The 112,986-nt window shown below is 65.3% G+C and carries 108 protein-coding genes, 1 pseudogene and 3 riboswitches (2 of these 112 running past the window's edge); of the genes and pseudogenes, 62 read left to right on the plus strand and 47 right to left on the minus strand.

Annotated features, from left to right (window positions below):
* Positions 1-698 carry the 3' portion of a Gfo/Idh/MocA family protein gene (locus N6H05_RS03195; RefSeq protein ID WP_284112673.1) on the plus strand. 439 nt of this gene lie to the left of the window's left edge, so 698 of the gene's 1,137 nt are visible here — the last part of the coding sequence; its start codon lies off the left edge, out of view; it ends in the stop codon at positions 696-698.
* A 45-nt stretch (positions 699-743) separates the two neighbouring features.
* Here the strand turns inward: N6H05_RS03195 and N6H05_RS03200 are convergent, their stop codons facing one another.
* The 6 genes from N6H05_RS03200 to N6H05_RS03225 all read right to left on the minus strand — a co-directional run bounded on the left by N6H05_RS03200 (position 744) and on the right by N6H05_RS03225 (position 10,006).
* Positions 744-1,877, minus strand: a complete 1,134-nt coding sequence (locus tag N6H05_RS03200; RefSeq protein ID WP_284112674.1) for a glycoside hydrolase family 43 protein — start codon at positions 1,875-1,877, stop codon at positions 744-746.
* A 77-nt stretch (positions 1,878-1,954) separates the two neighbouring features.
* The gene (locus N6H05_RS03205) at positions 1,955-2,968 is read right to left on the minus strand and encodes a cupin-like domain-containing protein (RefSeq protein ID WP_284112675.1); all 1,014 of its coding nucleotides are present in this window, start codon (positions 2,966-2,968) and stop codon (positions 1,955-1,957) included.
* Positions 2,965-3,675, minus strand: coding sequence for a SapC family protein (locus tag N6H05_RS03210; RefSeq protein WP_284112676.1), 711 nt, complete (start codon positions 3,673-3,675; stop codon positions 2,965-2,967). Before N6H05_RS03210 ends, N6H05_RS03205 begins: the two co-directional genes overlap by 4 nt.
* A 149-nt stretch (positions 3,676-3,824) precedes the next feature.
* Positions 3,825-6,866, minus strand: coding sequence for a TonB-dependent receptor (locus N6H05_RS03215; RefSeq protein ID WP_284112677.1), 3,042 nt, complete (start codon positions 6,864-6,866; stop codon positions 3,825-3,827).
* A 278-nt stretch (positions 6,867-7,144) separates the two neighbouring features.
* On the minus strand, positions 7,145-8,656 hold the full coding sequence (locus N6H05_RS03220; RefSeq protein WP_284112678.1) for a tryptophan halogenase family protein: 1,512 nt from the start codon (positions 8,654-8,656) through the stop codon (positions 7,145-7,147).
* A 45-nt stretch (positions 8,657-8,701) separates the two neighbouring features.
* Positions 8,702-10,006 (minus strand): cation:proton antiporter, encoded by a 1,305-nt coding sequence (locus N6H05_RS03225; RefSeq protein ID WP_284112679.1) that lies wholly within the window; start codon positions 10,004-10,006, stop codon positions 8,702-8,704.
* 187 nt (positions 10,007-10,193) lie between these two features.
* Positions 10,194-10,410, plus strand: a riboswitch (cobalamin riboswitch).
* A gap of 205 nt (positions 10,411-10,615) precedes the next feature.
* On the opposite strand from N6H05_RS03225, the gene N6H05_RS03230 reads away from it, so the two are divergent.
* From N6H05_RS03230 to cobJ, 4 genes are read left to right on the plus strand one after another with little or no spacing between them, the layout of a single operon-like run.
* Positions 10,616-11,743 (plus strand): ferredoxin-like domain-containing protein, encoded by a 1,128-nt coding sequence (locus tag N6H05_RS03230; protein WP_284112680.1) that lies wholly within the window; start codon positions 10,616-10,618, stop codon positions 11,741-11,743.
* Complete coding sequence (locus N6H05_RS03235) at positions 11,743-12,372, plus strand: precorrin-8X methylmutase (RefSeq protein WP_284112681.1); 630 nt, start codon at positions 11,743-11,745, stop codon at positions 12,370-12,372. The genes N6H05_RS03230 and N6H05_RS03235 overlap by 1 nt, the downstream gene beginning before the upstream one ends.
* 8 nt (positions 12,373-12,380) lie before the next feature.
* The gene (gene cobI / locus N6H05_RS03240; RefSeq protein ID WP_502958955.1) at positions 12,381-13,100 is read left to right on the plus strand and encodes a precorrin-2 C(20)-methyltransferase; all 720 of its coding nucleotides are present in this window, start codon (positions 12,381-12,383) and stop codon (positions 13,098-13,100) included.
* Complete coding sequence (gene cobJ, locus N6H05_RS03245) at positions 13,097-13,846, plus strand: precorrin-3B C(17)-methyltransferase (protein WP_284112683.1); 750 nt, start codon at positions 13,097-13,099, stop codon at positions 13,844-13,846. Before cobI ends, cobJ begins: the two co-directional genes overlap by 4 nt.
* Here cobJ and N6H05_RS03250 read toward each other — a convergent pair.
* Positions 13,822-14,571 (minus strand): cobalt-precorrin-6A reductase, encoded by a 750-nt coding sequence (locus tag N6H05_RS03250; RefSeq protein WP_284112684.1) that lies wholly within the window; start codon positions 14,569-14,571, stop codon positions 13,822-13,824. The two genes, cobJ and N6H05_RS03250, sit on opposite strands and share 25 nt — an antisense overlap.
* On the opposite strand from N6H05_RS03250, the gene cbiE reads away from it, so the two are divergent.
* Genes cbiE through cobF form a run of 5 tightly spaced genes read left to right on the plus strand, consistent with a single transcriptional unit; the run spans position 14,570 to position 19,035 of the window.
* A complete protein-coding gene (gene cbiE, locus N6H05_RS03255) occupies positions 14,570-15,799 on the plus strand; it encodes a precorrin-6y C5,15-methyltransferase (decarboxylating) subunit CbiE (protein ID WP_284112685.1) in 1,230 nt (409 codons plus the stop codon). The two genes, N6H05_RS03250 and cbiE, sit on opposite strands and share 2 nt — an antisense overlap.
* Complete coding sequence (locus N6H05_RS03260) at positions 15,781-16,161, plus strand: cobalamin biosynthesis protein (RefSeq protein ID WP_502958956.1); 381 nt, start codon at positions 15,781-15,783, stop codon at positions 16,159-16,161. Before cbiE ends, N6H05_RS03260 begins: the two co-directional genes overlap by 19 nt.
* Positions 16,158-16,943, plus strand: coding sequence for a precorrin-4 C(11)-methyltransferase (gene cobM, locus N6H05_RS03265; RefSeq protein WP_284112688.1), 786 nt, complete (start codon positions 16,158-16,160; stop codon positions 16,941-16,943). The genes N6H05_RS03260 and cobM overlap by 4 nt, the downstream gene beginning before the upstream one ends.
* Entirely contained in the window at positions 16,940-18,241 is a 1,302-nt protein-coding gene (locus tag N6H05_RS03270) for a cobyrinic acid a,c-diamide synthase CobB (protein ID WP_284112689.1), read from the plus strand. The genes cobM and N6H05_RS03270 overlap by 4 nt, the downstream gene beginning before the upstream one ends.
* The gene (gene cobF, locus N6H05_RS03275) at positions 18,238-19,035 is read left to right on the plus strand and encodes a precorrin-6A synthase (deacetylating) (RefSeq protein WP_284112690.1); all 798 of its coding nucleotides are present in this window, start codon (positions 18,238-18,240) and stop codon (positions 19,033-19,035) included. The genes N6H05_RS03270 and cobF overlap by 4 nt, the downstream gene beginning before the upstream one ends.
* Here cobF and mobA read toward each other — a convergent pair.
* Positions 18,989-19,528: a molybdenum cofactor guanylyltransferase gene (gene mobA / locus N6H05_RS03280; protein WP_284112691.1), complete on the minus strand. Its 540-nt coding sequence runs from the start codon at positions 19,526-19,528 to the stop codon at positions 18,989-18,991. The genes cobF and mobA overlap by 47 nt on opposite strands.
* 71 nt (positions 19,529-19,599) lie before the next feature.
* On the opposite strand from mobA, the gene N6H05_RS03285 reads away from it, so the two are divergent.
* From N6H05_RS03285 to N6H05_RS03295, 3 genes are all read left to right on the plus strand, one after another.
* Entirely contained in the window at positions 19,600-20,817 is a 1,218-nt protein-coding gene (locus N6H05_RS03285; RefSeq protein ID WP_284112692.1) for a cupin domain-containing protein, read from the plus strand.
* Positions 20,805-21,371: a pseudouridine synthase gene (locus N6H05_RS03290; protein ID WP_284112693.1), complete on the plus strand. Its 567-nt coding sequence runs from the start codon at positions 20,805-20,807 to the stop codon at positions 21,369-21,371. The genes N6H05_RS03285 and N6H05_RS03290 overlap by 13 nt, the downstream gene beginning before the upstream one ends.
* Positions 21,372-21,777: 406 nt before the next feature.
* Positions 21,778-22,269, plus strand: a complete 492-nt coding sequence (locus N6H05_RS03295) for a hypothetical protein (RefSeq protein ID WP_284112694.1) — start codon at positions 21,778-21,780, stop codon at positions 22,267-22,269.
* Between the two features lie 24 nt (positions 22,270-22,293).
* Here the strand turns inward: N6H05_RS03295 and N6H05_RS03300 are convergent, their stop codons facing one another.
* Complete coding sequence (locus N6H05_RS03300; RefSeq protein WP_284112695.1) at positions 22,294-22,779, minus strand: Lrp/AsnC family transcriptional regulator; 486 nt, start codon at positions 22,777-22,779, stop codon at positions 22,294-22,296.
* Between the two features lie 94 nt (positions 22,780-22,873).
* Between N6H05_RS03300 and phhA the strand changes: the two genes are divergently transcribed.
* From phhA to N6H05_RS03365, 13 genes are all read left to right on the plus strand, one after another.
* A complete protein-coding gene (gene phhA, locus N6H05_RS03305) occupies positions 22,874-23,740 on the plus strand; it encodes a phenylalanine 4-monooxygenase (RefSeq protein WP_284112696.1) in 867 nt (288 codons plus the stop codon).
* The gene (locus N6H05_RS03310; protein ID WP_284112697.1) at positions 23,737-24,948 is read left to right on the plus strand and encodes an amino acid aminotransferase; all 1,212 of its coding nucleotides are present in this window, start codon (positions 23,737-23,739) and stop codon (positions 24,946-24,948) included. Before phhA ends, N6H05_RS03310 begins: the two co-directional genes overlap by 4 nt.
* 10 nt (positions 24,949-24,958) lie before the next feature.
* Positions 24,959-25,999, plus strand: coding sequence for a 4-hydroxyphenylpyruvate dioxygenase (gene hppD / locus N6H05_RS03315; RefSeq protein ID WP_136186088.1), 1,041 nt, complete (start codon positions 24,959-24,961; stop codon positions 25,997-25,999).
* Positions 25,992-27,308: a homogentisate 1,2-dioxygenase gene (hmgA, locus tag N6H05_RS03320; RefSeq protein ID WP_284112698.1), complete on the plus strand. Its 1,317-nt coding sequence runs from the start codon at positions 25,992-25,994 to the stop codon at positions 27,306-27,308. Before hppD ends, hmgA begins: the two co-directional genes overlap by 8 nt.
* Complete coding sequence (fahA, locus tag N6H05_RS03325; protein ID WP_284112699.1) at positions 27,305-28,597, plus strand: fumarylacetoacetase; 1,293 nt, start codon at positions 27,305-27,307, stop codon at positions 28,595-28,597. The genes hmgA and fahA overlap by 4 nt, the downstream gene beginning before the upstream one ends.
* Positions 28,594-29,238: a maleylacetoacetate isomerase gene (gene maiA / locus N6H05_RS03330; RefSeq protein ID WP_284112700.1), complete on the plus strand. Its 645-nt coding sequence runs from the start codon at positions 28,594-28,596 to the stop codon at positions 29,236-29,238. The genes fahA and maiA overlap by 4 nt, the downstream gene beginning before the upstream one ends.
* A complete protein-coding gene (locus N6H05_RS03335) occupies positions 29,235-29,612 on the plus strand; it encodes a Rieske (2Fe-2S) protein (protein WP_284112701.1) in 378 nt (125 codons plus the stop codon). Before maiA ends, N6H05_RS03335 begins: the two co-directional genes overlap by 4 nt.
* A gap of 30 nt (positions 29,613-29,642) precedes the next feature.
* Positions 29,643-29,884: riboswitch (cobalamin riboswitch) on the plus strand.
* A 177-nt stretch (positions 29,885-30,061) separates the two neighbouring features.
* Entirely contained in the window at positions 30,062-31,114 is a 1,053-nt protein-coding gene (gene cobW, locus N6H05_RS03340) for a cobalamin biosynthesis protein CobW (protein WP_284112703.1), read from the plus strand.
* Complete coding sequence (gene cobN, locus N6H05_RS03345) at positions 31,114-34,833, plus strand: cobaltochelatase subunit CobN (protein WP_284112704.1); 3,720 nt, start codon at positions 31,114-31,116, stop codon at positions 34,831-34,833. Before cobW ends, cobN begins: the two co-directional genes overlap by 1 nt.
* Positions 34,834-34,835: 2 nt before the next feature.
* Entirely contained in the window at positions 34,836-35,441 is a 606-nt protein-coding gene (gene cobO, locus N6H05_RS03350; RefSeq protein WP_284112705.1) for a cob(I)yrinic acid a,c-diamide adenosyltransferase, read from the plus strand.
* Positions 35,441-36,076 carry a 5,6-dimethylbenzimidazole synthase gene (gene bluB / locus N6H05_RS03355; protein WP_284112706.1) on the plus strand — a complete coding sequence of 212 codons (636 nt, stop codon included), beginning with the start codon at positions 35,441-35,443 and terminating at the stop codon, positions 36,074-36,076. The genes cobO and bluB overlap by 1 nt, the downstream gene beginning before the upstream one ends.
* 111 nt (positions 36,077-36,187) lie before the next feature.
* Positions 36,188-36,508, plus strand: coding sequence for a hypothetical protein (locus N6H05_RS03360; RefSeq protein ID WP_284112707.1), 321 nt, complete (start codon positions 36,188-36,190; stop codon positions 36,506-36,508).
* Positions 36,509-36,532: 24 nt separating this feature from the next.
* Positions 36,533-36,793, plus strand: a complete 261-nt coding sequence (locus N6H05_RS03365; RefSeq protein WP_284112708.1) for a hypothetical protein — start codon at positions 36,533-36,535, stop codon at positions 36,791-36,793.
* A 51-nt stretch (positions 36,794-36,844) separates the two neighbouring features.
* Here N6H05_RS03365 and N6H05_RS03370 read toward each other — a convergent pair whose 3' ends face one another.
* A complete protein-coding gene (locus N6H05_RS03370; RefSeq protein ID WP_284112709.1) occupies positions 36,845-38,689 on the minus strand; it encodes an ABCB family ABC transporter ATP-binding protein/permease in 1,845 nt (614 codons plus the stop codon).
* Positions 38,690-38,958: 269 nt separating this feature from the next.
* On the opposite strand from N6H05_RS03370, the gene N6H05_RS03375 reads away from it, so the two are divergent.
* Positions 38,959-39,279: a hypothetical protein gene (locus N6H05_RS03375; RefSeq protein WP_284112711.1), complete on the plus strand. Its 321-nt coding sequence runs from the start codon at positions 38,959-38,961 to the stop codon at positions 39,277-39,279.
* 25 nt (positions 39,280-39,304) lie between these two features.
* Here N6H05_RS03375 and N6H05_RS03380 read toward each other — a convergent pair whose 3' ends face one another.
* Positions 39,305-39,847, minus strand: a complete 543-nt coding sequence (locus N6H05_RS03380) for an Ivy family c-type lysozyme inhibitor (RefSeq protein ID WP_284112712.1) — start codon at positions 39,845-39,847, stop codon at positions 39,305-39,307.
* Between the two features lie 145 nt (positions 39,848-39,992).
* On the opposite strand from N6H05_RS03380, the gene N6H05_RS03385 reads away from it, so the two are divergent.
* Both N6H05_RS03385 and N6H05_RS03390 read left to right on the plus strand, forming a co-directional pair.
* The gene (locus tag N6H05_RS03385) at positions 39,993-40,436 is read left to right on the plus strand and encodes a hypothetical protein (protein WP_017500007.1); all 444 of its coding nucleotides are present in this window, start codon (positions 39,993-39,995) and stop codon (positions 40,434-40,436) included.
* A 142-nt stretch (positions 40,437-40,578) separates the two neighbouring features.
* Positions 40,579-41,238: a DUF6891 domain-containing protein gene (locus N6H05_RS03390; RefSeq protein ID WP_010335474.1), complete on the plus strand. Its 660-nt coding sequence runs from the start codon at positions 40,579-40,581 to the stop codon at positions 41,236-41,238.
* Positions 41,239-41,447: 209 nt separating this feature from the next.
* Here the strand turns inward: N6H05_RS03390 and N6H05_RS03395 are convergent, their stop codons facing one another.
* Entirely contained in the window at positions 41,448-41,744 is a 297-nt protein-coding gene (locus N6H05_RS03395; protein WP_284112713.1) for a LysR family transcriptional regulator, read from the minus strand.
* Between the two features lie 116 nt (positions 41,745-41,860).
* Between N6H05_RS03395 and N6H05_RS03400 the strand changes: the two genes are divergently transcribed.
* Together N6H05_RS03400 and N6H05_RS03405 are read left to right on the plus strand one after the other, a co-directional pair.
* On the plus strand, positions 41,861-42,115 hold the full coding sequence (locus tag N6H05_RS03400; protein ID WP_284112714.1) for a type II toxin-antitoxin system Phd/YefM family antitoxin: 255 nt from the start codon (positions 41,861-41,863) through the stop codon (positions 42,113-42,115).
* The gene (locus N6H05_RS03405; RefSeq protein WP_188084047.1) at positions 42,112-42,378 is read left to right on the plus strand and encodes a Txe/YoeB family addiction module toxin; all 267 of its coding nucleotides are present in this window, start codon (positions 42,112-42,114) and stop codon (positions 42,376-42,378) included. The genes N6H05_RS03400 and N6H05_RS03405 overlap by 4 nt, the downstream gene beginning before the upstream one ends.
* A 41-nt stretch (positions 42,379-42,419) precedes the next feature.
* Here the strand turns inward: N6H05_RS03405 and N6H05_RS03410 are convergent, their stop codons facing one another.
* The gene (locus N6H05_RS03410; protein ID WP_284112715.1) at positions 42,420-42,947 is read right to left on the minus strand and encodes a DUF2199 domain-containing protein; all 528 of its coding nucleotides are present in this window, start codon (positions 42,945-42,947) and stop codon (positions 42,420-42,422) included.
* 91 nt (positions 42,948-43,038) lie between these two features.
* The gene (gene thiC / locus N6H05_RS03415; protein WP_284112716.1) at positions 43,039-44,934 is read right to left on the minus strand and encodes a phosphomethylpyrimidine synthase ThiC; all 1,896 of its coding nucleotides are present in this window, start codon (positions 44,932-44,934) and stop codon (positions 43,039-43,041) included.
* 54 nt (positions 44,935-44,988) lie between these two features.
* Positions 44,989-45,098, minus strand: a riboswitch (TPP riboswitch).
* A gap of 108 nt (positions 45,099-45,206) precedes the next feature.
* Between thiC and N6H05_RS03420 the strand changes: the two genes are divergently transcribed.
* The 6 genes from N6H05_RS03420 (at position 45,207) to N6H05_RS03445 (ending at position 54,671) form a co-directional block, all read left to right on the plus strand.
* Complete coding sequence (locus N6H05_RS03420) at positions 45,207-45,491, plus strand: hypothetical protein (protein ID WP_284112717.1); 285 nt, start codon at positions 45,207-45,209, stop codon at positions 45,489-45,491.
* 19 nt (positions 45,492-45,510) lie between these two features.
* The gene (locus N6H05_RS03425) at positions 45,511-47,610 is read left to right on the plus strand and encodes a prolyl oligopeptidase family serine peptidase (RefSeq protein ID WP_284112718.1); all 2,100 of its coding nucleotides are present in this window, start codon (positions 45,511-45,513) and stop codon (positions 47,608-47,610) included.
* Positions 47,611-47,764: 154 nt separating this feature from the next.
* Complete coding sequence (locus N6H05_RS03430; RefSeq protein ID WP_284114157.1) at positions 47,765-51,097, plus strand: transglutaminase family protein; 3,333 nt, start codon at positions 47,765-47,767, stop codon at positions 51,095-51,097.
* A gap of 3 nt (positions 51,098-51,100) precedes the next feature.
* Complete coding sequence (locus N6H05_RS03435; RefSeq protein ID WP_284112719.1) at positions 51,101-53,584, plus strand: circularly permuted type 2 ATP-grasp protein; 2,484 nt, start codon at positions 51,101-51,103, stop codon at positions 53,582-53,584.
* The gene (locus N6H05_RS03440; protein ID WP_284112720.1) at positions 53,581-54,486 is read left to right on the plus strand and encodes a transglutaminase family protein; all 906 of its coding nucleotides are present in this window, start codon (positions 53,581-53,583) and stop codon (positions 54,484-54,486) included. Before N6H05_RS03435 ends, N6H05_RS03440 begins: the two co-directional genes overlap by 4 nt.
* A complete protein-coding gene (locus N6H05_RS03445) occupies positions 54,483-54,671 on the plus strand; it encodes a hypothetical protein (protein WP_284112721.1) in 189 nt (62 codons plus the stop codon). Before N6H05_RS03440 ends, N6H05_RS03445 begins: the two co-directional genes overlap by 4 nt.
* Before the next feature lie 158 nt (positions 54,672-54,829).
* Here the strand turns inward: N6H05_RS03445 and N6H05_RS03450 are convergent, their stop codons facing one another.
* Both N6H05_RS03450 and N6H05_RS03455 read right to left on the minus strand, forming a co-directional pair.
* Entirely contained in the window at positions 54,830-56,197 is a 1,368-nt protein-coding gene (locus N6H05_RS03450; protein WP_284112722.1) for a cytochrome P450, read from the minus strand.
* Positions 56,194-57,318 (minus strand): hypothetical protein, encoded by a 1,125-nt coding sequence (locus N6H05_RS03455; protein WP_284112723.1) that lies wholly within the window; start codon positions 57,316-57,318, stop codon positions 56,194-56,196. Before N6H05_RS03455 ends, N6H05_RS03450 begins: the two co-directional genes overlap by 4 nt.
* Positions 57,319-57,339: 21 nt before the next feature.
* Here N6H05_RS03455 and N6H05_RS03460 point away from each other — a divergent pair, with 21 nt between their 5' ends.
* Both N6H05_RS03460 and kdsA read left to right on the plus strand, forming a co-directional pair.
* Positions 57,340-57,633, plus strand: coding sequence for a hypothetical protein (locus N6H05_RS03460; protein ID WP_284112725.1), 294 nt, complete (start codon positions 57,340-57,342; stop codon positions 57,631-57,633).
* 5 nt (positions 57,634-57,638) lie between these two features.
* The gene (gene kdsA, locus N6H05_RS03465; RefSeq protein ID WP_214864725.1) at positions 57,639-58,466 is read left to right on the plus strand and encodes a 3-deoxy-8-phosphooctulonate synthase; all 828 of its coding nucleotides are present in this window, start codon (positions 57,639-57,641) and stop codon (positions 58,464-58,466) included.
* A gap of 26 nt (positions 58,467-58,492) precedes the next feature.
* Here the strand turns inward: kdsA and N6H05_RS03470 are convergent, their stop codons facing one another.
* The 4 genes from N6H05_RS03470 to N6H05_RS03485 form a co-directional block, all read right to left on the minus strand.
* Positions 58,493-59,758 carry a glutamate-5-semialdehyde dehydrogenase gene (locus tag N6H05_RS03470; protein ID WP_284112726.1) on the minus strand — a complete coding sequence of 422 codons (1,266 nt, stop codon included), beginning with the start codon at positions 59,756-59,758 and terminating at the stop codon, positions 58,493-58,495.
* Positions 59,759-59,995: 237 nt separating this feature from the next.
* The gene (locus N6H05_RS03475) at positions 59,996-61,096 is read right to left on the minus strand and encodes a helix-turn-helix transcriptional regulator (RefSeq protein ID WP_284112727.1); all 1,101 of its coding nucleotides are present in this window, start codon (positions 61,094-61,096) and stop codon (positions 59,996-59,998) included.
* A 110-nt stretch (positions 61,097-61,206) separates the two neighbouring features.
* A complete protein-coding gene (locus N6H05_RS03480) occupies positions 61,207-61,854 on the minus strand; it encodes a class I SAM-dependent methyltransferase (RefSeq protein ID WP_284112728.1) in 648 nt (215 codons plus the stop codon).
* Positions 61,855-61,995: 141 nt separating this feature from the next.
* Positions 61,996-64,284, minus strand: a complete 2,289-nt coding sequence (locus N6H05_RS03485; protein ID WP_284114158.1) for a CDC48 family AAA ATPase — start codon at positions 64,282-64,284, stop codon at positions 61,996-61,998.
* A 335-nt stretch (positions 64,285-64,619) separates the two neighbouring features.
* Between N6H05_RS03485 and N6H05_RS03490 the strand changes: the two genes are divergently transcribed.
* Together N6H05_RS03490 and N6H05_RS03495 are read left to right on the plus strand one after the other, a co-directional pair.
* Positions 64,620-65,504, plus strand: coding sequence for a LysR substrate-binding domain-containing protein (locus tag N6H05_RS03490; RefSeq protein WP_284112729.1), 885 nt, complete (start codon positions 64,620-64,622; stop codon positions 65,502-65,504).
* A 92-nt stretch (positions 65,505-65,596) separates the two neighbouring features.
* Complete coding sequence (locus N6H05_RS03495) at positions 65,597-66,754, plus strand: GGDEF domain-containing protein (protein ID WP_284112730.1); 1,158 nt, start codon at positions 65,597-65,599, stop codon at positions 66,752-66,754.
* Between the two features lie 159 nt (positions 66,755-66,913).
* Here the strand turns inward: N6H05_RS03495 and N6H05_RS03500 are convergent, their stop codons facing one another.
* Positions 66,914-67,585 (minus strand): glutathione S-transferase family protein, encoded by a 672-nt coding sequence (locus N6H05_RS03500; protein ID WP_004209410.1) that lies wholly within the window; start codon positions 67,583-67,585, stop codon positions 66,914-66,916.
* 152 nt (positions 67,586-67,737) lie between these two features.
* Between N6H05_RS03500 and acs the strand changes: the two genes are divergently transcribed.
* Complete coding sequence (acs, locus tag N6H05_RS03505; protein WP_284112732.1) at positions 67,738-69,681, plus strand: acetate--CoA ligase; 1,944 nt, start codon at positions 67,738-67,740, stop codon at positions 69,679-69,681.
* A 119-nt stretch (positions 69,682-69,800) separates the two neighbouring features.
* Complete coding sequence (locus N6H05_RS03510) at positions 69,801-70,313, plus strand: cytochrome b (RefSeq protein WP_284112733.1); 513 nt, start codon at positions 69,801-69,803, stop codon at positions 70,311-70,313.
* 134 nt (positions 70,314-70,447) lie between these two features.
* Here N6H05_RS03510 and N6H05_RS03515 read toward each other — a convergent pair whose 3' ends face one another.
* Both N6H05_RS03515 and N6H05_RS03520 read right to left on the minus strand, forming a co-directional pair.
* Positions 70,448-71,656, minus strand: a complete 1,209-nt coding sequence (locus N6H05_RS03515; protein WP_284114159.1) for a UbiH/UbiF/VisC/COQ6 family ubiquinone biosynthesis hydroxylase — start codon at positions 71,654-71,656, stop codon at positions 70,448-70,450.
* A 98-nt stretch (positions 71,657-71,754) separates the two neighbouring features.
* Positions 71,755-72,846: a branched-chain amino acid aminotransferase gene (locus N6H05_RS03520; RefSeq protein ID WP_284112734.1), complete on the minus strand. Its 1,092-nt coding sequence runs from the start codon at positions 72,844-72,846 to the stop codon at positions 71,755-71,757.
* A 153-nt stretch (positions 72,847-72,999) separates the two neighbouring features.
* On the opposite strand from N6H05_RS03520, the gene N6H05_RS03525 reads away from it, so the two are divergent.
* Positions 73,000-74,025 carry a threonine aldolase family protein gene (locus N6H05_RS03525; RefSeq protein WP_284112735.1) on the plus strand — a complete coding sequence of 342 codons (1,026 nt, stop codon included), beginning with the start codon at positions 73,000-73,002 and terminating at the stop codon, positions 74,023-74,025.
* A gap of 34 nt (positions 74,026-74,059) precedes the next feature.
* A pseudogene (locus tag N6H05_RS03530) lies at positions 74,060-74,950 on the plus strand (DMT family transporter).
* Here the strand turns inward: N6H05_RS03530 and N6H05_RS03535 are convergent.
* The 12 genes from N6H05_RS03535 to N6H05_RS03590 all read right to left on the minus strand — a co-directional run bounded on the left by N6H05_RS03535 (position 74,940) and on the right by N6H05_RS03590 (position 83,316).
* The gene (locus N6H05_RS03535) at positions 74,940-75,098 is read right to left on the minus strand and encodes a hypothetical protein (RefSeq protein WP_004209402.1); all 159 of its coding nucleotides are present in this window, start codon (positions 75,096-75,098) and stop codon (positions 74,940-74,942) included. The pseudogene N6H05_RS03530 and the gene N6H05_RS03535 sit on opposite strands and share 11 nt — an antisense overlap.
* Before the next feature lie 77 nt (positions 75,099-75,175).
* The gene (locus N6H05_RS03540; protein WP_284112736.1) at positions 75,176-75,991 is read right to left on the minus strand and encodes a Rossmann-fold NAD(P)-binding domain-containing protein; all 816 of its coding nucleotides are present in this window, start codon (positions 75,989-75,991) and stop codon (positions 75,176-75,178) included.
* A gap of 25 nt (positions 75,992-76,016) precedes the next feature.
* Positions 76,017-76,379 (minus strand): HesB/IscA family protein, encoded by a 363-nt coding sequence (locus N6H05_RS03545; RefSeq protein WP_017503694.1) that lies wholly within the window; start codon positions 76,377-76,379, stop codon positions 76,017-76,019.
* Complete coding sequence (locus N6H05_RS03550; RefSeq protein WP_284112737.1) at positions 76,379-76,840, minus strand: SUF system Fe-S cluster assembly protein; 462 nt, start codon at positions 76,838-76,840, stop codon at positions 76,379-76,381. Before N6H05_RS03550 ends, N6H05_RS03545 begins: the two co-directional genes overlap by 1 nt.
* Entirely contained in the window at positions 76,837-78,042 is a 1,206-nt protein-coding gene (locus N6H05_RS03555) for an aminotransferase class V-fold PLP-dependent enzyme (protein ID WP_284112739.1), read from the minus strand. Before N6H05_RS03555 ends, N6H05_RS03550 begins: the two co-directional genes overlap by 4 nt.
* Entirely contained in the window at positions 78,039-78,788 is a 750-nt protein-coding gene (locus N6H05_RS03560; RefSeq protein WP_284112740.1) for a SufD family Fe-S cluster assembly protein, read from the minus strand. The genes N6H05_RS03555 and N6H05_RS03560 overlap by 4 nt, the downstream gene beginning before the upstream one ends.
* A complete protein-coding gene (locus N6H05_RS03565; protein WP_284112741.1) occupies positions 78,785-78,922 on the minus strand; it encodes a hypothetical protein in 138 nt (45 codons plus the stop codon). Before N6H05_RS03565 ends, N6H05_RS03560 begins: the two co-directional genes overlap by 4 nt.
* Positions 78,919-79,677, minus strand: a complete 759-nt coding sequence (gene sufC, locus N6H05_RS03570) for a Fe-S cluster assembly ATPase SufC (RefSeq protein WP_284112742.1) — start codon at positions 79,675-79,677, stop codon at positions 78,919-78,921. The genes N6H05_RS03565 and sufC overlap by 4 nt, the downstream gene beginning before the upstream one ends.
* 7 nt (positions 79,678-79,684) lie before the next feature.
* The gene (locus N6H05_RS03575; protein WP_136186027.1) at positions 79,685-80,140 is read right to left on the minus strand and encodes a hypothetical protein; all 456 of its coding nucleotides are present in this window, start codon (positions 80,138-80,140) and stop codon (positions 79,685-79,687) included.
* Positions 80,141-80,233: 93 nt separating this feature from the next.
* Positions 80,234-81,718: a Fe-S cluster assembly protein SufB gene (gene sufB, locus N6H05_RS03580; protein WP_010339231.1), complete on the minus strand. Its 1,485-nt coding sequence runs from the start codon at positions 81,716-81,718 to the stop codon at positions 80,234-80,236.
* Positions 81,715-82,125, minus strand: coding sequence for an RrF2 family transcriptional regulator (locus N6H05_RS03585; RefSeq protein ID WP_004209390.1), 411 nt, complete (start codon positions 82,123-82,125; stop codon positions 81,715-81,717). The genes sufB and N6H05_RS03585 overlap by 4 nt, the downstream gene beginning before the upstream one ends.
* Before the next feature lie 246 nt (positions 82,126-82,371).
* A complete protein-coding gene (locus N6H05_RS03590) occupies positions 82,372-83,316 on the minus strand; it encodes a helix-turn-helix domain-containing protein (protein ID WP_284112743.1) in 945 nt (314 codons plus the stop codon).
* 345 nt (positions 83,317-83,661) lie between these two features.
* On the opposite strand from N6H05_RS03590, the gene N6H05_RS03595 reads away from it, so the two are divergent.
* Together N6H05_RS03595 and ggt are read left to right on the plus strand one after the other, a co-directional pair.
* Positions 83,662-84,714 carry a quinone-dependent dihydroorotate dehydrogenase gene (locus tag N6H05_RS03595; protein ID WP_284112744.1) on the plus strand — a complete coding sequence of 351 codons (1,053 nt, stop codon included), beginning with the start codon at positions 83,662-83,664 and terminating at the stop codon, positions 84,712-84,714.
* 70 nt (positions 84,715-84,784) lie between these two features.
* Positions 84,785-86,494 carry a gamma-glutamyltransferase gene (gene ggt, locus N6H05_RS03600; RefSeq protein ID WP_284112745.1) on the plus strand — a complete coding sequence of 570 codons (1,710 nt, stop codon included), beginning with the start codon at positions 84,785-84,787 and terminating at the stop codon, positions 86,492-86,494.
* A 46-nt stretch (positions 86,495-86,540) separates the two neighbouring features.
* Here ggt and N6H05_RS03605 read toward each other — a convergent pair whose 3' ends face one another.
* The 10 genes from N6H05_RS03605 to N6H05_RS03650 all read right to left on the minus strand — a co-directional run bounded on the left by N6H05_RS03605 (position 86,541) and on the right by N6H05_RS03650 (position 90,438).
* Complete coding sequence (locus tag N6H05_RS03605) at positions 86,541-87,038, minus strand: hypothetical protein (protein ID WP_284112746.1); 498 nt, start codon at positions 87,036-87,038, stop codon at positions 86,541-86,543.
* Positions 87,039-87,089: 51 nt separating this feature from the next.
* Complete coding sequence (locus N6H05_RS03610) at positions 87,090-87,524, minus strand: SufE family protein (RefSeq protein WP_010339236.1); 435 nt, start codon at positions 87,522-87,524, stop codon at positions 87,090-87,092.
* Positions 87,525-87,641: 117 nt separating this feature from the next.
* Entirely contained in the window at positions 87,642-87,875 is a 234-nt protein-coding gene (locus N6H05_RS03615) for a hypothetical protein (RefSeq protein WP_010339237.1), read from the minus strand.
* 28 nt (positions 87,876-87,903) lie between these two features.
* Positions 87,904-88,155, minus strand: coding sequence for a hypothetical protein (locus N6H05_RS03620; RefSeq protein WP_007708693.1), 252 nt, complete (start codon positions 88,153-88,155; stop codon positions 87,904-87,906).
* Positions 88,156-88,185: 30 nt separating this feature from the next.
* On the minus strand, positions 88,186-88,497 hold the full coding sequence (locus tag N6H05_RS03625; protein WP_017500990.1) for a hypothetical protein: 312 nt from the start codon (positions 88,495-88,497) through the stop codon (positions 88,186-88,188).
* A 28-nt stretch (positions 88,498-88,525) separates the two neighbouring features.
* Entirely contained in the window at positions 88,526-88,816 is a 291-nt protein-coding gene (locus N6H05_RS03630) for a hypothetical protein (protein ID WP_004209379.1), read from the minus strand.
* 42 nt (positions 88,817-88,858) lie between these two features.
* Complete coding sequence (pspC, locus tag N6H05_RS03635) at positions 88,859-89,239, minus strand: envelope stress response membrane protein PspC (protein ID WP_004209378.1); 381 nt, start codon at positions 89,237-89,239, stop codon at positions 88,859-88,861.
* Between the two features lies 1 nt (position 89,240).
* On the minus strand, positions 89,241-89,507 hold the full coding sequence (pspB, locus tag N6H05_RS03640; RefSeq protein WP_004209376.1) for an envelope stress response membrane protein PspB: 267 nt from the start codon (positions 89,505-89,507) through the stop codon (positions 89,241-89,243).
* Positions 89,508-89,511: 4 nt separating this feature from the next.
* Positions 89,512-90,180, minus strand: coding sequence for a phage shock protein PspA (gene pspA / locus N6H05_RS03645; RefSeq protein ID WP_004209375.1), 669 nt, complete (start codon positions 90,178-90,180; stop codon positions 89,512-89,514).
* Positions 90,181-90,264: 84 nt separating this feature from the next.
* Positions 90,265-90,438 carry a hypothetical protein gene (locus N6H05_RS03650; protein WP_007708701.1) on the minus strand — a complete coding sequence of 58 codons (174 nt, stop codon included), beginning with the start codon at positions 90,436-90,438 and terminating at the stop codon, positions 90,265-90,267.
* 187 nt (positions 90,439-90,625) lie between these two features.
* Here N6H05_RS03650 and pspF point away from each other — a divergent pair, with 187 nt between their 5' ends.
* A complete protein-coding gene (gene pspF / locus N6H05_RS03655; RefSeq protein WP_284112747.1) occupies positions 90,626-91,657 on the plus strand; it encodes a phage shock protein operon transcriptional activator in 1,032 nt (343 codons plus the stop codon).
* Between the two features lie 162 nt (positions 91,658-91,819).
* On the opposite strand, the gene N6H05_RS03660 is transcribed toward pspF, so the two are convergent.
* Positions 91,820-92,698: a 3-hydroxybutyryl-CoA dehydrogenase gene (locus tag N6H05_RS03660; RefSeq protein ID WP_284112748.1), complete on the minus strand. Its 879-nt coding sequence runs from the start codon at positions 92,696-92,698 to the stop codon at positions 91,820-91,822.
* Between the two features lie 167 nt (positions 92,699-92,865).
* Here N6H05_RS03660 and N6H05_RS03665 point away from each other — a divergent pair, with 167 nt between their 5' ends.
* The 7 genes from N6H05_RS03665 to N6H05_RS03695 all read left to right on the plus strand — a co-directional run bounded on the left by N6H05_RS03665 (position 92,866) and on the right by N6H05_RS03695 (position 98,414).
* Positions 92,866-93,336, plus strand: a complete 471-nt coding sequence (locus tag N6H05_RS03665) for a YbgC/FadM family acyl-CoA thioesterase (RefSeq protein WP_004209371.1) — start codon at positions 92,866-92,868, stop codon at positions 93,334-93,336.
* The gene (gene tolQ, locus N6H05_RS03670) at positions 93,333-94,052 is read left to right on the plus strand and encodes a protein TolQ (RefSeq protein WP_004209370.1); all 720 of its coding nucleotides are present in this window, start codon (positions 93,333-93,335) and stop codon (positions 94,050-94,052) included. The genes N6H05_RS03665 and tolQ overlap by 4 nt, the downstream gene beginning before the upstream one ends.
* Positions 94,052-94,522, plus strand: a complete 471-nt coding sequence (gene tolR / locus N6H05_RS03675; protein ID WP_004209369.1) for a protein TolR — start codon at positions 94,052-94,054, stop codon at positions 94,520-94,522. The genes tolQ and tolR overlap by 1 nt, the downstream gene beginning before the upstream one ends.
* Positions 94,523-94,540: 18 nt before the next feature.
* Positions 94,541-95,512 (plus strand): cell envelope integrity protein TolA, encoded by a 972-nt coding sequence (gene tolA / locus N6H05_RS03680; RefSeq protein ID WP_284112749.1) that lies wholly within the window; start codon positions 94,541-94,543, stop codon positions 95,510-95,512.
* Entirely contained in the window at positions 95,509-96,843 is a 1,335-nt protein-coding gene (gene tolB, locus N6H05_RS03685; protein WP_284112750.1) for a Tol-Pal system beta propeller repeat protein TolB, read from the plus strand. Before tolA ends, tolB begins: the two co-directional genes overlap by 4 nt.
* A gap of 119 nt (positions 96,844-96,962) precedes the next feature.
* Positions 96,963-97,475, plus strand: coding sequence for a peptidoglycan-associated lipoprotein Pal (pal, locus tag N6H05_RS03690; protein WP_159367574.1), 513 nt, complete (start codon positions 96,963-96,965; stop codon positions 97,473-97,475).
* Positions 97,476-97,637: 162 nt separating this feature from the next.
* The gene (locus tag N6H05_RS03695) at positions 97,638-98,414 is read left to right on the plus strand and encodes an IclR family transcriptional regulator (protein ID WP_037508079.1); all 777 of its coding nucleotides are present in this window, start codon (positions 97,638-97,640) and stop codon (positions 98,412-98,414) included.
* A 153-nt stretch (positions 98,415-98,567) separates the two neighbouring features.
* On the opposite strand, the gene N6H05_RS03700 is transcribed toward N6H05_RS03695, so the two are convergent.
* The gene (locus tag N6H05_RS03700; protein WP_284112752.1) at positions 98,568-101,510 is read right to left on the minus strand and encodes a TonB-dependent receptor; all 2,943 of its coding nucleotides are present in this window, start codon (positions 101,508-101,510) and stop codon (positions 98,568-98,570) included.
* Positions 101,511-101,845: 335 nt separating this feature from the next.
* Between N6H05_RS03700 and N6H05_RS03705 the strand changes: the two genes are divergently transcribed.
* The 7 genes from N6H05_RS03705 to N6H05_RS03735 form a co-directional block, all read left to right on the plus strand.
* Positions 101,846-103,072, plus strand: a complete 1,227-nt coding sequence (locus N6H05_RS03705) for a rhamnogalacturonan acetylesterase (RefSeq protein WP_284112753.1) — start codon at positions 101,846-101,848, stop codon at positions 103,070-103,072.
* Between the two features lie 11 nt (positions 103,073-103,083).
* On the plus strand, positions 103,084-104,619 hold the full coding sequence (locus N6H05_RS03710; protein WP_284112754.1) for a rhamnogalacturonidase: 1,536 nt from the start codon (positions 103,084-103,086) through the stop codon (positions 104,617-104,619).
* 104 nt (positions 104,620-104,723) lie between these two features.
* Positions 104,724-105,038: an L-rhamnose mutarotase gene (locus N6H05_RS03715; protein ID WP_010339248.1), complete on the plus strand. Its 315-nt coding sequence runs from the start codon at positions 104,724-104,726 to the stop codon at positions 105,036-105,038.
* 21 nt (positions 105,039-105,059) lie between these two features.
* Positions 105,060-108,068 (plus strand): glycoside hydrolase family 35 protein, encoded by a 3,009-nt coding sequence (locus tag N6H05_RS03720; RefSeq protein WP_284112756.1) that lies wholly within the window; start codon positions 105,060-105,062, stop codon positions 108,066-108,068.
* Positions 108,069-109,184, plus strand: coding sequence for a beta-galactosidase BglB (gene bglB, locus N6H05_RS03725; RefSeq protein WP_284112757.1), 1,116 nt, complete (start codon positions 108,069-108,071; stop codon positions 109,182-109,184).
* A 28-nt stretch (positions 109,185-109,212) separates the two neighbouring features.
* Entirely contained in the window at positions 109,213-110,808 is a 1,596-nt protein-coding gene (locus N6H05_RS03730) for a rhamnogalacturonidase (protein ID WP_284112758.1), read from the plus strand.
* On the plus strand, positions 110,808-112,986 hold the 5' portion of the coding sequence (locus tag N6H05_RS03735) for a glycosyl hydrolase 115 family protein (protein ID WP_284112759.1). The gene runs 254 nt beyond the window's last position; 2,179 of the gene's 2,433 nt are visible here — the first part of the coding sequence; its start codon is at positions 110,808-110,810; its stop codon lies beyond the right edge, outside the window. The genes N6H05_RS03730 and N6H05_RS03735 overlap by 1 nt, the downstream gene beginning before the upstream one ends.

The raw sequence follows: 112,986 nt of genomic DNA on the forward strand, positions 1-112,986 counted from the left end.
AAGAGGCGCGGGCACGTGTCGCGCGCGGTGATTTTGGCAGGATCAGGCTGGTGCAGGTCGAATATTCGCAAGGGTGGCTCAGCCAGGCGATCGACCGTGATGGCAACAAGCAGGCCGAATGGCGCACCGATCCGGCCCGTGCGGGCCTGGGCGGCTGTCTGGGCGACATCGGCACCCATGCCTTGCACCTCGCCGAACATGTGTCGGGCCTGCGCGTCAGCGAAATCTGCGCCGACCTCAGCATCCATGTCGAGGGGCGCCGGCTCGACGACGACGTCAATGTGCTGCTGCGCCTCGACAATGGCGCGCGCGGCATCCTCAAGGCGACGCAGGTCGCGGCCGGCGACGAAAATGGCCTGAAACTGCGCATCCATGGCGAACATGGCGGGCTGGAATGGGCACAAATGGAGCCCAACACGCTGACCCTGCGCTGGCTGGATCGGCCCACCGAAGTGCTGCGCGCGGCAGGCCCCGGCCTGCTACCCTCGACCCTGCCGCTGCTGCGTACGCCCAGCGGCCATCCCGAAGGCTATATCGAGGCGTTCGCCAATCTCTATCGCGCCTTCGCCACGCGCATCCGGGGCGGCGAAGCCTGGTTCCCGTCGGTCGGAGACGGTCTGCAAACCATGGGCTTTGTCGAAACCGTCATCGCCAATGCGGCGGGCGATGAAAAATGGACCACGCTGTCCGGCGCATGACATGAAAGGGGAAGCGCGACTTGATCGCCGCGCTTCCCTCAACCCTCAGTGCGCGGCGCCCTTCTTGGGCAGCAGCGGATTGATCGTCTGGATGCTGCCATCGGCATTGTAGCGCAGTTCCGTCACCTTGACGTTGCGCAGGCGGGTCTGCCCCGACAACTGGCTGTCGGCGTAGAAGAGCCAGGACTTGCCGCCCCATTCGACGATCGAATGATGGGTGGTCCAGCCTTCGACCGGCTCCAGGATGCGGCCCTTGTAAGTGAAGGGGCCATAAGGAGAATCGCCGACGGCATAGACCAGATAATGGGTGTCGCCGGTCGAGTAGCTGAAATAATATTTGCCATCATGTTTGTGCATCCATGACGCCTCGAAGAAGCGGCGATCATGGTCGCCGCCCAGCAGCGGCTTGCCCTTGTCGTCCAGGATCTGGATCTCACGCGGCGTTTCCGCAAATTCCAGCATGTCGCCGTTCAGCCTGGCGACGCGTGGCGCGATCGCCGGCTTGTCATCCTGCTTCAGGTCGGTCTTCGACCCATTCGGATCATATTTCCCGCCGATATTGCGCTGCAGCTGGCCGCCCCAGATGCCGCCGAAATAGATATAGCTCTGCCCGTCGGCATCGGTGAAGACAGCCGGATCGATCGAATAGCTGCCCTTGATCGGCTGTGGCTGCGCCTTGAACGGCCCCATCGGATCCTTCGAGGTCGCCACACCGATGCGGAAGGCACCTTCCTTGTCCTTGGCCGGGAAGTAGAGATAATAGGTGCCATTCTTGTAGGCCGCGTCGGGCGCCCACATCTGCTTGTCGGCCCAGGGCACATCCTTGACGTCCAGCGCCACCGGCCCGACCGTCACCGGCCCGCCGATCTTGTCCATCGACAGGACATGATAGTCGCGCATCTCGAAATGGCTGCCCAGATCATCCTCGGGCGTCGGCCCGTCAATGTCGTGGCTGGGATAGACATAGATCTTGCCGTTCCACACATGGGCGGACGGATCGGCGGTGTAGATGTCGCTGACCAGCGGCTGGGACAGATATTCGGACGCATCGCGCTTGCCGCTCGCGGCATTGCCGGCCGCCGGCTCGGTCTTCTGTTCCGGCGCCTGCTGGCAAGCGGCGAGCGCCAGTCCCAGAGCCAGCGGCCATGCGTGCAGGCATATTCCGCGCTTGATCGTCATATCATCCTCTCCTTGCGATTTGCGCAATTGATAGCGTTATCATAAATCGCGTGCAACGCTCGATTGGCGCCGCCGCCTCAGCGGTTGAGGCGCTGCATCACCATCGCCCGCAGGCGCCGCGCCTCCAGCGGCGTCAGCGGCGCCAACGGCCCTAGCGCATGATCGGGCAGATGGTCGCGCGCATCCTGTGCCGGTCCGAACAGATAATGGTCGAACAGCGCGCGCCAGGCCATGCGCTCGGGCTCCGGCCGCTCGCGGATGCTGAGCAGCCCGTGCAGCAGCGTCGCCATCGGCGTGTCGATGAAGTCGGGGACGGCATCCCACCAATAGTTCATCATGATGTTGAAGCCATCGCGCGCCTCGACCTGATGCCACCACAGCGCCGGGTAGAAGAGCGCGTCGCCCGGCTCCAGTTCGGCCACCTCGCCGGCCGTCAGTGCCTGCGCAAAACGTGGGTAGCGCGCCAGGTCGGGCGCAGCGGGATCGACCATGCTGACCACCTGGCCGCCGGGCGTCGGCGACAGCGGGCCGGGATAGAGATTGCCGACCTGGTCGGGCGGAAACAAAGTGAAGCGCCGCCGCCCGACCAGGCAACAGGCCAGATTGTGCGAACTGTCATAATGAGTCGCGGCAACCGTGCGATTGCCGATCCACAGGCTGACGGTCGGCACCGCCTCGCCGAACAGGCCGGGCAGGTCATGGTCGGCGCGCAGACCGGGGAAATAGCGGTCGACATCGGTCGATCCGATATAGATGGCCGGCCCGTCGCCATTGGCGTCCGCCCGGATTTTATCGAGATAATGGGGCAACAACGCCTGCCCGCGATCGAAATTGAAGCCGGTCAGTTCATCATTGTAGAAGAACCGGCCCCCGGCCTCCTGCGCCCCGACATAGCCAGTGACCGGCGCGCCGCCATAATTGGCCAGCAATCGGTCCATCGCCGCCTGCGCCGACAGCCGCCCGGCAGCGACCAGTGGCCAGCCATCGACCAGTCCGCCGATCACGACCGGCCTCTGCGCCGCCATCAGATCGTCGAGCCAGCCAGGCGTCAGCTCGCTGGCGGCGATCCGCCGGGTCTGGCGCAGCGTCACGCCGCCTGCCGCGCCCGTTTGCGCACGATCAGATCCTCGATATTGGCGAGCGAGGAGCGGATCGCATAGGCCAGTTGCAACAATCCCGCCTGATGCAGTGCCTGCAGCGTCGGACCATCCAGCGCCTCCAGCCGATCGGCATCGATGGTGAAGCGACCGGCAATGTCATAGCGCTGCGCATCGTCGATCGCGATGTCCAGCGCGACCGGCGCCAGCAGCCCGGCCTGTTCGAACGCTGCGAACATCGGCGCGCTCAGGCCATGGCCCTCATGAATGGTGCGCAGCGCATCGGCGACATGATCCAGATAGGGCGCGTTGCCGCCATGGGGCAGGAACAGCGCTTCGCCCGCGGCGCCGACGCGCGGATCGTCGAGGTCGACATGGATCACGGGATGATCTTCGCCGTCGCGCTGCTGCATGCCGATCAGGAAAGGGCCGCGCCGATGGACGGCGGGCACATAGCGTGCGGTCCAGCCTCCCGCGTCGAGAAACAGATTTTCGTCGCGATCGAACCCCAGCAGCGCGGTGAGCTGCCAAGCGCCCTGGCCATCGCGCTGAATCAGGATCGGATATTCCCGCTGGATCGCGTCGATCTCGGTCGGGAAGATCAGGGTCTGGTTGACGGCATCCCCGAAGGCGGCCCCATTGCCCGGTGCGACCCGAAGCGCGGCATGGGTGATGGGATCGAGTATCATCGTGCTGGTCATGGAATATCCGGCGTGCCGCATGAACGGGCGGCCATAGTAGGGCGTCGGCGGCGCAGGAAAAGCCCTTTGCGAGCCCCGCCCCGATGCCGTCCGCCCGACGCAATTGTGAAAGTCGGGGCCGCCCGGCAGGACGGCCCCGGCTCACCCCCTTAGAAGCGGAAGCGACCACCCAGCAGGAAGCGACGATCCAGCTCCTGCGCATACCACAGGTTGCTCTTGTCGCGACCATAGGTGCGGATGTCGCTCTCGGTCAGGTTGATCGCCTCGAACGAGACGGCAAACTGTTCCGACACATCCCAGCTGATGTTGAGATCGAGCTGACCGAACGGGCGCACGAACACCGGGTTGCGATCGCCGCCGCCACGGTTGGCTGACTGCAGGAACTTGTCGCGCCAGTTATAGGCGAGACGGGCCGACAGGCCGTTCTTGTCATAGATCAGCGTGGCGTTGGCGGTATCCGACAGGCCGACCAGCGCGAACTGGTCCTCGCTCGGATCGGCGCCGACATCAATGCCCACGTCACCCCGGACCAGCGTATAGGCCGCCGACACACCGAAACCGGTATTGCCGAAGAAATGCTGGGCGGCGAGTTCGAAGCCCCAGATCTTGCCCTGTCGGTTGTTGATCGGCTGCGTGACCTCAAAGTCGTAGAGCGGGTCATTGGCGTCGGCGACCAAATCCACTCGGCGCAAAACCTGATCTGCAAAATCCTGATCCAGCGCGCCATTGACGACATTCGCCTGGAACTGTTGCGAAGCCGCCTGGATATTGCCGCCGGCCTCCTGCAACAATGCCGTCATGGTGAACAGATTGACGTCGGTCGGATCGTAGCGGAGCCGCTGCAACTCCGCCAAGGCGGTGCCGGAACGCGATCCCGCCGCACCCGAACTGACGTCGCGCAGCCCGAACAGATTGCGCGTCGTCTGACCGGTGCCGACGAAATTCTGCACCCGCTTTTCGAACACGCCGGCCGAGATGTAGCTAGACGGCTTGTAATACCATTCGAACGACAGATCGAGATTGTCGGAAATCAGCGGCGCCAGACGGGCATTGCCGGTCGACCCGCTGGCAACACCGCCCAGCGCGATCGGACGCGGCGGCGTGCCGACCGACGTGGCGACGAACAGATTGCCATAATCGGGGCGGGCGATGGTCTTGCTGAACGAGAAGCGACCGATGAAATTCTTCGCCAGCTCGATCTGGAAATCCATCGCGGGCAGGAAATTGTTGTAGCTGCCGCTGTCGGAGATGGGTTCCACCTGATCGGAGACGGACACCACGAAATCATTGTCCGCCGTCCAGGTGATACCATTGGGTATGGCGATCAGCGACGTCGACTTGACCTTCGTGCGCTCATAGCGCGCCCCCACGACCAGCGTGGCATTGCGGCCGGCCAGTTCGCCCTTCCAGGTCAACTGGCCATAAGCAGACCAGATGTCTTCGTTGACGCGATTATCTTCCCGGTTGGTGATGCCGACTGCGTTCCCGCGTGCCGTATAATAAGGCGACAGCGCATTATACAGATCGACAGCATTGCCCTGGAACGCGACCAGTGTCGCCCCCTGCCCCTTGGCATCGAAATTGTCGAATTTGCAGACGAGACAATAGGTCTGCAGGACGCCGGGCGCCTGACTTTGAATGTCGCCGACATTGCCGATGCCCCAGTCACCCAGCGTCTGCTGCGTCTGGGTGCGAGCCTGCCGCATCTTGGACGTGCGATAATTGCCGCCGACATCGAACCGGCTACCCAAATCATCCAGTTCCCAGCCGAGATCGGCCCGGATTTCGTTAAGCCGCTGGCGTTGCGAAGAAGAGACCGTGCGCCCCATCTGCGATCCGAGGTCGCCAAGATCGAGCTGGCCGTTCCCATTGGGGCCACGGCCCGGCACCGCATCATTGATGACAATCGACTGAACAGGAATGACACCGCTGAAATCCGCCGACTGCGACGCAACGACGGGCGCGCCCAGGCCAACCAGCGTCGAACTGACGCCATTGGGATTGTTCGGCGAACTTTGCGCCAGACCGGTATGGCCGTCGATCGACAGCGTGACGCGGTCGTTAATCTCCCACTTCGCGTTCAGGCCATAATCCTGGAGCCGATTGCGTACCCCGCGATATGCCTGTTCGAAGGCCGCGTCCTTAACGCCCGCAATATTTTCCTGCAGAAATGTGGTGGTCGCAATGACGGGATTGCCGTCGAACTCCACCTGCGCGAAGGGACGATTGAACCAGTTGCCCTGGCTCGCCCGCTGTTCGCTCTGCTTGTTCTGCGCAAACAAGGCATCGGCGGTGAAGGTCAGCGTCTCGGTCGGACGGAATTGCACGACCGCCGATCCGTTGATGCGCTCGCGCGAACCTTGCGAATAAAAATAGCTGCTGTCATTGGGCACCGACACCAAGGTGTTGGGGTCGGTCGGCGCGTTCTTGATCTGGGTGCTGGCGTTGACGAAGCCGTTGGCCGGATCGGCAAACTGGCTGTAGCGGCGGATGTTCCAGCCATTGACCGTCGCGCCGCGGCTCGAGAAATTGCGCTTCTGGTAGCTGCCGAAGATCGACACGCCGAACACTTCATTCTCGTCGCGCCAGCTCAGCAGGCCCGATGCTTCGGGCGTGATCTTGGCCGGGTCGCTCAGGCTCTTTTCGACGCTGGTGTCATAGAGCGCCTTGACGCCGATCGTGCCGCTGAAGCCCGCCTCGCGTGCGTCGAGCGGCTTGCGGGTGATGACGTTGATCGACGCGCCGATGCCGCCCGACGGGATCGCCGCGCGACCGGTCTTGTAGACTTCCAGCGTGCTGACGCCTTCCGATGCCAGATTGCCGAAGTCGAAGGAGCGGCTGGTGCCCGAAGAATAATCGGCGTTCGAGTCACCGCCGACCGTGGTGACATTGGCCGACGGCAGCGCGCGCCCGTTCAGCGTCACCAGGTTGAAGCCGCCGCCAAAGCCGCGGACCGTGACCTGAGACCCTTCGCCATTGACGCGGTCGATCGACACGCCGGTGATACGCTGCAGCGATTCCGCCAGGTTGGTGTCGGGGAACTTGCCGATATCTTCGGCCGAAATGGCATCGACCACACCGCTCGAATTGCGCTTGATGTCGATCGCGCGATCAAGGCTGGCACGCACGCCGGTGACGATGATGTCGGCTTCGGCATTCTGGACGGCGGCGTCCTGCGCCTGCGCCACCATTGGTGTAACGCTATACGTTAGCGCTATCAGAGACGCGCAACGCATGAATCTGGAATATGGTAAACCCATTTCAGAATCCTCCCTTTTTTACAGCTCGCCCACATCGAGCCTTATTGGACGTTCATGCTAGCCTAATGGCCAGCGTTGTCAATTATGATGCTATGATCGGTTAAAGTCCCTAAGGGTTTGATTTACAGATTTATATTTTACTGAAAATAATGGTTTTTTATGTTTTATTGTGCATTGCAAAAAATATTCTACCGGTGCGCATTTTTTGACTAGACCAATTCTGCGAGACAATAGCGGCGCAGGAATTCGCGATGGCTGGGCATCTCCGCCACGACCCCGGCAATGTCCTTGCGCATCCGCGCCAACTCCTCGCGCAGCTGCGGTTCGGGCATCATCGCCGCAACATGATGATAGCCGCGCGGGTGCATGCCCTGACCCAGCAGCACCGACGACCAGCTGTCGACCCGGAACAGCTCATGCCCCAGTTGATAGGCGCGGCCATTTTCCTGCCACAGCGCCAGTCTTTCCTTCAGGCTGTCGGGTATCTCCATCGTCCGGCAATGATCCCAGAAGCGGGAATCGTCGCGCTGGGTCACATGATAGTGAAGGATGATGAAATCGCGGATATTCTCGAATTCCAGCCGTGACTTGCGGTTGAAATGGTCGAGCAGCGCGTCGTCGAACCCGTGGAAGGGGAAATCCTCGATCAGCCGCGTCACCGCCACCATCATCAGGTGGATGCTGGTCGATTCGAGCGGCTCGATGAAGCCGCCGGCCAGCCCCAGGCCGACGCAGTTCTTGTGCCAGGCCCGGGTCCGCGTGCCGGTCTTGAACCGCACCAGCCACGGGTCCACGATCGGTTCCCCCTCGATCTCCGCCAGCAGCCGGGCATGCGCCTCGTCGTCGGACATGAAATCGCTGGCGAAGACGAAGCCGTTGCCGTCGCGATGCTGCAGCGGGATGCGCCAGCGCCACCCCGCCTCATGCGCGATCGCCGACGTATAGGGCTGGGCCGGGCCGTCGGAGGTGGACTGGACCGCGACCGCACGATCGGTACGAATCCACTGGCCCCAATCCTCGAACCCGACGCCCAGCGCCTCGCCCAGCAGCAACGATCGAAAACCGGTGCAGTCGATGAACAGGTCGCCCTCGATCCGCGTGCCCGATTCCAGCACCAGCGCCGCGATATGCCCGCTCTCGGGCGTCAGTTCGACATTGCGGATCTTGCCTTCGACCCGCTTCACCCCCGCCGGCTCGGCCAGGCTGCGCAGGAAGCGGGCATAGCGCGCGGCGTCGATATGATAGGCATAGCTGGGCGCGACCGAACTGCTGAGCGACATGCGATTGGCCTCGCCCGCCATCCATTCCAGGCAATATTCGCCCAGTTCGCCGCCAAAGCCCTGCGCCCTGGCATGCAGCCAGAAATGGTGGAAATCTGCCATCCAGCTCCATTGCAGCCCGATCGTGCCGAACGGGTGGATATAGCGGTCGCCGACCTGCCCCCAATTCTTGAACTCGATGCCCAGCTTCACCGTCGCCTGCGCCTCGGCCATGAAGCGGTCCTCGCGGATCTTCATCAACTGGTGGAAACCGCGGAAGGTCGGCACGGTGGATTCGCCCACGCCGATGGTGCCGATCGCGTCGGACTCGACGAGCGTTATGTCGATCAGCGGCCCCAGATGGCGGACCAGCGCGGTCGCCGTCACCCAGCCGGCGGTGCCCCCGCCAGCGACGACAACCCGCTTCACCACCCGGTCGGACGTCGGAAAATCTGCATACATGTCGGTCAATCCAGCAGAAGGGGAGAAAAATTTGGCATTCAGCGGTCAGGCGGCACCGGCATTCGACGTCGCCGAGCGGGGATCGACATCGTTGTCATTCAAGCCATCGATCGGCCCGCCCAACATCTTCTTCCGGGACAGGATATCGATCGCCGGGGATGTCATGATCGTTGTCACGATCGTCATCAGCGCCAGGATCGCAAACAGCGCTGGTCCGATAATGCCGCGCTGCAACCCGATATTGATGACCAGCAATTCCATCAGTCCACGCGCGTTCATCAGGGCGCCAACGGCAAGGGCCGTAGGATTATCCTGACCCGTCATACGGGCAGCCGCCCAGCATCCGCCTCCCTTGGCCAGGATCGATCCTGCCAGGATGGTCAATGCGACAAACGCAAGGACGGGTGTATCTACCATCGTCAACCGCGTGTTGAGCCCGGAAAAAGTGAAGAAGAGCGGAACGAGCAATAGTGTCGTGACCGGCTCCAGCCTGACCTTGATACCCCGAGCAAGAAGGCCGCGTGGCATGACAACACCCAGAAGGAAGCCACCGAAGACCGAATGCAAGCCCGCCGCATCCATTGCCCAGGCACTGGCGGAAAACAACATGACCACAACGGCAAGCAGGGGAAATGTAACCCGCCCCTCCCGCTCGGCCCAGCGGGCCAGGGGGCGCATCAGACCAGGTGCCAGAAGCAGCATGACTGCGGCAAATAGCCCGCCACCGCCCAATGCCTTGACCGCGATCATATTGTCCACACCGATGCAGGCGAGCAGGATCGCCAAGATTGACCAGGCGATAGCATCGTCAATCGCGCCGGCGGACAAGGCCAAGGAAGCCAGCGGGGTATGGGCCAAGCCACGTTCGTTGATGATCCGTGCCAGCACCGGGAAGGCAGTGATCGATATCGCGACCCCCATGAACAAGGTCGCCTCGAAAGCGGTCACCATGTGACCAAACATCTCAAGCTGCAGCAGCCAGGGCGTGAGAGCGACCGCGACCAGGAAGGGCGCGACGATGCCACAGAGCGACACGGCGACCGCGCTGCCGGCATGGCGATAGAAATGGTCCCTGCGAAAGCCGAGACCCACCAGGAACATGTAGAGGCCGATCCCGATCTGGGCGGCGATATAGAGGATGGGCTTCGTCTCGGCCGGAAAGATCAGGGACTGGGCCTGAGGCGCCACGAGACCGAAGAAGGACGGGCCAAGCAGGATGCCGGCAATCATGTCGCCGATCACCCGCGGCTGATGAAAGTACGTGCCCGCCAGCCAGCCTACCAAACGGCAGGTACCAAGTATGACAACCAGCTGTAACGCCAATGCCGCGCCTACATGGACGATATCCATGCCCCTCCTTAACCCCATGCACCGTTCTTCGGGAATCCCACCTCCCGAGACGCATTCTCAATATGAAGAATGGCATGATGCAGAATTGGGACAAGTGTTTTTCGCAGCTCTGCGATCGATTGGCCGATGTGCTTGGCTTGTGCAGGCTTTTCGATTATTGGCCAGCCTGTGCTTCGGGAGCAATCCTGGTGCACATGAAAGCGCCGGTGTTCCGCAAGGAACCTAATCGGGAATGCGGTGCGGGGCTTTGCTCCAAATCCGCGGCTGTCCCTGCAACTGTAAGCGGATAGCGCGACATGCACGCCCATTGGGGCAGCCACTGGACAGCCATAAGCCGGTCCGGGAAGGCGCATGTCGGGCAACGACCCGCAAGCCAGGAGACCGGCCGGCGCTTTGTCGCTCTTGTCCTGGTCCAGGGAATGGCCATGGCACGGTCCTTCTCCGTCTGGGCGACGAAGCTGTGCGGCTGGGGCTGCACGCTCGCGCGTCGACGGGTGCTGCTCGCGCCTGCCCGCCTTTGCGCGTCGACCGGTGCTGCCGGCAAGCCCCCGCCATGTTCGTCGTCGCGCGCCAGCGCCGTTCCCCCAGCGGGACGGCCGGGAGAGAGGCATGGCTATTGTCAGGGGCTGGTGCCCGGATGCCTGGCGGCCGATGATGGCCGGCGACGGCCTGTTGCTGCGCGTCAAGCCGCCATTGGGCCGGCTGGCCCGTGACCAACTGATCAGCCTGGCGGCATTGGCCCGCACCCATGGCAACGGTCAGATCGATCTCACCCGCCGCGCCAATCTCCAGTTGCGCGGCCTGGATGAACGCAGTTGGCCCCGGCTGCGCGATCACCTGATCAACCTGCGCCTGGTCGATGCCGATGCGGAAGCTGAAACAGCCCGGAACCTGATGATCGCACCGGGCTGGCGCGCCGGCGACGACAGCGACCGGCTCGGGCGGGCGTTGCTCGCTCGCAGTCATGAATGGCCGCGTCTGCCTGCCAAGGTCGGCGTCATCATCGATGCGGGCCCGGCACCCATGCTCCACGGCGAACCGGGCGATTTCCGGATCGAACGGGGCATGGGTGGGAGGCTTATCCTGCGCGCCGACGGCCGGCATGCCGGCATGCCCTTGACTCGCGATCGTGAAATCGACGCATTGCTCGCCTTGGCACACTGGTTCGTCGAGAGCGGCGGCTCGGCGGCGGGACGCATGGCCCGCCACGCAGTCCCCTTGCCCGCATGGGCCGTTGGCACAGTCATGCCTACCGCACCCTCGCCAGCACCCATGCCCGGACGATGGGCCGGCGGCCTCGCCTGCGCCGTCGCCTTCGGCCGCATCACCGCAACAGCGCTGGAACGACTGGGCGACCAGCCGGGCTGGACCGCACTTCGCCTGACGCCATGGCGCATGATTCTGGTGGAAGGGGATGTAGAGGGCATCTTGCCCCCCGGCCTGTCATGCGATCCCACCGATCCGCTGCGCCATGTGGATGCCTGCCCCGGCTGTCCCGAATGCCCGCAGGCCAGCGTCGAGACCCGCATGCTCGCATGCCGGCTCGCCCCCCATGTTGCTGGCCGGCTCCATGTCTCGGGCTGCACCAAGGGCTGCGCGGGCATAGCCCCGGCCGATGTCCTGCTTACCGGCCACGATGGCCGCTACACCCTTAGTTTCCCGACCACCGACGCTGCCGCGCCGGCACGGACCGCCCTCTCCATCGCCGACATCCTGGCCCATTTCGGAGCGCATTGATGCCCCATGACTATGAAAGGGACGGCAGTGCCATCTATCGCCAGTCCTTCGCCACCATCCGCGCCGAAGCGGACCTGACCGGCTTTTCTTCCGATGAGGAACCGGTGGCCGTCCGCATGATCCATGCCGCCGGGATGGTCGATCTGGTGCATCATATCCGCTTCTCGCCCGGTTTTGCACAGGCGGCGCGCAACGCATTGGCGGCCGGCGCCCCGATCCTGTGCGATGCACGCATGGTGTCGGAAGGGATTACGCGGACGCGCCTGCCGGCCGACAATCCAGTCATCTGCACGCTCAACGACGACGCCGTCCCGGGCATGGCCAGCACGATCGGCAATACCCGATCGGCGGCGGCGCTGGAGTTGTGGCGTCCATATCTGGCCGGCGCGCTGGTCGCCATCGGCAACGCCCCAACCGCCCTCTTCCATCTGCTCGACATGCTGGAAGCAGCCGACTGCCCACGCCCCGCCGCGATCATCGGCTGCCCGGTCGGCTTCGTCGGCGCCGCAGAATCGAAGGCCGCCCTGTGGCAGGGCGCCCCGGTGCCGTGCGGCATTGTCGAGGGCCGGCTGGGCGGCAGCGCGATTACCGTCGCGGCCGTCAACGCGCTTGCGAGCCGCGCGGAATGAGTAGCACCATGGGCCGGATATATGGCGTCGGGCTTGGTCCGGGCGCGCAGGATCTGCTGAGCGTGCGCGCCGATCGGCTGGTGCGGGACACGCGTCACATCGCCTATTTCCGTAAGGCCGGCCGCCCCGGCCAGGCGCGCGGCATCGTCGCGGACATGCTGCGCAACGATGCGGTCGAACTGGCAATGGAATATCCCGTCACGACCGAAATCCCGCTGGATGATCCGCGCTACAATGCCCGGATGTCGGTCTTTTATGCCGACTGTACCGATCGGCTGCTGGCGATCGCGCGGGCCGGCGAGGATGTCGTGGTCCTGTGCGAAGGCGATCCCTTCTTCTACGGCTCCTTCATGCATCTGCACAGCCGGCTGTTGGGCCATGCCCCGGTCGAAGTGGTGCCCGGAATCACTGGGATGGCCGGTGCCTGGCATGCCACCGACATGCCCTTCACCTGGGGCGACGACGTGCTGACCGTCGTCATGGCCACCCTGCCCGAGGAGGAACTGGTACGGCGCATTCGCGATACCGATGCACTGGTGGTGATGAAAATCGGACGCCATCTGGCAAAGCTTCGCCGCGCGGTCATGGCTGCTGGGCGGACCAATGCAGCCTGGCTGGTCGAACATGCCGCCATGCCGGGCCAGCGCGTCACCCGCCTGGCCCAGGCCGATCAGGTTACGCCCTATTTTTCGATCCTGCTGATCCACGGCCAGGGGCGCCGGCCATGAGCGGCTGGATCGCAGTCGTTGGCCTTGGCCCCGGCGACGATGATCTGGTGACGCCTCAGGTCCGCGCTGCACTGGATGCCGCGACCGACCTAGTCGGCTATATTCCCTATATCGCGCGCGTCCAGCCGCGGCCCGGTCTGGTCCTCCACCCGTCCGACAATCGGGTTGAACTGGACCGGGCGGCACTGGCCCTCGATCTGGCAGCACAAGGGCGCAGGGTGGCGCTGGTGTCCTCGGGCGATCCCGGCGTGTTCGCCATGGCATCCGCCCTGTTCGAGACGCTGGAAGCCGGCCCGGACCGCTGGCGCATGCTCGACATCCGGATATTGCCGGGCATCACGGCCATGCTGGCGGCCGCCGCGCGCGCTGGCGCGCCGCTCGGTCATGATTTCTGCGCGATCAACCTGTCCGACAATCTCAAGCCCTGGCCGCTGATCGAGAAACGTCTACGGCTCGCCGCAGAGGCCGACTTTGCCATCGCCCTCTACAATCCGCGCTCCCGCGCCCGGCCCGACGGTTTCGTCCGCGCGCTCGCGCTGTTGCGCGCCACCTGTCCCGAAGACCGTCTGGTGCTGCTAGCCCGCGCCGTGACGACACCCGACGAGCAATTGCATGTCATACCGCTCAGCGCAGTCGATCCGACACAGGTCGACATGCGCACCATGGTCATCATCGGCTCAAGCCAGACCCGGCTGCTTGCGCACGGGCGCGGCCAGTTCCTCTATACGCCGCGCGCCATCGCATGATCGATCCATGCCAGCACATCCTCCGCCCGGTAGAGGGTCGCCCGCTCGGGCAGGCTGGGCCGATCGATCATCAGCACCTGTCGCCCCAGTTGCCGCGCCGCAGTCAGCTTTGCCGCCGCGCCGGTCCCACCTGCATTCTTGCAGAGGACAAGGTCGATGCCATGGTCGCGCATCAACCGCACATCTCCCTCGACGGTAAACGGCCCGCGATCGATCACCAGTTCATGGTTGGGCAGGCCCGGTACCGCCTCCGGCCGGTCGACGAAGCGCAACAGATAATGATGCTGTGGCTGGACCATGAACCGTTCGACATGCATGCGCCCCAGCGCCAGCATCACCCGGCGCGCCGGCCCCTCCAGCGCCGCGACCGCCGCGTCGATATCGGCCACATGGGTCCAGCGGTCCCCCTCTTCCGCCTGCCAGGCCGGACGGGTCAGCGCGACATGGGCGATACCGCTGCACTGGGCAGCGGCAATGGCATGCACACTCATCTGTGCGGCAAAGGGATGGGTCGCATCCACCAGATGGGTGATCCGATGCGTGCGGAGATAGTCGACCAGCCCATCGACGCCGCCAAAGCCGCCAATGCGAACCGGGATGGGCTGCGCTGCAGGCAGCGTCGTGCGCCCCGCATAGCTCAAAGTCGCGCTCATGCCCCGATCGGCCAGCAACCGGGCCAGCATGCTGGCTTCGGTCGTGCCGCCCAGCAGAAGGACATGGGGCATGGATGAAGACATGGATGAAGGCATGGACGACACCATCGGACAGTGGTTGACGATCATCGGTATCGGCGAGGACGGGGTGGATGGCTTGTCCCTCGCGGCACGAACGGCTCTGGTCGACGCCAAACTGGTCATGGGATCCGCCCGACATCTGGCGCTGTTACCAGAGATTAGCTGCCCGACGATCGAATGGCCAGTGCCCTTCGCCGATGGCATGGCGCAAGTGCAAACCCGGCGCGGCACACCGATGGTGGTGCTGGCATCGGGCGATCCCTTCTGGTTCGGTGCCGGCGCCAGTCTGGCGCACCTCTTCGCCCCGTCCGAATGGATCGCGCATCCTGCGCCATCGACCTTCGCCCTGGCTGCTGCCCGATTGGGCTGGGCGATACAGGATAGCCTGTGCCTCGGCCTGCATGCCGCGCCGCTGGACCGGTTGCGGCCGCATCTGGCACCGGGTCGCCGGATTATGGTGCTGGTCCGCGATAGCATGGCGGTGACCGCGCTCGCCGCCTATCTTGTCGACCGGGGCTTCGGCTCCTCGCGCCTGCATGTGATGGAGGAGCTGGGCGGGCCACGCGAGCGACGGCGCAGCATCGATGCCGATCAGATGCGTTTTACCGACATCACCCATCCGGTGATGGTCGCGATGGAGCTGTGCGGCGCCGGCCCGACGCTGTCTTCCACGCCCGGCCGGCCGGACAGTCTGTTCGCCTCCGACGGGCAATTGACGAAGGCCCCGGTACGCGCACTGACCCTGGCCGCGCTTGCACCCAGCCCCGGCGAACTTCTGTGGGACATTGGCGCCGGGTCGGGATCGGTCGCCATCGAATGGCTGCTCGCCCATCGGGCCAATCGCGCCATCGCGGTGGAGGCCGATACCGACCGCGCCGACCGCGCCCGCGCCAATGCACTGGCGCTTGGCGTCGACCGGCTACAGATATTGCGTGGCCATGCTCCGGCACTGCTACCCGATGGCGATGCCCCCGATGCCGTGTTCATTGGCGGCGGCCTGTCCCAATCACTGCTGGAATCGCTGGAAGAGCGCCTGCCCTCCGGCACGCGCCTGATCGCCAACGCGGTCACCCTCGAATCCGAAGCACTGCTGACCGCTTGGCAGGCAAGGCGGGGAGGCACCCTGCTGCGGATCGAGCTGGCTGACGCCCGGCCCCTAGGCAACCGGCACGGCTGGCGCGCGCGCTATCCGATCGTGCAATGGAGCGTGACACTGTGAGGGTTGCAGGCTTCGGCTTCCGCGCGGCAGCGACCACCACCTCGCTGCATGCCGCGCTCGACATGGCGCGCGGCGCATGGCCGGTGACCCATCTGGCTACCCTGATCGACAAGGCACCGGCGCTGGCCGACCTCGCTGTACAACTGGGCCTGCCGGTCATCGCCCTTGCCCCTGATCAACTGGTCGGCCTCCGCACGCTGACGCATTCGATTCCTTCCCAAACGGCCAGAGGTATCGGCAGCGTGGCGGAAGCCTGCGCGCTGGCCGCCTGTTACGGCCGCGATGCCCACCTGCTCGGACCACGCGTCCTTTCCCAAGACCGGATGGCGACCTGCGCCATCGCGCAAGGAGTCTGTCCATGACCGTCCACTTCATCGGCGCCGGGCCTGGTGCCGCCGATCTTCTCACCCTGCGCGGTCGCGACCTGATCGCCGCCAGCCCGGTCTGCATCTATGCCGGATCGCTGATCCCGGCGGCGGTGCTCGACCATTGCCCGCCCGGCGCGCGGATCGTAAACAGCGCACCGCTTGATCTCGACGCGATCATGGCGGAAATCATGGCTGCCCATAACATCGGTCGGGATGTGGCCCGATTGCATTCGGGCGATCTGTCGGTCTGGTCGGCCATGGGGGAACAGATACGTCGCCTGCGCGCGCTCGACATCCCGTTCACCGTCACGCCCGGCGTCCCCGCCTTTGCCGCCGCTGCCGCCGCACTGGAATGCGAACTGACCCTGCCCGGCCTTGCCCAGTCGCTGGTCCTCACCCGCACCCCCGGCCGCGCCAGCAGCATGCCCGACGGGGAGAGCCTGGCCCTTTTCGCAGCAACTGGCGCGACCCTTGCCATCCATCTGTCGATCCACAATCTGGCGCAGGTCGTGGCGGATCTCAGCGCGGCCTATGGCGCAGACTGCCCGGTCGCAGTCGTCTGGCGCGCCAGTTGGCCCGACCAGCGGATCGTGCATGCGACATTGGCAACGATAGAGGCGGCCGTCGCATCCAGCATGGAGCGAACCGCTGTCATTCTCGTCGGCCGCGTGCTGGCGCCTGGCGACTTTGGCGAAAGCAGCCTCTATGCCGCCGGCTATGATCGGCGCTTCCGGCCGCGCAATGCGGCATCGCTCTTTGCCGGGCCATCGGAATGATTCCGCCCGGTCTGGTCATCTCCGCGCCAGCCTCGGGCACGGGCAAGACCACCGTCACGCTCGGCCTGCTGCGCGCGCTGGCACAGGACAGCGTGCAGATCCAGCCCTTCAAATGCGGTCCCGACTATATCGACCCGGCCTTCCATCGTGCCGCCTGCGGCCGTGCCTCGTTCAACCTCGATAGCTGGACGATGGATGCCGGGACAATCAACAGGATCGCCGCCTGCCCCGCCGACATCGCCTTGGCCGAAGGGGCGATGGGCCTGTTCGACGGCGCGATGACCCACGGCGCGCTGGGCCATGGCACCAGCGCCGACATCGCCCGCCACATGGGATGGCCGGTGATCCTGGTACTCGACATTGCTGGCCAGGCGCAATCCGTCGCTGCCGTCGCCCAGGGTTTCACACACTTCGATCCCAGCGTGCAGGTTGCCGGCGTGATCCTCAACCGCGTTGGCAGCATGCGGCACGAACGGCTGGCCCGCGCCGCGCTGGCAGCGGCCGACATCCCCCTGTTCGGCGCGTTGCATCGTGATACCGCCCTCCACCTGCCCGAACGACATCTGGGGCTGGTGCAGGCGCAGGAACATGCCGCCCTGGATGACGCGATCGCCATCATGGCTGCGCGGCTGCGCGAAGGCGTGGACCTGACGGCGATCCGCGCCGCCGCACGCGGCGGTCGCGCTCAACCGCCTGCATGCTGGCCTGCCCCCCCTGCCCAGCGCATCGCCATCGCACAGGATGCCGCCTTCTCGTTCCTCTACCCCCATCAACTCGACGCATGGCGCCACGCCGGGGCACAAATCCTGCCCTTCTCGCCGCTGGCGGACGAGGCGCCGGACGCCGACGCCGACATGGTCTGGCTCCCCGGCGGCTATCCCGAACTCCATGCCGGACGAATCGCAGCGGCGGAACATTTCATGGCTGGTCTGCGCCGCCATGCCGCAACCCGGCCGGTCCACGGCGAATGCGGCGGCTATATGGTTCTGGGCGCGGCAATCGTCGACCACGACGGCACCGAACATGCCATGGCCGGCCTGCTGGGCCTGGTCACCAGCCATGCCGAACGACGTCTGCATCTGGGCTATCGCCAGGCCGAACTACGCGCGCCGCTGCCGGGCCTTCCCATCGGCACCCGCCTGCTTGGGCATGAATTCCACTATTCCACCATTCTAGCCCAACCCGATCCCCCGCTGATGAACGTCGCCGACGCGGATGGCGCACCCGTGACCGAATCCGGCTCCTATCGCGGCCATGTCAGCGGCAGTTTCTTCCACCTGATCGCGAGCATGCCATGATCAACCTGCATCTCATCGGCATCGGCACCGGCAACCCTGATCATCTGACGGCGCAGGCGGTGCGAGCCATGAACGACGCCGACCTCATCCTGTTGCCGCGCAAGGGCGATGCCAAGGTCGACCTCATCGACCTGCGCCGTGATATCTGCGCGGCCGTCCTCACCAGGCCGGTGCGGGTGATCGAGTTCGACCTGCCGGTCCGCGACGCCCGGCACGGCTATCTCGCCGGTGTACGCGATTGGCACGATGCCATCGCCCGGTCATGGACAGCACAGATCGCGCATCATCTGTCCGATGGCGGGCGGCTGGCGCTGCTCGTCTGGGGCGATCCCTCGCTCTATGACAGCAGCCTGCGCATCGCTGACCGGCTGGCGCGCGATGGCCTGTCGATCAGCGTGCAGGTCATACCTGGCATCACCAGCATCCAAGCACTGACCGCCGCCCATGCCATTTCGCTCAACCGGCTGGGGCGGCCTGTCCTCATCACCACCGGTCGCCAGTTGCGCGAACGGGGCTGGCCCTCAGGCGCGGACGATATCGTGGTCATGCTGGACGATGGCAGCGGCTTTGCCAGCCTCGATCCCCACGGCATCGACATATGGTGGGGCGCCTATCTGGGCATGGCACAACAAGTGACCGACGCCGGGCCGCTGGGCGAGGCTGGGCCGCGCATCGCCGCTTTGCGGACAGAAGCGCGCGCGCGCCATGGCTGGATCATGGATGTCTATCTGCTGCGCCGCCGTGCGGTCACGACCGATCCCGCCGCAACGGCAGGAGATCTTCCGGCCGGTTGATGTTGGGCAGGACCAGCCCCGGCAGCGTCACGGTGCGCGCATCGATCCGCGCCAGCCAGCCCCGGATCGACCGGTTATTATCCTCCGCCAGATGCGCATCCAGCTCAGGCGCCAGCGCGGCCGGCCACCAGCCGAGCAGCTGTTGCCCGTCGAGGATCGCCGCCCGTTCGCCGATCAGCAGCGCGGGCAGGTCGGCCGGATAGAAGGGCATGTCGCAGCCGCTGGTCAGCACGCCGTCAAAGCCGTGGGCCTGGGCATGATGCAACGCGGCGTTGAGGCCGCCCAGCGGCCCCATGTCCGGCCCCGGCCGGTCGGGCAGACTGAGTTGTCCGTCTTCAATCCGGCCACAGATCGCGATCGCGGCGACATGGGGGAACAGCGCGTCGATCGCATGGTCGATCAGCCGCCGGCCGTCGAGCAGCGCCGCCGCCTTGTCGCTGCCGAAGCGGGTCGCGCGCCCGCCCGCCATTATCGCCCCCAACAGCCTGGCCATGCCCGTTCCCCCGCTGATCCGCTGCCGTCCGCTTTGACATTGGCAGGGCACAGGGGCAAGGGTTCGCGCCGATGGCAGGCGCGCCCCGCGCGCCGCTCCTTCCCGGCGAGACCCCGATGCATCTGCATGATTTCGATATCGACCTGTTCCTGCGCGACTATTGGCAGCAAAGACCGCTGCTGATCCGCAATCCATGGGTGCAATGGAGCAATCCACTGGCACCCGAGGAACTGGCCGGTCTGGCCTGCGAGGAAGGCGTCGAGTCGCGGCTAGTGGTGCAGGCGGACGGCGACTGGACGATGGAACAGGGGCCGCTGGCCGAGGATCGCTTCGCGTCGCTCGGCGCCAGCCCCTGGACCCTGCTGGTGCAGGCGGTCGATCATCAGGTGCCCGATGTCGCGGCGCTGATTGCCCCGTTCCGCTTCATCCCGGACTGGCGGATCGACGATATCATGGTCAGCTATGCCAGCGACGGCGGCGGCGTCGGCCCGCATTTCGACCAATATGACGTCTTCCTGATCCAGGGCGCGGGCCGCCGCCGCTGGCGCATCGGCCAGGCGTGCGACGATAGCAGCCCGCTGCGCCCCCATGCCGATCTGCGCCTGCTCGCCACGTTCGACGCGACCGACGAATGGGTGCTGGAGCCCGGCGACATCCTCTATGTCCCGCCCGGCATCGCTCATGATGGTGTCGCGGTGGGCGATGATTGCATGACCTATTCGGTCGGCTTTCGCGCGCCCGCGCGCAGCGAATTGATCGAGGGCTGGACCGATCGCCTGCTCGAAGCGCTGGGGGAGGATGATCGCTATGCCGACCCCGCCTTGCCGCGTCAGGCCAATCCCGGCGAGATCGCCCCGGCCGCGCTGGCCCGGTTGCAGGCGATGGTGCTGGAGCAATTGGGCGATCCCGCCGGCTTTGCCCGCTGGTTCGGCGAATATAGCAGCACCCGCAAATATCCCGAGATCGACTGGTCGCCCGAAGCGGCGATCGACCCGGCAACCATGCAGGCGCTGGTGGCGGAAGGCGCCCCCCTGCGCCGCAATCCGGCCAGCCGCTTCGCCTTCGTCCGGGCGGAAGACGCCATCATGCTGTTCGTCGATGGCGCGTCGCATGACTGTATCGGCGCCAGCGCGGTGCTCGCGGAGCAATTGTGCGCGGACGAGGCGCTGGAGCTCGATCCGGCGCTGGCCGACGACGATGCGGCGATCGCGCTGCTGGTGCTGCTCCACAATCAGGGCAGCATCGCGTTTGAGGACGACGAAGAGGAGGACGATGCATGGGACGACTGATCCTCCTCAACAAGCCCTATGGCGTGCTCTGCCAGTTCAGCGACGAGCGCACCGGCCCGCCGCGCCCGACCCTGGCCGACTATGTCGACCAGCCCGGCGTCTATCCCGCCGGCCGGCTCGACCTCGACAGCGAGGGGCTGTTGCTGCTGACCGATGACGGCCGGTTGCAGGCGCGCATCGCCGACCCGCGCTTCAAGATGCCCAAAACCTATCTGGTCCAGGTGGAGGGCGACCCCGACGATGCGCCGCTGGCGGCGCTGCGGCGCGGCCTGCAGCTGAAGGACGGCATGACCCTGCCGGCCGAGGTCGAGCGGATCGACGATCCCGCACTGTGGCCGCGCGACCCGCCGGTGCGGTTTCGCAAGAGCGTGCCCGATTGCTGGCTGCGCCTCACCATCCGCGAAGGCCGCAATCGGCAGGTCCGCCGCATGACCGCGGCGGTCGGCCTGCCGACCCTGCGTCTGGTCCGCTGGCGCATCGGCGACTGGACGATCGACGACATCGCGCCGGGCACATGGCGGGAGGCACCGGCGATCTTGCGCCAAGGCCGATAGAAGGCGCCTCTCCCGAAGTTCACAGTGTAAACGGGCTTTCGGGGCCTTTTGCGCCGGTTTTGCGCCTGCCACGCACCGGTCGCGCGCAGGAAACGCGTCACTTCCAACAGGGGGTGGGCTATTGCGCCGCGCCCGGATCGCCCCCGCCGCGCGCCGCCGAGGCGACACCCATGCACCGGTTGCGCGCCGGGCAGGCACCGGGCGGAGAAGGTGGGTTGGCGAGAAAAAACGCTGTCGCATCGCCAAGGATAGAACAGAGACAGGGCGAGTAGGAAAGCGGTGCGAGATGGCTGTTTGTGAAGCGACCGATCGAGTGTCGGCACGAAGGGCAATGATGATCCCAGCCAAAGGCTATTGTGAACCGAACGACGACCGGTAAATCCATATTGTCGGGGAGAGCATCATTATGGCGCGCGCATATATTCTGGGTCTTCTGACTTTTCTTAGCGCTTGTGATGCAGACCCTGCAGTTCGGGAAGCTGTGGAGACAGGCGGATCAGAAAAGGAAATGATCTTTTCTCTCTACCCGCCGGGACAGGCCCCTTGGCAAAAGCGGTGCTTTGTAGATGGAGACAGCAATTCAACGCGATATGTGATGGGCAAAGCCCGACGCTACCAAGGCGTTTGGACGCGTGGATTTGAGCTTTCGAGCTTCGACGAGAATACTCAATCGACTGGCTCGGGAAAGCCGGCCTCCATTTGGCTCGACATAACTGACAGGGATGACACTCCCGAATACGCACCGTCGAACGATGGCACCTATGAAGTTGCGTTCATTGGTCAGGAGCCGATTTGCGACCGTGGCTCCATCGGGCATGGTTTCGGCCATATGGAAGGATCGGATCGGCTGGTTTCAGTAACGCAAATTCTGTCGATCAAGCGCTTGGCCCACAAATAATCGGGAGAATGGTGGACACTTTTCCTACCGCCCCATCTCCCCCACCGGCAGCACCGTCGTGAATTTCGTCACCGACAGGGCGAAGTGGGAGGAGGCGCCGCCGACCGAGGGGTGTTTGAGCAGGTTGCGCATCAGGAAATGCTCATAATCGGCGACGTCGGAGGCCACGACCCGCATCAGATAATCCCATTCGCCCGACATCAGATAGCATTCCATGATCTGCGGATGCGCCTCGACAAAGGCGTGGAAGGCGTCGACGCTTTCGCTGGTGTGGCTCTTCATCCGCACGCTGCACAAGATGTTGACGGCATGGCCCAGCTTCTCCGCATCGGCGAGGCGCACCGCGCCCTTGAGCACGCCCATCTCCTCCAGCGCCCGGATCCGCCGCCAGCAGGACGGGGCGGTGCTGCCGACCCGTTCGGCGAGGTCGGCATTGCTGAGCGAGGCATCGCGCTGAAGCTCTGCGACGATGCGGCGGTCAAGTGCATCGAGATTGACGGATTTGTTCATGATGTTGCCGATCGGTGAATTAGTTTCGCAAAATCCTTTGTAAATCTTGCTCGATTGAAAGGCAATTCCGCCCGCTCTGTGAGAGATTGGGGTGATGGTAGAGGAGCTCGATCCGCCCGCAGGCGCTGCCGCCGACTGGACGATCCCGCAGGCGTGGGACCGCTACAGCGCGGCCGAGCATGCGATGTGGGACGCCCTCTTCGCGCGCCAGTCCGCCATGCTGCCCGATCGGGTCGTGCCCGAGTTCATGGCCGGGCTTGATATCCTGCGCATCAACCGCCCCGGCATCCCCAATTTCGAGGAATTGTCCGATCGGCTGATGCGGGCGACCGGCTGGCAGGTGGTGGCCGTGCCCGGCCTCGTCCCCGACCGGGTCTTCTTCGAGCATATGGCCAATCGCCGCTTCGTCGCCGGCCGCTTCATCCGTACCCCCGACCAGATCGATTATCTGCAGGAGCCGGACATTTTTCACGATGTCTTCGGCCATGTGCCGCTGCTCGCGAACCCGGTCTTCGCCGACTATATGCAGGCCTATGGCGAGGGCGGGCTACGCGCCGCCGATCTGGGCGCGATCGAGCGGCTGGCCAGGCTTTACTGGTACACGGTCGAATTCGGCCTCATCCGCCGGCCAGAGGGGCTGCGCCTCTATGGCGCGGGCATCGTCTCCTCCTATGGCGAATCCGTCTTCGCGCTCGACGATCCCTCGCCCCATCGCCTCGGCTTCGACCTCAGGCGGCTGATGCGCACCCGCTATCGCATCGACGATTACCAGCAGAGCTATTTCGTCATCGACAGTTTCGAGGATCTGCTGCGCCAGACGGTCGAGACCGACTTTGCCCCGCTTTACGCTGAATTGGCGGGGCAACCCGATTTCGCGACCGACGCGATCGCCGACACCGACATCATCTACACACAGGGCACCCAGGCCTATGCCCATGCCCGCGCTTCTGAGGTACTATGACAGACACGACCCTTCTTGCCCCGGCGCCCGGCCGGTCCCTGTTCGGTGCGCTCGATCGCCAGGCGCCCGACGCGCTGCTGGGGCTGATCGCGCACTATCGCGCCGATCCGCGCGCCGACAAGATCGACCTGGGCGTCGGCGTCTATCGCGACGAAGCGGGCGCGACCCCGGTGATGCACGCGGTGAAGGCGGCCGAAGCGGTGCTGCTGGCCGAGCAGGGCAGCAAATCCTATCTGGGGCCGGAGGGTGACACGGGCTTTGTCGATCTGCTCGCCGGCATCGTCTTTGGTCCACTGGCAGGGTCCGATCGGATCGCCGGGGTGCAGACGCCCGGCGGCACCGGCGCGCTGCGGCTGGGCGCCGACCTGATCGCGCGCGCCCGTCCCGGTGCCACCGTGTGGATCGGCGATCCGACCTGGCCCAATCATGCGCCGATCTTTCGCGAGGCCGGGCTGACGCTGGCCTCGCACCGCTTTCTGGATGGTGGCGGCGCCGTCGATTTCGACGCGATGCTGGCCGATCTGGCCGCCGCGCAGGCCGGCGACGTGCTGCTGCTCCATGGCTGCTGCCACAATCCGACCGGCGTGGATTTCAGCGCCGATCAATGGACGGCGATCGCCGATCTGTGCGCGGCGCGCGGCCTGATCCCGTTCATCGACCTCGCCTATCAGGGGCTGGGCGACGGGCTGGAGGCGGATGCCGCCGCCACGCGCCGGATGCTGGCCGCCGTGCCCGATGCGCTGATCGCCTATAGCTGCGACAAGAATTTCGGCCTCTATCGCGAGCGGGTGGGGGCGCTGTGGGTACAAGGGGCGAATGCCGCGCTGACCGCGCTCGCCTTTTCCAACATCGTCGCGCTGGCGCGCGGCATCTGGTCGATGCCGCCCGATCATGGCGCGGCGATCGTGCGCACCATATTGGAACGGCCGGCGATGCGCGCCGAATGGACGAGCGAGCTGGACCAGATGCGCACCCGCATCAATGCGCTGCGCACCGCGCTGGCAGCCGCCCATCCGCAGCTTGCCGCCATTGCCGGCCAGCGCGGCATGTTCGCGATGCTGCCGGTCACGCCCGCCGCCGTCGCGGCGATGCGCGCCGACCATGGCATCTACATGGCCCGCAATGGCCGCATCAACATCGCCGGGCTGCGGCTCGACACGATTCCCGCCTTTGTCGCTGGCCTTTTGCCGCATCTGCCTTCTGCTTGAGGAACCCGTCATGACCAACGATCCCGCCAACCCGCTGGGCCTCAACGGCTTCGAGTTCGTCGAATTCACCTCACCCGAGCCCGAGAAGATGGCGGCCCAGTTCGAGCAACTGGGCTTCACCGCCACCCATCGGCACCCGACCAAGAACATCACCCGCTACAAGCAGGGGCGCATCAACCTGATGCTCAACCGCGACGATGCCGGGCGCGTCGCCGCCTTTCGTGGCGAACATGGTCCCTCGGCCAGCGCCATGGCGTTTCGCGTGGCCGATCCCGATGCCGCGCTGCGCTGGGCGCTCGATCATGGCGGCAAGCCGACGGACGAGAATGATACCGTGATCCAGGGGATTGGCGGCTCCTATCTCTATTTCATGCCCGATGGCGGCGATCCCTATGCCGACTGGGCCGAGTTCCCCGGCTGGCGGGAAGCCGAAGCGCGCAACAATGTCGGCCTCGACCTGCTCGACCATCTGACCCACAATGTGAAGCGTGGCCAGATGCGGGTGTGGAGCGAATTTTACCGCACCCTCTTCGGCTTCGAGGAGCAGAAATATTTCGATATCAAGGGCAAGGCGACCGGCCTGTTCAGCCAGGCGATGATCGCGCCGGACAAGGCGATCCGCATTCCCCTGAACGAGAGCCAGGACGACAAGAGCCAGATCGAGGAGTTCATCCGCGACTATAATGGCGAGGGCATCCAGCATATCGCGCTGACCACCGCCAACATCTATGACACGGTCGAGCGGCTGCGCGCGCGCGGGGTGCGGCTGCAAGACACGATCGAGACCTATTATGAGCTGGTCGACCAGCGCGTGCCGGGCCATGGCGAGGATCTGGAACGACTGAAGCGCAACCGCATTCTGATCGACGGCAATGTCGGTGAGGAGGGCATCTTGCTGCAGATCTTTACCGAGACGATGTTCGGCCCGATCTTCTTCGAGATCATCCAGCGCAAGGGCAATGAGGGCTTTGGCAATGGCAATTTCCAGGCCCTCTATGAATCGATCGAGCTGGACCAGATCCGTCGCGGCGTGATCACCGTCGATGAGTGACGCGCCGCCCCGGATGATGAGCGGCTTCGGCAATCATTTTTCGACCGAGGCGGTGGCCGGCGCGCTGCCGGTGGGGCGCAATTCGCCCCAGCGTGTCCCCTATGGCCTTTATGCCGAGCAATTGTCCGGCACCGCCTTCACCGCGCCGCGAGCGGAGAACCGGCGCAGCTGGCTCTATCGCATGCGGCCGGCGGCATCGCATCCGCCGTTCGCGCCTTATGATGATGCAGCCTTGCTGCGCAGCGCGCCGTTCGACGAAGTGCCGCCATCGCCCAACCGGCTGCGCTGGAACCCGCTGCCGCTGCCGCAGGGTGATGTCGATTTCATCGATGGCCTCACCAGCTATGCCGGCAATGGCGATGTCGCGGCGGACCAGGGCTGCGCCGTGCATCTCTATGCCGCGACCGCCTCTATGATCGACCGCGCCTTCGTCTGCGCCGATGGCGAGATGCTGATCGTGCCGCAGCAGGGCGCGCTGCGCATCGTCACCGAACTGGGCGTGATCGACGTCGCGCCGTTGCAGATCGCGCTGATCCCGCGTGGCGTCCGCTTCCGGGTCGAGCTGACCGAGGGCGCGGCGCGCGGCTATGTCTGCGAAAATTACGGCGCGTCCTTTCGCCTGCCCGATCTCGGCCCGATCGGCGCCAATGGCCTCGCCAATCCCCGCGATTTCGAGGCGCCGGTCGCAGCCTATGAGGATGTCGAGCGGCCTTATACGCTGGTGCAGAAATATATGGGCCGCCTGTGGATAACCATGCTCGACCACAGCCCGTTCGATGTCGTCGCCTGGCACGGCAATCTGGCGCCGCTGCGCTATGACCTGACCCGTTTCAACACGATCAACACGGTCAGTTTCGACCATCCCGATCCGTCGATCTTCACGGTGCTGACCTCGCCCAGCGAGACGCCGGGCACCGCCAATATCGACTTCGTCATCTTCCCGCCGCGCTGGATGGTGGCGGAGGACACCTTCCGGCCGCCCTGGTTCCACCGCAATGTGATGAGCGAGCTGATGGGGCTGATCCATGGCGAATATGATGCCAAGGCAGGCGGTTTCGCGCCCGGCGGCGCGTCGCTGCACAATGGCATGGCCGGACATGGCCCCGACCGGGCGAGCTATGACAAGGCGATCGCCGCCGACCTGGCGCCCCAGCGCATCGCCGACACCATGGCCTTCATGTTCGAAAGCCGCATGGTGCTGCGCCCGACGCGCTGGGCGATGGAAAGCCCGCTGCTGCAACCCGATTATGATGATTGCTGGTCCGGCTTCCGCAAGGCCCAGCTTCCCCCGATGAACGAGACCCCATGAGCTATTGGCACATAGACGAGACCCATGATCCCGCCCGCACCAGCTGGGTTGACAGCGCGCAGGATCATGGCGACTTTCCGATCCAGAACCTGCCCTATGGCCTGTTCTCGCCTGCTGGCGAAGCCCCGCGCGCCGGTGTCGCGATCGGCGACGCGATATTGGACCTGGCCGGTTGCGTTCGCGCCGGGCTGATCGATTGCGCGCCGCTGCTGGAAGACCAGCTCAATGCGCTGATGGCGCTGCCAGTGGCGGAGCGGGTCGCCCTGCGCCGCCGGATCAGCATTTTACTGTCGGACCCGGTCCATCGCCCGGCTGTCGAGCCGCTGCTGCACCGGGCCGCCGACTGCATGCTGCACCTACCGGCGCGGATCGGCGACTATAGCGACTTCTATGTCGGCATCCATCACGCCAACAATATCGGCCGCCAGTTCCGGCCCGATAATCCGCTGCTGCCCAATTATAAATATGTGCCGATCGGCTATCATGGCCGGGCGTCCTCTATCCGCCCGTCGGGTGATCCGCTGGTCCGTCCGCGCGGCCAGCGCAAGCCGCCCGAGGCCGATGTGCCGCTGGTCGGCCCGACCGCCCGGCTCGACTATGAGCTGGAACTGGGCGTGTGGATCGGCGCCGGCAATGATCTGGGCAGCCCGATCCCCATCAGCGAGGCGGCCGATCATGTCGCCGGCTTCTGCTTGCTCAACGACTGGTCGGCGCGCGATTTCCAGGCATGGGAATATCAGCCGCTTGGGCCGTTCCTCGCCAAGAATTTCCATTCGACCATTTCGCCCTGGGTGGTGACGCCCGAGGCGCTGGCGCCGTTCCGCATCGCCCAGCCGCCCCGGCCGGACGGCGACCCGGCGCCGTTGCCTTATCTCAGCGATGCCGACGATCAGGCCCATGGCGCGCTGGCGCTGACCTTGGAAGTCTATCTCTCCACCCAGGCGATGCGCGACGCGGGCCAGCCGCCGATGCGGCTCAGCCAGGGTCCGGCCAGCAACATGTACTGGACCGTCAGCCAGATCGTCACCCATCATGCCTCCAATGGCTGCAACCTGATGCCCGGCGATCTGCTCGGCAGCGGCACCATCTCCGCCCCGACGCGCGAGGGCTATGGCAGCCTGATGGAGATCAGCAGCGGCGGGCGCGAGCCGATCAGCCTGCCATCGGGCGAGACGCGCTGCTTCCTGGAGGATGGCGACGAGGTGACATTGCGCGCCACCGCGTCGGCCCCCGGCCATGTGTCGATCGGCTTTGGCGAATGCCACGCGATGATCGTGCCGGCGCGATGAGCGACCTCATCCTTCATGGCTATTGGCGATCGAGCGCGAGCTATCGCGTGCGGATCGCCCTCAGCCTGAAGGGCGTCGACTATGCGCAGGTCACCCATGATCTGCGGAGCGGCGCGCAGCGGGCACCCGACTATCGGGCGATCGCGCCGCAAGGGCTGGTGCCCGCACTGGTCGATGGCGACACCGTGCTGACCCAGAGCGGCGCGATCCTCGAATGGATCGAGGCCCGCTGGGCGCAGCCGGCCTTGCTGCCCGCCGATCCCGGCGATGCCGCGATCGTCCGTGCCATGGCCGGCATCATCGCCTGCGATATCCATCCGCTCGGCAATCTGCGCATATTGCAGGCGCTGCGGCAGGATTTTGGCGCCAGCGAGGATCAGGTGCAGGGTTGGATCGCGCGTTGGATCGGCGAGGGCTTCGCCGCGCTCGAAACGCTGGTTGCGCGCCATGGCGGCCGTTTCGCCTTCGGCGACAGCCCCAGCTTCGCCGACTGCCATTTCGTGCCCCAGCTCTACAATGCCCGGCGCTTCGGCGTCGACCTGACGCCCTTTCCGCGGCTGTGCGCCGTGGACGCGGCGGCATGCGCGCTCCCCGCCTTTGCCGCCGCGCACCCCGATCGCCAGCCCGACGCTAACGCATGAACGACAGGGACACGCGCCTGTTCGCGACGCCGGCGGGAGTGCGCCTCTGCCCGATCGACCAGATGGCCGATGGCAAGGCGCGCAATTTCGTGCTGCAGATGCGGGCCGGCCGCTTCCATGGCTTTGCCGTGCGGGATGGCGATCATGTCGCCGGCTTTGTCGACCAATGCCCCCATGCCGGCCTGCCGCTCGCCCAGCAGCTCGATGATTATCTGACCCCGGATGGCAGCCATATCCGCTGTAGCTGGCACGGCGCCATTTTCCGCCGCGAAGATGGAGTCTGTGTCGGCGGGCCGTGCGTCGGCCAGCGCATTGCGCCCTGGCCGCTCGCCATCGCCGATGGCTGGATTGTCACCGCTGCCCAAAGCGACTAGGAACCGGCCCAGGGACGGCGCTTCGCATCGTCCCGACATGATCGCGCCGGTGCCCCCACGGGGGCTTAAAATGGGAAGGCGGTGCGGATGCCATGGCATCCAAGTCCGCAGCTGTCCCTGCAACTGTGAGCGGCGAGCGTGATGAACAAAGCTGTCCCCGATGCGGGATCAGCAGCCACTGGGCCGGACGCTAAATCCTGCGAGGCCTGGGAAGGCCGTTCCTCCCGCTATGACCCGCAAGCCAGGAGACCTGCCGGCGTTTAGGTCGCTCTTGCTTTGGTCCAGGGGATGGCCGGGGCACGGTGTTCCGTCTGAGCGACAGGTTGGCGGCTGGAGCCGCGCGGTCACGCATCTGCGGGCGAACAAGCGCCCGTCCGCGATGCGGGCCGGCCGTGCGTGCGCGCCCGGTTTGCTCCCGCCCCGGTTGCTCCGGCGCGCGAGTATTTGTCATGGCCAACACTGCATCTGCCAAGATTCCGACCACCGTCATCACCGGCTTCCTGGGCGCGGGCAAGACCACGCTGATCCGCCATCTGCTGGAAAATGCGAAGGGGCGCCGCCTCGCCCTCATCATCAACGAATTTGGCGATGTCGGCGTCGACGGCGAACTGGTGAAGGGCTGCAACGACGCCGCCTGCCCCGAAGAGGATATCGTCGAGCTGGCCAATGGCTGCATCTGCTGCACCGTCGCCGACGATTTCCTGCCGACCATGACCGCGCTGCTCGACCGGCCGAGCCCGCCCGACCATATCATCATCGAAACGTCGGGGCTGGCCCTGCCCAAGCCGCTGGTCAAGGCGTTCCAGTGGCCCGACATCCGCACCCGCGCCACGGTGGACGGCGTCGTCGCGCTGATCGATGCCGATGCGGTCGCCGCCGGCCGTTTTGCCACGGACGAGGCGGCGCTGGCCGCCGCGCGAGCCGCCGACCCCAATCTGGACCATGACAGCCCGCTGGAGGAATTGTTCGAGGATCAGCTCGCCTGTGCCGACATGGTGGTGCTGAACAAGAGCGACCTGGTCGATGCCGACACGCTGGCCGCGGTCGAGGCGCAGGTCGATGCCGAGACGCGGCCTGGCGTGAAGATCGTCCGCGCCGCCCATGGCGCGGTCGACATCGGCGCGCTGCTGGGCATCGTCGCGGCGGCGGAGGATGATCTCGACGCCCGCCCCTCCCACCATGAGGCGGAGGGCGAGGATCATGATCATGATGATTTCGACAGCTTCGTCGTCGACGGCGATGCCGTGGCCGATCCCGACACGCTGGTGCAGGCGCTGTCCGCGCTGATCGCCCGGCATGACGTGCTGCGCGTCAAGGGCATGGTCGCGGTCGCCGGCAAGCCGATGCGCCTCGTCGTGCAGGCGGTCGGCCCGCGCATCCAGCATTTCTTCGACCGCCCCTGGCAGCCGCAGGAAGCGCGCCGCACCCAGCTGGTGGTGATCGGCCAGAAGGGGCTGGACCGCGCCGCGATCGAAGCCGACATCCAGGCCGTGCTCGGCTGATGCATCTTCTGTCCGCCACGCCGGGAACGATCAGCGACGGCGAGGAGGCGATCGACCTCGACCAGCCGCCCGGCGACATCGTCATCCTGACCGTGGCGGACAGCGACCTCGCCTGTTTCGCCGCCGCCGCCGCGCGCCTGCCCGATGATGCGCCGAGCGTGCGGCTGGCCAATCTACTGCAGCTCAAGCACCCCTATTCGGTCGACCTCTATGTCGAGAAGGTGATCGCCAGGGCGCGCTTCGTCTGCGTCATCCTGCTCGGCGGCAAAAGCTATTGGCCCTATGGCGTGGACGAGATTGCGCAGGTCGCGCGCGAACGGGGCATCGCCTTCGCCGCGATCGCCGACGGGCGCGAGGGCGACGCGGCGCTGGACCTCGCCTCCACCGTGTCGGCGGCGATGCGCGAGCAGTTGCGCGACTATCTGCGCCAGGGCGGCACCGCCAATGCGCTGTCCTTCCTGCGCTGCGCCGCCCGGCTGATCGGCGCGGATGCGGGCGAGCCCGACCATCCGCTGCCGATCGCCGATGCGGGCCTCTATCTGCCCGGCCATGACCGGCCCGGCGTGGCCGAACTGCGCGCGACCTGGGTCGAGGGGCGGCCGGTGGCGCTGCTGATCTTCTATCGCGCGCTGGTGGTCGCGGGCACTCTGAGCGCGGTCGATGCGATGGTCGCGGCGCTTGGCGCGCGCGGCTTCAACGTCGCCGCCGTGCATGTCCGCGCGCTGCGCGAGCCGTTCGTGCGCGACTGGCTCGGCGGGCTGCTGGCCGACATCGCGCCCGACATCATCGTCAATGCGACCAGCTTCGCCGCCTCCTCTTCGTCCGAGCCGCGCGTGCCGGGCATATTGGAACAGGCCGACTGCCCGATCCTGCAGACCGCCTTTGCCGGGGTCGAGGAAGGCAGCTGGCGCGGGTCCGCCCGTGGCCTTGGCCCGCGCGACCTGGCGATGAATGTCGCCCTGCCCGAAGTGGACGGCCGCCTCTTCACCCGCGCCGTTGCCTTCAAGGCGGCCGAGCGGTTCGATGAACGCACCCAGTGCGGCATCGTCGTGCCGCGCGTCGCGCCGGACCGGGTTGCCTTCGTCGCCGATCTGGCGCGCAACTGGGCGGCACTGCGCCGCACTGCGCCGACCGAGCGCCGGGTCGCGCTTGTGCTGGCCAATTATCCCAATCGCGACGGGCGGATCGGCAATGGCGTCGGCCTCGATACGCCGGCCAGCGCCGCCGCGATCCTGTGCCGGCTGGGCGAGGCCGGCTATGCGATCGACGACGCCCCGCGCGACGGCGCTGCGCTGATGCGGCTGATGACCGGCGGCGTCACCAATGACCGGGCGTCGATCGGCCGGCCGGGCGAGGTCAGCCTGTCGCTCCATAGCTATCGCGCCGCCCTTGCCGCCCTGCCGGCCAGCGCGCGCAACGCCATGGTCGATCGCTGGGGACCGCCCGAGGCCGATCCCTTCGTGCGGGACGGCGCCTTTCGCCTTGCCGTCCATCGCTTCGGCCATGTCGCGATCGCGGTGCAGCCGGCGCGCGGCTATAATATCGATCCCAAGAGCAGCTATCATGACCCCGCGCTGCCGCCGCCGCATGCCTATCTCGCCTTCCATGTCTGGCTGGCGCAGGATTTCGGCGCGCAGGCGCTGGTCCATGTCGGCAAGCATGGCAATCTGGAATGGCTGCCGGGCAAGGCGGTGTCGCTCTCGGCCGACTGCTTCCCCGAAATCTGCGCCGGGCCGGTGCCGCAACTCTATCCCTTCATCGTCAATGATCCGGGCGAGGGGACGCAGGCCAAGCGCCGCATCGGCGCCGTCATCCTCGACCATCTGACCCCGCCGCTGACGCGCGCGGAAAGCTATGGGCCGCTCAAGCAGCTCGAAGCGCTGGTGGACGAATATTATCTTGCCGCCGGCATGGACCCGCGCCGGCTCGACCGGTTGCGCCGCGATATCATCGACCTCGCCCGCAGCCAGGGGCTGGACAAGGATGCGGGTGCCGCCGGCGACGATGACGACGCGCTCGCCGCGATCGACAATTATCTGTGTGAGCTGAAGGAATTGCAGATCCGCGACGGGCTGCATGTCTTCACCGCCTCGCCGCAGCGGCGGCTGCGGCGCGACCTGCTGATCGCGCTGGCGCGCACGCCGCGTGGCCTGGATCATCCGGGGCAGGCCTCCTTGCTGCGCGCGCTGGCCGATGATCTGGGGCTCGGTTTCGATCCGCTCGATTGTGGGCTGGGCGCCCCGTGGCACGGGCCGCGCCCAGCGGTGCTGGCGGACTTATCCACAGATGCCTGGCGCACCCATGGCGACATGGTCGAGCGGCTGGAATTGCTGGCGGCGGCGCTGGTCGACGGCGCGGCGCCGGTCGGCCCGGCCAGCGCGGCGGTGCTGGCGGCGATCGCCGATGATCTGGCGCCGCGCGTCGATGCCTGTGGCCCACGAGAGGCGGCGGCCCTGCTGGCCGGGCTCGACGGACGGTTCGTGCTGCCGGGGCCGTCGGGCGCGCCGACGCGGGGGCGTCCCGACGTGCTGCCGACCGGCCGCAATTTCTTCTCGGTCGATACCCGCGCGGTGCCGACCGCCGTCGCCTGGGATCTGGGCCAACGATCGGCGCAATTGCTGGTCGACGATTATCTCCAGCGCGAGGGCGACTATCCCCGCGCCATCGCTTTGTCCGCCTGGGGCACGGCCAACATGCGCACCGGCGGCGACGACATCGCCCAGGCGCTGGCGCTGATGGGGGTGCGGCCGCGCTGGGAATGGAGTTCGGGGCGGGTCGTCGGCTTCGAGATGATGGCCCTGGCAGAACTCGGTCGGCCGCGTGTAGATGTGACGCTGCGCGTCTCCGGTTTCTTCCGCGACGCCTTCCCCGAACAGATCGACCTGATCGACAGCGCCGCCCGCGCGGTCATGGCGCTCGATGAGCCGGACGAGGATAATCCCGCCGCCGCCCGGCATCGCGCCGAACAGGCGGCGCTGGTGGCGGACGGTGCCGATGCTGTGGAGGCCGCACGCCGCGCCGGCACCCGCGTGTTCGGATCGAAGCCCGGCGCCTATGGCGCGGGGTTGCAGGCGATGATCGACGAGAAGATCTGGCACAGCCGCGCCGACCTGGCGGACGTCTATCTCGACTGGGGCGGTTATGCCTATGGCGCGGGGATGGAGGGCGACAGCGAACGCAGCCTGTTCGCCACCCGCCTGGCGCAGGCCGATGCGGTGGTCCAGAACCAGGATAATCGCGAGCATGACCTGCTCGACAGCGACGATTATTATCAGTTCGAAGGCGGCATCACCGCCGCCATCGAGCATCTGAAAGGCGCCAAGCCGCTCAGCTATCATAACGACCATAGCCGCCCGGAACGGCCGGTGATCCGCACCTTGGAGGACGAGATCGGCCGCATCGTCCGCGCCCGCGTCACCAACCCCAAATGGATCGCTGGCGTCATGCGCCATGGTTACAAGGGGGCGTTCGAGATCGCCGCCTCGGTCGACTATCTCTTCGCCTTCGCCGCCACCACCCATGCGGTGCGCGACCATCATTTCGACGCCGTCCATGCCGCCTTCATTGAGGATGAGGCGGTGCGCGCCTTCATGGCCGACGCCAATCCCGCCGCCCTGCGCGAGACCGCCGCACGGCTGGCCGAGGCGCTGGAACGCGGCCTGTGGAAACCCAGATCGAACAGCGCGGGCATGCTGCTCGCCCAGCTTGCAGGAGAGTGACGATGGTCGAACGCACCGACGAACAGCATGCGGAAAAGATGAAGAAGAAGCAGGCCGCCCATGACAAGATCATGGCGACCAAGACCCAGGAAAAGGGCCTGCTGATCGTCCATACCGGCAAGGGCAAGGGCAAGACCACGGCGGCGCTGGGCATGGTCGTTCGCATGATCGGCCATGGCAAGAAGGTCGGCGTGGTCCAGTTCGTGAAGGGCGCGATGACCACCGGCGAGAAGGCGGTGTTCGATGCCTTCCCCGAGCAGATCGAGTTCAAGCCGATGGGCGAGGGCTTCACCTGGAACACCCAGGATCGCAGCCGCGACATCGCGCTGGCGCGCGAGGCGTGGGACGAGGTGAAGCGCATGGTCGCCGACCCCGATTATGCCATGGTGCTGGCCGATGAGCTCAATATCGTGCTGCGCTATGACTATCTGCCGCTGGACGAGGTGCTGGCGGTGCTGACTGCCAGGGACGAGATGAAACATGTCGTCGTCACCGGCCGCAACGCGCCCGAGGCGCTGATCGAGGCGGCCGACCTGGTCACCGAAATGACCATGATCAAGCATCCCTTCCGCAGCGGGGTGAAGGCGCAGGCCGGCATCGAATATTGATGCAGGCCTTCGATCCCGATTTCTGCGCGACGCTGACGGAATTGCTGACCTGGCGCCGCGACGTGCGCCATTTCCGCACCGATCCGCTGGACGAGGCGATGGTGCTGGAACTGCTGACGCTGGCGCAACTGGCGCCGTCGGTCGGCAACAGCCAGCCCTGGCGCTTCGTCCGGGTAAAGACGCCGGCGCTGCGCAATGCGCTGGCCGATCATGTCGATGCCGAGCGGGAGCGGGCCACCAGCCAGATCGCCGACGCGACCCGGCATGACGCCTATCGCGCGCTGAAGCTGCACGGGCTGGGCGAGGCGCCGGAAATCATCGCGGTCTTCTGCGACGATGCGACGCAGGCCGGCGCGGGGCTGGGCGCGGCGACCATGCCGCAGACCCGGCTCCATTCGGTGGTGCTGGCGATCCATACGCTGTGGCTGGCGGCACGGGCGCGCGGGCTGGCGCTCGGCTGGGTGTCGATCCTCGACCCCGCCTTCGTCGCGCGGACGCTGGCGGTGCCCGACGGCTGGACCTTCGCCGCCCTGCTATGCCTGGGCCATCCCGAAGCGGTCGCCGATACGCCCGAACTGGACCGGCTGGGCTGGCAGGCCCGGCTCGATCCGCTGACGCAGATCAGCGAGCGATGACCAAACCGCCTTTTCGGGGATGAAGCGAGGCTCTGCTTCGCCAGTCGGAGGAACTGGCGAGTATACAGGCACGTTTTTCGAGCCGTCATAAGATAATGACAGGAGAAGAACATGCATAAGAACGGGTCCGTCATTGGCAGCCTATTGGCTGCATCCGCACTTTTTCTGACCAGCACGCCGGCCTTTGCTGGAGATGAGGAACGGGCACTGGCCGCCATCTCCCAGGCACAGGGCAAGATCGACGCAGCGACCAAGCTCAACGCATCGCCCGACCTGCTGTCCCGTGCGCAGGCGTCGCTGCGCCTGGCGCAGGAAGAACTGAAGAGCGGCAAGGAGCAGAAGGCGATCGCGTCCGCCATCGATGCCCAACAGGCCGCCGACATGGCGATCGGCGAGAATAAGCAACAGGCCGACGCCGACGCGCAGATCTAGGCGCAGACGGCTGCCAGCGCGCAGATGCAGGCCGATGCCGCCAATGCCCGCGCCGACGCCGCCGAACGGGCCGCCGCCTCGGCAGCGGCCGATGCCAAGGCCGCACAGACTTCGGCATCGCTCGCCGCCGCCACTTCGCCGACCACCACCGTGACCACCGAAACGGTCAAGGCCGCACCATCGCGGAGCAGCGCGCACAAGCGCACGACCACCGTGGTCAAGAAGAAGGCCGCACCGACCACGGTTGCGGAACGCACGACCACCACGGTGACGACGCAGAACTAATTATCGTCGCATATGCCTGGACGCCCTCTCCCCCAGCGGGAGGGGGCGTTGCTATTGCGGGGCGACCTCGAACATGTCCTCGATCCCCGGCTCTTCGGGCATGTCGTCGCGCTCGGTCGCCTGGCGCGCCCACATGGTGGCGTAGAGACCGTCGGCGCGGACCAGATCGGCATGGCGGCCGCGCTCGACGATGCGGCCGGCGTCCAGCACGATGATCTCGTCGGCATCAACCACGGTCGACAGGCGATGGGCCACCACCAATGTCGTGCGCTTGCGGCTGATGTCGCGCAGCACGGTCTGGATCTCGGTCTCGGTGCGGCTGTCGAGTGCGCTGGTCGCCTCGTCCAGCACCAGCACCGGCGGGTCTTTCAGCAGGGTGCGGGCGATAGCGACGCGCTGTTTCTCGCCGCCCGACAGCTTGAGGCCGCGCTCGCCGACGCGGGTGTCATAGCCCTGCGGCAGGCTCATGATGAAGTCATGGATCGAGGCTGCCTTGGCCGCCGCCTCGATCTCATCCTGACTCGCGCCCTCGCGGCCATAGCCGATATTATAGCCGACCGTATCGTTGAACAGCACCATGTCCTGGGGCACGATACCGATCGCGGCGCGCAGCGAGGCTTGCGACACGGCGGCGATATCCTGCCCGTCGATCGACACGGTGCCGCCCTGGATATCGTAGAAGCGGAACAGGATGCGGGCGATGGTCGACTTGCCCGCGCCCGATGGACCGACGATGGCCAGCGTCTTGCCCGCCGGCACCGCGAAGCTGACGCCATGGAGGATTTCACGCTCGGGATCATAGCCGAAGCGGACAGCGTCGAAGCGGACCGCGCCGCCGGCTACCTGCAGCGCCGGGGCACCAGGCACGTCGGCAACTTCGGTCTCGGTATCGATCAGCTTGTACATCGCCTCCATGTCGATCAGGCCCTGGCGGATGGTGCGATAGACCATGCCGAGCAGGTCGAGCGGACGGAACAGCTGTGACAACAGCGTGTTCACCAGCACCACGTCGCCGGTGGAAAATTGCCCCCGGCTCCAGCCCCAGACGGTATAGGCCATCGCCCCGCCCATCATCAGGTTGGTGATCAGCGACTGGCCGATATTGAGCCAGGCGAGGCTGTTTTCCGACTTTACAGCCGCCTTGGCATAGCGGCGCATGGCGGCGCCGTAGCGCCGCGCCTCGCGCTCCTCCGCGCCGAAATATTTGACCGTCTCGAAATTGAGCAGGCTGTCGACGGCGTGGGCAACGGCACTGGTGTCCATGTCCACCATGTCGCGGCGCAACTGGTTGCGCCATTCGGTGACGAGCCGGGTGAACCAGATATAGAGGGCGACCATGGCCAGCGTCGCGGCGACCAGGCCGGGGCCGAACTTCACCAGGAAGATGGCGCAGACGGCAAGCAGTTCCAGCACCGTCGGCGCGATGTTGAACAGCAGGAAATAGAGCATCGTGTCGATGCTTTTGGTGCCGCGCTCGACGATCTTGGTGACGGCGCCGGTGCGGCGGTCGAGATGGAAGCGCAGCGACAGGCGGTGGAGATGGACGAAGACATCGTCGGCCAGGCGCCGGCCCGCTTCCTGCCCGACCTTCTCGAAAATGGCGTTGCGCAGATTGTCGAACAGCACGCCGCCAAAGCGCGCGCCGGCATAGGCGACGACCAGCGCCATGGCGAGGCCGGCGGCCGGCTCCAGCCCCGGCGCCATCCGGTCGATCGCGCCCTTATAGGCGAAGGGCATGGCGAGGGTGACGACCTTGGCCAGCGCGACCAGCGCCAGCGCCACCGCGACACGGCGGCGCAGCGCCGGCGCATCGGCCGGCCAGAGATAGGGAATGAAGCGCCGCAGCGTGGCCCAGGCGGGCGGAAGGGGCGTGGAATCGGGCGTGGCTGGGGGCATTTGTCGCTATTTAGGGCATGACGGGCGGCAATCCAGTGGCGCGGCCATCCGGCCGACCACGCAAAAGCGTCCCTTGTTGGATCATCCGCTTAACTTCGCACATTTCCCGCACATTCTGACATTTTCTTGCGCCCCGCTGATCCTATCGAAAAGTCGGGAACCGGGTGGCAAGGATAGCAAAGCGGGCTGCTGTAGGACAGCATCTTGCCCCGATACGGCGCCCATGGCAGGCTTCGCCTCCGTCATCCTTCCCCGACAAGGAGCACGGCATGGAACCCTTCAGCGTAGCATTGGCCCCCGAACGTTTGTGGCAGGCGATCAATCCCCTGACCTGGACGCAGAGCGGCGGTCAGGTCGGCCTCATCAATATCGCGCTCGGCCAGACGGCACGCCCGGACATAGAGCGCACGGTACTGAACGAGGTCGGCAGCTATGGCCGGCAGATCGGCCGGATAGGCGATGCGCTCGAAGTGCTGATCCGCCATTTCGAGGCACGCGACCTGCCCCAGACGGAACGCGACGCGCTGACCATCCTGATGGGCCAGCTGGCAGAAGTCCGCAAGGTCAAGGCGCGCGAGCGGGAGGGGTAAGACGGCGCGGTTGCCTCCACCCCGATCAGCTTGAAATTTGCGGGCATTGGCCAGGACGTTTTTCCTCCTGGCCGGCCTTGAACCAGCGGGTCGACTGGGCATCGACGGACTCGTCATAATAGCAGACCTCCGCCGTGCCGCTGGCCGGATCAACCAGGGTCAGCCATTGGTGCGGGCCGCAATTATGGGTTTCGCACGCCCAGGCCGCGACCTTGCCGTCGACGGTCGCGATCGGCGAAGCGGGACCGCCCTCTTCCAGCACCCAATTGCGCACCGCCTTGTCCGCGACCGCCGCCTTCACCGCCGCGACCACGGCGGGATCGTCGTTCCAGCTATGGGCGCCGACCTTGTCGGAGGGATATTTGCCGACATAGGGACTGAAGGCGTCGGCTTTGGGCGCGGCGGCATTGGTCGCGTTGGCGGCGTTGGCCATGGCATTTTCGACCGCGTTGACCGCATTGTCGGCGGCGTTGTCGGCCGGGCTGTTCTTCTCGCCGCTGCAGGCGGCCAGCGCGGCAGACAGGAGTACGGGCAGGGTCAGGACGGTCCAGAGGCGGTGGCGGGTCATCGGCGGTCCTTTGCGGGAGGAGAATGCCTCCATGGTGGGGCGGGAGGCGGCAGCGAGCAAGGCCGATTGCACCACGGGCGCGGAAATTGGCGGCTGATCCGTCTGGAAAGGCAGATACTTCCCCTTGCGAAAGGCCTCCTGCCCGATGCGTTTCCCCCCTGCCCTGATCCTGCTCGCCAGCCTGGCCGCCGCGCCCGCCACCGCCCAGACCGCGGCACCCGCCGACGGCCCGCTGAAGGTGGAAAATTACTACCGCGTCAAATGGGGCGGGATGGGCCAGTTCCTGACCACCTATCACAAACAGCATGAGGCGTTGCTGCGCGAAATGATGCGACAGGGCTATATCAGCGAAGTCACGGTCGAGATGCCCTTCACCCATATGGGCGGCAGCACGCGGTGGGACGTGCGTACCACCATCGTCTACAAGCATGGCGCCGACGGCGTGGGTGCCGGCGAAGCCTATAAGGCGGCGATGGCGGCGGCCAAGGCGCGGATGTTCCCCGACAAGGCGGCGTTCGATGCCGAGGAAGCCAAGCGCATGGCGGTGACGGAAGATCATTGGGACGTGGTGCTGGAACCCGCGCCGTAAGGATCGGCAGGCCATTTGGGGGCATCGCTGCGGCGGACCGTGAAGCTGTCGCGATTCATGGGTCAAATGCCCCCTTTTCCTTTGCCCGAAGCCACGCCATGTTGGGGCGGAGTAAAGTGCATCGCGGGAGGCAGGCAAACGCATGTTCGGCGCATTGTGGAATCGAATCTTCGGCAAGACCAACGCCCCCGAGCAAGAAGCAGCCCTTCCCCCCTATGATCCGCTCGCGGCGCTGCGCGACCAGGTCTGGCGCGATGTTGCCGGGGGATTTCATGACGATGACGCGATCCTGACCGCCGCCCACGACACGTTCGTCGAGGAACTGCCCGGCCCGACCCTGCGCCGCGAGGCATCGGCCGCGCTGCGTCAGGCGCTGGCCGAGCATAATGCCGCCGAAAAGGCCTGGCCCGACATGACCGATTGCGACCGGCTGGACGCGGCCTTTGCCGCGCTGGAGGCCGAGGGCGTGATCGCGCGGCAGAATTTCACCTGCTGCGGCAGTTGCGGCGCGATCGAGATCTGGGACGAGATCGAGGAAGCGATCGGCGAAGGCCGCCCGGCCGAGGGCTATGCCTTTTTCCACATGCAGGACACCGAGGCGGCGGTCGAGGGCGAGGCGCTCTACCTCAATTACGGTGCCTGCGCAGCGGGCGAGGCGGCGGCGCTCGACATCGGCCGGCGGATCGCCGCCCAGCTGGACGCGCATGACCTGGCGGTCGACTGGGACGGCAGCTGGAGCATGCGCATCCAGGTGGTGCTCGACTGGAAGAAGCGCCGCACCCTGCGCATGCTGGAAGCCTGAACCGGCGGACGGACGCCGGTTCGCCCCAGGGTCACGCCCGAAGTTCACAGCGTTATCGACCTTTTCGGGGGATTTGCGCCGGCCTTGCACCGGCCGCGCGTCGCCCACGCGCCTGTTCTGCATCAGAACGCGCCACCGGGGCGACGCATAATGCGCCCATGACGCCCCGGCGACGCGACAGCTTTGCGCCTGTTTTGCACCGATATGCCTCAGCGCCGCGTCGCGGCCTGGGGGCGGAGCTGGGTGGCGATCGGGTCGGCCATCGCCTGGGCATGGAGCGCCAGCGCATTGCTCCAGTCCCGGTCGAAGGCGGTGCCGGCGAGGCGGCGGCGCAGGCGATGCGCGCTGGACGGCGACATGCCGACCATGCGCGCGGCCTGCGCCACGCTGCCGCTCTGGTAGAGGGCGGTCAGGAAGGTTCGCTGCCGGGCCGGGGTCCAGCGGGCGGGGGCGAAGAGCGCCGGCGCGGGCTGCGCGGGCGGGCGAGCGGGGAGGTTCTGTGTCATTCCCCAGGGTAGATCAGAGGATCGCCATGTAGGACAGAGGATATTGGCGCCGGGGTGTCAGGGAGCGAGATGGTCGATATCTTGCGATTTTGTACATAATTTAGTACATGTCTTTCATGCAGACCGTCAGCGTTTCCGAAACCCGCGCCAATCTCAAGGCCGTGCTCGACCGTGTCGTCGCCGACAAGGCGCCGATCCAGATCGTGCGGCCCAAGGGTGAGGGCGTGGTGATGATTTCGCAAAGCGAATGGGAAGGCATGCAGGAGACGCTGCACCTGCTGGCGTCGCCCGCCAATGCCCATCATCTGCTGGAGGGCATCAGGCAACTGGATGCCGGGCTCGGCGAGGAGCATGAGCTGATCGCGCCGTGAAGATCGTCTTCGGGGGCCAGGCCTGGCGCGACTATGTCGCCTGGGCAGCGGATGATCCCAAGGTGCTGGCACGGATCAACGCGCTGATCGAGGAATGCCGCCGCGATCCGTTTCGCGGCACGGGCAAGCCGGAGCCATTGCGGCAGAACCTGGCCGGCTGGTGGTCAAGGCGCATCACTGGCGAGCATCGGCTGGTCTATCGGGTCAGCGGATCAGGCGACACGCAGGCGCTGGAAGTGCTGAGTTGCCGGTATCATTATTAGCAGGGGCCGCACGTCCACGGGACATGCTACCGGCATCAGGATCATGCTTCCGGCCCATGATCATAGTGCCGAAATATCTTCACAAGTTGGTCCACGCTGATCCCGTTCTCCTGGGCAAGAGCCAAAGGATGATCGTCGTCCATGGCCCAGAGAAGCGGGCGCTGCCTGCCGGGGCGAAGTTGGACCCATACGCCAAAGGGATCATCCTCGACAAAGTCTGCCATTCGATTGCAGAGCCAACCGCTCCATAATTCCTCCTGCGAGGGGCGCGGCGAGTCGAAGGCGTCCACATATTTCTCAAAATTTTGCCGGGACAGCGTTGACCAGCAGCCAAAGCCGAAATCATCGGCCATGCCATGAACGGGAATGGTCATCACGGCCCGAACGAAGAAATGCTCTCCGTTCAGAACGCAAAAATCCTCCGACAGGAAATCCCCGTCCATCCTGAGCGCACCGTTAGGCTCATAATCAGTGGCATGCGGCCAAGGGTCAGGGGCATTTGCGGCAAGATCGAAGGGCCAGCTATGTTCCCGGTCACAATTGACACAGCGCCAACGCCCCTGATGCAACTGTTCAGATGACGAGCGACTAGGCGCAGTCGGGCGCAGTCGGGCGCAGTCGGGCGCAGCCTATCCCAGAAACGCTGCGCCCAATTCGACATCAATCATGCTCCCTGCCACCAGCGCCCATATAGAGTTCGCTGCCGGTTTCCTTGAAGAGTTTGCTCATCTCTTCCATGCCTTTCAAGGCCGCGGCCTTGCTGGCTTCCGCCACTTCCGCGCCGGTCAGGCCCGCTTCGAGGAAGCCGTCGGCGGGCTGGTTCTTCTTTGCCGCAAAGTCCCTCACTTCCTGCGTGATCTTCATCGAGCAGAATTTGGGGCCGCACATGGAGCAGAAATGGGCCGACTTGGCGCCCTCGGCCGGCAGGGTCTGGTCATGATATTGTTCGGCCGTATCGGGATCGAGCGACAGGTTGAACTGGTCGCGCCAGCGGAATTCGAAGCGGGCGCGGCTGAGCGCGTCGTCGCGGACCTTGGCGGCCGGATGCCCCTTGGCAAGGTCGGCGGCGTGGGCGGCCAGCTTGTAGGTGACGACGCCGACCTTCACATCGTCGCGGTCGGGCAGGCCCAGATGCTCCTTGGGCGTGACGTAGCAGAGCATCGCCGTGCCATACCAGCCGATCTGCGCCGCGCCGATCCCGCTGGTGATATGGTCATAGCCCGGCGCGATGTCGGTGGTGAGCGGCCCCAGCGTATAGAAGGGCGCTTCGCCGCAGACCTGGAGCTGCTTTTCCATATTCTCCTTGATCTTGTGCATGGGCACATGACCCGGCCCTTCGATCATCACCTGCACATCCTGTTTCCAGGCGCGGTGGGTCAGTTCGCCCAGCGTGTAGAGTTCGGAGAATTGGGCTTCGTCATTGGCGTCGGCGATCGAGCCGGGGCGCAGGCCATCGCCCAGCGAATAGGCGATGTCATAGGCCTTCATGATCTCCGTAATCTCGTCGAAATGATCGTAGAGGAAGCTCTCCTTGTGGTGCGCCAGGCACCATTTCGCCATGATCGATCCGCCGCGCGAGACGATGCCGGTGACGCGCCTGGCCGCCATCGGGATATAGGCGAGGCGCACGCCCGCATGGATGGTGAAATAGTCGACGCCCTGTTCGGCCTGTTCGATGAGGGTATCGCGGAAGATATCCCAGGTCAGCTCCTCGGCGATGCCGCCGACCTTTTCGAGCGCCTGATAGATGGGGACGGTGCCGATCGGCACGGGCGAGTTGCGGATGATCCATTCGCGTGTGTCGTGGATGTTGCGGCCGGTGGAGAGGTCCATCACCGTGTCGGCGCCCCAGCGGATCGACCAGACCAGCTTGTCGACTTCGGACGCGACATCGGAGGCGACAGCGCTGTTGCCGATATTGGCGTTGATCTTCACCAGGAAATTGCGACCGATTGCCATCGGCTCGGATTCCGGGTGATTGATGTTGGACGGGATGATGGCGCGACCACGGGCGACTTCATCGCGGACGAATTCGGGCGTCACATAGTCGGGGATGGAGGCGCCCCAGCTTTCGCCGTCGCGGACATATTCCTTCAGGCGGGCGCGGCCGAGATTCTCCCGCTCCGCCACATATTCCATTTCCGGGGTGATGATGCCGCGCCGGGCATAATGCATCTGGGAGACGTTCATGCCGGGCTTGGCGCGCAGCGGGCGCTTCACGACATTGGGGAAAGGCTGGACGCCGCCCGAGCGATCGGGGCCTTTGAGGCCATTATCTTCCGGTCGGATTTCGCGCGCGTCATATTCCTCGACATCGTCGCGCTCGCGGATCCAGTCGCGGCGCAGCTGCTGGAGGCCGGCCATGATGTCGATATGCGCGTCCGGATCGGTATAGGGGCCGGACGTGTCATAGACTCGGACCGGCGGCTCGCCGCTGCCCGGTTCCAGATGGATTTCGCGCATGGCGACCTTGCGCGGGCCGACATGGATCTTCTTCGAGCCGCGAATGGCTCCCGTAGTAACGCGCATTTCGGTGCGGGCGGGGACGTCTGCCATATTGTCTCTCTCCTTCAGGCGGAAAGAGAGTGCGGGCGGTGTCACGGGGCGAGTGGCACGACGCGCTTCCCTCCCTACGCCAGTGTCAACTGGATCAGGTTCAGCGGGTCGCGGCCACAAAGCCGCCTCTCAACCGTCTGCGGACGGTCCCCCGGGGATATGGGCATTGGATAGCGCAAGCGCGGCGGCAGGGGAAGCCCCTCGCGATCCGCTTGCCTTGCGCCGGGGCGATGGAAACCATAATTGGGAAGGGCCACAGCAAGAGGCCGATCGTGCGGAACAGCCAGCCACCCCATCCCGATTCCGAGAAAGCCCGGCGCAAGGCGTTGCGGCATGAGATGCGGATGGTGGCGGTGCGGCCGCGGCGCTGGGGGCTGTGGCTGCTGACGCTGGGGGCGCTGCTGCTGATCCTGCCGTCGGCCTTTGGCGTTCACAGCCTGATGGGCTGGTCGCCGATGCTGCTGGGGCTGGTCGCCTGTGCTGCGGCACTGCCCTTGCTGGTGGCGGGGGCGGTGCTGCGACGGCGTTACCTGCGGGGACAGCTCGCGCGGGATTGAGGACAATGAGCGGGGCGCAATGAAGAGGTTTTTGACGATGGTTTCTGCTGCCCTGCTGACCGGCGCTGCTGCGCCCGCCCCCGACGCGCCTGCCGACGATCCGTTCGTCTGGCTGGAGGACTGGACCGGGCCGCGCGCAATGCAGTGGGTGGAGGCGGAGAACAAGGCGACCGTCGTCACGCTGCAGGGCGATCCGCGCTATGCCGGCTATTACAGGCAAGCGCTGGCGATCGCATCGGCCAAGGACCGGATCGCGATGCCGATGCTGATCCACGGCCGCATCTATAATTTCTGGCGCGATGCCGACCATCCGCAGGGCGTGTGGCGTTATACGTCCGAGGCTGATTATGCATCGGCGTCGCCGAGCTGGACGACGGTGCTGGACCTGGATGCCTTGTCCAGAGCGGAAGGCAGGAAATGGGTGTGGAAGGGCGCCACCATCCTCGACCCCGAGGAACGGATCGCGCTGCTGGCGCTGTCGGACGGCGGCGAGGATGCTGTGCGGCTGCGCGAGTTCGACCTGGTCGACGGCCGGTTCGTGCCGGGCGGGTTCGACATTCCCAATGCCAAGCAGAATGCCGAATGGCTGGACAAGGATAGGCTGCTGCTGTCGCGCGACTGGGGGGCGGAAAGCCTGACCAAATCGGGCTACCCCTTCATCATCAAGACGCTGAAGCGCGGGCAGAAACTGGACGACGCACAGGAGCTGTTTCGCGGCGCGGCGAGCGACCAGCTGATGTCGATGCCCATCCTGCTGAGCGATGGCCAGGGCAATCGGGCGGCCTTCCTGTTTCGCGGCGTCACCTTCTTCGGCAACGAGACCTGGCTGCTGACGGCGCAGGGGACGAAGCGGCTGGCGCTGCCGGCCAAAAGCCAGTTGCAGGGCATGGTCGACGGGCAGGTGCTGATCCAGACCAGCGAGGCGTGGCAGAGCGGCGGCGTAACCGTGCCGGCGGGGGCGCTGGCGAGCGTGGCGCTGAAAGCGTTGCAGGAGGGCGGGGTGCTGGCGCCCGAGATTTTGTTCGCGCCGACGCCACGCCAGTCGATCGACAGGGTGGTGGCGACGAAGAACCGGGTCGTGCTGAGCCTCAATGACAATGTGCGCGGGCGGGTGCGGGTCTATGCGCGCGGGGCAAAGGGATGGAGCGCGCAGCCGGTCGACCTGCCCGACAATGCGACGATCAGCACGGTCGCCGCATCCGACAAGAGCGACAAGGTCTATCTGAGCGTCGCGGGCTTCCTGGCGCCGACGACATTATGGACGATGGACGCGGCCGACCCGAAACCGGTGCAGGTGAAGGCGATGCCGGCGCGGTTCGATGCGGCGGGGCTGGTGGTCGAGCAGTTCGAGGCAGTGTCGAGCGACGGGACCAAGATTCCCTATTTCATCGTCCACAAGAAGGGGATGACGCCCGACGGCAGCACGCCGACGATCATGACCGCCTATGGCGGCTTCGAGGTGCCGATGACGCCCAGCTATGCCGCGATCACCGGCAAGCTGTGGCTGGAGCGGGGCAATAGTTTCGTGCTGGCCAATATCCGCGGCGGCGGCGAGTTCGGCCCGGCCTGGCATGAGGCGGGCCTCAAGACCAGGCGCCAGATCATCTATGATGATTTCGCGGCGGTGGCGCAGGATATATTCACGCGCAAGCTGTCGAGCCCGCAGAAGTTCGGCATCTATGGCGGATCCAATGGCGGGCTGCTGATGGGGGTGGAGTTCAACCAGCATCCCGAGTTGTGGAACGGGGTGGTGATCCAGGTGCCGCTGCTCGACATGATCCGATACGAGCAGATCGCGGCCGGTGCATCCTGGGTCGATGAATATGGCAGCGTGTCGGTGCCGGAGGAAAAGGCGTTCCTCGAGAAGATTTCGCCCTATGCCAATATCCGCAAGGGGGGGACCTATCCCACGCCCTATATCTGGACCACGACCAAGGACGACCGGGTCGGGCCGCAGCATGCGCGCAAGTTCGCCGCGCGGCTGAAGGATCATGGCCTGCCCTATCTCTTCTACGAGGATACCGCCGGCGGCCATTCGGGCGACGCCGATATCGAGCAGGGCGCCCGGTTGCAGGCGATGCAGATGGTCTATTTCAGCCAAAGGCTGGAGGGGAAATAGGGGTGCAAAAGGAAGCGGGATCCCGGATCAAGTCCGGGATGACGTCGTTCAATGAGGGGATAGCCGGGGCTTACGCGAACGGAAATTGCGAGAATCTTTGGCCAAGCGACAGTTTCGCATTGCATTGCAGCAAAGCGTGGTTTCTGATCGCATCATGCTCAAGGCCGCGCTGCACCACCTGACCGCCTATCGCTACAACCGCCCGATCCGTCTGGGTCCGCAAGTGATAAGATTGCGGCCCGCGCCGCACAGTCGCACCAAGATCCCCAATTATGCGCTGAAGATCGAGCCGGCGAACCATTTCCTCAACTGGCAGCAAGACCCGCACGGCAACTGGCTGGCACGGATCGTCTTTCCCGATCCGGTCGACCATTTCAGTATCGAGGTCGACCTGCTGGCCGATCTGGATATCATCAACCCGTTCGACTTCTTCGTCGAACCCTATGCGGAAAATTACCCCTTCACCTATGACGAGCAGCTGGAGACCGATCTGGCCGCTTATTATGACGTCGAGGCGCAGGGGCCGCTGTTCGAGGCGCTGGTCGCGCAGCATGCGTCGTTCGAGGGACGGACGATCGATTTCCTCGTCGATGTGAACAGCAAGCTGCAACAGCGCATCGGCTACGTCATCCGCATGGAAACCGGGGTGCAGACGCCCGAGGAGACGCTGGACATCGGCACCGGATCGTGCCGCGATTCCGCCTGGCTGCTGGTGCAGCTGCTGCGACGCCTCGGCTTTGCCGCCCGCTTCGTGTCGGGCTATTCGATTCAACTTGTTGCCGATGTAGAGCCGATCGAAGGGCCCAAGGGCGTCACCCAGGATGTGGTCGACCTGCATGCCTGGGCCGAGGCCTATGTGCCCGGCGCCGGCTGGATCGCGCTTGATGCGACCAGCGGCATGTTTGCGGGCGAGGGCCATATCCCGCTCTGCGCCACGCCCCATTATCGGTCCGCCGCGCCGATCAGCGGCATGGCCGAACCGGCCGAGGTCGATTTCAATTTTGCGATGAATGTCAGCCGCATTGCCGAAGCGGTGCGGATCACCAAGCCCTTTACCGAGGGGCGCTGGGCGTCGCTGATGGCGCTGGGCGAACAGGTGGACGCCGACCTGATCGCGCAGGATGTGCGGCTGACCACCGGCGGCGAGCCGACCTTCGTCGCGGTCGACGACCCGCAGGCCGGCGAATGGAATGGTGATGCGGTGGGGCCGACCAAGGCGGGCTATGCCGACCGACTGATCCGGCGGCTGCGCGACCGCTTTGCGCCGGGCGCGCTGCTGCACCATGGCCAGGGCAAATGGTATCCGGGCGAAAGCCTGCCGCGCTGGGGCTATTCGATCTACTGGCGAGCGGACGGCGTACCGATCTGGCGCGATGCCGGGCTGATCGCGGGCGAGCCGGAGGCGGGCGATACGACCATTACCGCCGAGGATGCCGGCCGCTTCCTGACCGCCATGGCGGACGGGCTGGGGGTCGAGACGGACTTCGTCCAGCCGGTGTTCGAGGATGCACTGGCCTGGTCGGTGAAGGAGGCGGAACTCCCCGCCAATACCGAGCCGGGCGACCCCAAGTTCGACAATCCCGAGGAGCGCAGCCGGATGGTGCGCGCGTTCGAGGGCGGCCTTTCCAAGACGGTGGGCTATGTGCTGCCGATCCAGCGCTGGCAGACGCAGGCGAGCGCGCCGCGCTGGCAGAGCGAGGTGTGGAAGGTGCGGCGCAAGGCGCTGTTCGCGGTGCCGGGGGATTCCGCACTGGGATACCGCCTGCCGCTGGGCACCCTGCCCTATGTGCCGCCGTCCGATTTCCCCTATATCCACCCGCAGGATACGAGCGAACCGCGCGAACCGCTGGCCGATTATCGTGCCGAGGCGGAAGCCCCGGCAGAACGGTTCGAGCGGTCCGAGGTGACTCAGGCCGAGCATCAGGACCGACATGAACAGGTGTTCATCGAAGGGGCGGTGCGCACCGCTGTCACGGTGGAGCCGCGCGGCAATTTCCTGTCCGTCTTCATTCCGCCGGTGAAGACGCTGGACGATTATCTGGAGTTGATTGCGCAGGTCGAGAAGGTGGCCGAGGCGACCCGCATCCCGGTGCGGATCGAGGGCTATGCGCCGCCGTCCGACCCGCGCGTCAACGTGCTGAAGGTGACGCCCGACCCCGGCGTGGTCGAGGTGAATATCCAGCCGGCGACAAGCTGGGCGGAAACGGTGGCGATCACCCAGGGCGTCTATGAGGATGCCCGCGAGGTGAAGATGACCGCCGACAAGTTCATGGTCGATGGCCGGTCGGTCGGCACCGGCGGCGGCAATCATCTGGTGCTGGGCGGGGCGAGCGTCAACGACAGCCCGTTCATCCGCCGGCCGGACTTGCTCAAGAGCTTCGTCCTCTACTGGCAGCGGCACCCCGCGCTCTCCTATCTGTTTTCCGGCATGTTCATCGGCCCGACCAGCCAGGCGCCGCGCATCGACGAGGCGCGGCACGACAGCCTGTATGAACTGGAGATCGCGCTGGCGCAGGTGCCCAATCCGGTGCGCGACGGCGCGGACAAGCTGCCGCCGCCCTGGCTGGTCGACCGGCTGTTCCGCAACCTGCTGGTCGACGTGACCGGCAACACCCACCGCACCGAAATCTGCATCGACAAGCTGTTCTCGCCCGATGGGCCGACCGGGCGCCTGGGCCTCGTCGAGTTTCGCGGGTTCGAGATGCCGCCAGACCCGCAGATGAGCCTGGCCCAGCAATTGCTGCTGCGCGCGCTGACCGCCTGGTTCTGGCGCGAGCCGCAGCAGGGCAATCTGGTGCGCTGGGGCACGGCGCTGCACGACCGTTTCTTCCTGGGCCATTTCGTCTGGGCCGATTTCCTGGAGGTGCTGAACGACCTGCGCCAGGCGGGCTATGATTTCGATCCCAACTGGTTCGAGGCGCAGCGCCAGTTCCGCTTCCCGGTGCATGGCAGCGTGGAGGCCGGCGGCGTCGGGCTGGAAATCAGCCATGCGCTGGAGCCGTGGAACGTGCTGGGTGAAACCGGCGCGATCGGCGGCACCGTGCGCTATGTCGACAGTTCGACCGAGCGGTTGCAGGTGCGCGCGTCGGGCCTGGTCGCCGGGCGCCATATCGTCAGCTGCAACGGCCGGCGGGTGCCGATGACGCCGACCGGCGTGCCGGGCGAGGCGGTGGGCGGCGTGCGGTACAAGGCATGGGCGCCGGCCAATTGCCTGCACCCGAATCTGCCCGCCAATGCGCCGCTGACCTTCGATGTCTTCGACAGCTGGAGCGGCCGGTCGCTGGGCGGCTGCGTCTATCATGTCGCCCATCCGGGCGGGCGCAATTATGACGATGTGCCGATCAACAGCTATGAGGCGGAGGCGCGGCGCAAGGCGCGGTTCCAGGATCATGGCCATACGCCCGGCCCGGTCGACATGCCGCCGGCCGAACCCCCGAGCGAATTTCCGATGACGCTGGACCTTCGGTTCAGGCATCCCGAATATTAGACGATGACCGACTCGCCTGTCCTGCCGGGTCTCGAAGCGTCCGGCTGGGCCGGCGACTATCTGGCGCGCGCGTCGGGCGGCGACCTGTTCGCCGGGGCGCCCGCGGAGATGGCGCCCCGCTGGCGGGCGATGCTGGATCGCCTGTCGGAACAGGGACAGGGCGATCCCGCGACGCTAGCCGGCAATGTCGAGCGACAGGCGCAGGATCTGGGCCTGGCGTTCCGCCTGACCGGCGACGAGCAGGAGCGGCCCTGGCCGCTGAGCCCGATCCCGATGCTGATCGGCGCGGGCGAATGGACCCGGATCGAGCAGGGGCTGATGCAGCGGGCCGAGCTGCTGGAGCGGGTGATCAGCGACATCTACAGCGGCCAGAGCCTGGTGCGCGAGGGCAAGCTGCCCGCCACGGTGGTGACCGGCAGCCCGCATTATTGGCGGGTGATGACCGGCGCGGCGCCACCGCGCGGCCATTATCTCCATTTCTATGCAGCGGACCTCGGGCGCGGGCCGGACGGCGAATGGCGGGTGCTGGCCGACCGGGTGCGCACGCCCGTGGGCGTCGGCTATGCGCTGGAGAACAGGCTGGCGCTGTCGCGCGCGACCGGCGACCTGCTCGGCGCGATGAACACGAGGCGGCTGGCGCCCTTCTTCGCCGATCTGCGCCGGGGCCTGGCGGTCGATTGCCAGCGCGCCGATCCGCGCATCGGCCTGCTGACGCCGGGCCGGTTCAACCAGAGCTATGCCGAACAGGCGCATCTGGCCCGTTATCTGGGCCTGATGCTGGTCGAGGGCGATGACCTGATCGTCAGCGACGGCCGCCTGTTCGTGCGCACGATCGAGGGGCTGAAGCGGATCGACGGGCTGTGGCGCTGGATGGACAGCCGCTTCCTCGACCCGCTGGCGTTCGACGGGGAATCGCGGATCGGCGTGCCCGACCTTTATGATGCCTGCGCGCGCGGCGGGCTGATGGTCAGCAACTGGCCCGGCGCGGGCGTGATCGAGGCGCGGGCCTTTGCCGCCTTCCTGCCGCAACTGGCCAAGGCGCTGCTGGGCACCGAATTGCTGCTGCCCAATATCGCCACCTGGTGGTGCGGGCAGGAGCGCGAGCGCGGCCATGTGACCGGCCATCTGGACGAATTGCTGGTGGCATCGGCGTTCGACCGCGATGCGGCGGGGCTTGGCTCGGCCCGGTCGGTGCAGGGGTCGACGCTGGACGCGGACCAGCGCGCGACCTTGCTGGAGACGATGGCGCGGCGCCCGATGGACTATGTCGGGCAGGAGGTGGTGAAATTGTCCACCACCCCGGCGATCGTCGGCGGGCGCCTCACCCCCCTGCCCTTCACCCTGCGCGTGTTCGTGGCGCGCGATGGGCTGGGGCAATGGCGGATCATGCCGGGCGCCTTTGCGCGGCTGGCCGCCCATGGCGATATCCGCGCGGCGCTGATGGGCGAAGGCGACATGTCGGCCGACATGTGCGTGATCGACAGCCAGCCGGTGCCGCCCGATACGCTGTTGGGCGACGGTGGCGCGCCGGCGATCCGGCGGATCGGAGGGCTGTTGCCGACCAAGGCGGCGGACAATCTCTACTGGCTGGGCCGCTATATCGAGCGGACCGAAATGACGCTGCGGGTGATCCGCGCGGTGGTGGGCGAATCGATCGAGGTCGATATGGGGCCGTCGTCGGATTCGCCGACCATGGCGCGGCTGGCGGGGCAGCTTGCCCTATGGGGGGCCACTGGAAACGCGGCGCAGCCGGTCGGCGCGCTATGCGCGCAGGCGCTGGGCGATGCGCGCCAGCCCGGCAGCGTGCGCGCGCTGATGGGCGTGGTCGCCAATATCGGCGAGGGGCTGCGTGATCGGCTGGCAACCGATTTCTGGCGACTGGTGCGCCTGCCCCTGCCCGCGTTCGACGGAGCGGTGACCGAAACGCTGCTGGATGCGGCATCGCGCATGATCGAGCGGATTTCGGCGCTGTCGGGCCTGGCGGCGGAGAATATGGCACGCACCGAGGGGTGGCGCTTCCACGACATGGGGCGGCGAATCGAGCGGGCGATCACCGGATGCCGGCTGACCTTGCTGCTGGGCAGCGACTGGGCGTCGGCCGACGACCTGACCGTGCTGCTCGACCTGCATGACAGCCAGATCAGCTATCGCAACCGCTATTTGACCGGCCCGTCGTTGCCGCCGGTGCGCGATCTGGTGGCGCTGGAGCCGCAAAATCCGCGCTCGATCGCCTATCAGGCGCAGCGCATCGCCGAGCATGTCGCCGCTTTGCCGACGCTGCGTGGCGATGGCATGCCGGAGGAACCGCAGCGACTGGCCGGCGCGCTGGCGGCGACGCTGGCGCCGCTGACCGGCGACATGCTGACCATGGCGGCGCTGACCGATATCGAAAGCCGGCTGCTCGCCTTGTCCGACGCGATCGGCCAGCGCTATTTCCTGCAGGTCCGCAAGACGGAAAAGGTCGAGGGCGCAGAGCTGCTGTCATGATCTACCATGTCCGGCACAGAAGCATATTGCGCTATGGCGCGCCGGTGCGGGTCGCCCGCTTCAATGTGCGACTGCGGCCGATGGCCTGGGCCGGGCAATGGACCGCCGACTATGCCTTGAGCGTCGATCCCGCGCCGCTGTCGATCGAGGCGCGGCCGGGCGCCTGGCCGGTGCATGTCGAGCGGCTGGTGATCGACCAGCCATTGCGGCAATTGACGATCGAGAGCCGCTTCCGCGCCGGGGTGGCGGGCGGCGCGCCGATCCTGCCGCAGGCAGACGACCCCAGCATCGCCATGGTAGCGCGCGCGGCCCTGGCCGATCGCGACATCAGCGCCTCTGCCCCCGCGCAATTCCTCTATGCCTCGCCCCGCGCGCCGATGCTGGACGCGATCGGCAGCTGGGCGGGCGCGATGCTGGCGCCCGATCGGCCGGTCGTCGCGGCTGCATGGGAACTGGCGCAGCGGATCAAGGCGGACTTCGCCTATGATCCCAGCGCCACCGATGCCGGCACGCCGGTGGCCGACGCCTTTGCCGCGCGCCATGGCGTGTGCCAGGATTTCGCCCATGTGATGGTGGTGGCGCTGCGCCTCGTCGGCCTGCCCGCCGCCTATGTCAGCGGATACCTCCGCACCTATCCGCCGCCGGGCATGCCCCGGCTGGTCGGCGCCGACGCCATGCATGCCTGGGTGATGCTGTGGTGCGGGCCGACGCGTGGGTGGATCGGCTTCGACCCCACCAATGGCGTCATCACTGGCGAGGATCATCTGTTCATCGCCATGGGCCGCGACTATGCCGATGTCGCGCCGATGGACGGGCTGTTCGTCGGCGGATCGGGCCAGAGCATCAGCGTCGCCGTCGATGTCGTACCCGAAGACGAGACCGCAAAAGAGGAAGTCGCATGATCGCCGCCATCATCCTGGTCCTGGCCGGCCTTTACTGCCTGGCGCGCGGCGTCATGGATTTGCGCGCGAAGCGCTGGGTGTGGGGCGTGCTGGGGATCGTCGCGGGGATCGCGATCATGGCGGCACCGATCCCGACCGAAACACGCGCAATCAGTATTGATCTGCCGGCGGCGCAGGGCCGATAGGGCACAGCTCAAATCCATCCTCCCCTGCAAGGGGAGGTGGCAGCGCGCAGCGCTGACGGAGGGGTATCCCCCTATCGAGAGCGTGACACCCCTCCACCATTTGCGATGCAAATGGTCCCCCTCCCCTTACAGGGGAGGATCAGTCAGCGATACGTTTCCTAAATCCGCTCGAACAGCAGCTTCATGCCGGTCCGCGGGCGGATGGTGAGGCGGCTGATGGGTTCGGGTTTGAAGCCGGCGGGCATGGTGAGGCGGTAGCGGCGGATGACCGAGGCGATCACGGTCATCACCTCCTGCTGGGCGAAGCCGGCGCCGACGCAGACGCGCGGGCCGCGGCCGAAGGGGAACCAGGCCTGTTTCACCATGTCGGCATTGGCCGGATCATCGAACCGGTCGGGATCGAAGGCGTGCGGGCAGGCCCAGTTGTCCTTGTTGCGCTGGGTCAGCCAGGGCGCGACGACCAGCATCGATCCTTCTTCCAGCTGCTTGTCGCGCATCTCCATCGGACAGGTGACTTCGCGCGGGAAGAAGGCGACCGGCGGATAGAGGCGCAGCGTTTCGCGGAAGATGTTGCGGACATGGCCCATATCCTTGAGCATCGGCGCGGTCAGCACATCGTCGCCGGCGATGCCGGCCACTTCGGCGCGCACCCGATCCTGGATATGGGCGCATTCGGCCAGCATGTAGAGCGCCCAGGTCATGGTGCTGGCCGAGGTTTCATGGCCGGCAAGGAAGATGGTCGACACCTGTTCCATCACCTGTTCGCAGGTGAAATGGGCGCCGGTCTGCGCATCCTGCACCTCGATCAGCGACTGGAGAATGTCGCGATGGGGCGCCTCGCCCCGGTCATGATAGCCTTCGTAGCGGGCCTCAACGATCGGGCGGAACACGTCATGGATGGCGCGGGCCGGCCCTTTCGAGCGTTTCTCGAACCAGCCGGCGGGGATGCCGTAGAGGCGCAGCATCGAGGCGGAATGGGCGAGCCGCTGGAACCGGCCGAAGGCGGTATGGATGATGTTGGAGCGTTCTTCGTCCAGCGTCTGCGAGAAGAGGGTGCGGAAGATGATGTCGGCCGCGACATGGGTCATCATCGGGTCGATATCGACCGGCTTTGATCGATCGGCAGCATCGAGCCGGGCGAGCAGATCGTCGGCGGCGGCGACCATCAGCGGCATGGAACGATTGAGCGCGGTATGGGCAAAGGCGGGATTGACCATTGCCCGCTGGCTTTCCCAATCCTCGCCATTGGCGGAGAAGACCGAATTGCCGATCAGCGGATCGAGATTGCGGACCAGTTCGCTATGCTTGGGGAAGGCAGTGCCGCCCTTGAGGATCTTGTCCACCAGCGGCAGTTCATTGGCGATATACATGGTCTGACCCGGCATGCGGATCTCGCCCATCTTCATCGTATAGCTCTTATCGAACAGCACATGGATCCAGCTGTGCCAGCCGCGCAGGAAGCGCTTGACGAGGCCGCGCTTCGATCTGGGCGGCTCGGGATAGGGGGGCGTGAAGGGCGCGCTCACGGGATCGTCCGAAAGGCGGCGACCGCCTCGTCCACGGTGCGGCGGCCGGCGGTCAGGCTCACGAAATCCAGCGGCGACAGGCGGTCGCCGACCCTGAGATAATCGAAATGCGCCTCATATTTGTTGGACCAGCCCCCGTGATAATTTTCGGCCAAGTAGAAGAGATGGAAACGCGGCGATAGCATGTCCACCCGCGCGGCAAATTGATCGGCGACAAGGCGCAGCGGATTGACGTTGTAATAGGCTGCGCCGTCGGGCGGCGAGCTGATGTCGACATAGCGGAAAGGCTGGTCGGCGAGCGCTTTCAGGTCGGCATGATACCAGAGCGCGTCGCGGCGCAGGCCGATCACCGGCACCACCTGCCCCATGCCGACCATGACGAAATGATCGGGCAGCGCGCCGTTACGTATGGCAAGGATGCGGCGCAGCAGGCTCATGCCCAGGATCGTGCCGGCGCTGTGGGTGACGAGCTGGATCTCGTCCCAGTCGCCGTCCAGCTCCGCCGCGATGCGGGCGGCGAACTGGTCGAGCCGGGCATCGAGTTCGTCGCCCGGCCCGTCGGCGGCGAGCGCGCCATGATAGGTCATGAAGCGCAGCAGCCAGGGCACGACCAGCTTGTCGAGGATGCGGCCGGAGAAGACGGCGCTGATGCCGATGCCGACCAGCGCACTGGCCCAGAAGGGCAGCAGCAGCGACAGCAGCAGCGCCGGGACCAGCGCCAGCAGCAGCGGGATCAGCACGGCCAGGATCGGCGGATAGAGGATGGTGATGACCGGACCGCGGCGCAATTTGCGCATCCGGCCGAACTGCATCAACCGGGCATGGCCGGCATAGGCGCGAGCCGCGCGCCAGGCGAGGGTGAAGGGATGGCGGATCCAGACCTTGCCGATCAAATCTTCCCAGCGAAGATATTCATAGTCGGTCTCGACCCCGGCGCTGGCGTTGGAGACGGTCCACAGCGCCGAGTTGGCGGGGCCGGCGCGGCGCGCGCTGACCGCCACCGCTTCGCCGGTCAGCGCGGTGTAGCGGGCCGCCTGATCGCGATAGAGCTGGTGATAGAAACGGACGCCGCGCGGATCAAAACCACCCAGGTAAAAGACTTTACGCTTGAATTTCTGCACTGCCCCGGTCCTAATCGGGACATGACCACGCCCGAACGCGACTATTGCTATTTCATAGACCATCGCAAATACAACCGGAATGTCGGCTGTAGGAAGCATGACAATATGTATGGCATCAATGGCGGCGGCAGCGAGCGCGACCGCTGGCGCGCCGACATGACATTCTATCGCCATATGAAGGCCAATGGCGATCCGATGGCGCTGCCCTCGCTGATCGCCTGCCTGACCTTTGGCTGGTTCTGCTGGAATTATCATCCCGGCAAGGGGCTGTGGCGCGGACAATTGTTGCGCCGCTTCGCAAAGGCGCCCAAGTGAGCGGCATGAGCGATCCCAAGCATGTGAAGGTCGGCCCGGTTACTTTCGGCAACGACCTGCCCTTCGTCCTGATTTCCGGCCCCTGCCAGATCGAGAGCCGCGACCATGCGCTGTTCATGGCCGATGCGCTGGCCAAGGCGGCGGCAGATGCGGGCGTGCCCTTCATCTTCAAGAGCAGCTTCGACAAGGCCAACCGCACATCGGTATCGGGCAAGCGCGGCGTCGGCATCGACGCGGGGCTGGCGATCCTGGCCGAGGTGAAGGCGGTGCTGGGCTGCCCGGTGCTGACCGACATTCATGGCCCCGAACAGGTGGAGGCGGCGGCGCAGGCGGTGGACATCCTGCAGATCCCGGCCTTTCTCTGTCGCCAGACCGACCTGCTGATCGCGGCAGGCAAGACCGGCGCGGTGATCAACGTCAAGAAGGGGCAGTTCCTGGCCCCCTGGGACATGGCGGCGGTGGCGCAGAAGGTCGCCTCGACCGGCAATGAGCGCATATTGCTGACCGAGCGGGGCGCGAGTTTCGGCTATAATACGCTGGTCAGCGACATGCGCGCGCTGCCGGTGATGGCGGAAACGGGCTATCCCGTCGTGTTCGACGCCACCCATTCGGTGCAGCAGCCCGGCGGGCTGGGGTCGGCCTCCGGCGGCCAGCGCGACTATGCCCCGCTGCTGGCGCGCAGCGCGGTGGCGGCCGGCGTGGCGGCAATCTTCGCCGAGGCGCATGAAGACCCGGACAATGCCCCGTCGGACGGGCCGGTGATGCTGAAACTCGACTGGGTCGGGCCAATGCTGAAGCAGTTGAAGGCGATCGATAGGGTGGTGAAGGGGTAAATTTCCCCCTTCACCCGGAAAATGCCTTACGGCCGGGCCTGGCCGCGGCCGCGGACGATCCATTTATAGGTGGTGAGCCCTTCGAGCGCGACCGGACCGCGCGCGTGGAGACGGCCGGTCGAGATGCCGATTTCCGCGCCCAGGCCGAACTCGCCGCCATCGGCGAACTGGGTCGAGGCGTTCCACATCACGATCGCGCTGTCGACGGCGTTGAGGAAGCGTTCGGCCACCGCCGCATCCTCGGTGATGATCGCGTCGGTATGATGGCTGGCATGGGCGGCGATATGGGCGATCGCCTCCTCCACGCCATCGACCAGCCGGATCGAGACGATGGCGTCGAGATATTCGGTGTCCCAATCCTCATCCGATGCGGCGACCACGCGTTCGTCCATCGCCTGCACCGCGTCATCGCCGCGCACTTCGCATTTGGCGTCGAGCAGCGCCTTCACCAGCGCGGGGGCATGGCCATAGGCGCGGTCGATCAGTACCGTTTCGGTCGAGCCGCAGACGCCGGTGCGGCGCAGCTTGGCATTGAGCACCAGGCTTTCCGCCATGGCGGGATCGGCCGCGCCATCGACATAGCTGTGGTTGATGCCGTCAAGATGGGCGAGGACGGGCACCCGCGCCTCTTCCTGCACGCGCGCGACCAGGCTCTTGCCGCCGCGCGGCACGATGAGATCGACGAAATCCGATGCGCGCAGCAGCGCGCCGACCACCGCGCGATCGGTGGTGGGAATGAGCTGCACCGCTTCGGCGGGCAGGCCGGCGGCGGCGATCCCCTCTGCCATGGCGGCGTGGATGGCGCGGTTGCTTTCCTTCGCCTCGCTGCCGCCGCGCAGGATTACGGCATTGCCGGCGCGCAGGCAGAGAGCTGCGGCGTCAGCGGTGACGTTGGGGCGGCTTTCATAGATGATGCCGATGACGCCCAGCGGCACGCGGACGCGGCTCAATTCCAGCCCGTTGGGGCGCACGCTGCTGTCGATCACGCTGCCGAGCGGATTGTCGAGAGTCGCGACCTGATCGACCCCGGCGGCCATGGCAGCGATCCGATCCTCGTCCAGCCGCAGCCGGTCCAGCATCGCGGCGGACAGGCCATTGTCGATGCCATTGTCCATGTCGCGCGCATTGGCGGCGAGGATAGCGGGCGCCTGATCGCGCAGCGCCTGGGCCGCGCGGCGCAGCGCGTCGACCTTCTGCGCGTCCCCGGCTGGCGCGAGCAGGGCGGCGGCGCGGCGCGCACGCGCGCCCATCTGCGCGATCAGCATTTCGGGGGTCTGCGTCAGGTCGTTCATCGGTAATCTCGCTTCAAATTCGGCAGCGGCTTAGCACGAAAATGTCGCAGGACGGAACCCTGACGAAGAGGGAAGATGGTAGGGAGCGGTTGCCGGCGGCCGACCCATGGGTCGCATATGGATCGGCCGTCGGCAGGCAAGATAGTCCTGCCTCCTCGACTCACCTAGCCTTGCGGCGGTGCCAGCGCATACCCCGATAGGGGTAAATTGCGCATTTCCCGTAATAAAATTCGGCACTCAGCTGCTCATCATCCCGACGATGCGGACCAATTGGGATTCCCGGCTGCAACCGGTCTTGTCATAGATGGAGCGCAATTGGGCCTTGAGCGTCTCGGCCGACACACCGCGCCGCGCCGCAATATCCGCACGGGACAGGCCTGCGGCAAGATGGATGGCGATATCCGCCTCAGCCGGGGTCAGGCGAAAGGTCCGCATCAACAGGCGGACATGCCGCTCTGTCGGAGCCCCTACCCGTGCAACGATGATCGCACGCGGCGCAAAGGGCAGCGCCCATGGCCGCGCCGGCAATGGGAAGAATTCCAGCATGATGCCGACGCCGCCATCGGCATCGGCCAGCGCCACCGGATCGGCTTCGCGCGCCGGCACGTCCACCACCGCGCGCACGGAGCGCAGGATGGCGCGCGTTTCGTCGCTCCGATCGCTCTGCAACCAGCCATCGACGACCCGTAGCCGGCTGGCAGACAGTAAGGCGTCGGCGCGCGGCGTCATGCCCCCCACCCGCCCGGTCGCGTCAAGCAGCCAACAGGCGCGGTCCATGGTTTCGAACGTGCCGGCCAACAGACCAAAGCCCTGTTGCTCGATCGCGCGCTGCAACCGGACGGCATGGCGGGCATGGTTTGCGAGCTCGGCGAACAGGTTGCGCTGTTCCGCACTGGTGCGGCCATCCGCCTCGCTGCGCAACAGCGCGAAGCCGATCATCATATTATCGTCGGCGACCAGGCGCGTCTGGCAACCGTGAAAAATGTCATAATCGCTGCACAGGTCGAGATAGTCGTCGGCGCGCAACGCCTGACGCGCAATATCATAATGGGCTTCATGCACAATCGCCGGGCGCGCTGGCAGTCGGTCGGCCGCGACCCGGAAATTGAGGTCCGGGGCCGCGCCGTCGATCATCGATGACTTTTCGATGATATCCGGGGCCACGTCGCTGATCCAGTTGAAGGCCGCGGCACCAGGACCGAAACCGATCAGTTGCCCGTGGCGCGACCCCGTCGCCTGCGCCATGGCGCGCAGCGCCGCATCCCAGAGCTGTGGCTCCAGCGCGGCCGACAGAAAGAGGTCGGCCCACGGATCGCTGCCTTCGGCGTATGACGCCATATAACCCCCTTGTCCCCATGCAATGGGTCGCTCAAGTCCAGAGCGGAGTCAAATGGCCAGCAGGCGCGAATACGTAATTTCCGCCATATATTGATGCAGATCAGGAAAGATCAGGCCGCCTGGGCCAGCGCCTCTTCCTTGGCCGCGCGGAACAGGCGACAGGGCGGGACGTTGCGCCATTCCAGTTCGTCACTGACCTGGTCGAACAGCGGGTCGATGAGGCGGCGGACATAGCGCGAATATTGGTAGATGATGAAGCTGCCACCCGGACGCAGCACGGCGCGCGTCTCTTCACAGATGGTTTCGCCCACGCCCGTCGGCAGGGTGGAGAAAGGCAGGCCCGAAAGGACATAGTCGGCCTTCTGATAGCCCGCTTCCTTGACGAAGCGGCGCACGTCGGCAGCCGAGCCATGGACCACGCGCAGGCGCGGATCGTCGATCGCATCCTCCAGATAGGCGACGAAATCGAGATTGAGGTCGATCGCCAGCAAGGTGGCATCAGGATGCATCCGGTCGAGAATGGCCTGGGTGAAGGTGCCGACGCCGGGACCATATTCGACGAACAGGCGGGTCCGTGCCCAGTCGACGCCGTCCAGCGAGCGCGCGACCAGTTGCGACGAGGAGGGGATGACCGAACCGATCATGCCGGGATGCTTCATGAACTGGCGGAAGAACATGGCCCACTGGCTGCGGAAGGAGCGGCTGCCACCGCGCGTCGAAATCCTGGTCTTCTTGTCTTTGAACGGTAGGGAGGCCATCAAAATCCGCCTGACTGACTAACAAAATCGGCCTCGCAAAATTGATGTCCGCTGGCAAGCGGCTTTGCGCGCCATGAGATAGAACGCGCGGCCAGGCGATGGGTTCACCCCGCCTCCGGCCGCGCGCTTATCCCAAGTCCATCAGCGTTCGCGGGCGCGCAGCATGCCGGGCGCGATGAAGCCGATCGGATCGACCTGCATCGCGCTCTGCTTCAAGGTCGCCTGGATCTGCTCATATTCCCGCTCCATTTCCGGCGTGACCGAGGCGCGGGTTTCCTCCAGCGCCGCCTCGAAATGGGCCATGGTGACGGCTTCGACCCGCAGCGACTGGCGCAGCGCGATGAGGCCAGCCCGGCGGGACAGATCCTCCAGATCCGCGCCGGTGAACCGCTCCGTCCGCTGCGCGAGTTGGTCGAGATCGACATCGCCGGCCAGCGGCATCTTCTTCGTATGGATCGCCAGGATGCGCTTGCGCCCGGCCTGGTCGGGCACCGGCACATAGATGAGTTCGTCGAAGCGGCCGGGGCGCAGCAGCGCCGGATCGACCAGGGTCGGCCGGTTGGTGGCGCCGATGACGACCACCGACTGCAATTCCTCCAGCCCGTCCATTTCGGCGAGGATGGTGTTGACCACCCGCTCCGTTACGGCCGGCTCGCCAAGGCCACCGCCACGGGCGGGGACCAGGCTGTCCAGTTCGTCGATAAAGATGACGGTCGGCGCCACCTGTCGCGCGCGGGCGAACAGGCGGGCAATCTGCTGCTCGCTCTCTCCATACCATTTGGACAGGAGGTCGCTCGACTTGGTGGCGATGAAATTGGCCTGCGCCTCACGCGCGACCGCCTTGGCCAGCAATGTCTTGCCGGTGCCCGGCGGACCATAGAGGAGGAAGCCCTTGGCCGGGCGGATGCCCAGGCGCCGGAAGGCGTCGGGATCCTTGAGCGGCAGTTCGACCCCTTCCTTGAGGCGCATCTGGGCATCGTCCAGGCCGCCAATGTCGGCCCAGCCGATATTGGGCGCCTGCACCATCACCTCGCGCATGGCCGAGGGCTGGACCCGCTTGATCGCCGAGAGGAAATCCTCCCGCGTGACCGACAGATCCTCCAGCACGTCGGGCGGGATCGTGCCTTCCTCCAGATTAAGGCGCGGCATCAGCCGGCGCACCGTCTCGATCGCGGCCTCGCGGGTCAGCGCGGCAAGATCGGCGCCGACAAAGCCATAGGTCATGCGCGCCAGTTCGGCGAGATCGACCCGGTCGCCGAGCGGCATGCCGCGGGTATGGATGCCCAATATCTCGCGCCGGCCGCGTTCGTCGGGCACGCCGACGACGATTTCGCGGTCGAACCGGCCGGGTCGGCGCAGCGCTTCATCGATCGCCTCGGGCCGGTTGGTGGCGGCGATGACGACCAGATTGGTGCGCGGCTCCAGCCCGTCCATCAGCGTGAGAAGCTGGGCGACGAGGCGCTTTTCCGTCTCGCCGGTGACCTGACCGCGCTTGGGCGCGATCGAGTCGATCTCGTCGATAAAGAGGATGGAGGGTGCCGCCTTGGCCGCTTCCTCGAAAATGTCGCGCAGCTTCTTTTCCGACTCGCCATAGGCCGAGCCCATGATTTCGGGGCCGTTGATGAGGAAGAATTCGGCTTCCGATTCATTGGCGACGGCGCGGGCGAGCCGGGTCTTACCGGTGCCCGGCGGTCCATGGAGCATGACCCCCTTGGGCGGATCGACGCCCAGTCGCTCGAACAATTCGGGATAGCGCAGCGGTAGCTCGACCATCTCGCGCAATTGGTCGATCGTTTCGGCCATGCCGCCGACATCATCATAGGTGACGTCGGCCCGGCGGGATTCACGCGGCTCCTCATATTCGGCGCGCAGTTCCACCTCGGTCTCGGCATCGATATGGACGATGCCCTTGGGCACGGTCGACACCACGATCAGGCGGATTTCCTGCAGCGCATAGGCCGGCGCCGCCAGCATCTGTCGCAGATGGGCCGGCATGTCGCCGGGCGGCACCTGTTGCTGGCCGGCGGTGGCGACGACATCGCCCGCGACAAGCGGCCGCTGAAAGAAAACCCGCTTCAGTGCATCGGGATTGCCCTGGAGCCGGAGATTATTTTGTGCAGGCGCGAACACCACGCGCTGGGCCGGACGCGGATCGATCTTGCGCAGCTGGACGAAGTCGCCCGAGCCGACGCCGGCATTGGCGCGCTGCAAACCATCCAGCCGCAACACGTCCAGCCCCTCATCTTCCTTGTAGGGACGCACTACCCGAGCCGGAGTCGAACGCTTGCCGACAATCTCTACGACATCGCCTTCGGCCAACTGCAATTCGGCCATTACCGTCAGCGGAAGCCGCGCCAAACCGCGCCCCGCATCTTCCGGCCGCGCGTTGGCGACCTGAATCCTGCGTCCGCTGCTATCCTGATCGGCCATGGTCATCCCCGTCCTTTTGGTTGCGAAACGAAGATAGGTAACGCCGGGGGTGAGGGAAAGGGGCCGTGCTTCGTTATGCCGGGAACAAAAAAAGGGCCGATCCGAAGACCAGCCCGAAAAGTTTTAGGAGAGGATGCCTGAAAGGCCTTTTCTATGTGCGCTGCAGCGGGTATTTTTGCAAGTGCGAAAAGAATCGAGGAGTTGCATTTTTTGCATCTTGCCATTTGCCGCGTTTTCCTGCTCATTGCAGTCAGGATGCTTGAACCGGGGAAGCGCGCCGCTTGATAATGACAGATGATGCGACGCAGCGGACCGGCTTATAGAATTTAACGATTATGCGCAGATTGCCGCCTCTTACGGCCCTGGAGGCCTTTGTTCAGGTTGCCCGCCTTGGTTCGGTCAAGGCGGCCGCCGAGGAACTCGCCTTGTCGACGCCGGCGCTGAGCCGCCGCGTCCAGGCGCTGGAGCGATTCATCGGGCGCCCCTTGTTCGACCGCAAGCATCAGGCGCTGGAGATCAATTCCGAAGGCCAGCGGCTGCTGGACGACATCGCCCCGGCGCTGGATTCTCTCAGCCAGGCGCTGGAGAATATCCAGAGCGGCGGCAACCAGCTTCGCCTGCGCCTAGCGGTGATGCCGCTGTTCGCGACGCAGCGGCTGTTTCCGCATCTGGGCCGGCTGCGCCAGCAACATCCGCAACTGCATATCGACATCGAGACGACGCCCCATGCCGTCGCGCGCTTGGGCGAAGGGCTGGATGCAGCGATCGTGCTGGCGAGCAAGGATATCGATCCGGCGCTCTATGCCTATGAGTTGGACCATGAGCAGGTCTATCTGATCGGCCGCCGCGAGATGGCGGAAGGGCCGAACAGCCTGCATTCTCCGAGCGAGCTGGCCCAGCAGACGATCCTGCTGCATCGCGACATGGCCTTGTCCTTCGACGCGTGGAAGGATGTTGCTGGCATTCCCGACCTGCAGCCGCTGGCGATCGACAATTATGATTCGGGCCAGCTGATGCTGGAAGCCGCCGCCCAGGGGCTGGGCGTCGCGGTCATGCATGCCAGCCATTTCGAACAGTCGGGCGATCCCCGCCTGATCCGGCTGTTCCCCAACATCCGCGTCGAAAGCCCATATCGCTATTATTTCGTCTGCCGCCCGCGCGCGCTGCAGACCCGCTCGGTGCGCATCTTCCGTGACTGGCTGGTCGCCGCAAACATCTGACGCGCAACGGAAAAACTGGCGCGGATTCAACCCCGTGCGACTTTTGCCAAGCACGCCCTTAACCTTGATCCGGTGCCTCCGTTATAGAATGCATGACTGGGGCATCCACATCCAACGCCGGCTCGCATCAGGGGCTGACCGACCGCCTTTCCCGCTGGGCCAGGGGCCTGTCCGGCAAGCCGGATGAACCGCAGCCGGCGAGCGAGCAGCGCGCACGGGCGGGTAGTGCCGCCAGCCGCGAGGTCAATCGCCGCCGACGTCTCTATGAGGAGATCGGCGAATTTCTGTTCGCCCATGATCTGGACCTGACGCCGCTCAATTTCGGCGTGGCGCTCGACTATCTGACCGGCGCCAATATCGGCGTCGAAAAGGCAGTTCAGGCGGTGCTGATGGAGCGCGGCAAGATCAGCAATGCGTGGATGGAATCGGTAGCCGCCAGCCAGCGCGCGGACGAGGTGACGCCGGACGCACTCGCCTCCATGCTCGACAAGGTCGAGGAAAATCTGGACCAGTTTACCGGCCTGATGACGGAATCGCGCAATTCAGCCAAGGATTATGGCGCAGCATTGCAGGAACAGGCCAAGGGCCTGGCGGTTGGCGGCGATCATGAGCCGATCCTGGCACGGCTCGTCGGCCTGACCCGGTCGATGGTGGAGAAGACCCGCCAGGTCGAAAGCCAGTTGCGCGAGAACCAGAAGCAGACCCAGGCGCTGAAATCGAGCCTGGAGACCGCACGCCGCGCCGCCGAACATGATCATCTGACCGGCCTGCCCAATCGCCGCGCCTTTGAAGGCGTGCTACGCGAGGAGCTGAAACTGGCGAAGGAAGGCGACGAGCAATTGTCGGTCGCCTTCTGCGACATCGATCATTTCAAGCTGGTCAACGACACCCATGGCCATGAGACCGGCGACCGGGTGCTGAAGTTCGTAGCCGGCCTGCTCGCCAAGATTTCCGACGACCGATGCCATGTCGCCCGCCATGGCGGTGAGGAGTTCGTCATGCTGTTCCGCGGCAAGACGGCAGCCGAAACCTGCGAGGCGGTGGATGCCGTGCGCGAGGATCTGGCGACGCGCAGCCTGGTCAACCGCACCAATGGCGAACGGATGGAGCGGGTGAGCTTTTCCGCCGGCGTCGCGAATGTCCTGGCCTATGAAGACCCCCGCGCCGCGCTGAAAGCCGCCGACCGTGCCCTCTACCTGGCCAAGGAACATGGCCGCAACCGCGTCTATCTGGCGGCCGAAGCGGACTAGGGGGGATCGACATTCAGCGCTGACGGCCTGCAAATGGCGGTTCTCCGCGCTTCCGGTGCTCTCGTACTTTAAGTACGCTGCGCTCCGGGTCACGGAAAACCACCATTTTCGTCACGTCATCATCTGAATGTCGATCCCCCCTAGGCCGCCTCGTGCCGTTTAGAAATCCGGCTTTTCATAATGGGTCGGCGGGGTGATGACTTCCATCCGTTCGGACAAGAGCGGGCGGAAGGAGGGGCGTGACTTGAAGCCGGCATACCAGCGCTTGACCGGCTCATGCCCGGCCCAGTCGATGCCGCCCAGATAATCCGCCACCGACAGATGCGCCGCCGCCGCGATATCGGCGAGGCTGAGCGTGCCGCCAGCCATCCAGCTGCGATGGTCGAGCAGATAATCCATATAGTCCATATGGACATTGGCCCGGCGCATCGCCTCCCGCAGGACGCGGGCATCGGGCGAGACGCGCTCGATCAGCCGCTTCTTCATCCGCTCATGCAGCAGCGGGCCGACGACATCGCCATAGAAATTCTGGTCGAAGAAGGCGGTCAGGCGCCGCACTTCCGCCCGGCCTGCGGCCGTGCCGGAGATGAGCGGGAATTTTTCGACCGTTTCCTCGAAATATTCGCAGATCGCCTGGCTGTCGATCAGCGTGACGCCCTTTTCCTGGTCGACGACCACCGGGGTGGTGCCGGCCGGATTGAGATCCAGAAACTCGTCGCGCATTTCCCAGGGAGATTCGCGCACCAGATCATAGCCGATGCCTTTCTCGCCAAGCAGCAGACGGACCTTGCGGGAGAAGGGACAGAGCGGGAATTGGAAAAGTTGCCACATATGATCTTCTGTTAGGCCGGGGCCGCGCGCCGGGAAAGGCGCAAAAACACAGAAACACGGCGAAACGCGCATCGGCCCTTTAAGTCATGCTGCGCGCCTCCTACAACCTGCTGCAAGCGCATGGAATTTAGCGCACAGGAAAGGATAGCTGGATGTCTGACGATTTCTTCCCGGTTCCCTCCCAATGGGCCGCCCAGGCCCTGTTGGACCGGGAAGGCCGCGCGGCCGATTATGCACGCTCGATCGAGGATGCCGACGCCTATTGGCTGGAGCGGGCGCAGCGGCTGGACTGGATCACGCCGCCGACCAAGGCCGACGAAAGCAGCTTCCATGAGGCCGATTTCGGCGTCAAATGGTTCGCCGACGGCGAACTGAACGTCAGCGCCAACTGCATCGACCGGCATCTGGCCGAGCGGGGCGACCAGATTGCCATCATCTGGGAACCCGACAGCCCGGACGCCGATGTGCGCCGCTACACCTACAAGCAGGTGCATGAGGAAGTCTGTCGCCTTGCCAATGTGCTGAAGGACGCAGGCGCGCGGAAGGGCGACCGCATCACCGTCTATATGCCGATGATCCCCGAGGCAGCCTTTGCCCTGCTCGCCTGCGCGCGGATCGGCGCGATCCACAGCGTCGTGTTCGGCGGCTTTTCGCCCGAAGCGCTGGCCGGGCGTCTGGTCGATTGCGATTCGACCATCGTCATCACCGCCGACGAAGGGCGCCGCGCCGGCAAGACCGTGCCGCTGAAGGCCAATGTCGATGCCGCGCTGGCCGAGGCGCCCTGCGTCAACAAGGTGATCGTCGTGCAGGCGACCGGCGGCGCGGTGCAGATGCGGGAGGGGCGCGACATCTGGCTGCATGAGGCCGCGGCGCAGGTATCGGCCGACTGCCCGCCCGAACCGATGAATGCGGAAGACCCGCTGTTCATCCTCTACACCTCCGGCTCGACCGGCAAGCCCAAGGGCGTGCTGCATACGAGCGGCGGCTATCTGCTGTGGGCCAGCCTGACCCATGAACTGTGCTTCGACTATCGGCCCGGCGACATCTGGTGGTGCGCCGCCGACATCGGCTGGGTCACGGGCCACAGCTATATCGTCTACGGCCCGCTGGCGAACGGCGCGACCACCCTGATGTATGAGGGCGTGCCCAACTGGCCGACCCCGGCGCGCATCTGGGAAGTGGTCGACAAGCATCAGGTCCATACCATCTTCACCGCCCCCACGGCGCTGCGCGCGCTGATGAAGGAGGGCGACGACTATGTGCATTCGACCAGCCGCGCCTCGCTGCGCGTGCTGGGCACGGTCGGCGAACCGATCAATCCGGAAGCCTGGCGCTGGTATCATGGCGTCATCGGCGAAGGCCGCTGTCCGATCATCGACACCTGGTGGCAGACCGAGACCGGCGGCGCGATGATCGCGCCGATGCCGGGCGCCACCGACCTGAAGCCGGGCAGCGCGACCCTGCCGATGCCCGGTGTCATTCCCCAGATATTGGACGGCGACGGCGCGGTGCAGGACGGCGCGACCGAAGGCAATCTGGTGATCGCGGGCAGCTGGCCGGGTCAGATGCGCACGGTGTGGGGCGACCATGAGCGCTTCTTCCAGACCTATTTTACGACCTTCCCCGGCAAATATACCACCGGCGACGGCGCGCGGCGCGACGCGGACGGCTATTACTGGATCACCGGCCGGGTCGACGATGTCATCAACGTGTCCGGCCACCGCATGGGCACGGCCGAGGTCGAGAGCGCGCTGGTGCTGCATGAAAGCGTCGCCGAGGCCGCCGTGGTCGGCTTCCCGCACGACATCAAGGGCCAGGGCATCTATGCCTATGTCACGCTGAACGCGAACGAGGAACCGAGTGACGACCTGCGCAAGGATCTGGTGAAATGGGTGCGGACCGAAATCGGCCCGATCGCCACGCCCGACGCGATCCAGTTCGCGCCCGGCCTGCCCAAGACGCGTTCGGGCAAGATCATGCGCCGCATATTGCGCAAGATCGCCGAGGGCGAAGTGTCCGCGCAGGCGCTGGGGGACGTTAGTACACTTGCCGACCCGTCGGTGGTGGATAATCTGGTCGCCAATCGTCAGGGATAAAAAGACACGCCGGACAAGGAACTTATCACCGGCGTGCGTATCCATTCGACATAGCTGGGTCGTGCGGGCGGGGTAGCGCGCGCAGGGCCCAGGCGAGACTTCCGTAAAAGGAGCAGCCCATGGCCCGTTACACGTCCGTCGCCCGCCTGTTGCACTGGATCATCGCGATCCTGATCCTGGTCAATCTGTGGCTGGGCTTTGCCCATGACAGCCTGCCCAAGGACTGGAAGGTGATGCCGGTCCACAAGTCGATCGGCCTGACCGTATTGGCATTGACGCTGGTCCGGCTCGGCTGGCGGCTGGGGCACAAGCCGCCGGCGCTGCCGGCCGCGATGCCGGGCTGGGAGAAGCTGGCCGCTAACCTCACCCATATCGCCTTCTACGCCTTCATGCTGATCGTGCCGCTGTCCGGCTGGATCATGTCGTCGGCGGGCGAGCGGCCGCTGAACTGGTTCTTCCTGTTCGACGTGCCGAAATTCGGCGTGGCCAAGGGCGATGCGATCGTCGGCATCTCGCACGAGGCGCATGAGCTGATCCCCTGGCTGTGGAGCGCGCTCATCATCGTCCACATATTGGCGGCGCTGCGCCATCATTTCCTGCTGAAGGACGGGGTGCTGCGGCGGATGCTGTGATCTCCCTCTAACGTCATGCCGAACTTGTTTCAGCATCCAACAGGCCCGACAGGCGGTTGGCCTGCTGGGAGAAATGGACCCTGAAACAAGTTCAGGGTGACGATGATGGTTAAGCGACTAAAGTTCGCCTGCCCTTACACCATCTCGCCGGCGAGCAGGCGCGGGAGGGCGCCGGACTGGCCGCGGGCTTCGGCCATGAAGCGGTTCTTGAGCAGACTGGTGCGCTGCACGGCGGCAAGGCCGGCGCGGCGGACCAGCGAGGGCAGCTTGCCGGGAATGTCGAACAGGCGAACCAGGCCATCCATCGCGACGCTGGTCATCATCGTGTCGAGGCCGCGCCAGCGCTGGTAGCGGGCGAGCAGCTGCGCATCGCCCGGATCGAGGCCAAGGCGCATGCCTTCGACCAATACCTCGACCAGCGCCGCCACGTCGCGGAAGCCGAGATTGAGGCCCTGACCGGCGATCGGGTGGATGGCATGGGCGCTGTCGCCGACCAGCGCGAGGCGGGTGTCGGTGATGCGCGCGGCATGGTGGAAGCCGAGCGGATAGGAGGAGCGCGGGCCGGCCAGGCTGATCTCGCCCAGGAAGCCGCCGATGCGCTTCTGCATTTCGGCGAGCCAGGCGCGTTCCGACAGCTTGAGCATCGCCGGCGCCTGATCGGTGGGCACGGTCCAGACCACGGCCGAGCGGGTGCCCGGCAGCATCGGCAGCAGCGCGAGCGGACCGCCGACATAGAAGATTTCATAGGCGGTGTTGGCGTGCGGCACTTCATGGTCGATCGCGGTGACCATGGCGGTGTGCTTATATTGCCAGCGGGTGGTGTTGATGCCCGCCGCCTCGCGCGTGGGGCTGTTGCGCCCTTCCGCCGCGACCAGCAATGCGCCGTGGATCGTCGCGCCGTTCTGGAGCGTCAGGGTGACGCCGTCGGCATTACGATCGACATGGACGGCGCGGTCGGGCTGGAAGAGGGTAAGGTTTTCGACCTCGGCGGCGGTCTGCGCCAGCGCGACGCGCAGGTCGCGATTGGGGAACATGGTCCCCATCACGCCATCATCCGCGTCCGGCACGAAATCGAGCGCGCCCGGCTCCAGCCCGTCGCTGACCCAGATACGGTCGATCGGGCAGCCCTTGCCTTCCAGATGCGCGCCGACGCCGATCGCCTGGAGCATCGCGAAGCTGGTCGAGCTGATCGCCGAGACGCGGCCGTCGAAGCCGGCGGCCGTGGCCTGCACGGGGTCGGCCGGATCGATCACGGCGCATTGCACGCCATGGCGCGAAAGAGCGATGCCCAGGGTGAGGCCAACCAGGCCCCCGCCAAGAATGACGACGTCGAAGCGTTGCATGGGCATCTGTCTAGGCGCTTGCGAAGGCTTTGAAAAGCATCACCCCCGCTTTCGGGGTGAAAGCGGGGGCGACATTTTGTCTCAGGTGAGAGGCTGGATCAGAGCGTGCGGACCCAGCCGGCCGGATCGACCACGCTGCCGCGCTGGATGCCGGTCAGTTCGGCGCGCAGGCTTTCGGTGACCAGACCGCCATCGCCATTGCCGACGGTGAAATCGCCGTCGGTGCTCTTGACCGTGCCGATCGCCGTGACGACCGCAGCGGTGCCGCAGGCGAACGCCTCGCGCAGCTTGCCGCTGGCGGCGTCGGCGCGCCACTGGGCGAAGCTGTAGGGCTCCTCGCGCACCTCATGCCCCTTGGCGCGGGCGAGGCTGATGATCGAGTTGCGGGTGATGCCGGGCAGGATGGTGCCGGTCAGCGGCGGGGTGACGATCGAGCCGTCATCCATCACGAAGAAGACGTTCATGCCGCCCAGTTCCTCGACCCACTTATTCTCGGCGGCGTCGAGGAAGACGACCTGGTCGCAACCATGCTTGATCGCTTCCTTCTGCGCGACCAGCGACGCGGCATAATTGCCGCCGCACTTGGCCGCACCGGTGCCGCCGCGCGCGGCGCGGGTATAATGTTCCGACACCCACAGGGTCACGGCCTTCTTGCCGCCCTTGAAGTAAGCGCCGGCGGGCGAGGCGATGACGCAGAAAATATATTCGTTCGACGGACGCACACCCAGGAAGGCTTCGCTGGCGAACAGGAAGGGGCGCAGATATAGGCTGCCCTCACCCGACGGGATCCAGTCCGCGTCGATCTTCACCAACTGCTCGACCGCTTCGAGGAACATGTCTTCCGGGATCGCCGGCATCGCCATGCGTTCGGCGGACTCGGCGAAGCGACGGGCATTTTCCTCCGGCCGGAACATGGCGACGCTGCCGTCGGCCAGGCGATAGGCCTTCATGCCTTCGAAGATTTCCTGGGCATAATGGAGCACGGCGCAGGCCGGATCGAGCTGGAACGGCTCGCGCGGACCGACGCTGTGGCTGTGCCAGCCCTGCCCCTCGGTATAGCGGATGGTGACCATATGGTCGGTGAAGAGCCGGCCGAAGCCCGGATCCTCCAGAAGTACCGCGCGCGCGTCCGCCGCCACAGCCTTGCTGCTGGGGGTAACGGTAAAGCGCGACTTCTGTTCGACGTCCATGGTGAGTCTCCTTTGGGTTGGACGGGGGCGCCTATGTCACATCCGGCCCCGCGAAACAATTGGTCATATATACTGACCAATTTTGGAATAAAGAGCCAAGGCGCCGTCGCTGGCCTCTTCCCGTCCCAGCGCGCGCCCTGTATCGCATGCGCCATGCACTTCTTTTCGGACAATGCCACCCCGATCTGCCCCCAGGTGATGGCCGCCATCGCCGGCGCGGACCATGCCGACCATGGCTATGACGGCGACGCGTGGAGCGCGCGGCTGGACGGCGCCTTTTCCGACCTGTTCGAAACGCCGGTGAAGGCGCAATGGATCGCCACCGGCACGGCGGCGAACAGCATCGCGCTCGCCTGCCTGTGCCCGCCCTATGGCGGGGTGATCTGTCATGAGGAAGCGCATATCGTCGTCGACGAATGCGGCGCGCCGGGCTTCTACACCCATGGCGCCAGCCTGATGGCGCTGCCGGGCGTCGGCGCCAAGCTGCTGCCCGATGTCGTGACGGCAAGGCTCAAGGCGATCCGCCCCGACGTGCATCAGGTGCCGGCACGGGCGATCAGCATCACCAATGCGACCGAATATGGCATGGTCTATAGGCCGGACGAGGTCGCGGCGCTGGGCGAGATCGCCAAGGCTCATGGGCTGGGCTTCCACATGGACGGCGCGCGCTTCGCCAATGCGGTGGCGCATCTGGGCTGCGCCCCCGCCGACGTCACCTGGCGCGCGGGGATCGACATCCTCTCCTTCGGCTGCGTCAAGAATGGCGGCATGGTGAGCGAGGCACTTCTGTTCTTCGGTCCCGAGCGGGAGGCGCGGGCGGCGGAAGCGGCGCGCTGGCGCAAGCGGGCGGGCCATCTCTTTTCCAAGGGTCGCTACCTTGCCGCGCAGATATTGGCGATGGTCGAGGACGGACTGTGGCTGGACAATGCCCGCGCCGCCAATGGCGCGGCGCAGGCGCTGGCGCAGGCAGCGGCCGGGCGGCTGATGCACCCGGTGGAGGCCAATGAGCTGTTCGTCTGGCTGACCCCGGCAGAAGCGGCGACGCTGCGCGCGCAGGGCTTCGATTTCTATGACTGGGGCGAGGGCGCGGCGCGGCTGGTGACCAACTGGTCGCAGGATGCGCAGAGCGTCGCGCCACTGGCCGCCGCGATCCGGGCATTGGGGCATCATGACGCCTGACGACAGGGCGCAGCGCGGGATGGAGCGGGGCGGGATGGAGCGGGGCGGCATCGCCCTGCCCTTCATCCTCGTCACGCTGATCTGGAGTTCGACCTGGATCGTCATCCGCGACCAGCTGGGCAGCGTGCCGGCCAGCTGGTCGGTCTGCTATCGCTTCCTGCTGGCGGGCGTGGCGATGGCCGCGTTCGCGCGGATGCGCGGCGTGTCGCTCAATATCGGGCGGGGCGGGCTGGTCTTTGCCGCGCTGCTGGGCACGGCGCAGTTCGTGCTCAATTTCAACTTCGTCTATCGCGCCGAAGTCTATCTGACGTCGGGCGTGGTGGCGGTGGTCTATGCGATGCTGCTGATCCCCAACAGCATCCTGGCCTGGATCTTCCATCGCCAGCCGGTGAGCCGCGCCTTCATCGGCGGGTCGGTGATCGCGACGGCGGGCATCGTGATGATGCTGGTGCATGAATATCGCTTTGCCGGGATCGACCCGGACAAGGTGCTGCTGGGCGCGGCCTTTGCCTGTGCCGGCCTGATGAGCGCATCGACCGCCAATGTGATGCAGGGGATGTAGATCGCCCGCAGGCTGCCGATGATCGCGGTGCTGGCCTGGGCAATGCTGATCGGCGCCGGGATCGACGCTGCCTTTGCCTGGATCACCACCGGGCCGCCGGTGATCGAGCCGCGGATCGGCTATCTGCTGGGCATAGGCTGGCTGGCGCTGGCGGGATCGGTCGTCACATTCCCGCTCTATTTCGGGCTGATCCAGCGCATGGGCGCGGGTCGGGCCGCCTATACCAGTGTGCTGATTCCGGTGATCGCGATGCTGATCTCGACACTGGCCGAGGGCTATCGCTGGAGCGGGCTGGCGGTGCCGGGCGCGCTGCTGGCGATCGCCGGGATGGTGATCGCGCTGCGGGCGAAAACTAGAGCCTGACGCCGCCGGGCTGGTAACGCAGCTTGGCCATGTTGAGGCGGGCGATCAGGCTGCTGAGCGATTCCGGTGCAGGGGCCGCGCGATCGGGCACGGACATGGCGTTGATGCGGTCACCGAGCGTGGAAACAGTCTTGTCGATGCTGGTCATGACACACCCTTGTTGATGCGGTAATCCCGCTTTCGGCGCACGCTGGTTAACGGGGCGTAAACCATGCGACGAACCGATCAGCAAGGCTGATTTTCTTCCACAAGACAGGCCCTTAGACCTTCGACATGGGTGGGGTAAAGAGGTTTCCAATCAAGCAGCCGACGCGCCCGACCATTGGCGACGCGGCGGTTTTCGGCATAGAAGGCCAGCGCCTGGGGCGAGAGGTCCGCCTGTTCCAGCGACAGCAGCGGCGGCAGCGACTGGCCCAGCAGTTCGCAGGCGGTGGCGATCACGTCATTCTGGGCGCAGGGCCGGTCGTCGGCCAGATTATAGGCACCGGGCGGGCCGTCAAAGGCGGCGATGATGCCACCGACGATATCGTCGACATGGACCCGGCTGAATATCTGTCCGGGCAGGGCGATGCGGTGCGCCTTGCCGGCCCGGACGCGATCGAGCGCCGAGCGGCCGGGACCATAGATGCCGGGCAGGCGGAAGCGACGGACATCGGGGCGGAGTGCTCCCCAGTCGAGATCGGCGCGGGCGCGGGCGGTGCGGCGCCCCTGCCCCACAGGGCTTGCCTCATCGACCCAGGCGCCGGCCGCATCGCCATAGACGCCGGTCGAGGAGAGATAGCCGACCCAGAGCGCCGGCGCGGCGGCGATCGCGGCGCCATAACGGGTGAGGACGGGGTCATCCTCGCCCTCGGGCGGGACGGAGGAGAGGATATGGGTGGCGCCGGCGATGGCGGCGCGAACCGCGGGTTCATCGTCGAAGGCGATATGGTCCGCATCGGCGCTGCGGCGAACGCCGGTGACTTGCCAACCCTCGGCCCGCAGCCGGGCGGCGAGGCGGGAGGCGCTATAACCCATGCCGAGGATCAGCATGTGCAGCATCGGCGCCCTCCCCTTGAGGCCGGTATCAGACCGTGAAGCTCTCGCCGCAGCCACAGCTGCCCTTGGCATTGGGATTGGCGAAAACGAAGCCGGCGGTGAAATCATCCTCGACCCAGTTCATGGTCGAGCCGATGAGATAGAGGACCGAGGCGCCATCGATATAGAGGACACCGCCGGGGGTCTCGATCTTCTCGTCGAACTTGGCTTCTTCGGTGACATAGTCGACCGAATAGGCAAGGCCCGAGCAGCCGCGCTTGGGGGTCGACAGCTTGACCCCGATCGCGCCTTCGGGGGCCTGCGCCATCAGCTCGGCGATGCGGCCTTCGGCGCTGGGCGTCAGCATGACGGCGGCGGGGCGGGCGCGGGTCTTGGTGGTCGTCTCGGTCATCAGAGCATTCCCAGTTCGAGCTTGGCTTCGTCCGACATCTTGCCCGGATCCCATGGCGGATCCCAGACCAGGTTCACCTCGACATCGCCGACGCCGGGCACCGCGCCGACGCGCAGTTCGACTTCGCCGGGCATAGACTCGGCGACCGGGCAGTGCGGCGTGGTCAGCGTCATGGTGACGACGGCATGACCATCGCTGGTGACGTCGACGCCGTAGATGAGGCCCAGGTCATAGATGTTGACCGGGATTTCCGGGTCGAAGATTTCCTTCAGTGCATCGATGATGCCGTCATAGAGATCGCCGCCCGGCTCGCCGGCCGCGACTTCGTTGGGCTTCTGCGCCAGGAAACCGTCGAGATAGTCGCGCTGGCGCGGAGCGGCCTCCGCCTCTTCGACGCGCGCCTTGGGCGGGGTTTCCACCGCGTCCACTTCTTCCACCATGAACTTCTTTTCCTCGGTCATCCGAAGATCTTCCTTACCCGTTCAATGCCCTTGACCAGCGCATCCACGTCGCTGTCGTCGCTGTAGATGCCGAAACTGGCCCGTGCGGTCGCCTCGACGCCCAGATGCCGCATCAGCGGCTGGGCGCAATGATGGCCGGCGCGGATCGCGACACCCGTTTCGTCCAATATGGTGCCGACATCGTGCGGATGCACCCCCTCCACTTCAAAAGAGAGGATGCCAGCCGAATCTTCGGGGCCAAAGACGCGCACGCTGTTGATCTGGCCGATCGCGGTGCGGGCCTTGGCCACCATAGCGCATTCATGGGCGTGGATGGCGTCGAGGCCGATGCCCTGGACATAGTCGATCGCGGCCGACAGGCCGACGACGCCGACGATATGCGGCGTGCCTGCCTCGAACCGGGTCGGCGCTGGCGCATAGGTCGTCTTTTCGAAGGTCACCTTGTCGATCATCGACCCGCCGCCCTGATAGGGGGGCATGGCGTCCAGCAATTCCTTGCGCCCCCACAGCACGCCGATGCCGGTCGGGCCATAGAGCTTGTGCGCGGAGAAGACGTAGAAATCGCAGTCGAGCGCCTGAACATCGACGGCGAGGCGGGGGACCGCCTGGCAGCCGTCGATCAATATCTTGGCGCCGACCATATGGGCAATGTCGGCGGCGCGGCGGCAATCGAGCACGCTGCCGAGCACATTCGACACATGGGCGAGCGCGACCATGCGGTGCTGCGGCGTGATCATCGCGCGCATCGCGTCGAGATCGATCCGGCCGTCCTGCGTCAGCGGCACCACGTCAATCTGGGCGCCGACCTTTTCGGCGACGATCTGCCAGGGGACGATATTGCTGTGATGCTCCAGCGTGGAGAGCAGGATGCGATCACCCGCCTTGAGCTGCGTGCCGGCCCAGCATTGGGCGACGAGATTGATGCCCTCGGTCGCGCCGCGGACATAGACGATCTCGCTGTCCGACGCGGCGCCGATGAAGCCGGCGACCTTGCGCCGGGCGGCCTCATAGGCGAGCGTCATGTTTGCCGAGCGTTCATAGACGCCGCGATGCACGGTGGCATAGTCCGGGCCATAGGCGCGGGCGATCGCGTCGATCACGGCGGTCGGCTTCTGCGCGGTGGCGGCGCTGTCGAGATAATGCCAGTCGCCGACACCGGGGAAATCGTCCCGCAGGCGCAGGCCTTGGGCGAGACCGGTCATACCAGCGTCCCCAGCTTGGCGAGCGCCGCCGCCTCGAACCGTTCGCGCAGATCGTCCTGCGCGACATCATCGAACACGCCGGCGACGAAGGCTTTCAGCAGCAATGTCTTGGCGGTGGCCGGGTCCATGCCGCGCGAGGCCATGTAGAAGAGCGCTTGGCGGTCCAACTCGCCGACGGTCGCGCCATGGGCGCATTTCACGTCGTCGGTATAGATCTCCAGTTCCGGCTTGGCGTTGGCCGTGGCGGTGCGGTCGAGCAACATCGCCTTGATCGACTGGAAAGCGTCGGTGCGCTGGGCATCGCGGGCGACATTGATGCTGCCCAGATAATTGCCGGTCGCATGGCTGCCCAGAATCGAGCGGACGGTCTGGCCGCTGGTCGCGTCGGGCTGGGTATGGGTGACGCTGGTGATGATCTCCAGCGTCTGCTCGCCACCGCCGATGATCGCGCCGTTCAGTTCGAAATGACTACCCTTGCCGAGCGTGACAGCGAAAGTGACACGTCCCAGCTTGCCGCCAATGTTGAGCAGATGGAAATCGAACCGGGCGCCGTCGGCGATGTCGATGACATAGTCGTGCACCGCGACACTGCCGTCCGCCGCATCCTGCAGCAGAGCATCATGCGTGTTGTCGCCCGCTGCGACGCGAATATGCACGGGCGGGGCAGACGGCCAGGCGGTTTCGAGCGCCTGAAGGTCGCTATAGCGCCATGCTTCGTCGCGGCGGGTGGGAAGATCCAGTGTCATTCTTCGGTCTTTTCAAAGCCTTGCCAGCCAAAACTTGCGAACTTTACATGTGTGCGCAGTGTTTTTTCAGACAAGATATTGTTTTCATTTACTTTTATATCCTGTCCCAGCGAAATAGGACAGGTTTCAATCATGCCGAGATTACCTCTGCATAGCCTTCGCTTTCGAGCTGCAGCGCCAGTTCGGGGCCACCCGACTTGACGATCCGGCCGGCGGCCAGGACATGGACGAAGTCCGGCTTCACATAGTCGAGCAGGCGCTGATAATGGGTGATCAGCAGCACCGCCTTGTCAGGCTTGCGCATGATCGCATTGATGCCCGCGCCGACGGTCTTGAGCGCGTCGATGTCGAGGCCCGAGTCGGTTTCGTCGAGGATCGCCAGCTTGGGATCGAGGATACCCATCTGCACCATTTCGGCGCGCTTCTTCTCACCACCGGAAAAGCCGACATTCACCGGACGCTTCAGCATCTCCATGTCGAGGCCGAGCAGGCCGGCCTTTTCCTTGGCCAGCTTGATGAACTCGCCACCGTTCAGTTCCTTCTCGCCACGCGCGCGGCGCTGCGAATTGAGGCTTTCACGCAGGAACTGCAGGTTGGAGACGCCGGGAATCTCGACCGGATATTGGAAGCCCAGGAACAGGCCGGCAGCGGCGCGCTCATGCGGATCCATATCGAACAGGTCCGTTGGGCCATTTGGGCCTTCGAAGGTCGCGGTGCCGCCGGTCACATCATAGTTCGGACGGCCCCCCAGCGTGTAGGCGAGCGTCGACTTGCCGGCGCCGTTCGGCCCCATGATCGCGTGGATTTCGCCCGCATTGATCTGGAGCGACAGGCCCTTGAGGATCGCCTTGCCGTCGATTTCGTTGGTAAGATTGTCGATCGTCAGCATCTTGTCTTTAGTCCTTGTGCGCGCGCTGGAGCGTCCGCGCGGTCCAGAAGGCCATGTCGCGCACGTCGCCCGGTGCGGGGAAGAGCGTGTCGATATGGCGCTTGATCGGCATATAGGGCCACCAGTCGGCGTCCGGTTCCGGCGCGCCCTTTTCCAGCAGCGCGACGACGAATTCGCTGACCGGGCCCATACGGGCGAGGTTGGGTGCCTTCGCCTTGTGGAAGGCCTTGTCGGTGCGCAGCTTCTCGGTCATCGCGACGTCGCCCTTTTCCAGCGCATCGCGGCATTCGGCCTGATAGGCGTCGAGATCGCCGAAATCCTTGGCGGCGCGCGTCTGAAGCTCGCCCTCTTCCAGCTCATAATCCTCGGTCAGGATGCGGATCGCGGCGGTCCATGCCTGGCCATTGCCGACATCCTCCGCGAAATCGGCGAGGGCATCCTGGATATCGTCTTCGTCGCTCATTGATCGCTCGTCTTTTCGTTGATCTGAAAAAGCCCCTCCCCTTCAGGGGAAGGAAGTTTAGGCGGCGTGCCTGATCCAGAGGTGTCTGATCGATTAACCGACCGAACCCTCCAGCGAAATGCCCAGCAGCTTCTGCGCTTCCACCGCGAATTCCATCGGCAGTTGCTGCAGCACTTCCTTGGCGAAGCCGTTGACGATCAGGCTGACCGCGCTTTCCTGATCCAGGCCGCGCTGCATCGCGTAGAAAAGCTGGTCGTCGCTGATCTTGCTGGTAGTCGCCTCATGCTCGATCTGGGCGCTGGGATTGCGCACCTCGATATAGGGCACGGTGTGGGCGCCGCACTGGTCGCCCAGCAGCAGGCTGTCGCACTGGGTGAAGTTACGCACGCCTTCGGCGCTTGGGCTCACGCGGACGAGGCCGCGATAGGTGTTGTTGGAGCGGCCGGCCGAGATGCCCTTCGACACGATGGTCGAGCGGCTGCCCTTGCCATTGTGGATCATCTTGGTGCCGGTATCGGCCTGTTGCAGATTGTTGGTGAGCGCGACCGAGTAGAATTCGCCGACGCTATTCTCGCCGTTCAGCACGCAGGACGGATATTTCCAGGTGATGGCCGAGCCAGTTTCCACCTGGGTCCAGCTGACCTTGGAGTTGCGGCCCTGGCAGAGCGCGCGCTTGGTCACGAAATTATAGATGCCGCCCTTGCCATTCTCGTCACCGGGATACCAGTTCTGGACGGTGCTGTACTTGATCTCCGCATCGTCGAGCGCAACCAGTTCCACCACGGCGGCGTGGAGCTGATTTTCATCGCGCATCGGCGCGGTGCAGCCTTCGAGATAGGAGACATAGGCGCCATCGTCCGCGACGATCAGCGTGCGTTCGAACTGGCCGGTATTTTCCGCGTTGATGCGGAAATAGGTCGACAGCTCCATCGGGCAGCGAACGCCCTTGGGAATGTAGACGAAGGTGCCGTCGGAAAAGACCGCGCAGTTCAAGGTAGCGAAATAATTGTCGTGCATCGGCACGACCTTGCCCAGCCACTTCTTCACGAGGTCGGGAAATTCGCGCACCGCTTCGCTGATCGAGCGGAAGATAACGCCCGCTTCCTCCAGCTCCTTGCGGAAGGTGGTGGCGACCGAGACCGAGTCGAACACGGCGTCGACCGCGATCTTGCGGCTACCCTTCACGCCGGCGAGCATTTCCTGCTCGGCGATGGGGATGCCCAGCTTCTGATAGGTGGCGAGGATCTCGGGATCGACCTGATCCAGCGAATCCAGCTCCACCTTCTTCTTGGGCTCGGCGTAATAATAGGCGTCCTGATAGTCGATCGGCGGGACGTTGAGCTTCGCCCAGTCCGGCGCTTCCATCTTCTGCCACATGGCGAAGGCCTTCAGCCGCCAGTCGAGCAGCCATTGCGGCTCGTTCTTCTTGGCCGAGATGAAGCGGACCGTATCCTCGTTCAGGCCCTTGGGCGCGAAATCCTGCTCGATGGCCGACGACCAGCCATGCTCATAGGTGGAGGCGCGCTCGGCGGCCTCCAGCGCTTCCTGATTACGGACGGTGCTCACTTCTTCAGTCATGCCATTTCTCGTGTCAGGCTGGCGATGGTCACGTTCGCGAGCGCTTCGCGGATCGCGTTGTTCGCCAGATTCATGTGCGGACGGATGCGGCAATCCTGTTCCAGATTGCAGTCATGCGCCCCCTGTTCGCTGCATGCGGTCATGGCGATGGGGCCTTCGACCGCCTCCACCACGTCCGCCAGGGTGATCGTCGCGGGCGGGCGCGACAGACGCACGCCGCCACCGGTGCCCCGGCTCGATTCGAGCAGACCCGCCGCCGACAGCCGGCTCACCAGCTTCTGCGCGGTGGGCAGCGGGATGCCGGTTTCAGCGCTGAGCGTGGTCGCGTTCATCTTGGCCGCACCGCAATGGCGGGCTGCGGCAGACATCAGCACGACGGCATAATCGGCAAAGCTCGATAATTTCATGCGTGTTGCGAACCATTCTCAAATCGGATCGAATCAATCCGATTGGGCATGTGGTCCCACTCGCCCCCGGAATCAAGGCATTTCTCCTACCGTGGGAGTCTGTTTGGAAAATGCGCGAAAGAGCGCATTTTCAGAGCCGCACCAGCCCACACCCCCACCCGGCCGCCCATCAGGGTACCATGTCTGGGAGGCCGGGTGGGGGTGTGGGCTGGTGCGGATGCGCCAAAGGCGCATTCCAAATGGCGATCAGCTCAGCCGGTTGAGCACCGCGACATCGCCGCCCAGCGTGCGGCGGAGCAGGGTGAGCTGGACCACGGCGGTCGGCTCGGTCTGGAGCTGGTGCGGGGTCATGCCGATGAAATGCTTGATCTCGCGGATGAAATGCGACTGGTCGTAGAAGCTGCCGTCATCGCACAGCGCCTGCCAGCTTTCATGGTCGAGCGCGATCCGCGCGCTGCAACGCAGGGCACGATATTTGCGGGCAAGCAGCTTGGGCGGGGCGCCATAGAGCTTGTTGGTGATGCGGGCGAGCTGGCGCGGCGACAATTCGGTCATCTCGCTCAGCACCTCGATCCGCGGCGATCCTTCGCCGATCAGCCAGCTGTCGATCGCCCGCAGGATCGCCCAGGTCGCTTCGGGCAGCGGCTTGATCCGTTCGGCGAGGAAGGACCAGGTGAGCGCGGCCATGGCGTCACCATCCTCCATGCGCTGCAACTGGGCGAGCAGGTCAAGAAAGCCGTCATCCCGTTCCGCCGCCAGATCGCACAGGCCATCAGCCAGCTTGTCGGCATCGCCGCCATGCAGCGCCAGCCAGCCGGCCGGCAGCAGCGACACGCCCACCAGCCGGGTCGGCGCATCCAGTTCGAAGCGGGTCGCGCCCTGTGTGGGGCCGATCAGGCCGACGGCAGGGGGGCGCTGCACCGACCCATCCTGGAAATGATAGCGACCATCGCCCCGCAGCATCAGCCGCAATTGTGCAACATCGGCGCGGGTGACGTCGGCATAATGGTCAGCGGCTACAGAAAATATGTAAAGCGAGCCGAAATAGGGCCGGACCTTTTCCGGCGGGGTGAAATAGCGCAACCGAACCGGCCCCTGTTCGGCATCGACCGAATAGGACAAAGGCCCGCGATTGTCCGGCACCACCCCCCGCGCCGCACTCAGCGGCAGATCCCAATATTGCGGCCCCATATTTACACCCCAGTGACGCCATTATGAGCGCGGGTTCCAACCGTGCAAGAGCCATGACGGCACGGTACGTATTTTTCGCCACAGCGTTGAGGCAAAAAAATGACCCGGCAGCTTTCACTGCCGGGTCAGGAAAAGGTCTCATCAGCCAAAATGGCCTAGAGCCTTCGGGTCGCAAGACGGCTTTAAGCCCGAATCGGGGCAAGATTATTGGACAGATCGGACATCAGACTGATCAAAACGAACCGATTCATGACGAATTATGTCATGAAATGACGTTCGGCAACGAATGTGGCCACAGCGCAACAGTGACTCGACGCCCGCCCGACACGCTGGCATAGCGCGGCCATGTCCTACCGCCTGATCCGCCCGCTCTTCTTCGCGCTCGATGCCGAGCGCGCCCATAATCTGTCGATCGCGTTGTTGCGGATGATGCCCACCGCAGCGCCGCTGAAAGCCGACCCGATGCTGGCACAGACGGTGGCGGGCATCGCCTTTCCCAATCCGGTGGGTCTGGCGGCGGGCTATGACAAGGATGGCCGGGTCGCGCACAAGATGCATGGGCTGGGCTTCGGCTTTGCCGAACTGGGCACGCTGACGCCGCTGGCGCAGCCGGGCAATCCCCAGCCGCGCCTGTTCCGCCTGGTCGAGGACAAGGCGGTGATCAACCGCTTCGGCTTCAACAATGGCGGCCAGGGCGCCGCCGCCGACCGCATCGCCCGCTATCGCCGGCCGGTGGGGGATGGGCCGGTGATCGGCATCAATATCGGCGCGAACAAGGAAGCGACGGCAGCCGGGCGCGCCAATGCCGATTATGCCACCGGCGTTACCTGCATGGCGCCACTGGCCGATTATCTGACCGTCAATATCTCCTCGCCCAACACGCCGGGCCTGCGCGCACTGCAGGGCCGGGCGGCGCTGGACGATCTGCTGGGGGCGGTGATGGCGGCGCGGCCCGAAGGTGGCCCGCCGATCTTCCTGAAGGTGGCACCCGACCTGGAGCCGGCCGATATCGAGGATATTGCCGCCGCCTGCATCGACCACCGGGTCGACGCGCTGATCGTGTCCAACACCACCATCACCCGCCCGGCACTGCAATCGCCCCATGCAGGCGAGACCGGCGGCCTGTCGGGCGCGCCGCTGACCGACCTGTCGCTGGGCAAGCTGCGCGACTTCCGCCGGCTGCTGGGCGACCGGCTGCCGCTGATCGGCGTGGGCGGCATCGCCAATGCGGAGCAGGCCTATGCCCGTATCCGCGCCGGTGCCTCGCTGGTGCAGGTCTATAGCGCGCTGGTCTATGAGGGCCCCTATCTCGCCAGGCGGATCAATGAAGGCCTGAAGGCGCTGATGGCGCGCGATGGCGTGCGGCATATCGGCGACGTGGTGGGGATCGACGCCTGATCCGTCCTTCCCGGACATGATCGAAACAAGACGGGTTGCGAAACGAAATGCGAGCTTTAGGGTGCCGGCCATGACCTCCCGCCTGACCGGCCTGCTGGCCCCCTTCGCCCTGTTTGCCCCCCTTGCCCTGGCGCCCGTAACCGCACTGGCGCGCGAGCCGGTGGCGTTGAATGCCACCGTGTCCGCCGCCGATCCGCGCGCGGCGGCGGCGGGGCAGGAAATATTGCGCAAGGGCGGCAGCGCCACCGATGCGGCGATCGCGATGATGCTGGCGCTGAACGTGGTCGAGCCGCATAATAGCGGCATCGGCGGCGGCGGCTTCCTGATGCATCATGACGGCGCCAGCGGCGTGCTGGAATCGATCGACGGGCGCGAGACCGCGCCGGCCGCCGCCCGGCCCGACCGCTTCATGGGCCCCGATGGCAAGCCCCTGCCCTTCGTCCAGGCCTGGCCAGGCGGCTATTCGGTCGGCGTGCCGGGCAATCTGCGCATGGCATGGGAAGCCCATAAGAAATGGGGCAAGCTGCCCTGGGCCGACCTGTTCCAGCCGGCGATCCGGCTGGCCGACGACGGCTTCCAGCTGGGCGAGCGCACCGCCACGGCGCTGAAGGCGTTGCAGAATATCTGGGCCGATTTCCCGGAAATCCGCAGCTATTACTGGATCGACGGGCAATTGCCGGCGGTCGGCACGACGCTGAAGAACCCGCCGCTGGCCGCCCTGTTCAAGCGGATCGCGGCGGAAGGGCCGGACGCCTTCTATCTGGGCGAGAATGCGCAGGCGATCGCCAAGGCGGTCACCAATGCGCCGCGGAACCCGGTGCCGATGACGACCGACGACCTGGCCAATTACCAGGTCAAGGACCGCAAGCCGGTGTGCGGCCATTATCGCGTCTATACGGTGTGCGGGATGGGGCCGGCGTCGGCCGGCGGCATCACCGTGCTGCAGGTGCTGGGCATGGTCGAGCGCTTCCCGCTGGCGCAGTGGGGCAAGGATGATCCGCGCTCCTGGCACGTCATCGGCGAAGCGATGCAGCTCGCCTATGCCGATCGCGACACCTGGCTGGGCGACCCCGAATATGTCCATGTGCCGATCGCCGGGCTGATCGACCCCGCTTATTTGAAGCAGCGCTCGGGCGAGATCCGGCTGAACAAGGCGCTCACTGCCTATAAGCCCGGCCTGCCCGCCGGGGCGCAGCCGCGCACCAGCGCCCTGCCCCAGCCGGAAAGCGGCACCAGCCATTTCGTCGCGGTGGACCGCAATGGCGACATCGCTGCCTGGACATCGACGATCGAGAGCTTCTTCGGCAGCCAACTGGTCGCCAATGGCGTGGTGCTGAACAATGAGCTGACCGATTTCAGCTTCACGCCCGAGAAGAATGGCGCGCCGGTCGCCAACCGGGTGGAACCGGGCAAGCGGCCGCTATCGTCCATGTCGCCGACCATCGTCTATGACGCCAAGGGCATGCCGATCTTCACCGTCGGCGCGGCCGGCGGCAAGACCATCATCATGCAGGTCGCCAAGGCGCTGATCGCCCATTTCGACTGGGGCCTGTCGGCGCAGGATTCGATCGCGCTGGGGCTGGAATTCTTCAATGGCGAGGGGCTGGTGCTGGAACAGGGCACGTCGCTGGAAGCGATGAAGGCGCCGCTGGAGAAACTGGGCCACCGCGTCACCATCTCGCGCCTGGGCCTCAAGGCCAATGCCGCCGAGCGGACCGCCGACGGCCACTGGATCGGCGCCGCCGACCCGCGCAGCCCCGGCGTTTCGCTGCAGGAATAAGGAAGGCGATCAAGGCGAGCGCATCGCTGCGCTCGCCCGTCATGCGTCAGGCGCCCTTCTTGAGGTCGAGCCCGGCAACATTGAATTCGAACGGGAAGCGCTGGTCCTTCAGGCCAACGGCAAGATCGACCTTCAGGCTCTTGGCCTTGGCGATCGCCTCATAGGCATTTTGCGAGGGCATGATCTCGATCCCGTCCTTCGCTTCGGTCATGCGGCCCTTCCAGCGATGGGCCTTGCCATCGTCGGTCGTGGCATCGACCGCGCAGTCGGACAGGTCGCACTGGAAGGGCGCGCCGACCAGCTTCACCGTCACCGTCTTTTCGCCATTGGACATGGGCTGGACCATCAGCACCGAGAAGGTGTCGGCGGCGGTCATGGTCTGCACGCTGTTGGCGCTGCCGATATAGGCGACCTTCTGGCCGGCGCCGGCGGTTTCATATTTCCAGACCTGGCCGATCTGGTCGCGCTGGGTCGGTTCCTTCTTGTCCCCGCCCGAACAGGCGGCCAGCAGGCCGAGCATGGCGAGGGGCATGATATGACGCATTGTCGCATTCTCCTTGTCAGGTGAGAACGCGGGGATGCGCGGGAGTTTCCGTCAAGCGTAGCGAGCAGCGGTCTCGCGGATCAGGGCGATCATGTTGGGAATGCCCTGGGTGCGGTTGGAGCTGAGCTGGTTCTTGAGGTCGAAGGGGGCCAGCGCACCCTCGATATCGGTCGCGCCGATCTGTGCCGGGGCGCGGTCCTGCACGGTCAGCAGCACCAGCGCGATGATCCCCTTGGTGATGGCGGCATTGCTGTCGGCAAGGAAATGGAGCCGGCCATCATCGAGCACCGTGGGATAGACCCAAACCGCCGCCGAACAGCCCCGCACCAGCGTCATATCGGTCTTGAGCGCGTCGGGCATATCCTCCAGCCCCCGGCCCAGATCGATCAACAGGCGATAGCGATCATCGGCGTCGAGAAATTCATATTCTTCCTGGAGGTCGGCCAGAACGGGCATCGGGGCGGGCTGATCGGTCATGCCGCCCATATAGGGGGAAAAGCGGTGCGGGAAAGCCCGAAACCGGTCCCCAAGCGGAGGGAATCGGCTTCGCCTCTGGCTCAGCCTGGCCCTTCGACTTCGCTCAGCGCGAACGGAGAAGGGCCGTTACAGATCGACGCCGGCGGCGATGGCTTCGAGCTTGCGGATGCGTTCCTTGAGGTCGGCGACCTCGATCCGGGCGGCGGCCGAGGGCGGTGCGGCTTCCTCGCTGCGGCGGCTCAGTTCCGCCCGCTTGAGGTCGAGCCAGCCATTCCAGCCGCGCAGCGACGCGAAGGCGACGATGGTGAGGCCGGCGAGGCCGGCGGTGGCCATGGTGAGGTAGAAGAGGGGATCCTGCATGATGTCCTCCCTGTGTCCTTTGCCGCGATCAGTCGCGGTCCTTGAGCTTCTCGAATTCGCGCTCCAGCGCGGTCGAACTGTCGGTGGCGAGCCGTTCCAGCACGGCGACCCGGTCCTTGAGCGCCTTCACTTCGGCGCGGAGGCGTTCAGCCTCCGGATCGGGACCGCGCTGGATGAAATCCTCGCCCTTGTGGCGGCGCACGACGCCATATTTGGCGCGGACGACGCTGGCGATGGCGGTGATCGCGACGATGGCGACGACCATTTCAAACGGGTTCATGTTTGTCCTCCCTTGAGGCGCGCGGGGCGATCAGTTCGCCGGGCCGCGCAGCCGCTCGATTTCGCGATTGAGCTGATGACTTTCATCGGTGACGATCCGCTCGACCACGGCGAGCCGGTCCTTCATCGAGCCGATTTCGGCGCGCAGCTGGGCATTTTCCTGGCTGATCAGCTTGATACGCTCGACCATTTCCTCATTCTTCTGCGGATAGACCGCCTTGCCCCAGCTATTTTCCAGCGGATAGCCGTGCCGGATGCGAAGCCAGGTGGTAAAAACCCAACCCGCGACACCCAGCGATCCGACGATGACCGCAGCAGGCGCAAGAACTTCAACTGGAACCATGATCTTTACTCCCCTTGCCTGGTCAGCGTCAGCGCAGCGCGTCGATATCGCGCGCGGTCCGGGCGGCGGGATCGGTGGCGATCCGTTCGAGGACTGCGATGCGTTCTTCGAGGCGGCTGATGCGGCCAGTCAGCTTTTCGTTTTCACTTGAAAGAAGGTCGATTTTTCGACCGGCGTCGGGATCTGTTCGATGAACGGTGCCCGTCCATTCATTTTCAACCGGATAACCATGGCGGGCACGGACCCAGGTGGTGAACATCCAGCCCAGCGTCGACATGGCGATGATGGCCAGAACGAAGGTCGGTCCTGCGAAATTCATGGCCTTAACTCCCCGTTATTGCTGCCCGGTCCTGGCTATGCTTCAGCGCAGGCTGTCGATCTCGTCGGCGAGGCGCGTGTTGCGGCTGGTATAATAGACCTCGATGTCGGCGAGGCGGCGGTCGATGTCGCGGAACTTGGAGCGGACGTCGCGGGTGGAGCGCGCCGGGTTGGTGCGCACGCCCTGCCAGAATTTCTCGTCGTCCCGATCCGAATAGAGGCCCTGGGGCTTGGCATCGGCGAAATAGGCGGCGGCGAAATAGGCGATCAGCGTCCAGGGGAAGGCGCCCATGAGGGTCACCAGCACCGCGCCGACCCGAACCCAGACCACGTCGATCCCGGTATAGTCGGCGATGCCGGAGCACACGCCCATCCACTTGCCATTCTGCTTGTCGAGATAGAATTTGGTGCGGCGGGCGCTCATGTCAGTTCCTCCGGTCGAAGTCGTAATTATCGTCCTGTGCCGGACGTTGCGGGCGGAAGTCGGGATTGTCGGCTGCGACGATCCGTTCGACCGTCTGCAGCCTGTCTTCGAGACGGCGGGCGAGCAGGTGGAGTTCGTCCAGCAGCCGCTCATCCTCGTCGGTGATCTTGGGTGCCTGCTTCCACTTGGTGACATAGTGGAAGATCAGCCAGGGCATGCCGATGAACAGCATGCCGCAGACCATGATAGGCAAGAAGACGTCTTCCATGGAATCAGGCTCCCTTGTTCATCGAGGCCTTGAGCGCGGCGAGATCGGCATCGACCTTGTCGGCCGACTTCAGCTCCGCGATTTCTTCTTCCAGCGTCTTGGGCTGTGCGCCCAGACCCATGGCATCGGCGCGGCCTTCGGCCATATCGACGCGGCGTTCGAGCATGTCGAAGCGGGCAAAGGCTTCGTTGACCTTCTCGCCGGCATAGGCTTCACGCACCCGCAGGCGGTTCTGCGCGCTTTCCATGCGGCTGACCAGGCTGTTCTGGCGGGCACGCGCCTCGCGCAGCTTGCCCTGCAGCTTGGCGATGTCCTCTTCCGACGCCTTCAGCGCCTCGTCCAGCACCTCGATCTCGTGGGAGAGATGCTCGGCCATGTCGGCGGCCTTCTGGCGTTCGACGAGGGCAGCCTTGGCGAGATCCTCGCGGTCCTTGCTGAGGGCCAGCTGTGCCTTTTCGGTCCAGCCGTCCTGCAGCGCCTGCAGCTTGCCGATGTGGCGACGCATTTCCTTCTGGTCGGCGATCGTGCGGGCGGCGGACGCGCGCACCTCGACCAGCGTCTCCTCCATTTCGAGGATGATCATGCGGATCATCTTCGCCGGGTCTTCGGCCTTGTCGAGCAGGTCGGTGACATTGGCGGCGATGATGTCTCGGGTGCGGGAGAAAATACCCATTTTAACGGTGCTCCTGGTCTTCTCTTCAAGGGGGCCGGGGCGGACGAGAGGGGGCATGTCCGCCCCGGCCTGGGTCGTGCGGCCTTACGCCAGATAGCGCAGGGTCGCGGGGGTATCCTGGGTCGCGAGGACCGGCGCTTCGCTGGCGCGGGCCGGGCCGACCGCCGAAAGGATCATGGTCGATCCGAACAGGACGGCGGCAATGGCGACCGACATCAGCTGACCGATTTCGCGAACGCTGTTGCTGTTCTTTTCCATCTTCAACACTCCTTGAACCTGGCCTTCTAAAGGTGCCGCCTGTCTGTGCAGCGGCTTCTTTCCCAACATTGCAGAGGCCGTGCCAATTTTCGAAAAGCGCAGAAAACAGCCATTTTTTCAGGATTTGGCACGGCTACGCAAAGATTTTGCTTGCTGAAAGTTGGGAAATTTCCCCATATTTTGGCGCATGGAGAAAAATACCCAGTTTGTCGGCCAGTCGCTGGCCTTTCTCGACGCCGTCGAGCTGGCCGGGCGGGCCGCCGAACTCAATCGTCCGGTGCTGGTGATCGGCGAACGCGGCACCGGCAAGGAGCTGATCGCCGAGCGCCTGCATCATCTGTCGCCGCGCTGGGGGGAGCCGCTGATCGTGATGAACTGTGCCGCCCTGCCCGAGACGCTGATCGAGGCGGAACTGTTCGGCCATGAACAGGGCGCCTTCACCGGCGCGACCAAGGCGCGGCCGGGCCGGTTCGAGGAAGCCGATGGCGGCACCTTGTTCCTGGACGAGTTGGGCACCTTGTCGATGGCCGCGCAGGAGCGACTGCTGCGCGTGATCGAATATGGCGAGGTGACGCGGATCGGATCGTCGCGACCGGTGATGGTCGATGTCCGCATCGTCGCGGCGACCAACGAGGATCTGCCCGCTGCCGCCGATGCCGGGCGCTTCCGCCCCGATCTGCTCGACCGATTGAGCTTCGAGGTCATTACCCTGCCGCCGCTGCGCGCGCGCGAAGGCGACATAACAGTGCTGGCCGACCATTTCGGCCGGCGCATGGCGGCGGAACTGAACTGGCCGCAATGGCCGGGTTTCTCCGCTGCCTGCGCGGCCGAACTGGAAGGCTATGGCTGGCCGGGCAATGTGCGCGAACTGCGCAATGTGGTGGAGCGGGCGGTGTATCGCTGGCCCGAGCCGGGGCGGCCGATCTCGTCCATTGTGTTCGACCCCTTCGCCTCGCCCTGGAAACCGCGCCCACTGATGCCGGGAGCTGCGACACCGTCAGCGGAAAGCGCGACGCCGGCACCGGTGACCGCATCGGTGATGAACGGTCATGGCGATGTCACCGATCTCAAATCGGCGGTCGACGCGCACGAGGCGGCGATCGTGCGGGCGGCGCTGGAACGGTTCCGCTATAATCAGCGGGCGACCGCCAAGGGGCTCGGCCTGACCTATGACCAGTTGCGCCACTGCATGAAAAAACATGGGCTGAGCGCGGGATAGGGCGGCACAAGGCCGCCCTGCCTGACCGTTTGAGAAAGCCGGTACCAGCCCGCTCCCCCGCCCAACCACCCGATACAGTGTCATCCTGTCGGGTGGTTGGGCGGGGGAGCGGGCTGGTACCGCGCTGAAAAATCGCTCTTTCGCGATTTTCCAAACAGGCTCTTACCGGGTCGGGACGGGTTCCGGCCCCGAATAATCATAGAAGCCCCTGCCGGTCTTGCGGCCATACCAGCCGGCCTCGACATATTTGACCAGCAGCGGCGCCGGGCGATATTTGGGATCGCCGGTGGTGGTAAGGAAGACGTTGAGGATTTCGAGCGCGGTGTCGAGGCCGACGAAATCGAGCAGGGTCAGCGGCCCCATCGGATGGTTGAGGCCAAGCTTGCAGCCCTGGTCGATGTCGGTGACACTGCCGACACCCTCACCCAGCACGAACACCGCCTCGTTCAGCATCGGCAGCAGGATGCGGTTCACCACGAAGCCGGGCGCGTCAAAGGCATGGACCGTGGTCTTGCCGATCTTCGCGGCGAAACCCTCGACCGCGGCGACCGTCTCGGGCGAGGTGGCGAGGCCGCCAATGACCTCGACCAGCACCATCACCGGCACCGGATTGAAGAAATGGACGCCGACGAAGCGGCTGGCGTCGGGCGCGGCCTGGGCGAGGCGGGTGATCGGGATGGACGAGGTGTTGGTGGCGAGGATGGCGTCGGGCGCCAGGATCTTGCCGACATTGGTGAAGATGGTGCGCTTGACCTCTTCCCGCTCGGTCGCGGCCTCGATCACCAGCTGGGCGCCGGCGAGCGGCGCGATCTCGCCGACCGGGGTGATGCGGGCAAGCGCGGCATCGGCATCGGCCTGGCTGATCTTTTCCTTTTCGACCGCGCGGGCCAGCAGCTTGGCAATGCCAGCCTTGCCCTTTTCGGCGCGGGGCAGGTCGATGTCGGACAGGATCACGTCATAGCCGGCCTGGGCGGCGACCTGGGCAATGCCCGCCCCCATCTGGCCGGCGCCGATCACGCCCACGGTCTTTATGTCGGTCATGTCCCATTCTCCTCACCAAATGTTCGTTCCAGTCACCCCTACCGACAAGTAAGGCCACGCGCCAAGCCCCTTCGCGGGCGGCGAACGGGCCATCGCGACGGATGGATGGTTCGCCCGCGCGATTTTCCGCCTTTGCGCGAACCGCACGCCATGCTTAATAGCCGCCCATGCCCCTTGCCGATCCCCTGCCAGCGCCCGCATCCGGACGGTTCATCGCCGCCGTGCATCATTTCCCGCTGCGCATCTATTTCGAGGATACGGACCTGTCGGGGCTGGTTTATCACGCCAATTATCTGCGCTATATGGAGCGCGCCCGGTCCGACATGCTGCGCATCGCCGGCATCGACCAGCGCGCCAATCATGAAGGCGGCGAAGGCGTCTATGCCGTCACCGACCTGAAACTCGCCTATCGCCGTCCCGCCCGGCTGGACGATGACCTGATGGTCGTCAGCCAGGTGATGGAGGTGCGGGCCGCCAGCTGCGTCATTCAGCAAAGAGTCATGCGCGGCGAGGACATATTGACCGACGGCGTCATCACCGTCGCCTATCTGACACCCCAGGGACGACCGCAGCGCCAGCCGCGCCCCTGGATCGAGATTTTCAGCCGTTTGATGCGAGGGGAAGACATCCACCCATGAACCTGTCCATGCCTGACGTCGGCGCCGCCGTTGGCGCCGCAGCCGACGCCGCCACCATTTCGCCGCTCGCCCTGTTCCTGCAGGCCGACATCGTCGTGAAGGGGGTGATGCTGGGCCTGTTGCTGGCCAGCATCTGGACCTGGGCGATCATCATCGGCTTCAGCTTCACCCTGCGCAAGGCGAGCAAGCAGAGCCGCGCGTTCGAGGCGGATTTCTGGAAGGCGGACGATATTGACCGTTTCTATGAAGCCCGCGGCAAGGCCGAATTCCCGGCCGCCAAGGTGATGGCCGCCGGCGTCACCGAATGGCGCCGCTCCACCGCGCAGAAGGTGATCGACCGCGACGGCACGCGCGACCGGCTGGCGACCAGCATGTCGAGCACGATCGCGGCCGAGGTCGACCGCCTGTCGGACCGGCTGAACATCCTGGCGACGGTCGGTTCGGTTGCGCCGTTCGTCGGCCTGTTCGGCACCGTGTGGGGCATCATGCGCGCCTTCACCTCGATCGCCGCCGCGCAGAACAGCTCGCTCGCCGTCGTGGCGCCGGGCATTGCCGAGGCCCTGTTCGCGACCGCGATCGGCCTGTTCGCCGCCATCCCGGCGGTGATTGCCTACAACCGGTTCAGCCATGGCATCAACCGGATGGAATCGCGCCTCAACCGCTTTGCCGATGGCTTCTACGCGACGCTGAGCCGCGAGCTTGAGGCCCAACGCTGATGGCGATGTCCGGTCCTCCGTCCGGTCGGCGCGGGCGCAATCGCGCGCCGATGGCGGACATCAACGTGACGCCGCTGGTCGACGTCATGCTGGTGCTGCTGATCATCTTCATGGTGACCGCGCCGCTGCTGGTGACCGGCGTGCCGGTCAACCTGCCCGAGACGCGCGCCAAGGGGCTGGACCAGGACGCCAAGCCGACGGTGGTGTCGATCGATCGCGACGGCGCCATCTATGTCGACGAAGACGTGGTTAGCGACGCCGACCTGCCCGACCGGCTGGCCGAGATCGTGTCGGCCAATGCCGGCAAGCCCGATGCGCCGCAAATCTTCCTGCGGGCGGACACGGCGCTGGATTATGGCCGGGTGATGCGGGTGATGGGCGAGCTCAACCGGGCCGGCCTCAACAAGGTGGCGCTGGTCAGCACCGGCGGGCAGGACGGCGCCGACGATGTCAGCGCAGGTTCAGAATAGGGGCCATAGGTCAAACCGATGGAACGCGCGGAAAAAATCGGCCTTGGCGTTGCGACGGCAGGACATGTCCTGCTGTTCGGCCTGCTGTCGGCCGGGTTCCTGGCGACGCCCAATCCGCTTAAGCTGAACAGCCCGCCGATGGATGTCAGCCTGGTGGACGAGGTGGCGCTGCAATCGACCGCGCCGCGCATTTCGACCGAGCCGCCACCGCCCAGCGTCGCGCCTGAGAAGGGCCCGACCGAGGATGCCGCGCCCGCCGCCCAGCCCGAGCCGGCCCCCATGCCCGAGCCGACCCCGGCGCCGCCCAAGCCAAAGCCGGTCCCGCCCAAGGAGGTCGCGAAGCCCGCGCCGCCCAAGCCGAAACCGACGCCACCGAAGAAGGAAACGCCCAAGGCGGCGCCCAAGCCCAAGCCGGCACCCGAAAAGCCGGCAGAAAAGCCCAGGGCGAAGCCGGTGCCGGAGAAGCCCAAGGCAGCGGCCGCCGCGCCGGCCAAGGCCAGCGCCAAGCCCGCGCCCAAGGCCGCCAAGCCGGCGGCCGCATCGGGATCGGGCAAGGCCGCGGCCAAGCCCAAGGGATCGCTGCTGGGCAATGATTTCCTCAAAGGCATCGACACCAGCGCCGACGCGCCGCGCAAGCCGGCCGCCGCGCCACAGGCCACCGCCATGGGGCCGCAGCAGAAGGCCGCGCTCGACGCCGAGATCCGCCGGCAATTGAAGCCCAACTGGCGCCCGCCGTCAGGCGCGGATGCCGATCAGCTGGTGACCCTGCTGGAAGTGCGGCTGGACAAGAATGGCGCGGTAATCGGTACGCCCGAAGTGATCGACCAGTTGGGCGTCACCGCCAGCAACCGGCCCCAGGCCAAGCTGCATGCGGAGCGCGCGATCCAGGCGGTGAAGCTCGCTTCGCCCTTCCGCAATTTGCCGCCCGAATATTATGAACAATGGAAATGGCTGCGGCCACTCCGCTTTGACGCGAGGCTGACCCGATGACGACGACCCTGCTCCGCCGCCTGGCCGCGGCGACCGCCGCCCTGCTCGCCTTCACCGCCATGCCCGCGCTGGCGCAGCTGTCGGTCGACGTGACCGGCGATATCGACAGCAATTTGAAGATCGCGGTGCCCGCCCTGCCGGCGCAGCAGGATGTGGCGACCCCGGCCGGCACCGCCACTGAACTGGGCCGCAAGATCGCCGAGGTGATCGCCACCGACCTCAAGGGATCGGGCCTGTTCGATCCGTCCGGCCCGGCCGGCATGCCAGCGCTCGCTTTCCCGGAAGTGACCAATCCGGTCTATGACAAATGGGGTGCCTATCAGGCGCTGGTGCAGGGCTTTGTCCGCACCACCGGCGGCGAGGCCGACATCACTGTGGGCTGCTATCTCTACGACGTGGCGCTGAAGCAGGAACTGACGCGCCAGGGCTATGTCGTCGCGCCGCGCGACTGGCGCCGCGCCGCGCATAAATGCGCTGACGCCATTTATGCCCGGCTGTCGGGCGAGAGCCCCTTCTTCGACAGCCGCATCGCCTATATCGCCGAGAGCGGCCCCAAGGATAACCGCGTCAAGCGCCTCGCCATCATGGATTCCGATGGCGCCAACCACCGCTTCATCACCAATGGCCAGTCGATCGCCCTGACCCCGCGCTTCTCGCCCGATTACAAGTCGATCGTCTATGTGAGCTATCTGGGCAGCCGGGTGCGCATCTATGTCTATGACATCGGCACCGGGCAGCAGCGGCTGGTGACCGAAAGCAACAACACGACCTTCGCGCCGCGCTGGTCGCCCGATGGCCGCAACATCCTGTTTTCGATGGCGGTGTCGGGCAATACCGATATCTATCGCGTATCGGCCCAGGGCGGCGCGCCGGTGCGGCTGACCAATTCGCCGGGCATCGATGTCGGCGGTTCCTATTCGCCGGACGGTCGCCAGATCGTGTTCGAAAGCGACCGGTCGGGCGGGCAGCAAATCTATGTGATGAATGCCGATGGATCGAACCAGCGCCGCATCAGCCATGGCGGCGGCCGCTATGCGACGCCCGAATGGAGCCCGCGCGGCGACCTCATTGCCTTCACCAAGCTGTCGGGCGATTTCAAGATCGCGGTGATGACGCCGAGCGGCGACAATGAGCGCATCCTGACCAATGGCTGGCAGGACGAGCAGCCGACCTGGTCGCCCAATGGCCGCGTGCTGCAATTCTTCCGCACCACGCCGGGCCGCCAGGGCAGCAGCCAGGTGTGGCAGGTCGACCTGACCGGCGTGAACGAACGGCGCATCCCGACTCCGCTCAGCGGCTCCGACCCGGCCTGGGGTCCGTTGCTGCCATAAGTTTTCCACAGCTTTTCTAACCGATAGGGAACCCTATCGGGTTGACAGCGTAACGATTTTTACCAACCATGTTGTTGCCCGTCCGGGTGGCAGCTTGGCGATATCCTTAGGAGACCCCGATGAAGATCACCCGGCCCCTGCTCATGGCAACCGCCGTCCTGGCCCTCGCCGCCTGTTCGAAGAAGCCGCCGGCCGAACTGCCGCCGGCACCGGGTGGCAGCGACACGACCCAGACGGGCGGCTCCACCGGCCAGACCGGCCCGGTCAAGGGCAGCCAGGAAGATTTCGTCGCGTCGGTTTCGTCCGACCGCATCTTCTTTGGCCTCGACCAATATGATGTCGATGCCGAGGATCAGGCGACGTTGCAGAGCCAGGCCGCCTGGCTGCAGCAGAACCCCAATGTCCGCATTACCATCGAAGGTCATGCCGACGAACGCGGCACCCGCGATTACAATATCGCACTGGGCGACCGTCGCGCCAATGCGGCCAAAAATTATCTCGCATCGCTGGGCATTTCGCCCAGCCGCATCAATACCGTGAGCTATGGCAAGGAACGGCCGGCCGCTCTGGGTTCGGACGAGGCAAGCTGGGCGCAGAACCGCCGCGCAGTGACCGTTACCGTCCAATATTGATCCCCGTCGGGTCGCGACTGACGGCTATGGGCCCGCCGATTTCGATCGGCGGGCCCTTATGTTTTTGGGCCGACCGCGATCATTGCTCCATCGTTGCGAAATTCGTTTCCGATATGTGGGACGACCCTATATATGGGACGAAAACAGGAAGCGAAAAAACATATGCAAGATGGCGAAGAGAAGCAGGAACAGGGCGTTAAGGGCACGCAGACGCTGATGCGCGCGCTCGATATCATGGACGAGGTGATCGACGGACCGATCCGTGCCGCCGATCTGGCCCGCAAGCTGGGCATGAGCAAGACCACCGCACACCGGCTAGTGCAGGCGCTGAAATCGCGCGACTATCTGGCGGTGACGCGCAACGGCTTCGCGCTTGGCCCCAAGCTGTTGCAACTGGGCGTGCTGGCGACCGAGCAGATCGACTATGTCCGCGTCGCCCGCCCGTTCATGGAATTGCTGTCGGAAAAGACCGGCTTTTGCGTGTTCGTGGGCAAGCGCGAGGGCGACTGGTCGCGCCATCTGGACCGGGTGACCGGCAACCAGCGGCTGCGCGTCGCGACCGCGCCGGGCGATCGTCGTCCGGTCGCCGAAACCGGCCTGGGCAAGGCGCTGCTGCTGGACGAGGATGAGGCGACCTGGGAACGGCTCTATGTCGAGGCCAAGGGCGGCGAGGCCAGCCGCAAGCAGATCGACGCCTATATTGCCGAGATGCGGGTCCACAAGGCGCGCGGCGAAGTGCTGCACGACAGCGAACTGGGCGATGGCGTGCGGTCGATCGCGGTGCCGGTGCGCGATGCCAAGGGACAGATCTGCGTCGCCATCTCGATCGCGAGCGCGGCCCATTATCTGACCGACGATGTCCGCCCGGCGCTGGCCGAGCAGGTGATGAAGTCGGCCGAACAGATCAGCGCCGCCGTGGGCTTCAGCGGCCAGCGCTGAATTTCCTTTCGTCCCAAACAAGAAAATGGGCACGGTTACCATTGGTAACCGTGCCCGCCAGATAAAAATGGAGCCTGATTCACGCCTTCGGTGAAAGCGCAAAGCGCTTCCACCTCAGACGATCAGGCTCCAAGGTTGGGGAGGACTGGGAAATTACATCCGGTAGGTCACGCCGAAGGTGAAGGTGCGGCCGATGCGGGTTTCGAACAGCGTGTCCTGACGCTGGCTGTCGATATAGAGGCGGTTCTGCTCGTCGGTCAGATTCTGCGCCTCGACGATGATCTTCAGGCGATCGGTGACATTATAGCTGGCCGACGCATCCATGTAGAAGGTCTTGGCATTGCCCTGAAGGTCGCTGCCGGGCGAGGCCGGAATGCCGCGGATGAACTTGTCGCGGAAGTTGCCGGTGGTGCGGATCGAGAATTTGTCATCCTCATAATAGAGCGTGCCCGACGCGGTGTTCGGCGACAGGCCGACCAGGTCCGCCGTGGTCGTCACGGTCGGCACGCCGTTCACGCTGGCGAGGATATAGTCGATCTTCGACGTGACATGGGTGTAGTTGGCCAGCACGCCGAAATTGCTGAAGAAGCCGTCGAGGAAAGTGAAGGGAATCTGGGCATTGAGCTCGATACCCTTGAGCTTGCCGCCCGGCGTGTTGAAGGGTTGCGACACCGTGAACAGTTCGGTCGGCAGCGTGTTGCTGTTTTCCAGCAAGGCATCCGGCAGGCCGAGTTGATTGAATGGAATCTGGCTGTTCACATTCTGGATGAAGCTCTTGATATCCTTGTAGAAGAAGGCAGCCGAGAGCAGCGAGCCGGGGCGGAAATACCATTCGACCGCAACGTCGAAGGTGTTGGCGCGGATCGGGTCGAGGAACGGATTGTTGACATTGCCGACGCGAGTGACCGGATTGACGCCGCTGGTCGGGGTCAGCAGGCCGAGTTCCGGACGGGCCATGACCTTGGCACCGGAGAAGCGGACCAGGACATTCTCGACCGGTTCGACGACGATGTTCGCCGAGGGCAGCCAGTCGTCATAGCTGTTGGTGGCGGCCGCGAACTGGCCGGTCAGCCCGGTCGGCGAACTGGCCCGAGCCACGGCGACATAGCCCGACGACAGCATATCCGTCTTGACGTAGCGCACGCCCACATCGCCACGAACGCCAAGGCCGATCGCATCGCTCAGGTCGAAATTGGCCATGAGATAGCTGCTCATGACTTCTTCGCGCACGCGGCTGCGGCCGCCGCCACATTCCACGCCGCAATAGCGGACATCGTCAAAGCCGAAGGTGTCGGCCCATTTGTCGGGATCGATCGCGGCCCAGCTGGACGGTGCGCCATGGCCCCACAGCTTGTCGACGCCGGTAATATTGGTGGTGATATCGGCCAGCGTCGTGCCGGCCGGCAGCGCCCGCACCACGGTATCGGCATTATAGGGGCGCAGGAAGGTCGAGAGGAAATTGCTGCGCCGATATTGCGCGCCACCCTTGATCGAGAAGGCGTCGCTGACCGTCCATTTGAGGTTGATGTCGGCGGTCATGTTGTCGGTGGTGTTCTTCGACGGCTTGCCCTGATAGCTGAAGCCGCCCAGGACGGTGCCGTCAGAACGGCCCGGCGCATAGTTGAAGCTGGCCGGGTCATTGACGTCGATGCCGAAGCCCAGCGTCGGCGTAGTGCCGCCCTTGCTATAGTCGATAGAGAAACCGTCGGTGTCGATCGCGTCCATGAAGGTCTGCAGACGCTTCTTGCCGTCCCAGATGGACCGGTTGAAGCCGACGATGCCGCTCAGTTCCAGACTGTCGTTGAGGCGACGGCGGAAGTTGAGGTTGGCCTGCTTGAAGGTCGAAACGAAATGATCGACCAGCCCTTCGGAACGGACATCGACGCCGTCGAACACGCCCTGGACCAGCGAGCCATTCTCGTCGAACTCGATATCGCGCACGGAGGTCATCGGCTGGCCGTTATTGGCGGCCGAGCGGGCGAAGGAGATGGCGGCGATATAATTGTCGCGCCGGGTCACCTCGAACCGCGAATAGAGCATGTCGAGCGAGATGTCGGTATCGTCGTCGGGGTTGAACTGCAGGGTCAGCGATCCGCCGATGCGTTCCTGATTCTGTTCCGAATTGAGGTAGCGCGGAATGCGCGGCAGGAAGGCGCCGCTGCCCGGCGTGTTGGGCAGGTCGTCGCGACGCAGATCATAGATGGCCTGATAGGCGGCGCTGGTGCTGGTGCGCGGATTGCCGGTCGAGCAATTGAGCGCATCGGCGCCCTTGGCAGCATTGTCGGCCGGGTTTTGCGGCGCGAAGCCGACCGGCGAGCAGAAACCGCCATTGGTATTGGCCGACAGGATGTCCACCGCCGAATAGCCGACTTCGCGGATGTGCCGCTTCTGATAGGCGACCGAGCCGAGGATGCCGAAGCCGCTGTCGCCGAACTTCTTCGACACCAGCAGCGAGGCACGCGGATCGACCTCCTTCGACAGCTCGTTATAGACGCCGCGCGCGGTCATCGAGAGGACGAAATCCTCCTTCTGCTCCATCGGCTTGGGCGCGCTCAGATCGACCGTTGCGCCAAGCGAGCCTTCCTCGACATCGGCCGAGGGGGTCTTGCGCACCGACAGGGCCGAGAAGATTTCGGTCGGGAAGACGTTGAAGTCGAAGCTGCGGCCATTGTTGCCGGCGCCGTAAATGTCCGACGAACCGGTCTGCGACGTGCCTTCCATGCCGTTGATGCGGGTGCGGGTGAAGGCCGGGCCAAGGCCGCGGACCGAGATGTTGCGGCCTTCGCCGCCGTCGCCGCGCTGGAGCGCGATGCCCGGCACGCGCTGCATCGATTCGGCGAGGTTGGAGTCGGGGAACTTGCCGATATCTTCGGCGACGATCGAGTCGATCGCAGCGGCTTCCTGCCGCTTCATGCTGAGCGCACTGTTGAGCGAGGCGCGGAAGCCGGTGACGACGATGTCGGCATTTTCCTGGTCAGGCTGTGCCTGCGGCGCCTGGTCCTGCGCCAAGGCCGGCGCGCCCGCCATCATGGCGACGGCCAGCGCGATCACCGACGAACGGCGCGCGGACGCAATACGGCTGTAATGCTCGATCATGACTTCCTCCCCAATGTGCCGGCCCTCGCCAGCATTCCCACTATGTGAAATTTCGTGTCACACTATATTATATTTCACGACATTTCCATAAAAATCATAATATGAGCGCAAGTTCCACCATGTGGACCAATGCAGCGCACATCATCTTCGATACGGTTACCCATTGACCTGAATTTTATCCCTATATATGGATCATTAAGTCATTTTGTGAGACGATCCACCGTGATCAACGCTCGATCAGTGTTTGCCGCCTCTGCACGGGCGGCCTTCTCGGGGAGCGCATTGCCATGCGCTCCCCTTTTTGCCTGCCAGCCCTTTTCGGGATAAACAGCGTCATGTCGCTTAGCACCGCTCTTGCCCTGCTGCTGATGGCAGCATCGCCCACCGCCGCGGCAGAGCCCGCTTTTCCCATGAATTTCGACCTGTCGAACGGCAGCACCGAACGGCAGACGCCCTATCGCACCGGGAACCATGGGATGGAGTCCCATGGCACGGCCAGTGATTTTCTGTTTTCCGTAGCGGTCCCGGACGGCACCTATCGGGTGACGGTAAGACTGGGGGCCAGCGATGCCGCGGGCGACACGACGGTAAAGGCGGAAGCCCGACGGCTCATGCTGCGCAATGTCGAAACCCGCAAAGGCCAGTTCATCCAGCGCCAGTTCCTGGTCGACAAGCGCTCCCCCGTGCTGACAGCGCCGCCAGCCAATGCGCCTGGCGGCACCCGCGTCCGGATCGATGCCAACGACGCCAAGGAATTTACCTGGGACGACAAGCTGACGCTCGAATTTCTCGGGCAGCCTGAAGTGTCGTCAGTCCGGATCGAGCCCGTGACCGCCCCTACCATCTTCCTGGCCGGCGATTCGACCGTAACCGATCAATATGCCGAACCAGCGGCAAGTTGGGGCCAGATGCTGCCGGCAATGCTCGACAACAGCATCGCCGTCGCCAACCACGCCAAGTCGGGCGCGACGCTCAAATCCTTCATTACCGAATTGCGATTCGACAAATTGCTGGCATCGATCAAGCCGGACGATTGGGTGTTCATCCAGTTTGGCCATAATGACCAGAAGCAACAATGGCCGCAAACCTATGTCGATGCGGCCACGACCTACCCCGCCTATCTGCATCTCTACATCGCCGAGGTGCAGCGGCGCGGCGCCCATGCCGTGCTGGTGACGTCGCCCGAGCGCCGCAATTTCGATGAACGGGGCAAGGTCAAGGATACGCTGGGCAGCTATGCCGCAGCCATGCGCAAGCTGGCCGCGGAGGAGCATGTGCCGCTGATCGACCTCAATGCCGACAGTCGCGCCATTTACGAGGCGCTCGGTCCCGATGTCGCACCGAGCGCCTTCAACGACAATGGCAATGACAAGACCCACCACGACAATTACGGCGCCTGGCTTCTGGCCAATGCGATAGCAGAGCAGATACGCGCCCGGATTCCGGCGCTGGCGCCCCATGTCATCGCCCCTGCCTTCGTCCCGAGCCGCCCCCCCAGTGCCGCCGCCGTGGCGATCGTTCCCAGCGCGCGTCACAGCAGCCAGCGGCCTGCCGGCAGTTGAGCGGTTCGATCATGAGCCGTCGCGATACCCTGCTGGGGCTGACCGCTGGTGGGCTGCTGATGCCCACAGCCGCCCGGCCCTTTGCCGGTCATGCGACGCGGCGTTTCGACGTGCGCGACCATGGTGCGCGCGGCGACGGCATCGCGATCGACAGCGATGCGATCAATGCGGCGATCCTGGCCGCGTCGCGGGCGGGTGGCGGCACGGTGCTGCTGCCGCGCGGCCGCTATCTCTGCTTCTCGATCCGGCTGAAAAGCCATGTCACCCTGGTGATCGGCGAAGGCGCGGTGATCGAGGCGGCCGATCCGGCGCGCCATGCCGGCCGCTATGACCTGCCCGAGACGGGGATCGACCAGCTTTATCAGGATTTCGGCCATAGCCATTGGCACAACAGCCTGATCTGGGGCGAGGATCTGGTCGAGGTCGCGATTCTTGGCCCCGGCATGATCCACGGCCTGGGCCTGACCCGCGACGGGCCGGGCGCGCGCTGGAAGAAGCAGGCCGGCGAACGGCCGCTGTCGATGCGCGGCATGAGCGACGCACAGATTGCCGAGCTGGAGCCCGATGCCGCGAAGATGAATGGCCTTGGCAACAAGGCGATTGCGCTGAAGAATGGCCGCGACATTCATTTGAGCGGCTTTTCGATCCTGAAGGGCGGGCATTTCGCGATCATCGCGACCGGTACGCAGCAATTGCGCATCGACAATGTAGCGATCGACACCGAGCGCGACGGCATCGACCTCGACTGCGTGCGCGACGTGGTGGTGGAACGCTGCCGGGTCAATTCGCCCAATGATGACGGCATCGTCGTCAAGAGCAGCTATGCGCTGGGCCGGGCGATCGCGGCGGAGGATATCCTGATCCGCGACTGCGACGTGTCCGGCTATGACATGGGATCGATGCTGGACGGCACGAAGCGCACCACGCAGCAGATCGCGCCCGACCAGGACCGGGTCACCGGCCGGATCAAGCTGGGCACCGAGAGCAATGGCGGATATCGCAATATCCGGATCGAGGATTGCCGCTTCACCCGCTGCCGCGGGCTGGCGCTGGAAACCGTCGATGGCGGGGTGATGGAGAATATCGTCGCGCGGCGGCTGACGATGCGCGAGGTGACGACCGCGCCGATCTTCCTGCGCATCGGCGACCGGCGGCGCGGACCGGACGGCACCGGCATCGGCGCGATCAACGGCGTGGAGATCAGCGAGGTGGATGCGCGCGGGATCGATCATCGCTTTCCCGCGAGCATAGCCGGCCTTCCGGGCCATCCGGTGCGCGACGTGACGCTGCGCGACGTGCATCTGGCCTATCAGGGTGGCGGCACCGCGCAGGATGCGGCGCGCAGGCCCGCCGAACTGGCCGATGCCTATCCCGAACCCAGCATGTTCGGGGTACTGCCCAGCTGGGCACTATGGGCGCGCCATGCCGAGCGGCTGACGATCGAGCGCTTTTCCGCCGAGACGGCGACGCCCGACGCACGGCCATCCGCGCTGTTCGACGATGTGGCGGGCCTGACGATCCGCAACAGCCCGATCCTGGCGCGCTGAAACGGGCATCGTCCCACCCATTCTTAGCATTTGACGAACATGTGGGACGATGTTACCCAAATATCGGTTTCGAGTTCCATAATATGGTTCACAGGGGAGAGCCGATGTCCGTCCACGCCTTCAAGATGCAGCTCAAGCCCGGCGTGGTCGCGGAATATCGCAAGCGCCATGACGAGATCTGGCCCGAGCTGTCGGCGCTGCTGACCGAATCGGGCATCCATGACTATTCCATCTTCCTGGACGAAGAGACGCTGAGCCTGTTCGCGGTGCTGAAGCTGCGCGAGGACAATAGTCGCGACAGCCTGCCCGACCATCCGGTGATGAAGCGCTGGTGGGATTATATGGCGCCGCTGATGGAGGTGCAGCCGAGCAACCAGCCCAAGGAATGGCCGCTGTCGCTGCTGTTCCACATGGATTGAGTGCAGGACAGGCTGACATCCATGCGTAGCTTCATCGCCGCCCTCGCCCTTGGCACCATGCTGGCCACGCCCGTCCTGGCGCAGCAGGCCAAACCAACCGCCAACCTCTCCGCGCCGGTCAAGACGTTCGGCCGCGTGTCCTATGATGCGCGATCGCTGATGATCGACGGCAAGCGGATGGTGATCTGGTCGTCGGAATTCCATCATTTCCGCCTGCCCTCGCCCGATCTGTGGCGCGACATCCTGCAGAAGATGAAGGCGAGCGGATTCAACAGCGTCGCCGTCTATTTCGACTGGGGTTTCCACAGCCCGAAAAAGGGCGTGTACGACTTTAGTGGTATCCGCGACATCGACCGGCTGCTGACGATGGCGGAGGAGGAAGGCCTCTATGTCATCACCCGCGCCGGTCCCTATGTGAATGCGGAACTGTCGCGCGGCGGCTTTCCCGGCTGGCTGGTCAACCAGCGCGCCCGCGCCCGTACCGACGATCCCGATTACATGGCGGCGGCCGACGAATGGCTGACAAAGGTCAACGCGATCATCGCCAAGCACCAGATCAACAATGATCCCAGCCGCAAATATGGCGTGATCCTGCACCAGATCGAGAATGAGCTGGCGATGACCACGCCGGCCCAGCGGCGCTACATGGACCATCTCTATGCCAAGGCACGGGCCGACGGCATCACCGTGCCGCTGTTCCACAATGACCAGGGCCGCAACGGTTACTGGGCCCCGGAAAACAGCAAGGTGGACAAGGTCGTCCATGGCCCGAACGACATGTATGCGTTCGACGGCTATCCCGGCGGCACCTGCACTGTCGACGGCAAGCCGACGCGCGGGTCGGCCGCGCCCGACTGGGGCTATTATGGTCCCGGCGGCGCCAAGGGCGGCGCTTCGGCCTCGCCCGACACGCCCGGCTTCCTGGCAGAATTCGGCGGCGGCTGGTTCGACTATTGGGGATCGAACGGCGGCTATGAGTGCAACGCGATCCAGCGGGGCAAGCGATTCCAGCGCGTCTTCTATGGCACGAACCTGGCCAATGGCATCGGCATCCAGAGCTTCTACATGGGCTATGGCGGCACCAGCTGGGGCTGGCTACCCGCGCCGGTGGTGTTCAGCAGCTATGATTATGGCTCCGCCATTTCCGAGCCGCGCGAAATTCGCGAAAAGGCGCTGGAGATGAAGCAGCTGGGCGGCCTGATCGCCTCGGTGCCCGACATGGCCGGCATGATCCCGGCCGGGACGCCCGAGATCAGCTCGCCCAATATCCAAATCTATCACAACAAGAGCCCGGAGACGGACGCGCGTTTCCTGATGGTGACGCACAAGCCGTCCAACGGGCAGACGAGCGATGCTTTCAGCTTCACCGCCGACCTGCCGGATGGCCGCTATACCGTGCCGATGCAGCTTAATGGCTTTGATGCCAAATGGCTGGTCGCGGGCGTGACGCTGGGCGGGCAGCGGCTGGTCTATTCCAGTTCCGAACTCCAGTCGGCGCAGCAGATCGACGGCAATGACCTGATCCTGCTCTATGGCCGCGCCGGCGAGCCGGGCGAGACGGTGCTGCGCTATGCGTCCGCGCCCAAGGTGACGGTGCTGGAAGGCCAGGCGCGCAGCGCGTTCGATGCGGCCAAGGGCGACCTGAAGCTGGATTACAGTCATCAGGGCCGCGCCGTGGTGCGGATCGAGGGGGGCGGGCGTCCGCCGCTGACCCTGATCCTGGCCGACGAAGCCGAGGGCACGCGCTACTGGCGCGAGAAGGACATGCTGGTGCGCGGGCCGGCGCTGGTACGCAGCGCTGTCGCCAAGGGCGGTTCGCTGGCGCTGACCGGCGATACGAATGCAGCCAGCCCGCTCGAAATCTGGGCGCCCAAGGCGGTCCGTTCCGTCAGCTGGAACGGCACGAAGGTGACGACGAAGGCGACAGCCATCGGCAGCATCGCCGCCGTCCAGCCGCTCGCCGGCCCGGCCGATGTTGCGCTGCCGCCGCTCAACGACTGGCGCATGGCACAGGGTTCGCCCGAGGCGCAGCCCGGTTTTGACGACAGCGGCTGGCAGGCGATCGACAACCGGTCCTATGCCAGCACCACCGCCAAGCCCGACGGCCAGCCCAATATGTTGATGGACGCCTATGGCTTCCATGACGGCGATGTCTGGTATCGCGGCCGCTTCACCGGGTCGCCTGATGCAAAAGCGCTATCGCTTTATTATGGCGCGGGCGGTTCGGGGCTGGTGCAGGCCTGGGTCGACGGCAAGTTCCTGGGCGAAGGCGAGACGCCCGGCGGCCTGCCCCGGCCGATCACCACCGGCACGGCGCGCTTTGCCCTGCCGGCGGACGCGCAGGCGGCGGGCGAGCATGTGCTTTCCGTCATGGTCCGCAACAATGGCCATAACTGGGATCTGGACAGCGACGACTTCCACAAGGAAGCGCGCGGCCTCATCTCCGCATCGCTGGAGGGTGGCCCGAGCGGACGCAGCTTCGCGGTGCCGATCCACTGGAAGATTCAGGGCAAGCAGGGCGGCGAGGATCTGCCCGATGTCGCCCGTGGTCCGGCCAATAATGGCGGCCTTTATGGCGAGCGGATGGGCTGGCACCTGCCCGGCTTCAACGATGCCGGCTGGGCCAAGGCCAGCGTGCCCGCGAGTGAGGCGGCGGCCGGAACGAGCTGGTATCGCACCAGCTTTGCCCTCAACGTTCCCAAGGGGCAGGACGCGACCATTGGCCTGAGCTTCGGCGACGCCAGCAAGCCGCGTTCGCCGGTCCGTTACCGTGTGCTGGTCTTTGTCAATGGCTGGAACATGGGGCAGTTCATCGCCCATGTCGGGCCGCAGCGGACCTTCCCCATTCCCGAAGGCATCCTGAACCACAGGGGCCAGAACCATGTCGCGCTGGCCGTCACGTCCGACGGTCAGCCGGGCGATGCGCTCGAAACCGTACGCCTCGTCACCCTACGCAATGTGAAAGGCGGTCTGCCGGTGCAGATGGTGACCGCGCCAAACGCACCTTCAGACCTCAAGGAGACCAAGTAAGTGGCCGCTCTCACCCATGATGTACCGCGCCAGCAGGTCGTCGAATCCATCGACCGGCTGATGGACAATCTCGTCAATATCAAGGACGAGACAGGCGAATTCCTGCTCCATCTGGAAGATGGCCGCATCATCGACACCAAGGGCTGGGCCGGATGGGAATGGACCCATGGCGTCGGCCTGTTCGGCATGTGGCGCTATTTCGAGCAGACCGGCGACCAGAAGGCGCTGGGCATCATCAAGCAGTGGTTCGAGGATCGCTTTGCCGAAGGCACGCCGACCAAGAATATCAACACGATGGCTCCGTTCATCACGCTGGCTTATCTGTATGAATATGAGCCCGACCCGCGCTACATCCCCTATCTGGACGTCTGGGCCGAATGGCTGATGGCGGCCGATGGCCTGCCCAAGACCGAGGAAGGCGGGTTCCAGCACATCGTCTATAATGACGAGAATCCCGGCGAGATGTGGGACGACACGCTGATGATGTCGGTGCTGCCGCTGGCCAAGATCGGCCTGCTGCTGGGTCGCCCGGCCTATGTCGAGGAAGCCAAGCGCCAGTTCCTGGTCCATATCAAATATCTCTATGATACGAAGACCGGCCTGTGGTTCCATGGCTGGGACTTTAACGGCCGCCACAATTTCGCCGAAGCGCTGTGGGCGCGTGGCAATTGCTGGGTGACGATCGCCATTCCCGAGATCATCGAGATCCTCGACCTGAAGGAAGGCGATTTCTTCCGCACCTTCCTGATCGACACGCTGGCCGCCCAGGTGAAGACGCTGGCCGAGACGCAGGACGCCGAAACCGGCCTGTGGCACACGCTGATCGTCGATCCGACCAGCTATCTGGAAGCATCGGCCACCGCCGGCTTTGCCTATGGCATATTGAAGGCCGTGCGGAAGGGCTATCTGCCGCGCCATTATGAGGCGGTCGGCATCAAGGCGGTGCGCGGCGTGCTGGCGAACATCGACGAGACCGGCGAGCTGCAGCAGGTGAGCTTCGGCACGGCGATGGGCGACACGATGCAGTTCTACAAGGACATCGCGCTCACCTCCATGCCCTATGGCCAGAGCCTGGCCATGTGCGCACTCGGCGAGTTCCTGCGCACCTATATCTGAGTCACGGGAAACGGGGATCGAGGGGTAAATGGAAGGACCGTTCGATCGCCGTTTCCTGCTGAAAGGTGCCGCCGGCATATCCATGCTGGCGGCACTGCCCGCCTTTGGCCGCGCCCTGCCTCAGACCATGGTGCCGCAGGGCATGGTCAATGTCCGCGATTTCGGCGCGAAGGGCGATGGCAGCCATATCGACAGCCCGGCGATCGACCGGGCGATCGCCTTTGCTGCGGAGCGCGGCGGCGGGACGGTCTATGTCCCGCCCGGCAGCTATGCCAGCTATACCATTCACCTGAAGAGCAACATCACCCTGTGGCTCGACAGGGGCGCGACCCTGCTGGCCGCGGCCGTGCCGCTGACTGGCCTTCCCAATGGCGGCTATGATGCGGCCGAGCCGCAGGATCCAGCGATCGCGCCCTATCAGGATTATGGCCATAATCACTGGCGCAACAGCCTGATCCATGGCGAGGGGCTGCATGATATCGCGATCTGCGGCGACGGGCTGATCTGGGGCAAGGGGCTGAGCCGGGGGCATCCCGACACGGATCGGCCGGCCGCCGAACTGCCCGGCGTCGGTAACAAGGCGATCGCGCTCAAAAACTGCCGGAATGTCGCGCTGCGGGACTTTTCCATTCTGGAGGGCGGGCATTTCGCGCTGCTCGCCACCGGGGTCGACAATCTGCTGATCGACAACCTCACCGTCGACACCAACCGCGACGGCTTCGACATCGACTGCTGCCGCAATGTGCGGGTGAGCAACTGCACGCTCAATACTCCCTATGACGACGCGATCGTGCCCAAGTCCAGCTATGCGCTGGGCTATCCCCGCGCGACCGAGAATGTGACCATCACCAATTGCCATGTCAGCGGCTCCTATGTCGTCGGCACGCTGCTGGACGGGACGTTCCGGCCATTGGCGCGCAATCGTGACACCTGGCTGCTGGGCCGGATCAAGTGCGGCACCGAAAGCAATGGCGGGTTCAAGAATATCACGATCAGCAATTGCGTGTTCGACCAATGCTGGGGGCTGGCGCTGGAGACGGTGGACGGCGCGGTGATGGAGGATGTGACGATCAGCAATATCGCCATGCGCGGCTGTCACAGCCCGGCCCTGTTCCTGCGGCTGGGCCGGCGGATGCGCGGGCCGGCCGGCGCGGCGGTGGGATCGATGCGGCGGGTGCTGATCGACAATATCACCTGCCAGAGCGGGTCGATGCTGCCGTCGATCATCGCGGGTGTGGCCGGCCATCCGGTCGAGGACGTCCAGATCAGCAATATCTTCATCGACCAGCCGGGCGGTGGCGACGCGGCGATGGCGGCGATCGATCCACCGGCGAAGGAAGAGGATTATCCCGATCCCGACCGGTTCGGGCCCTTGCCGGCAAGCGGCTTCTTCATCCGTCATGCCCGCAACGTGGACCTGAGCCATGTCGACGTGCGAACATGGGCGGCGGATGCGCGACCGGCCTTCTGGCTGAAACATGTCGAGGGGTTTGACGGGTCCTATCTGAAGATGCCCGGCGGCGCGGATGCCTTCCGGCTGGAGCATGTGACCGGCTTTCGCAGCAGCGCGATCCGCGACTTGCCCGACCGGCGGATCGACACGGTCGGCATGGTGCGTTTCTGATGCGCTGGTGGCTGGCGCTGCTGCTGCTCGGTGCGACGCCGGCGCAGGCGGCCGACTGGGTGCGGTCGGTGGCGGAGCGGGGGGATTTCCCGCTGGTGGCGCAGGGGCAGGCGGCGCGGATCGTCACCGACCCGGCCGACGACGCCGTGGTAGGAATCGCCGCCGAGGATCTGAAACAGGATATTGGCCGGGTCACCGGCGCGGCCGAGGGCGGCGCGGCGCAGGTGTGGATCGGCACGCTGGGCCACAGTGAAGCGATCGACCGGCTGGTGGCGGACAAGCGGATCGACGTCGCGAAGCTGAAGGGCGCGTGGGAGAGTTTCCTGATCCTGCCGGTTGAGCGGCCGGCGCCCGGCGTGGCGCGCGCGCTGCTGATCATCGGCAGCGACCGGCGCGGCACCGCCTATGGCGCCTATGAACTGTCGCGCGCGATCGGCGTGTCGCCCTGGCACTGGTGGGCGGATGTGACGCCGCTGCATCGCGACGCGCTCTATGTGGCGAAGGATGCCCGGCGGTTCGGACCGCCTTCGGTCAAATATCGCGGTATCTTCCTGAATGACGAGGATTGGGGGCTGGTGCCCTGGGCGGCGGGCCATCATGCGCCGGACGAGAAACCGCTGGGGCCGAAGACTTATGCACAGGTTTTCGAGCTGCTGCTGCGGCTGAAGGCCAATCTGCTGTGGCCGGCGATGCACAAGGTGACGACGCCCTTCAACGCCGAACCGGCCAATGCAGCGCTGGCCGATCGCTATGCCATCATCATGGGATCGAGCCATGCCGAGCCGATGCTGCGCAACAATGTCGGCGAATGGACCGCGCCGGCCGAGGATTTCGATTATCTCAAGAACCCCGAAGGGGTGCGGCGCTATTGGGACGCGCGGGTGCGCAGCAATGCCCACTATGAGAGCATCTGGACGCTGGGGATGCGCGGCATCCATGACAGCGGCATGGTCGGGCCGAAAACGGTCGAGGACCGGCGCGCCACGCTGGAACGCATCTTTGCCGACCAGCGGGCGATGCTGGCCAGGGCCGGTGCGGCGGACGCGCCGCAGGTCTTCACGCCGTACAAGGAAGTGCTGGACGTCTATCGCGCGGGCCTCAAGGTGCCGGACGATGTGACGCTGATGTGGCCGGACGATAATTTCGGCTATATCCGCCACTTCCCCGATGCCGCCGAGCGGGCGCGCAAGGGCGGGTCGGGCGTCTATTATCATCTGTCCTATCTGGGCGCGCCACTCTCCTACCTATGGTTATCCACAACCCCGCCGGCGCTGATCCGGGAGGAAATGGGCCGCGCCTGGGATGCCGGCGCACGGCAGGTCTGGGTCGCCAATGTCGGCGACTTGAAGCCGGCGGAGTTGGCCACCGACTATTTTCTGAGCCTCGCCTGGGCTGTGGATAAGGTGCGGGCAAAGCCTGTGGATAAGTTTGTGGAAGACTGGGCGGCGGAGAATGTCGATGCCGCGCAGGCGCCCGCCATTGCCGCGATATTGCGCGATTATCACCGGCTGAATTTCGCCCGGCGGCCCGAGCATCTGCAGTGGAACCTGCCTGTGGATAAGTATCGGCAAAGCCCGCTGACGATCGGCGAGGCGGATGCGCGGCTGGCGGCGTTCGCGGCGATGGAAGCGGGGCTGGCAAAGGTCGAGCCGGCGATCCCGGCCGAGCGGCGCGACGCCTTCTATGAATTGCTGGCCTATCCGGTGCGGGCATCGGCGGCGGCAAACCGGCGTTTCTTTTCCGCCGAGGCGCATGACCGGCTGCGCGACAGCGACCTGGCCGAGGCGACGCGGCGCGGCAGGATCGCGCATGAGGCTGACAGCGAAATTGACAGGCTGACGACCTATTACAACCTCACGCTGGCGGGCGGAAAATGGCGCGGAATCATGGCGGTGGAGCCGGCGGACGGGCAATGGCGCAGCTATCGCCAGACGCCGGTGATCCTGCCACCGGTCGATGCGCTGGCGCCGCCGGCCGGGCCAGCCAAGGCGCAGCCGGCGGCCCCTGCCCTGCCGCTGCTGACGCCGGACCGATTCGCCGGATGGACGCGCGTGGAGGGGCTGGGGCGCCATGGCGCGATGCTGGCGTCGAGTGGCAAGGCCGGGGCGAGCCGCGCGACGATAGACCTGCCGCCCGGCGAATGGACCGCGCTTGTGGATATCTTGCCGACCTATGCCG

The organism is Sphingobium sp. WTD-1 (assembly GCF_030128825.1).
Classification (GTDB): domain Bacteria; phylum Pseudomonadota; class Alphaproteobacteria; order Sphingomonadales; family Sphingomonadaceae; genus Sphingobium.

Bases quoted from the DNA above. Each gene is read 5' to 3' on its own strand.
- N6H05_RS03560 (WP_284112740.1), bottom strand. From the start codon at position 78,788: ATGACACTGGATCTTCCCACCCGCCGCGACGAAGCATGGCGCTATAGC.
- N6H05_RS03705 (WP_284112753.1), top strand. From the start codon at position 101,846: ATGTCGCTTAGCACCGCTCTTGCCCTGCTGCTGATGGCAGCATCGCCC.
- N6H05_RS03235 (WP_284112681.1), top strand. From the start codon at position 11,743: ATGCCCCATGACTATGAAAGGGACGGCAGTGCCATCTATCGCCAGTCC.
- N6H05_RS03585 (WP_004209390.1), bottom strand. From the start codon at position 82,125: ATGAAATTATCGAGCTTTGCCGATTATGCCGTCGTGCTGATGTCTGCC.
- N6H05_RS03430 (WP_284114157.1), top strand. From the start codon at position 47,765: ATGCTCAAGGCCGCGCTGCACCACCTGACCGCCTATCGCTACAACCGC.
- N6H05_RS03590 (WP_284112743.1), bottom strand. From the start codon at position 83,316: ATGGGGCCGCAATATTGGGATCTGCCGCTGAGTGCGGCGCGGGGGGTG.
- cbiE (WP_284112685.1), top strand. From the start codon at position 14,570: ATGGATGAAGACATGGATGAAGGCATGGACGACACCATCGGACAGTGG.
- N6H05_RS03290 (WP_284112693.1), top strand. From the start codon at position 20,805: ATGGGACGACTGATCCTCCTCAACAAGCCCTATGGCGTGCTCTGCCAG.
- N6H05_RS03520 (WP_284112734.1), bottom strand. From the start codon at position 72,846: ATGGACGTCGAACAGAAGTCGCGCTTTACCGTTACCCCCAGCAGCAAG.
- N6H05_RS03710 (WP_284112754.1), top strand. From the start codon at position 103,084: ATGAGCCGTCGCGATACCCTGCTGGGGCTGACCGCTGGTGGGCTGCTG.
- cobO (WP_284112705.1), top strand. From the start codon at position 34,836: ATGGTCGAACGCACCGACGAACAGCATGCGGAAAAGATGAAGAAGAAG.
- N6H05_RS03610 (WP_010339236.1), bottom strand. From the start codon at position 87,524: ATGGGCGGCATGACCGATCAGCCCGCCCCGATGCCCGTTCTGGCCGAC.
- tolQ (WP_004209370.1), top strand. From the start codon at position 93,333: ATGAACCTGTCCATGCCTGACGTCGGCGCCGCCGTTGGCGCCGCAGCC.
- N6H05_RS03220 (WP_284112678.1), bottom strand. From the start codon at position 8,656: ATGTATGCAGATTTTCCGACGTCCGACCGGGTGGTGAAGCGGGTTGTC.
- N6H05_RS03425 (WP_284112718.1), top strand. From the start codon at position 45,511: ATGAAGAGGTTTTTGACGATGGTTTCTGCTGCCCTGCTGACCGGCGCT.
- N6H05_RS03545 (WP_017503694.1), bottom strand. From the start codon at position 76,379: ATGACCGAGACGACCACCAAGACCCGCGCCCGCCCCGCCGCCGTCATG.
- N6H05_RS03650 (WP_007708701.1), bottom strand. From the start codon at position 90,438: ATGGAAAAGAACAGCAACAGCGTTCGCGAAATCGGTCAGCTGATGTCG.
- N6H05_RS03630 (WP_004209379.1), bottom strand. From the start codon at position 88,816: ATGAATTTCGCAGGACCGACCTTCGTTCTGGCCATCATCGCCATGTCG.
- phhA (WP_284112696.1), top strand. From the start codon at position 22,874: ATGGTAGAGGAGCTCGATCCGCCCGCAGGCGCTGCCGCCGACTGGACG.
- N6H05_RS03565 (WP_284112741.1), bottom strand. From the start codon at position 78,922: ATGATTGAAACCTGTCCTATTTCGCTGGGACAGGATATAAAAGTAAAT.
- fahA (WP_284112699.1), top strand. From the start codon at position 27,305: ATGAGCTATTGGCACATAGACGAGACCCATGATCCCGCCCGCACCAGC.
- N6H05_RS03665 (WP_004209371.1), top strand. From the start codon at position 92,866: ATGCCCCTTGCCGATCCCCTGCCAGCGCCCGCATCCGGACGGTTCATC.
- pspB (WP_004209376.1), bottom strand. From the start codon at position 89,507: ATGGAAGACGTCTTCTTGCCTATCATGGTCTGCGGCATGCTGTTCATC.
- pspC (WP_004209378.1), bottom strand. From the start codon at position 89,239: ATGAGCGCCCGCCGCACCAAATTCTATCTCGACAAGCAGAATGGCAAG.
- N6H05_RS03620 (WP_007708693.1), bottom strand. From the start codon at position 88,155: ATGAACCCGTTTGAAATGGTCGTCGCCATCGTCGCGATCACCGCCATC.
- mobA (WP_284112691.1), bottom strand. From the start codon at position 19,528: ATGGCCAGGCTGTTGGGGGCGATAATGGCGGGCGGGCGCGCGACCCGC.
- hmgA (WP_284112698.1), top strand. From the start codon at position 25,992: ATGAGTGACGCGCCGCCCCGGATGATGAGCGGCTTCGGCAATCATTTT.
- N6H05_RS03715 (WP_010339248.1), top strand. From the start codon at position 104,724: ATGTCCGTCCACGCCTTCAAGATGCAGCTCAAGCCCGGCGTGGTCGCG.
- cobF (WP_284112690.1), top strand. From the start codon at position 18,238: ATGATCAACCTGCATCTCATCGGCATCGGCACCGGCAACCCTGATCAT.
- kdsA (WP_214864725.1), top strand. From the start codon at position 57,639: ATGAGCGATCCCAAGCATGTGAAGGTCGGCCCGGTTACTTTCGGCAAC.
- N6H05_RS03395 (WP_284112713.1), bottom strand. From the start codon at position 41,744: ATGACACAGAACCTCCCCGCTCGCCCGCCCGCGCAGCCCGCGCCGGCG.
- N6H05_RS03490 (WP_284112729.1), top strand. From the start codon at position 64,620: ATGCGCAGATTGCCGCCTCTTACGGCCCTGGAGGCCTTTGTTCAGGTT.
- N6H05_RS03625 (WP_017500990.1), bottom strand. From the start codon at position 88,497: ATGGTTCCAGTTGAAGTTCTTGCGCCTGCTGCGGTCATCGTCGGATCG.
- tolA (WP_284112749.1), top strand. From the start codon at position 94,541: ATGGAACGCGCGGAAAAAATCGGCCTTGGCGTTGCGACGGCAGGACAT.
- bluB (WP_284112706.1), top strand. From the start codon at position 35,441: ATGCAGGCCTTCGATCCCGATTTCTGCGCGACGCTGACGGAATTGCTG.
- N6H05_RS03730 (WP_284112758.1), top strand. From the start codon at position 109,213: ATGGAAGGACCGTTCGATCGCCGTTTCCTGCTGAAAGGTGCCGCCGGC.
- N6H05_RS03575 (WP_136186027.1), bottom strand. From the start codon at position 80,140: ATGAGCGACGAAGACGATATCCAGGATGCCCTCGCCGATTTCGCGGAG.
- cobM (WP_284112688.1), top strand. From the start codon at position 16,158: ATGACCGTCCACTTCATCGGCGCCGGGCCTGGTGCCGCCGATCTTCTC.
- N6H05_RS03460 (WP_284112725.1), top strand. From the start codon at position 57,340: ATGACCACGCCCGAACGCGACTATTGCTATTTCATAGACCATCGCAAA.
- thiC (WP_284112716.1), bottom strand. From the start codon at position 44,934: ATGGCAGACGTCCCCGCCCGCACCGAAATGCGCGTTACTACGGGAGCC.
- cobN (WP_284112704.1), top strand. From the start codon at position 31,114: ATGCATCTTCTGTCCGCCACGCCGGGAACGATCAGCGACGGCGAGGAG.
- N6H05_RS03540 (WP_284112736.1), bottom strand. From the start codon at position 75,991: ATGCTGCACATGCTGATCCTCGGCATGGGTTATAGCGCCTCCCGCCTC.
- cobJ (WP_284112683.1), top strand. From the start codon at position 13,097: ATGAGCGGCTGGATCGCAGTCGTTGGCCTTGGCCCCGGCGACGATGAT.
- N6H05_RS03310 (WP_284112697.1), top strand. From the start codon at position 23,737: ATGACAGACACGACCCTTCTTGCCCCGGCGCCCGGCCGGTCCCTGTTC.
- cobI (WP_502958955.1), top strand. From the start codon at position 12,381: ATGGGCCGGATATATGGCGTCGGGCTTGGTCCGGGCGCGCAGGATCTG.
- acs (WP_284112732.1), top strand. From the start codon at position 67,738: ATGTCTGACGATTTCTTCCCGGTTCCCTCCCAATGGGCCGCCCAGGCC.
- N6H05_RS03615 (WP_010339237.1), bottom strand. From the start codon at position 87,875: ATGCAGGATCCCCTCTTCTACCTCACCATGGCCACCGCCGGCCTCGCC.
- pspA (WP_004209375.1), bottom strand. From the start codon at position 90,180: ATGGGTATTTTCTCCCGCACCCGAGACATCATCGCCGCCAATGTCACC.
- N6H05_RS03480 (WP_284112728.1), bottom strand. From the start codon at position 61,854: ATGGCCTCCCTACCGTTCAAAGACAAGAAGACCAGGATTTCGACGCGC.
- N6H05_RS03555 (WP_284112739.1), bottom strand. From the start codon at position 78,042: ATGACCGGTCTCGCCCAAGGCCTGCGCCTGCGGGACGATTTCCCCGGT.
- N6H05_RS03485 (WP_284114158.1), bottom strand. From the start codon at position 64,284: ATGGCCGATCAGGATAGCAGCGGACGCAGGATTCAGGTCGCCAACGCG.
- N6H05_RS03365 (WP_284112708.1), top strand. From the start codon at position 36,533: ATGCAGGCCGATGCCGCCAATGCCCGCGCCGACGCCGCCGAACGGGCC.
- N6H05_RS03475 (WP_284112727.1), bottom strand. From the start codon at position 61,096: ATGGCGTCATACGCCGAAGGCAGCGATCCGTGGGCCGACCTCTTTCTG.
- ggt (WP_284112745.1), top strand. From the start codon at position 84,785: ATGACCTCCCGCCTGACCGGCCTGCTGGCCCCCTTCGCCCTGTTTGCC.
- N6H05_RS03495 (WP_284112730.1), top strand. From the start codon at position 65,597: ATGACTGGGGCATCCACATCCAACGCCGGCTCGCATCAGGGGCTGACC.
- N6H05_RS03510 (WP_284112733.1), top strand. From the start codon at position 69,801: ATGGCCCGTTACACGTCCGTCGCCCGCCTGTTGCACTGGATCATCGCG.
- N6H05_RS03515 (WP_284114159.1), bottom strand. From the start codon at position 71,656: ATGCAACGCTTCGACGTCGTCATTCTTGGCGGGGGCCTGGTTGGCCTC.
- N6H05_RS03230 (WP_284112680.1), top strand. From the start codon at position 10,616: ATGGCTATTGTCAGGGGCTGGTGCCCGGATGCCTGGCGGCCGATGATG.
- N6H05_RS03435 (WP_284112719.1), top strand. From the start codon at position 51,101: ATGACCGACTCGCCTGTCCTGCCGGGTCTCGAAGCGTCCGGCTGGGCC.
- N6H05_RS03200 (WP_284112674.1), bottom strand. From the start codon at position 1,877: ATGACGATCAAGCGCGGAATATGCCTGCACGCATGGCCGCTGGCTCTG.
- pal (WP_159367574.1), top strand. From the start codon at position 96,963: ATGAAGATCACCCGGCCCCTGCTCATGGCAACCGCCGTCCTGGCCCTC.
- cobW (WP_284112703.1), top strand. From the start codon at position 30,062: ATGGCCAACACTGCATCTGCCAAGATTCCGACCACCGTCATCACCGGC.
- N6H05_RS03700 (WP_284112752.1), bottom strand. From the start codon at position 101,510: ATGATCGAGCATTACAGCCGTATTGCGTCCGCGCGCCGTTCGTCGGTG.
- N6H05_RS03260 (WP_502958956.1), top strand. From the start codon at position 15,781: ATGGAGCGTGACACTGTGAGGGTTGCAGGCTTCGGCTTCCGCGCGGCA.
- N6H05_RS03535 (WP_004209402.1), bottom strand. From the start codon at position 75,098: ATGACCAGCATCGACAAGACTGTTTCCACGCTCGGTGACCGCATCAAC.
- N6H05_RS03720 (WP_284112756.1), top strand. From the start codon at position 105,060: ATGCGTAGCTTCATCGCCGCCCTCGCCCTTGGCACCATGCTGGCCACG.
- N6H05_RS03375 (WP_284112711.1), top strand. From the start codon at position 38,959: ATGGAACCCTTCAGCGTAGCATTGGCCCCCGAACGTTTGTGGCAGGCG.
- N6H05_RS03225 (WP_284112679.1), bottom strand. From the start codon at position 10,006: ATGGATATCGTCCATGTAGGCGCGGCATTGGCGTTACAGCTGGTTGTC.
- N6H05_RS03500 (WP_004209410.1), bottom strand. From the start codon at position 67,585: ATGTGGCAACTTTTCCAATTCCCGCTCTGTCCCTTCTCCCGCAAGGTC.
- N6H05_RS03400 (WP_284112714.1), top strand. From the start codon at position 41,861: ATGCAGACCGTCAGCGTTTCCGAAACCCGCGCCAATCTCAAGGCCGTG.
- hppD (WP_136186088.1), top strand. From the start codon at position 24,959: ATGACCAACGATCCCGCCAACCCGCTGGGCCTCAACGGCTTCGAGTTC.
- N6H05_RS03445 (WP_284112721.1), top strand. From the start codon at position 54,483: ATGATCGCCGCCATCATCCTGGTCCTGGCCGGCCTTTACTGCCTGGCG.
- N6H05_RS03525 (WP_284112735.1), top strand. From the start codon at position 73,000: ATGCACTTCTTTTCGGACAATGCCACCCCGATCTGCCCCCAGGTGATG.
- N6H05_RS03605 (WP_284112746.1), bottom strand. From the start codon at position 87,038: ATGCGTCATATCATGCCCCTCGCCATGCTCGGCCTGCTGGCCGCCTGT.
- N6H05_RS03270 (WP_284112689.1), top strand. From the start codon at position 16,940: ATGATTCCGCCCGGTCTGGTCATCTCCGCGCCAGCCTCGGGCACGGGC.
- N6H05_RS03360 (WP_284112707.1), top strand. From the start codon at position 36,188: ATGCATAAGAACGGGTCCGTCATTGGCAGCCTATTGGCTGCATCCGCA.
- sufB (WP_010339231.1), bottom strand. From the start codon at position 81,718: ATGACTGAAGAAGTGAGCACCGTCCGTAATCAGGAAGCGCTGGAGGCC.
- N6H05_RS03390 (WP_010335474.1), top strand. From the start codon at position 40,579: ATGTTCGGCGCATTGTGGAATCGAATCTTCGGCAAGACCAACGCCCCC.
- N6H05_RS03440 (WP_284112720.1), top strand. From the start codon at position 53,581: ATGATCTACCATGTCCGGCACAGAAGCATATTGCGCTATGGCGCGCCG.
- N6H05_RS03300 (WP_284112695.1), bottom strand. From the start codon at position 22,779: ATGAACAAATCCGTCAATCTCGATGCACTTGACCGCCGCATCGTCGCA.
- N6H05_RS03470 (WP_284112726.1), bottom strand. From the start codon at position 59,758: ATGAACGACCTGACGCAGACCCCCGAAATGCTGATCGCGCAGATGGGC.
- N6H05_RS03385 (WP_017500007.1), top strand. From the start codon at position 39,993: ATGCGTTTCCCCCCTGCCCTGATCCTGCTCGCCAGCCTGGCCGCCGCG.
- sufC (WP_284112742.1), bottom strand. From the start codon at position 79,677: ATGCTGACGATCGACAATCTTACCAACGAAATCGACGGCAAGGCGATC.
- N6H05_RS03380 (WP_284112712.1), bottom strand. From the start codon at position 39,847: ATGACCCGCCACCGCCTCTGGACCGTCCTGACCCTGCCCGTACTCCTG.
- N6H05_RS03285 (WP_284112692.1), top strand. From the start codon at position 19,600: ATGGCAGGCGCGCCCCGCGCGCCGCTCCTTCCCGGCGAGACCCCGATG.
- maiA (WP_284112700.1), top strand. From the start codon at position 28,594: ATGAGCGACCTCATCCTTCATGGCTATTGGCGATCGAGCGCGAGCTAT.
- N6H05_RS03210 (WP_284112676.1), bottom strand. From the start codon at position 3,675: ATGACCAGCACGATGATACTCGATCCCATCACCCATGCCGCGCTTCGG.
- N6H05_RS03335 (WP_284112701.1), top strand. From the start codon at position 29,235: ATGAACGACAGGGACACGCGCCTGTTCGCGACGCCGGCGGGAGTGCGC.
- N6H05_RS03295 (WP_284112694.1), top strand. From the start codon at position 21,778: ATGGCGCGCGCATATATTCTGGGTCTTCTGACTTTTCTTAGCGCTTGT.
- N6H05_RS03550 (WP_284112737.1), bottom strand. From the start codon at position 76,840: ATGACCGAGGAAAAGAAGTTCATGGTGGAAGAAGTGGACGCGGTGGAA.
- N6H05_RS03370 (WP_284112709.1), bottom strand. From the start codon at position 38,689: ATGCCCCCAGCCACGCCCGATTCCACGCCCCTTCCGCCCGCCTGGGCC.
- N6H05_RS03660 (WP_284112748.1), bottom strand. From the start codon at position 92,698: ATGACCGACATAAAGACCGTGGGCGTGATCGGCGCCGGCCAGATGGGG.
- tolB (WP_284112750.1), top strand. From the start codon at position 95,509: ATGACGACGACCCTGCTCCGCCGCCTGGCCGCGGCGACCGCCGCCCTG.
- N6H05_RS03250 (WP_284112684.1), bottom strand. From the start codon at position 14,571: ATGCCCCATGTCCTTCTGCTGGGCGGCACGACCGAAGCCAGCATGCTG.
- N6H05_RS03595 (WP_284112744.1), top strand. From the start codon at position 83,662: ATGTCCTACCGCCTGATCCGCCCGCTCTTCTTCGCGCTCGATGCCGAG.
- N6H05_RS03695 (WP_037508079.1), top strand. From the start codon at position 97,638: ATGCAAGATGGCGAAGAGAAGCAGGAACAGGGCGTTAAGGGCACGCAG.
- tolR (WP_004209369.1), top strand. From the start codon at position 94,052: ATGGCGATGTCCGGTCCTCCGTCCGGTCGGCGCGGGCGCAATCGCGCG.
- N6H05_RS03215 (WP_284112677.1), bottom strand. From the start codon at position 6,866: ATGGTGGCGCAGGCGCAGGACGCCGCCGTCCAGAATGCCGAAGCCGAC.
- pspF (WP_284112747.1), top strand. From the start codon at position 90,626: ATGGAGAAAAATACCCAGTTTGTCGGCCAGTCGCTGGCCTTTCTCGAC.